Here is a 115,343-nt window from a genome sequence, read left to right as displayed (position 1 = left end):
CCTCAAGATGCTATGTTATTTAGAGGAAGTGTTTATGATAACATTGCTTTCGGAAATGAGAGTGCAGCTAAGGAAGAAATTATAAATGCTGCAAAGCTTGCAGGAGCGCATAAGTTTATTTGTAATTTAGAAAATGGCTATGATACTATGCTTTTGGATGATGGAAAAAGTTTATCTGGAGGGCAGAAGCAGAGAATTGCAATTGCAAGAGCACTGGCTAAAAATGCAGAAATACTGTTACTTGATGAAATCACTTCTTCACTTGATAAAGACACAGAAGAGCAGGTTTTAGGGACTGTAAAAAACATCAGTAAAACTAAAGCAGTTATGTTTATAACTCATAGAAAAGATGTTATAAAGTGGGCAGAAAGGGTTGTGGAAATGAAATAATAGTATATTGACATTATATATATTAAATTATATAATTTAATTAAACATATAAGAATACTATATAAAAGCTTATCTAGAGTGGTGGAGGGACTGGCCCTGTGAAACCCGACAACCGGCAAGAATGTACGGTGTCAATTCCTGCAAAGTAAATTTGGGAGATAAGAAAATAGTAATATGCAATATAAATATGATATTTTATTGTTATTAAGCTGTTTTCTGTTTAAGGAAAACAGCTTTTTATATGTTAAAAAATATTTGAGGTGATTACTTTGAACAGTAAAGATAGAAATTATGTTGTGGAAAAACAAAAATTACTTATTGGAAAAGAGATACAAGGAGATAAAATTTTAGACATTGGAGGCGGGGGAGAAGGTGTAATTGGAGTTTGCTATGGCAAAAGAGTAACGGCTATAGACAAAAGGCAGGAAGAATTGGATGAGGCTCCAGAAGGTCCAGTTAAAATAGTTATGGATGCATCAAATTTAACTTTTCAAAATGATAAATTTGATGCAGCAACGTCATTTTTTACAATGATGTTTATTGATAAAGCTGACCATAAAAAAGTATTTAATGAGGTTTATAGAGTACTTAAAAGTGGAGCGGAGTTTGTATTGTGGGATGCTGTAATGCCCAAAATGGATAGTAGTAAAAATGATATATTTATTATTGAACTTGAGGTAAATACGCCAAATAAATTAATTGAAACCTCTTATGGTGTTTTGAAAAAGGATTATGAGCAGGATTTAACCTACTTTAAAAAATTGGGGATAAAAGCAGGGTTTGAAGTTGTGAAGGCAGAAGATTATGGGAAGACTTTTAAGGTAGTCTTTAGAAAGTAAATTTATAATTAGGTTTAGGCATCTTAAAAAAATAGCAAGTGCAATTTTGAAATATTTTTTTTAGATGGCTTAGTATTATGTGGTATAATATGGATAAGAAATATTTCATAAAAAATTATAAAACAAAATTGTTTGATAATAATATAAATATAATTTGATTTATAAGGTGATATGTATGATTAAAGAAATAGATGAAAAGAAAAAAATACTTGATAGTAAAAGACCATTTAATGATACTTGTGTTAAAAATTTAAAACAGTATTTTGATGTGGAGTTTACGTACAATTCAAATGCCATAGAGGGAAACACTCTTACAATTACAGAAACCAAAGTAATTTTGGAAGATGGTATTACTATTGGAAAAGGTAAAACTCTTAAGGAGCATCTTGAAGTTATTAATCACAAAGAAGCTATTGATTATATTGAAGATATAGTAAATAAAAATATAGATATTAATCAGAATGTTATAAAAAATCTGCATTATATTATTCTTAAAAGTATAAATAATGAAAATGCAGGGAAATATAGAAACGTTAATGTACTTATAAGCGGTAGTAATCATAGACCTCCAGAACATTTTCTAGTTCCACAGCAAATGGAAGAATTAATTACATGGTATGCCAAGAATAAAAATAAGATACATCCTATAGAGCTTGCAGCTGAATTTCATCATAAATTTACATTTATACATCCTTTTATAGACGGAAATGGTAGATGTGGTAGGCTACTTATGAATTTAATTCTTATGAGGAATGGATATCCAATGACTGTAATAAGGATGGAAGACAGAAATGAATATATGGCGGCGCTTGAAAAAGCTAGTATGAAAAATAAATTAGATGATTTTATAAAAATTATAGAAGAAGCAGTAAATAGAAGTTTAGATATGTATTTATATATAATTTCATAAAAAATTCAATAATTGAACTAGTATATATAGTGAAATGTTTGTTATAAGCTATAGATATTGATAAAAGTTCTTAGCATGATAATTTTTATGCCTAAGAGCTTTTTTTATTACATTTTTGTAATAAACAATTTATGCTACAGTAATAAACAAGAATTATTATATAGATGTACAACTTGGAACATTGAAATTACACATGCCAAATGCATCATTTTAAACCATAATTTGTAGAACAGAGTACAGATGACGGAGTACAGTGAAGGATGATTTAAATTTCCAAGTGGTTTATTTTAAATATAGGGGGATTGAAAATGGAAATACTTCAAATTAAAAATTTATGTAAAACATACGGAAAAGGAAATACAAGGGTAGAAGCTTTAAAAAATATAAATTTAACTATAAATGAAGGAGAATTTGCAGCAGTAGTAGGACCAAGTGGTTCTGGAAAAAGTACTTTCCTTCACATTGTTGGCGGTGTTGAAAAGGCAACCTCTGGTGAAGTTATTGTAGATGGTACAGTGATAAATAAGTTAAATGAAAAACAACTTTCAATAATGAGAAGAAGAAAAATAGGCTTTGTATTTCAATTTTATAATTTGCTTCCTGTTTTGACAGCTGAGGAAAATATAGTTATGCCACTTTTACTTGATGGAAAAGAAATAGATAAAAATTATCTTGAAGAAATAATGGGTATTCTAGATATAAAGGATAGAAGAAACCATTTACCATCACAGCTTTCTGGTGGTCAGCAGCAGAGGGTATCGATTGGACGGGCACTTGCAAATAAACCAGCAATAATATTAGCAGACGAGCCTACTGGAAATCTTGATTCTAAAAACAGTAAAGAAATAATTGAACTTTTAAGATATTCTGCTAAAAAATATAATCAAACACTTATAGTTATAACTCATGATTTATCTATTGCAAGGCTTGCAGATAGGGTAATAAGTATAGAAGATGGAGAGATAAAGTCAAATGAGGTGGTCTCAAGATGAAAAAATACTCTGAAATCACTTTGAAATATCTAAAGGCAAATAAAAAGAGAACTTTCCTTACGGTAATTGGAATAATTCTTTCTGTAGCTTTGTTTACTGGAATAGGGACAATTTTATTTAGTTACAGGGCTTCTCAGATAGAAGATGCAAAACAATCGCTTGGAAATTATGAATTTAAGTACGATAACATATCAAGCAGTAATGTAGAAAAAATGATAAACAATGCTGAAGTACTCAATTTTGGTATTGAAGAGAGATGGGAGAAGGCGGAAGTAAAAGTCCAAAATGAAAATTTAAATTTAGAAGTAAGAGCATATGATAAAAACAGTTTTAAAAATATAATGAATAGATGCTTTGAAATAAAGAAGGGCAGATTTCCTAAAAAGGAAAATGAAATTATGTTGGATATGGGAACTTCTTATCAGCTTAAGGATAAAAAAATAGGTGATAGCATAACTATAAGTTTACAGAATAATGAAACAAAAAATTATAAAATAGTTGGAACATATGAGTATAATTCACTTGCTCCAGCAAGGGCGATTACTTTCATAAATTTTAATAACAAGGATACTTCTAAATTTAATGTTTTTGTAAATTTAAAAGAGAAAAGAAATAAAGAAAAAGTAGCAAATAGAATTGCAAAGGAAAGTGGTTTAAAAAGCTCACAACTTCAAATTGAATACAATGATGTGATTTTAAGATCCTATTTACAAAGTCCTAATGAGCTTAGAAATGATTTTATAGTTAAGATTATAGTATTTTTAATAAGCATAATAGTAGTGTCTAGTGCTGCACTTATATATAATTCTTTTAATATATCTGTTATGGAGAGAATAAAGCATTTTGGAATTTTAAGATCTATAGGTGCAACTCCAAAGCAAATAAAAAGTATGGTTATTAGGGAAGCTGCCTATATGTGCCTTGTTGGTATACCTATTGGCTGCCTTGCAGGTTATTTAGGGATATATCTTACGGTAAAGCTTATGGGAAAATTATCATTTATTGGTTCTTCAAATTTTAAAATAGGTGTTTATCCAGTTGTATTTATTATTAGTGCCGTTCTTTCTGTATTTACAATACTTTTATCAGCTTTTAATCCAGTAAGAAGGGCTGGAAGGATAAGTCCTATGGATGCACTAAAAAATACAATTGGAATAAAAAATAAAAAATTAAAAAAGAGAAATAGCAAAATAATAAAGCTTTTATTTGGAAATGAGGGAGAGCTTGCTTATAAAAATATAAAAAGACTTCCAGGAAGGTTTTGGGTTACTGTATTTTCTCTTGTAATTTCAATAATTATGTTTATTGTATTTACTACCTTTGCTAGTTTTGTAAAGCAGATGGATAATGATAGTAAAAAAATAACACCGTATGACAGCATACTATTTAAGAATAATGCTAAAGGTGGTTTAAGTACGGAAGATTATGAACAAATAAAAAAATCATCAGGTGTAAAAAAAGTATATAAACTTTCCGATGCTGAAAATGGAATTTATATTGCAAGTGATAAATTGAACGTAAATTTTTATAAAAAAACGAGCCTAAGTGAAAATAAACCGCAGTACAAAAATTTTACAGAAACAAGTATAGATATTAGTTTATATGATGACAATGCCTTGGAACTGGCTAAAAAATATATTTCGTCTGGAGAAATCAATAAGGACAAACTAAACAATAATGGAGTATTAATTGTTAATAAAAATAAAATTCAAACTTCAGATAGAAAAGAAAATAAAAAGGTTTTTGAAAATTATTCAACTTATAAGGTTGGAGATAAAATAGTAATTCCTAAAATGAAAAATTATTTGCTCAAAGACAGTGAAAATGCAGCGGAGGATGCTGATAAAGAGCAGCGAAAATCAATAGATAATAAAGAGTTTGTTACATTAACAGTAGTTGGAATACTTAATGTAGATCCAATAAATAATAATAATGATGGATATCCTATTGAAGGAATGAATTTTATATTTACAGAAGATATGTATAAAAAATTAAATGGCAAAATTGATTATGACGGATTTGGAATTGTATTTAATGATAAAACATCAAGAGATAAATTGTATAAGTCTTTTGAAGATAAGGCAGCCGAAGTCGGTGGATATTATACAGATTTTTATAAAATAGCGGAAGATAATAAAAAAAGTAACTTTGAAATGGAAGTATTTGTTTATGGTTTTATATCAATCATAACACTTATTTCTGCTGTAAATATAATAAATACCGTAAGTATAAACATTATTTTAAGAAAAGCGGAATTTGCAATGCTCATGGCAATTGGCATGACAAAAGAGCAGCTTACGAAAATGGTGCTTCTTGAAGGAACACTTCATGGAATTATTGCAGCTGTACTTGGAACCTTTATAGGCGGAGCTCTGGATTTCATTTTAATAAAAATAATTTCTGGAAGTGAGTTTAGAGATTTTAATCTTAAGCTGCCTATAGTAGCTATAGTGGGTGAAGTTATAGCTGCGATAATAATAACATTAATAGCCTCAGCTATTCCTCTTCGAAAATTAAAAAATATGAATGTAGTGGAAAATTTAAATCAAGAATGATAAGATTAAAGATATAGTACCTGAAAAATGGAAATTATAAATACCAAGTTCATACTGACAAATTAGAATTTGAAACAGAGTACAGATGACAGAGTACAGAGTACAGTGAATGATGATTTACCTTTCGCTATGCTTAGGTAAATCTTAAATTTAATATTGTCAGCTTCGCTGAGCACCATATATTGTGCAATTGCGTAAGCAATAAAAAATAAGTTTTTAGATTTTTCGTAGCGCTAGAGGAGAAAAATCATCATTCACTGTACTCTGTACTCTGTACTTTGTACTCTGATTGTGGGGTAATATGAATAAAATTTTATTAGTTGAAGATGATATGGCAATTACTATAGGAGTCGAATATGCCTTGAAAAAAGAGGGGTTTTCTATAAAAGCTGCAAAAAATATAAAAGAAGCTAAGGAAAGTTTAAAAAAAGAAGTTTTTGATTTAATGCTTCTTGATGTACTTCTTCCAGATGGAAATGGATACGATTTATGCAAAGAAATAAGGGAAGAAGATAATAATTTACCTATAATATTTATGACTGCCTGCGATGAAGAGGTAAATGTTGTGCTTGGGCTTGATATAGGTGGAGATGATTATATTGTAAAGCCTGTTAGAATAAAAGAACTTGTTTCTAGAATAAATGCAATTTTACGTAGAAATAAAATAATAAAAAAAGAAAATGTTAAAAAAATAAGGACAGGCAATATATTAATAGAACCTCTTAAATTTAAAATATTTAGAAATGGGCAAGAAATAATTTTAACTTCTATGGAGTACAAGCTACTTTTATTGTTTGTAGAGAATAAAGGAAATGTATTAGCTAGAAATACAATACTTGAAAAGCTTTGGGATGTAGATGGAAATTTTGTGGATGAAAATACTCTTAATGTTTATATAAAAAGATTAAGGGAAAAATTAGAGGAAAATTTAAAGGAACCAGAATACATTCAAACCGTAAGAGGACTTGGCTATAGATGGAATAAAGAGGTGACAAGGCTTGAATAGTTATTTTAGAAATGAAGAAATAAAAAGTATTACTATAAAATTTTTAATTATTCAAGTGCTGATGTTTGTGTGTTTATTTATATTTTTTAATGGGAGTATGTCGGATTTAAATAAAAGATATATTTCTTCAAATAAAGTTATTGCTTCAAAAATATTAAATAAGTATCCTTACGAAAAGGAAGACATAATAAAAGTATTTACTAAAGGTGTAACTAATGCAGAAATAAAAAAGAGTCAAAGTATATTAAATGATTATGGATATACATATGAACTTGACTCTTATAAAAATCCGCTAATTGATAAGTTTGGAAGTGTGACTTTAATTAGGGGCTTTTGTATCTTAATTTTATTTATGTTTATTGTTTATTTTGTTATATTTAATACTCTGAAGGGAATGCTAAAAAAAGTTAGAGAGATTTGTAGGGCTTCGGAAGCTTTGGTAGATGGAAAGTTTGATATTAGCTTTCCTGAAGGTGGAGAAGGTGAGTTTTATGTATTAGGTCATGAATTTAATGTTATGGCTAAAAGGCTTAAAGAAAATTTGGCAAACTTAAAAAAAGATAAAATTCAATTAAAAAATATAATCTCTGATATATCACATCAATTAAAAACACCCTTGGCAGCTTTAGTTATGTATAATGACATAATGCTAAGCGATAGTGAAATGGAATTGAAAGATAGAAAAAACTTTCTTCAGAAATCCTTAGAACAACTTAATAGAATGCAGTGGCTTGTCGTAAATTTACTTAAGATGGCAAGACTTGAAGCTGGAGCAGTAGAATTTAATATTAGAAGTGAAAATTTATTGCATACTGTGCAGAATGCATTAAAGCCACTTTCGTATAAAGCAAAAGAAAAGAAACAAAATATGCTTTTAAATATAAATAAGGATACGAAGTTCAAACATGATGTTCAATGGACAGCAGAAGCTATTTCAAATATTATTAAAAATGCAATAGAGCATGCAGGCGAAGGCGGAACAATAGAAATAAGTTCAGAAGAAACACCTCTTTCGCTTCAAATAAATATAAAAGATAACGGAGAGGGTATAGACAATAAAAACTTAAATAAAATATTTGAAAGATTTTATAAAGGAGAAAATTCCACTAATCCGGAAAGTATAGGTATAGGACTTGCACTTAGTAAGAGGATTATTGAAAGTGAAGGTGGAAGCATAGTGGTAAGAAGTGAACTTGGAGTAGGTACGGAATTTAAAATAACTTTTTTAAAAACAATAATTTAAAATTAATGATAGCTAGGAATATTTAAAGTGGTTTAATGAAATGGACTGTTGCACAAAATTATTTTAGGCACAAATTTTAAAGATTGCGAACCTTTATTCAGAGTACAGTGAAGGATACTTTTTTGAATGCCATTATATGAATTTGCTGCTAAATTAAAAAATATAAAAGTTATAATTAAAGAAAATGTAAATGAAACAAATATTAGAGGAACTTTGTGTATTTTTCTATATTCACTGATAATTAATTTAATCAACAAACTATTGTACCACCCAATTAATTTTTCCTTTACCCGTTCCAGATTTAAAAGTAATGTATATTTTATAGGTTCCTTTACTTATTGGGAATTTGCTGTCATAATTTTTGCCTAATTGAATTGATTTGATTGTCTTATTTTTCGAGTTTACAATATCAAAAAATATTTTGCTGTTAGGAATTTCATTTTTAGATTTTAGATTTAATTGGCTATTGTTACTTTTAACATAAATATTAAACTCTGATTTATTATCTTTCCTTAGTTTATAATCGAACTCCATCTCATCTGCGATATTTTTATTTTTATCAATATATTCAATATTAGAATTAAAATTATCCGAAGTAATGGTATTTTTATCTTGGACATTTATAACAACAATGCCAATAATCAATATTAAACATATTATTAAAATCAATTTTTTTTTCATAGGTACCTCCAAATTTATAAATAAAATTGTTTTTAACTTAAATAATATCTTTTGATTTTTTACATTATAAAACATAATTTTCAAAAAATCAACATAAAGTGTAATAATACATTAAAAGGTCCAATAATATATTAAAATGTTTAATATATATATTAAGTAAAAAATAAAGTATTATAAAGTTAAAAATATGGAAAGTATAATAAAATAGTTAATGCATCCACTAAAATTATAGATATGAAAAATAAATTAACATCTTGTATATAAATAAAAATTTTTACAATATAAATTTGACAATTAAATAATTTTTTGATATTATGTAAAAAATGAATATTTAAAAGCCTTGAAGAGAAAGAGTAAGCCATACAAAGGTTTCTACAGAGAATTTCCATTTGGTGAGAGGAAAATGAAAATAGTTTGGTCTGAATACGTCTCTGAGCTTAGCACTGAAATATACAGTAATATTTAATGTAAGTAAGTGTCTACGGAAGCTTCAACCGTTAAAATGATAGAGTATAAACTAGCTGAACTATTTTCATCAAATTTAAGTCGTACTCGAAAAGATTAATATTGTGAGATATTGGTAAATTAAGGTGGTACCGCGGGAAATTATAACTCTCGTCCTTGTGAAATTCATGAGGATGGGAGTTTTTTGTTTTGTAAATTATAGGGATACAACACCTAGGATAAGCTTATTCTTACAAATTACAATTTTTAGAGCAGAGTACAAAGTACAGAGTACAAAGAAGGATGATTTGCCTTTCGCGTTGCTTAGGTAAATCTTAAACTTAAATGTCCTCAGCTTCGCTGAGCGCCATCTATGGCGCAATTGCGCAGCAATAAAAAAATAAGTTTTCAGATTTTTCGCAGTGCTAACGGAGAAAAATCGTCCTTCATTGTACTTTGTACTCTGTACTTTGTACTTTGGCTTCTCCTCGATAAATTGTAATTTCTATATTTAAACAGGTATATATTTTATAAAAAGGGTGGTAATAAAAATGATAAATATTGAAGAACAAATTAAAATTATTAGTAAAGGTGCAGATGAAATAATTAACATTGATGATTTGGTAGAAAAGTTAAAAAGGTCACAGGAAAAAAATCAACCGCTTGTAGTGAAGTTAGGACTGGATCCAAGTGCACCAGATATCCATATAGGGCATGCAGTGGTTTTAAGGAAGATAAAGCAGCTTCAAGATATGGGGCATAAGGCAGTAATTATTATAGGCGATTTTACAGGTATGATTGGAGATCCAACTGGAAAGTCAAAAACGAGAAAACAGCTTACTAGAGAACAAGTAATTGAAAATGCTAAAACTTATGAAAAGCAAATTTTTAAGATACTTGATAGAAACAAAACTGAGTTGAAATTTAATAGTGAATGGCTTTCAAAGTTAAATTTTGCAGAGGTAATTGAACTTGCATCAAAATACACGGTTACAAGAATGCTCGAAAGGGAAGATTTTAAAAATAGGTTTAAAAACCATGTAAGTATAGGAATTCATGAGTTTTTTTACCCATTAATGCAGGCTTACGATTCTGTAGCAATTAAAGCGGATATTGAACTTGGAGGAACTGATCAAAAGTTTAATGTACTAATGGGGAGAATGCTCCAAAGGGAATACAAACAGGAAAGCCAAGTTGTAATGTTCATGCCTATACTTGAAGGTATAGATGGTGTGGAAAAAATGAGTAAAAGCTTAGGAAATTACATTGGAATAAATGAAGATGCAAATATTATGTATGAAAAGGTAATGAAAATACCAGATAATCTTATAATAAAATATTTTGAACTTGCAACTGATGTTCATCCAGATGAAATTGAGAAAATAAAATGTAGGCTTGAAAGTGAAGGGGTAAATCCTAGAGATGTGAAAATGGAGCTTGCAAGAGAAATAGTTAAGTTGTACCATGACGATGAAAGTGCAGTTTTGGCAGAAGAACATTTTAAAACTATATTCCAAAAAAATCAAATACCAAATGACATTAAGGAAATAAAAGCAGAGGCTTATGAGAATATAATAGATATAATTGTAAAAGCAGAACTTATAGCATCAAAAAGTGAGGTTAGAAGACTTATAAAACAGGGTGGAGTAAAGCTAAATGGAAGAGTGGTGGAAGACTTCCATTTAACTTTAAAAAGTAGTGACATAATTAAGGTTGGTAAAGCTAAGTTTGTTAAGATACTTTAAATTTTTCAGCTGTTATGCTTATTTTTTCAGCAAGCTCAGAATTTTTTTGCGCTTGCTTTGCAACTTGTTCTATAGCAAAGCTTGTTTCAGTTACACTTCCGAAAATTTCCTCGGAACTTGAGGCAGAGTTTTCGGAAGTTGACGAAATAGACATTATTGAGGTATGCACTTCCGAAATAGTATTGGCAATTGTATTTGAAGAAGATGAAATTTTCTCAGATATTTTATTTACAAACTCAGCATCTTTTTCATATTGCTCTCCTGCGATTTTTAGCATTTCGTAATCTGGTTTAACTTTTGAATTTATAAATTCTAATATGTCATTAGTGTTATTTATTAAATTTCTAGTTGCACTAATTACTTCTGTCACATTTGATTTGATTTTTTTTACTGCATCAGATGATTGCTCTGCTAATTGCTTAACCTCATCTGCAACTACAGCAAAGCCTTTACCAGCTTCGCCAGCTCTAGTAGCTTCAATAGAAGCATTAAGTGCCAATAAATTTGTTTGTTCGGAAATTTCGTTGATAGTTTCTGCCATATTTGAAATTTCATTAACAATTTGTATGTCTTCGATGGCTTTTTTTATTTTAATTTCTTTTTCATTACATAAGTTTACAGCATCTATGGAAGCATCATTAGTTTTAGTTTTTATTTTAATTGCCCTTTGCATAATTTCGTTTGCAGTTTTATGACTTTCTTTTGCTTCGGAACTAAGGTTAGAAGTTAAGTTTTTAATTATTTCAGTAGAAGTAGTGGCTTCTTTCGAAGTGAAGCTAAGATTTTCACTTCCATTAGAAATTGCTTCAGTAGCTTCTTTTATATTAATTGTTGCAGCAGAAACTTCTTCCATAGTAGCGGTTAGCTCTTCACTAGATGCAGTCATATCTTGCATACCAGTTATAATTTTGGAAACAAGTTCTTTCATATTTTTAGATGAAAAATTTAAAGATTTCTCCATAATACCAAGTTCATCTTCAGCGGTTATAGTAAGTTCTTGTGTTAAATCTCCATTAGATAAGTTTTTGGCGAAGTTTACAACAGTGTTAATTCTTTTCTTTAACCAAATTGCCATAAAGTCACCCAATAATGCAGTACATAGTGCTCCAATTAGAATAACTATAATTTGAAGAATAAAAGAAGAAGTATAAATGGCAGAGCTTGAAGTTGAAAGATTTTTAGCATTGTTAACATTATCTTGTATAAGGTTGTTCATAGCATCATCCATAGCTGTTTTTGTACTTAAATATTCTTTATTATATATATCATTAGCTTGTTCATAATTATTATTTTTTATAGCAGTAAATATTTTTGATCGAATATTTCTGAATTTCTCTAAATTAGCTTTTAACATATTATAATGCAAGTGTTCAGCTTTACCTCTATGTAATAATTTTTCATATGCAGCGAAAAGAGAATTGTTTTTTTGGGATAAGGTTGCTAAATCATTTTGAGAATTATAAAAAGTAGTTCTAAAATTGCTGTTAATTATATGTTCCATATCGGACAGTCCTAAATTAATATTATTTTCTGCCGAGTACAATTTCTCTAAGGATATTATAGAATCGTTGTATAGGAGTTTTGTATTATTGTTAATTTTGTTCATATTAACTATACCGATGATTCCTACTATTATTAAAAATAAAGTACTTATTGTACTTAGTATAACTAATTTTTGTGAAATTCTTATTTGCTTTAACATTAAAACACCTCGTATATAATTATAATTTTTTATAATTATATAGCAATAAACGACATTAGTAAACAAAAATATATTTTATGGTACAATATGTAATAGGAAATAAAAAACAAAACGTAAGAAAAATGACAATAAAAAAACAATACGCTTTAAGGAAGTTTTGTAAAAAATAATAAAAAAATTTTGTGTTTATGATATAATTAGGGTATACTTATTTTTATGGGGGAGGGGGATAAATTGAATAGTATTCCTATAAAAGACATGAATAGTACTCAATTAAAAAAGTACATAAAAAATACGAAAGAACTAATAGAGGCACAGTTAGAAGAATATATAAAGTTAAACAATGAAAAGCTTATTAATAATGAACAGATAAATAATTTGAGACAGAGAGCATATAATATAAATGAAATTTATGAATATGTAACTTGGGCAAATAATAAAATGTATATTAATAAGAATATAACTTCAAATTTACATACAATACCTAAACGTGGTGAAATTTGGACTTGTCAACTTGGAAAAAATATAGGCTCTGAAGAAAATAAAATTAGACCTGTAGTTATTATTCAAAATAATACAGGTAATGAAAAAGGGCCAACAACAATAATTGCACCAATATCTAACAGGCGGAAAAAAATAGCTGCTCATATTGAAATAAGAGAAAGCGATTATGAGCTTGTAAAAGGTGAAGAAAATAAAATAACAGGCACAGTTTTATGCGAACAAATAAAAGTGGTATCTAAGGCTAGACTAGGGAGACACATTGCTACATTAGATAAGGAATTTGTAAATAAAATATTAAACTTAAAGTTAAAGTTATCTTTGGATGTTTAATTTGTTATTTAAAGTCGTTTAATAGAAAAAAGTTAAAAAAAAAGGTTGATTAAATAGTGTATTAGTAATATAATAGCATTGTAAGTTACGTACATACCTAGTCTTGTCTAGGAGATTTTATCCCATATTTCATTTTGTTAGCATACCTGATACAGATCAGGAGATTTTATATCATATAAAAAATGATATCGGAAAACAGCTAGTTTCTGGTATTATTTTTTTTTATTAGCTGTGTTTTAGATGCCTAAAACACAGCTTTTTTTAGTATGCTAGCCTATTCTTATTAAAAAAGTTTTGCTCAGAAAGTTTCGAGTTTTACAAAAAAACTTATTTTTTTGTCTTCACATTTAGCTTCAATTTTTCCACCATGAAGTTCTACAATGCTTTTGGCTATAGCTAATCCAAGACCGCTTCCCCCAGTAGAAGTTGATCTGGATTTTTCAAGCCTATAAAATCGATCAAATATTTTTTTTAAGTCATTTTCTTGTATATGCTCGCCAATGTTTTCTGTGCAAACTACAGCAAAAGTATTTTCTCTATAAAGTTTAACTTTTATTTCACTTGGTTTAACACTGTATTTTACTGCATTCATAAGAAGATTTTCAAAAACTCGTAATATTTTATTTATATCTACATCTACTATTAGTTTTTCTTTTGGAATATCTGTCAATAAAGTTAAATTGTTTTCTTCAAAAATTGGTACCATTTCTTCAATAAGCTGTTCAAGAAAATCATTTAAGGCTACAGGTTTTTTTTCAAGATTAATTTTTTCATTTGTCAATTTTGTGTATTCAAATAAGTCTTCAATGAGGATTTTAAGTTTTTCTGATTTGTTATAGGCAATATCAAGATATTCTTCCATTTGGTCTTCACTTTCATATTTTTTATTCTTTAGAAGACCAAGATAACCCATAATAGAGGTTAAAGGTGTTCTTAGGTCATGAGAAACATTTGTTATTAATTCATTCTTTGCTTTTTCAGCAGACCTTTCTTTTTCAATTTTTGAGTTTAATTCATATGCCATATTATTTATGTTTATAGATAGAGTTGAAAGTTCATCATTCCCCTTTGAAGGTACCCTGTAATTTAAGTCGCCCTTGGACATTTCAATTAAACCTTGAGATATTTCTTCAATATATTGCATTTTATTTCTAGTTAATAGTAAAAATAAAATAATAAAAACAACTATTCCTAATATTATTGAAATAACTCCATTGTCTGAATGGCTGTATATAAGAGCACTTTGAGGAATTCCACTTACTATTAAAAATCCCTTTTTATCTTTCAAATTAATTGGATAAAATGAGTAATACACTTTTTTGGGGAATGAAGCGTCAGTTAAATCATCGACATTATCTTCATTTAGTAACTTATTTGTAGAATTTTTTATAATATCATATAAATTTATTTTTGTTGAAGGAGAATCTTTTGAGTTAATAAGTATATTACCCTGTAAGTCTGTTATTATAGCATTAAGATGATTTGTATCATAAAGTTCATCTAAAATGTTTTTAAGATTAACAGGAGTCATATCTATATTGGCATTATTATTTAATTCATTAGCAGCTTTTTTTGCAGTATCGTCAATTTTTTTTATGCCATTGCTGTATTCTACATGAGCACTGCCAATCCTAATAGAATTTAATACTCCATTGAAAAGTACTGCAATTATAATTGAACAAACGAAAGATAGGATAAAGAGAAAAATTAATTTTATACGTAAACTTTTCTTGGAAATATTATTACAAAGCTTTTTTAATAAGTTGAAGGATAAAAATTTAATTTTCAATTTTATAACCTACCCCCCATACAGTTTTTATATATATAGGCTTTCGTGGATTTTGCTCTATCTTTTCTCTTATTTTTCTTATATGAACCATAACTGTATTTTCAGATTCCATAAAAGATTCTTTCCAAATAGTTTCATAAATTTTTTCTATGCTAAATACTATTCCTTTATTTTTTGCAAGAAGCTCAAGTATTGAAAACTCTCTCGGTGTGAGCTTTACTTCATTACCGTTAACTTTAACTTCATGCGTGTTTACATTTATTATAAGGTCATCAACTTCAATAATTCCATTTTCATCTTCTGGCCTTTTATAATCATTGAGTTTTAAATATCTTCTAAGTTGTGATTTTACACGTGCAACAAGTTCAAGCGGATTAAAAGGTTTTGTTAGATAATCATCAGCACCTGTTGTAAGGCCCATTATTTTATCTATATCCTCACCTTTGGCAGAAAGCATTATTATAGGTATATTTTGAGTTTCCCTTATTTTCATGCAGGTTTCTATACCATCAAGTTTGGGCATCATTATATCAAGTATAATTAAATCAGCAGATTCTTTTTTTAGTATCTCCAAGGCGTCCAACCCATTTTCAGCTTTTATAGTGTTGTAGCCTTCGTTCTTTAGATATATGTCTATTAAATCTCTAATTTCTTTTTCATCATCTACAATTAGAATTTTTTCTTTTTTCATTCTCCATATCTCTCCTAATTAAAGTATAACTATCGAAATTTCAAGTTTCACAGTGGTTTGTTTTTAAATATAACATATGAATTTTATTGAGTGAAGTAGTCTGAATGTATATTAGATTGCTTATTTGTAAAGAAATAATTAAATTTCTCAATACAAATATATATTAGTCTAAAAAGGCAAAATTCAAACATAAATAGTATTGGAAAGTTGTATCTAGGTTGTCCTTCAAAAACAAAGGGGATTAATATAAAAAACAAACAGTTAATAGTTGGTATAGACAAAGCATAATTGATTTTTACATTTTTACAAATAAGGGCTTTAAATATGCTGCCAATACTTATCACTATATAAATAAAACCTGATATACTCAAAAGCTTAATATTAAAGTCAAATAACTTTTTAAAAATGGGCTTTTGCACTAAAAAAGTATTGGAGTTTTGGGCCGTCATGCACCAGGCATAAATGTCTCCTGCACCATTAAAAAAAGTATTTTTTATTCTTTTTATTCCAAGTTTAAAAAAGTTAAATGGATGATTTAAAATCCAATGTACAGCTTCAGTTTTGAAAACAGGTTCAAGCTTTGGATTAAACATAACCTCCTTAACTTCTTCATCAACTGAGGAAGTATAGTTAAATCCAGCGGCTATAAGTTTATTTTTTGTAGTTTTTGAAACAGATACTTTTGATACTGGCATCCAAGCGCCTGTGGTATTACTGCTATTATTATTTATAAATAAAACATAGCCACCATTATAAGATATTGGTATAAATCTATGATATATAGCATTATTTCTAAAGGTCCATGGTAAAATTACAGCAAGAAAGAAAAATAGTGTTATAGTAAAGCCTTTAATTATAGCTTTTAGATTTTTAGAGTTTAGCCACTCTATTATAAAGAAAATAAAAATGTATACTAAAAATTGAGGCTTTGTTAAAGTTGCAACTCCTATTAAAATTCCAAGTAATATATGCTTTACTAAGATATTAAAATTAATCATATGTAATGATATAATTAATGCAAATAAAAAAGTAAGAAGAACTTCGCTTCCTAAGACGTTGTTGTAAGCAATATAATTTGGGTTTAATGCCATAAAAGTATATGCTATTAACATTATTTTTTTATCTCTAAATAACTTATAAAAGATAAACATTATGATGCAGAGTGTTAAAGAGGATAAAATAAGGTTTAGTATCTTAGCAGTAAGTATGCTGCTGCTGGAAACTAATTTGTATACAAGACCCAATATTAGTGTATAGCCTGGACCTTGAAAGGAAACTGGTACACCCATATAGGAATTAGTACTATGTATATATACATTTGTTGCAATTTTTTTATATACTTCAAAATCAGAAATAGGGACACAATTTATTTTTGTAATCCATAGAATTCTGAGAAATATTCCTATTAAAGTAATTAATAATAAATATATTTTATTTTTTTTTGATAAAGTAATCATACAAAATCCTTTCTAAGACAATTTACGATGGAGGATGATTTCATTCTGTTAAAGAAAATCTTAAAACTTATTAATTTCTAGATTATTCTACACTTCATAAAAAACTATACCTATATTTTTCACATGCTCCTAATATATAATATAATTATAGCATATAAAATTTATTTTTGAGGTGTAAAAATGAATAAGACAATAGGAATACTAGCACATGTAGATGCTGGAAAAACTACTTTTGCAGAACAAATCTTATATCACACTAAAAGTATAAAAAGTAGGGGAAGAGTTGATCATAAAAATTCTTTTTTAGATAGTCATGAAATAGAGAAGGAAAGAGGAATAACGGTATTTTCTGATCAAGCTATTTTTAATTATAAGGATTCAACTTATTATTTAGTAGATACTCCAGGACATGCTGATTTTTCATCAGAAATGGAGAGAGCAGTTCAAGTTATGGATTATGCCATAATAATAATAAGTGCAGTTCGTGGAATCCAAGGTCAAACGGAAATTGTCTGGCAAATATTAAAAAAGCATAATATTCCTGTATTTTTCTTTATAAATAAAGTAGACAGAGTTGGTGCGGATAGTGAAGCAGTTATTGAAGGAATTAAGGAAAACTTAACCAAAGATGTTTTTTTTATTAAAGAAGAAATGTCAGAGGAGACTATAGAATTTATAGCTGAACATGATGAAAAACTGTTAGAAGCATATCTAGAAGAAGGTTATGACAAAGATTTGTGGTTAAATTCAATGAAAAAAATGATTAAGGAAAATAAAATATTTCCATGTATGATGGGGTCAGCATTAGAGGATGAAGGAATCGAAGAATTTTTACAAAAGCTAGATGAGCTTACTTTTACTGAATATAATGCAAGCAAAAATTTTGGTGGAATTGTTTATAAAATAAGATATGATGAAGGTAGAAATAGGGTTACATACATAAAAGCTTTGAGTGGAAGTTTAAAGGTCAAGGATGAATTAAATATAAATGGGAAGCTTGAAAAAGTAAATCAAATAAGAAGCTACAATGGTAATAAATTTATAACTAAGGACAGGGCTGTTGCTGGTGAAATTTTTGCAGTTACAGGAGTTTCAAGTGCTGTGGTAGGTGATGGTGTTGGCGAAATACATGAAAAACTTAGTTATGATTTAGTTCCAACTTTAAAGTCTAAAGTTTTATTTGATGAAAAGCTAAATCCTAAGGAAGTATTAAATTACTTTAGAATTTTAGAGGCAGAAGATCCTGCTTTAAATGTAATTTGGAATGATAAACTTCATAGTATAGAGATTCATATTATGGGACAAATAGAGCTTGAGGTTTTAAAGGAAGTTGTCCTTGAAAGATTTAAATTAAATGTAGACTTTGGAACTTGTGAAATTTTATATAAGGAAACTATTTTAGAAACAGCAATTGGATATGGTCATTTTGAGCCTTTAAGGCATTATGCTGAAGTTCACTTGAAAATAGAACCAGGTGAAAGAAATAGTGGGATTTCTTTTTCAAGTCAGTGCAGTACAGATGACCTTACAATTAACTATCAAAATTTAATTAAGACCCATATTTTTGAGAAGAGTCATAAAGGTATACTTACAGGTTCAGAAGTAACAGATTTAAAAATAACATTATTAATAGGAAGAGCACACATTAAGCATACAAGCGGAGGCGATTTTAGGGAAGCAACCTATAGAGCTTTAAGGCAAGGGCTTGAAAGTACAAAAAATATACTTCTAGAGCCATATTATCGTTTTAAAATAGATGTTAATGTAGATTATATGGGAAGAGTTTTGGCAGATATACAAAAGTTAAATGGAAGTTTTGATACTCCTAAGATTTCAGAAAATAAAGTTGTCATATTTGGAAGAGGACCAGTAGCTACATTTATGAATTATGCTATGGACATCACAGAACTTACAAATGGAAGAGGAAGAATAAGCTTTGTTTTTGATGGTTATGATGCTTGTCATAATGAGGAGGAAGTAATTAAACGAATTGGATATAATAAAAATGCGGATATTGAGTATACTTCGACTTCGGTTTTTTGCTCTAAAGGACAGTCGTATTTGGTTAGTGGCGAGGAAGCAGTGAAATATATGCACTGCCAAATTATTTAAAATATAGCCTAATTATATAGTGAATGGGATTTTTAAGTATGAGTTTTTTCTTTTAAATCTGCTTTGTATATGATATAGTGTTCACAGAAATAATATATATATATTATATTGGAAGGATGTGAAAATTTTTAGTGATATAGGTATAAAGGTTGTTCACTAAAAATAATTTATGAAAGAAAAAAGTATTGAACTAATGAAGAAGCTAATTGAAGAAAAGAAGAATAAGGGATTACAACAGGGAAAGAAAAAGAAAGCACACAAGAGTATTGGAAGTAGTCAAAAAGGCTTTAACAGTAAAAAGTCAGGTGGATTATTTGATAAATAGTTAACAAAGTTGTAATATATCTATGTGGATGTACAACTTGGAATTTGCAATTTTTAAGTTCCAAGTTGTTTATAAATATAATTGGAGGGGTTTCATGAAGAAATTTACTAAAAAAATAATTACAGTGTTAATTACTTTAATTTTTATATTAGGATTAACAGCATGTGGTGAAAGTGTACAAAATAAAACAACAAAAGAAGCAGGAAAAAAAGATGTTATGCGTGTTGCGGCATTAAAGGGGCCTACTGGAATGGGAATGGTTCAATTAATGCAAGACGAAGATGAAAAAAAATCAGCACTGGATTATAAATTTACCTTAGCAGATAGTCCAGATGAATTAGTTGGAAAAATAATTAATGGTGAGATAGACGTGGCAGCAGTGCCAACCAATTTAGCTCTTTCTTTATATAACAAAACAAAAGGTAAAATTCAACTTGCAGCCGTAAATACTTTAGGTGTCACATATGTGCTTGAAGATGGAAATAGTATAAAGTCTGTGGCTGATTTAAAAGGAAAGACAATAGGAGCAAGTGGGAAGGGAACTACAGCAGATTATGCACTTCAAACTATATTAAAGAAGAATGGAATAGATCCGTCGAAGGATATAACTATAGATTATAAAATGCAGCATGCTGATTTAGCCACAGCAGCGGCAGCAGGAAATACTAAAATCGCAGTATTGCCACAGCCTTTTGTAACTACAGCTATGATGAAAAATAAAAATTTAAGAATTGCTCTTGATCTTACTAAAGAATGGAATAAAGTAATGGGAAGCGACAGTAAACTTGCAATAGGTTGTATTATAGTTCAAAAGCAATATGCAGAAAATAACAAAAAAGATTTGAACAAGTTTCTTGATGAATATAGAAAATCTGTGGATTTTGTAAATGGAAATGTTGATAAAGCTTCAAGCTTAATTGAAAAGTATAAGATTGTGCCTAAAGCTGCCATAGCTAAAAAGGCAATTCCATACTCAAATATTGTATATATTGATGCAAAAGATTCAAAAAACTTTATGAATCAATTCTACAAAGTTTTATTTGATTTCGATCCTAAGTCTGTAGGAGGAAAATTACCAGATGAGGGCTTCTACTACGAAAAATAAATGGTTAAATAAGTTTATAGTTTTAGCATTTTGGATTATTGTTTGGCAGCTGGTATACATATTAATAAATAATGAGTTATATGTACCAGCTCCAATTAATGTTATTAAAACTTTAAAAGTATTAATTTTCAAAATCGATTTTTGGCAGTCAGTTGGTTTTTCGATTTTTAGAACCTTGGCTGGTATTGCAATATCTATAGTATTAGGAATTGTTTTTGGAATTGTATGCAGCACAAATGCTTTTATGTATGAGTTAATAAATCCACTTGTGATTGCAATTAAATCGACACCAATAATGTCCTTTATAATAATAGCCTTAGTTTGGTTCTCTTCAGATAATGTAACTATTTTTATATGTTTTCTCATGTGTTTTCCATTAATTTGGACAAATGTTGTTGAAGGGATAAAAAATGTAGATAAAAATATTCTCAGCATGGCAGAGGTGTATAAAGTAAAAAAAATAGTGGTATTTAATAAAATATATGTGCCTGCTGTTTTTCCTTATTTTTCAACAGCCTGCGTTAGCAGCATAGGATTAGGTTGGAAAGCAAGTATCGCAGCTGAAGTTCTAAGTAACCCTAAATACAGTATAGGCGGACAACTCTATAATGCAAAGTTGTATATGGATTCTAGTGAATTGTTTGCATGGACCTTTGTGGTTATAGTAATTAGCATCGTTTTTGAAAGCCTTTTTAAGAAAGTGTGGGAAAATAAATTTAAATACTAGAATTAGAGTAGATAGCAAAGAGGTAAAAGTATTGGAAATTAAGCTTAAAAATATTGAAAAAAATTATAATGACTTAAGTGTAATTAAAAATTTTAATATTAGCTTTTCATCAGATAAGGTTCATTGTATTTTTGGTCCATCAGGTTCGGGAAAATCAACTTTATTGAATATAATTACTAAACTTGAAAATATAAATTCTGGAGAAATAGAGGGCACGGAAAATAAGAAGTTCTCATATGTTTTTCAGGAGGATAGATTACTTCCGTGGTTAAATGTTGAAGAGAATATTGAATTTGTTTTAGAAAGCAGTCATGGCAAAAATGAGGCTAAGGAAAAAGCTAAGGAATGTATAGAGCTAGTTAAGCTTTCTAAGTTTGCAAAGAACTTTCCAAGAGAGCTTAGCGGAGGAATGAAGCAAAGGGTTGCTATAGCAAGGGCAATTGCGTATGATGGCGATATTTTTGTAATGGATGAGCCTTTTAAAGCATTAGAGATGGAATTAAAAAAAGTATTAATGGATTATATAGTAGAATATTGTTATAATAATAACAAACTTCTTATTTACACTACTCATGATGCTTTTGAAGCTGTTTACATGTCTGATAACTTATATGTTTTTGATGGACCACCCTTAAAATTAAAAAAGCAGATAAATATTGAGCTTCCATTTAAGGAAAGACGGATAAATATAAGTGAAGTAAAAAAGTTAATGGAGATTTTAGAAAAGTAGAAGAGATTATTTCTTCTACTTTAAATTTATATATGTATTAGTATTTATTTGTAGGCTTCAGGGTTTCTTTTATAATATTTTTACGCAAACAGGACTTCCTATCTTTATATCTTCATTTATATACATAATTTCTCCTGAAGTTTTATTTACCTTAAATACAGTTACATTATTTGAATCTTGATTTGCAGCTAAAATAAAATTACCATTAGGCGTTATATTAAAATCACGTGGTGAAATACCTTCTACAGATGTAACATAAGAAAGCTCTAGCATTCCTGTTGAAGTGTTTATTTTAAAGCAGGAAATACTGTCATGACCTCTATTAGAAGTATATAAAAAGTTTCCATCAGGTGATATGTGAATAGCAGCACCTTGATTATGTCCAGTATAATCTTTAGGCAGTGAAGATATATACTGCAATATATTAAAGGAACAGTCTGAAGGCGAATAAGTTAGAACTACTACTTCAGAACTAAGCTCAGTATATATATAGGCAAATCTTCCATCCTTGCTAAAAGTCATGTGTCTAGGTCCGCAGCCTGATTTTAAATTGAGCTCATTAACTTTTGATAATATTCCATTTTTAAAAGTATAAGCTATTACTTTGTCTAAACCTAAATCTACAACGCAGAGATAGTTATTATCAGGTGTTACAATCCCACAGTGTACATGAGGCTTTTTTTCTTGTCCAGCGTGAACTATAGAAGACGAGACTTTGCCAAGACTTCCATCTGAATTTATAGGAAAAACCTCAATTCTTCCTGCATGATAGTTTGAAGAAAACAAATACTTATTTTCTTTATCTAAGTAAACATGACAAGGCTGTTTACCTTCTAATTCAGCAGGAGGGTTTTTATCTGCACATTCAGAGTTCAAAAAAATTAAGTTACCATTGTTCATTGAAAAAGCGGCAGCAGCACCTAATTTATCTGATTTTGCAACAGAATAAAGATGCGTATTATTATTATCAAAGGCTAAGTAAGTAGGATTTTCAAGTTTTGCAGCTAATTTTAAATCGCTAGTTTTGCCAGATGAAGCATCTACTTTAAAGCTGTAAATGCCATCGCTTTCACCAGAAGTATATGTGCCAATATAAGCAGTGAATTTATTCATATTATATTCCCCCCATTTATTTCAGAATACAAAGTACAATGAATTTATTATCTGTTATCTATTTTTTCTGGATACATGTCATGATAAAATAATCTTTTTTCCGCCATTTCGGCCCATTTGGTTCCTTCCATACCGTAGTTAGCAAATGGATCTATTGAAATTCCACCTCGTGGCTTGAATTTTCCAATAACTTCAATATACTTTGGGTTCATGAGTTTGATTAAATCTTTCATTATTATATTAACACAATCTTCGTGAAAATCACCATGATTTCTAAAACTGAATAAATATAATTTTAAAGACTTACTTTCAACCATAATTTCTCCTGGAATATAAGATATATAAATAGTTCCAAAGTCAGGCTGACCAGTTATAGGGCAAAGCGTTGTAAATTCAGGACAATTAAATTTTACGAAATAATCATTGTTTGGATGCTTATTCACAAAAGTCTCTAAAATTTTTGGATTATAATCATAGTTATATTTTGTTCCTTGATTTCCAAGTAGTGTGATCCCTTCTTTTTCTTTTTCATTTCTACCTTCCATATGAATTCTCCTTTATAAGTTTTTTGGACATTAGTCCATGTAGATTTATTAACTTGAGAAAAGTTTTTTATGGTGTTTATTAAATCAAAATTCCGTAGGTACGGAGGAATTTTTTCCTTAAACTACTGTAAAATGTGATGTAAGTGCATTGTGAGATGATTTAAATAAAATTTTATAAATCTTAGATGGAAAATTTTAAAAGACTTAGAAGTTTCAATTTGTTTGAGCGTATGCGAGTTATTGAAACTTCTTAGTCTTTTAAAGATTTTTCATCTTAGATTTATTAATTTTATTTAACATCTCACAATGCACTTACATCACTTTATTTTTAAGTTGTTTCAATAAAATAACTCCTAAAATGGATGGTATAATTTGGCCTATACACAAGCTTACAGCTAATAATTTGTAAGGAAGATTAAGTGTAAAGGAAAGCCAAATTGGAACTAACAGTCCTGGACCAAGAATTATAGGAATAATTATAAAAATATCATTTAGTTTAAGTCTTTTTATAATATACACTATACTACTAGTTACTATTCCTACAATAGCACCACCCAAAATATCATAAATACCCATACCACCCATGATTGTGTTTGATATAAGATTTGCAATACCAAGAGGAATTATTAAAAATGGGTCTATAGCACTAAGACTATACAATGAGGTTGCTAGTCTTATTTGATATTGTCCAAAAGCAAAACCTTGAGTAAAGTACATAATAACTGTGTAAAGAGCTATTACGAGTCCAGATAATGCAATTCTTTTAGTTGTAAAAATTTTATTAGTGTTCATTTTTGTCTCCTATAGAATTAATTTTAAAGTTTCAAGCGGTTTATCTCTGTATATAAACCAAAAAAAGGTAAATAAAAAAGCGCATAAGCGCCATAATTGAGACTTGTATAATGCTACACAGTCAATTAAGCCCTAGTTTTGTTTATAGACAGGATGGTTACGAACGAACTGTCTTTATTAAAGATATACCAGCGTGAAACTTGAAATGGTATATCTAAAGTTGTAATACATAAAAATATATTCCTAATGTATTATATTATAGATTTAAGTTAAAAACAAATTTATAAGTATAAAATTTTTAAGAGTGCTTTTGCTATTTAAAGGAGATTTATATTATACTATAGTTATAGGCAATGTAAAACATGGAAATTGATTATCTATATATTAGGAGGTTACAAAATGAAAATATCAGTTATAGAGCCGTTAGGGCTTTCAGAAGATGAACTTAGGGAGATTGCAAAACCAATTACAGATAGAGGACATGAACTTATAATTTACAATAATAAAGTTACAGATACTGAAACTTTAAAAAGCAGGGTTAAAGAATCAGAAGTAATAGTTTTAGCGAATATGCCACTTAAGGCCGAAGTGATAAATGCAGATGATAAGCTTCAAATGATGTCAATAGCCTTTACAGGTGTTGATCATGTTGAATTAAAAGCGTTGAAGGGAAGACAGGTTGCAGTTTCAAATGCAGCAGGATACAGCACTTCATCAGTCGCAGAATTAACTTTTGGCTTGACTTTGTCTGTACTTAGAAATATAGTTCCACTTGATAAATTAACAAGGGAAGGAAAAACAAAAGATGGTTATTCTCAAAGTGATTTAAACGGAAAAACTTTTGGAGTAATTGGTACTGGGGCTATTGGGGCTTCTGTATGTAAAATAGCAAAAGCTTTTGGATGTGAGGTAATTGCCTATAACAGAAGTGAAAAAGAAGAGCTAAAACAAATTGGCGTAAAATATGTAACTTTAGATGAACTGCTTTCTAAGAGTGATATCGTTTCTATTCACCTTCCACAAAATGATGTGACAAAGGGATTAATAAGCAAAGAAAAAATTGCACTTATGAAAAATACAGCTGTACTTATAAATGTAGCAAGAGGTCCTATAGTAGATAATACTGCTTTAGCAGAAGCTTTAAGAAATGGAGAAATACGAGGAGCAGGTATAGATGTATTTGATAATGAACCACCACTAGATACGGAGTATGCATTACTTAGAGAAGCAAATGCAGTACTAACTCCACACATAGGTTTTGCAACAAAAGAAGCTATGATTAGAAGAGCGCATATTACTTTTGAAAACATAATCAAATGGCTTGATGGAGAACCTCAAAATGTAGTGGAATTTTAAGAATATTCCTCTAAGATTTATAAGCTGTTATTTAAATCGTTCCAAAACGCTCTTACTTCGCAATTACAGTGGCTTAAGAAAAGAACACATACCAGAGGCTTGGGCGTAAGCCCATTAAGATTCTTGAACCTATATTATTAATTTCTGTGCTCCATTTCAGAGACGTAAATTAATCAAAAATATTAGTGTGCCTACGGAATTTTGGTGTAGTACAGAAACAATATTTATTGCTGAAAGCTTTAGAATTACTATATTAATTTGTTATAAGATAATTATATATTGTAAAGCAAAGATGTAATGGATTAATCAAATAGCCTTTGGTAGGTGCAGGAAAAAATGATGTTAGGGAATAGCGTTGAAAAAATATTTTAAATAAAATTTTATAAAACTTAGTGGAAAATTTTTTAAAGCTTTAGAGATTTAGATTGTCTGAGCGTCTTTTTGCGAGTTATCTAAAGCTCTTAAGCTTTAAAAAATTTGCCGCTTAGTTTTATTAATTTTATTTAAGATTTTAAGATGCTATTCACTAACATCATTTTGCTACACCTACCAAAGGCTATTTGATTTTGCACTACACTTTGCTTCGCAATATTTAATATTTGTTTATAAAATAATTTTGTGTGACAGAGCCATTTCAGTGTTTTATCTTTTAATAAGAGGAAAGGCAATTACATCTCTTATTGATTGAGCGCCTGTTAAAAACATAATCATTCTATCAATTCCCATTCCAAGACCTCCAGTTGGAGGCATTCCAGTATCAATTGCTACAGCAAATTCTTCATCCATAGGACTTGCTGTTTCAAGACCAGCTCTTAATTTGGAAGCTTGCTCATTAAGTAAGGATCTTTGTCTTATGGGATCATTTAATTCAGAGTAAGCATTACCTAATTCAACTCCATAAGCGTAAGGTTCAAATCTTTCTATTAGCTCAGGATTATCTCTGTGAACTTTGCAAAGTGGTGATGATTCAACTGGAAAATCTATTACAAAGGTTGGTTGAATTAATTTTTTTTCGGAATATTCTTCAAAAAGGTTAAGTACAAGTTCACCTTTTGAGCTTTGAGTTAGAGTTAATCCTTCATTTTGTTTTTCTACTAAAAGCTCAAGTTCTTTTATTTTAGCCACAATTTCATCCTTAGATAAATTTTCTACATCGATGCTTGTATCTTTTTTTACAAGATCATACATTTTTTCTCGTCTCCAAGGTGCTTTGAAATCTATAGTTTCACTGCCATAAGAAATTTTTGTAGAACCATTAACTTTATTAAAAACGTAAGAATATGTGTTTTCCATAAGAATCATCATATCATTATAATCAGCATAGGACATATAGCATTCAAGTAGAGTAAATTCAGGGTAATGAGTTCTGTCAATACCTTCGTTTCTAAAAGACCTTGAGATGGTATAAACTCTCTCAATTCCACCAACAATAAGTCTTTTTAGATACATTTCAGGGGAAATTGTCATATAAACCTCTGAGTCTAAGTCATTGACAAAAGTTGTGAAAGGTTTAGCTTCTCCACCGCCGTATTTAGTATCCAATATAGGAGTGTCCATTTCAATAAAGTTCAAACTTGCAAAGTATTCTCTAATAGCAGCCATTGCCTTAGAACGTTTAATGAATCTTTCTTTGACTTCTTGGTTCATTATCATGTCTAGAGAACGATGTCTTTGTTTTAAATCGGAATCTTGAATTCCATGATATTTTTCTGGTAAGTTTCTAATGGATTTTGAAAGAAGCTCAAAATTAGCAGCTCTTATAGTTATTTCTCCAGTTTTAGTTTTGAAAACAGTACCTGATACTCCAATTATATCTCCAGTTTCAATAAGCTTTAAAATTTTATAACTTTCTTCTCCAAGATTAGATTTACTAAAGTAGACTTGTATATTTCCTTTTTCATCAGAAATATTAGCAAAAGCTGCATTCCCCATTTTTCTAAAAAGCATCACTCTTCCAGCTATAGTAAAAAAATTATTCTCGTCAATTGAGTCAAAATTTTCGCATATATATTTAGTGTGTGTTACAGGAGAATACTTATATGGGTATGGGTTAATTCCTGCTTCACAAATTTTAGTTAACTTCTTAATTCTTTCTATTGTAAACTCGTTTGCATCTGGCATTATTTTTTGTAAATTTTCTAGGTTTGTAAATTCATCGTACATTTTAGTAACCGTCCTTCATATATAGATATACCATTTCAACTACTAAAATTAATTTGCATAAAAATGCCCAGAAGATGGCATTTTGATACAAATTGATTTTAAAGTTTCAAGTGGTTTATCTTTAATTATTTGTTTTATGAGTAAGTTTATCTTTATAAATAATAATTTTGAACAAATAAAAAAACTCTCACCTCCAAGATATTCAATCTTGAGGACGAAAGTTATGAATTCGTGTTACCACCTCAGTTTATCTATATGTCACCACATAGACCTCTTTAAGTACGGCATAAAATGCTTATACTCTATATCTATAACGGGATATCCCGTCACAGCCTACCTCTTAAAAATTAAGACTCGGTGTGCAGCTCTGAGATCTTTTTCAATAAACAAGCATTACTCCATCACAGCAGCGGAGCTCTCTGTAAATGCCAATGTGTATTTACTCTTCTCTTCCTAGCTTTTTTAATATTCTATCACAAACACTTACTTATGTAAATAGGAGTAATTTATAGTACTTTTTGAAAAACATTAGGAATTAAATTCATTTTAAAGGAAATATTAATTATAAATACAGTAATCTAACGAATAAGGAGTCGGATCATGAAAAAAAGTATTTTTATTTGGAGTATAGTTTTAATAATAATAGCAGCAATTGTTGGTTTAAATTTTGAAATAAGGGATAAAAACAAGTATGTGAGTGTAAAAACAAAACAAGTTGTGCATGGAAATGTGAAATGTTATTTGTCAACAACTGGTATCATAAAATCAAAAAATATTAAGGAATACTACATACCACAAGGTCAGGTTAGAAAAATTAACGTAAATGAGGGGGATAAAGTAAATAAATATTCTATTCTTATGACGTATGAAATGCAGGGAATGGAAAACTATATAATAGCAGATTTTAATGGTGTTGTAACAAAGTTAAATGCTTCAGTAGGAACTATAAGTACAGGAACGCAGCCAGTAATTATAATACAGGATTTAAATGACTTAGAATGTGAGATTAATGCAGATAAATACAGTGCTAACGGAATTAAAATTGGACAGAGCGCAGTTATAACTTATGGAAGTAAAAAGTATAATGGAAATGTTAGCTATATTGCTCCAGTAGCTGAGATTGAAACTTCAGCAGCAGGTCAAAATGCTGTACTTCCTGTAGATATAGATATTCCAAGTTCAATAGAAGGGCTAATAGTTGGTTTTGATTCTGATGTAAATATATTGGTGGGTGAAGTAAAAAATGTTTTAAAGGTTCCAGCAGAAAGTATAAAAACAGATAAGACGGGGAAAAACTATGTTTTTATTGTGGAAAACGGAGAGGCAATTAGAAAAGTTATTAGCTTAGGGTTGCAATCTGATACGGAGGCAGAGGTTAAGGGCGGTTTAAGTGAAGGTGACAGGGTTATATTAAATCCAAGTGGAACAATGAAAAATGGAACGTTGGTAACTGGTGCTGTTGGGGGGAAATAAAATGATTGAAGTTTCAAGGGTAGTTAAAAAATATTCAACGGGAGGCATTGAGTTTATTGCATTAAAAGGAATTGATTTAAAAATTAAAAAAGGTGAATTTACTTCTATAATGGGACCATCAGGTTCAGGAAAATCAACATTTATGAATATATTAGGGTGCTTGGATAGAATGGATGGTGGGGTATATAAATTAAATGGAAGGGATATGTCAAATCTTACAGATAATGAACTTGCATATGTTAGAAATAAAGAAATAGGTTTTGTATTTCAGGCCTTTAATCTTTTACCACGAATGACAATACTTGAAAATGTTGAACTGCCTATGATTTATTCAGGGGTATCTAAAAAGGAAAGAAAGGAAAGAGCAATAAATGCGTTAGAAAAGGTTGGACTTAAGGATAAAATAAAAAATAAATCAAATGAAATATCTGGGGGTCAGAGGCAAAGAGTTGCTATTGCAAGAGCTATAGTAAATAATCCTAAGGTAATAATGGCAGATGAACCTACAGGAAATTTGGATACAAAATCTACTAAGGCAATTATGAAGGTGTTTCAGGAGCTAAATAATGAAGGAGCCACAGTAGTTATGGTGACACATGAGCCTGATGTTGCAGTTTACACAAAGAGAATAGTGAAATTTAGAGATGGAGAAATTATATCTGATGAACAAGTAAAGGATAGAATTATAATTTAGGAGGAAGTATGAAATTTTTTGAGAGCCTAAAAATAGCTGTGGATAGCATAAAGTCAAATAAGTTGCGTTCTTTTCTTACTATGCTTGGAATAATAATTGGCATAAGTTCTGTTATTGCAATTATTTCCTTAGGAGAGGGAGGTCAAGGCGCTGTAACTAATCAATTTGAAAAGATAGGTGCAAACACTGTCACTATATCGTTAGATAATACAAAAGCACAAAAAAGTGATTACTTTACTTTTCAAGATGTAAAGCAGATAAAAAATAAAATAAATTCAGTTAAATACATAAGTCCAGTAGTATTAAAATCAGGCATCGTAGCATCAAATATGAAAACTAAAAATGCAAATATAACAGGAAGTAACGTTGATTATGTTGATATAGAAAACTACGGAATATTGTACGGAAGATATTTTAATGAGATGGAAGAAAATGAAGCAAAGGCCGTGGCAGTAATAGATGAGAACACTGCAAAGGAACTTTTTGGATATGTTAATGTAGTTGGAACGAGTATAACTTTGGGGCCTCAAAATTCAAGTAGAAAGGTTAAGATAGTAGGGGTTAAAAGTTCTGCAAATGTATTTGGAGGTAGAGTGAACATGCCAGCAAGAATAGATACTCCAATAACCTTCTTGAAGACTATGTATTCAGGTGATTTTGTAATAAACAGTTTGTATTTATCAGCAGGCTCTAAGGAGGCGTCAAAAGATGCAGGGGACAGCACTATAAGTTTACTTGAGAGCAGGCATAATAATAGGGGAAAAGAAATTTATACAGCTGAAAATGTGTTTAAGCAACTTGATCAGATTAATAAGGTATTAGGTATTTTTACAGAGTTTATAGGTGCTGTAGCAGCAATATCGCTTATTGTTGGAGGTATAGGGGTTATGAACATAATGCTTGTATCGGTTACTGAGAGAACTAGGGAGATTGGGATTAGAAAGGCGATTGGAGCAACTACAAGTAATATAATGCTTCAATTCTTAACTGAATCAGTTATAATTTCTCTAATAGGCGGCATTATAGGCATGGCACTTGGTATACTTGGAGCAGAAGTCATTGGGTATGCCTTTAATATAATTCCAGTAATTTCGCCAAGTGTTATAATAAGTTCTATAGTATTTTCATCTGCAGTAGGAATATTTTTTGGAATCTATCCTGCCAAAAAGGCAGCTGCATTAAATCCAATTGATGCTTTGAGATATGAATAGAAGTTGACATTTTCTCAAGAGATATTTACAATATTATAGGTTTAGTATATATATTAAATAAAAAATATTGGGAGTTAAGAGAAAATGAATACATATTATGAAATTTTAAATTTAAGAAAAGAAGCATCAAATGAAGAAATTGTAAAAGCTTATTTTCACATGGTGCAGAAGTATCCAGTGGAGAGATTTTCATATGAATTTATGGAAATTACAAAGGCTTATGAGGTTTTAAGTAATGAGAAAACTCGTTTAGAATATGATAATGTGATACATATATCTTCTGAATTAACAGGAAGAATTGATGAGGCAAAGGAACTTTCTAAAAAAGGTGAATTCCCAAAAGTTATTCAAATATTAGAAAAGTTATATGATAAATTTCCAGATGTATTATCATTACAAAGTTTGCTTGGAGAGGCTTACCTTGATAATGAGAATACTGGAAAAGGCATAAAAATTTTTGAGAAACTTGTTTGTTTGGACGCTAATAATGCAAGTTTTATTGGACATCTTGGTGAAGCTTATTTATTAAGAGGATGGCATAAAAAAGCAATAAGTCAATTTGAAAAGGCTATAGAACTTGATGAAAAAAACTTTTCATTATGGCTTGGTCTTAGTGATGCTTATACAATTGCAAATGATCAAAGATTCTCAAGAGAGATATTCGAAAAACTGATAAAAAAGAATAACAACTTATCAGCCAATGCGTACATGACTCTTTTTGTAATAGATGTTAAAGAAGAAAATATATCAAATATAAAAAATGATCTTGAAAATTTATATAATGAATCAGTTAAAAATGAAAATGTAAAAGAAAATATAGAGTGGACATTGTTTTTAATGTCTAAGATAATGATTAATACTCAAAGATTTGAACTAGCAAAAGAAATTTTAAAAATAGCAGAAAAACTTTCAGAAGAAAATGAAGAAATAATAAAACTTAAAAATAATGTGAATAATTTGTGTGAACTTCAAAAAGATCTATTAATATTTGAAAAAGATAAGGCTTTTGACGATGTTTTTGTGTATTTAATAGCAAACAAAATTATACCGGATAAATCTTTTGAAGAAGAAATATATAATCGTACTTCTGAATATGAGTTTTTAATCAATATTGATGTTTACAGGAAGGATATAAAGCTTCTGTCACAAAAATATCCTAAGATATATGAATTTTTAAATGGATATTTTAAAAAAGTTTCAAAACGTGAAGAAAGAATAAAAATGATTAAAGAACATGAGAAATATCTTCAAAGTGATAAAGGTAAACTAGATATGAAGGCAGTAGCAATTGAGGATGATGAAGAGCTTAATGAAGAAGTTCAGGAAACATACGTAAGGGAAGAAACTAAAGTAGGAAGAAATGATCCATGTCCTTGTGGAAGCGGTAAGAAATATAAAAAGTGTTGTGGGAGATAGTGAGAAGTAAGTACATCACAGGATATTAAATAAAATTAATAAATCTAAGGCAAAAAACTTTAAAGGTTTAAGAAGTTTCAATAACTCGCTGAAAAAATGCCTATACAATTGAAACATCTAAGACTTTTAAAGTTTTTTACCTAAGATTTATAAAATTTTATTTAAATCATCTTGTGATACACTTACTTCTCATTTACAGTGTTTTAAGGAATGAGTTTAGTAACTAAACATATGGGTAAAAAATTAGTATTAAAGCCATAAATATTAAAAGTATCATAAAGATTTTCATACCTATTTTGTTGATTTTATTAGCGTATTTAAAGCCCAACCATTCTAAAGGACCTAAAAGTACTGCTATTCCAGAAATGATAAATCCAATTCCTAATATGTGTGGAAAAATAGAAGAAGTTAAAAATGCAAAGCCTGATATAAATAGCCATAGTCCTGTGCAAAAGAAGCCCATAGTTTCTCCAATGGAATTTCCCGCATAGACATGGAAGGAGTTAAAAACTAATTCAATAGTTTCTTTAGAAGTAGCAGTTAAGTTTTTACTTATATATTTTTCCGAAAGAGTGCTAGCAAGAAATGTCCATCTCATAAGACCTAGAACATAGAAAATTCCAGCTGATATACCAAATATAGTTCCAATAATTAAATATGGAGTTTTAGGTGTGCTTAAAATTTTATAAAAAATTCCTGAAAGCGGTGCAAGCATTAGTGAACTAAAAGCAAATAAAGTCCAAAAGAACTTCAAAAGAGTACCACCTTCATGATATTTTTGTAAAATAATATTTGTAGGTTGTCTTAGTATGCTTGGGTAATTAAAAATTTTAGTTATGCCAGCTTGACTAATGCCAAAGCCCAAACCAACTAAAATAAAAAATATTGCTGATAGCTTATAAAATATAGCTAAATTCATAATAAAATCCTCCTAAGAATTATAATATTTAAATTAGTTTAGTTACTAAACATATGCATAAAAAATAATTATTTTTTAGATTTTTCATCTAAAAATTTATCTAGTATATTTAAGATGTTGAAATAAGTTTCTAAGTTTTTAGGTGATAGTCGCTTAAGTTCATGAGAAATTTCCCCATAAAAGCCCTTATGGTATTCTTCATGACCTTTAAAAACTAGGATTCCATTTTGAGTAAGTGATAATGAAACTTCAGTTTCAGAGACCGGGGTTTTAACAACTAAATTCTTTTTTATTAATTTATCAATCATTTGTGAAACTGCACCTTTAGTTATATTCAAATATTGAGCTAATTCGGTAACATTAATTCCACTATTTTTGCCTATGGCTTCTATTGTATGAACCTCAGATTTATAAAGCAAATCTTTAGTACCATAATACCTTGGTTTCTTTTCTAGAGCATTATATTTGTTCATTACATTTTCAAATTTAAGTATCATAAGTTCTGTAGTTGATAAATCTGGCATTTAAGTACCTCCTATGTTTAGTAACTAAACCTTATTGGAATATTATATAACATTATGGAACATAATGCAAGTAATGTATTTAATGTAGTTGTCACATTAAGCTTTGCGCTAAAGCCCCAATTTTGTTATTTCATAAAATAAGAAATTTTACTAATATCAAGAAGTGTAATATAATAAATAAAATATCTAATACATAAATAAAACATTTAATGTATAAATAAAACATTATATATATCAGTTCAACTATTGAAATTTATGTGCACAAAATGCCGTGAAGACGATATTTGCGTGCACATGGGTTTCAAGTTTTGCAGTGATATATCTTTAGGAGGACTATTCAATGAAAGAAAAATTAAAATTTAAGCAGAATCTTTTAATAGGTTCCTTGCTCTTTGGATTATTTTTTGGAGCTGGTAATTTAATTTTCCCAGTTCAAATGGGACAAAATGCCGGAAAGCATGTTGTGTCAGCAACTATTGGATTTTTAATTACAGGTGTAGGTTTGCCTATAGTGGGAATTATAGCATCGGCAATTTCTGAAAGTGAGAGTTTGTTTGACATGGCAAGCCCTGTAAGCGCTAAGTATTCAAAAGTATTTACGTGCTTATTGTATTTAACAATTGGTCCGCTGTTTGCAATACCACGTACGGCGACGGTTGCCTTTGAAGTTGGAATTCATCCATTTATTAATAATAATTACTTAAAATTAGGATTATTTGTTTTTTCACTTATGTTTTTTATTTTTACAATTTATTTTTCATTAAAACCAGGAAAAATTTTAGACTTGGTAGGTAAGTATCTTACACCTATATTTTTAGTACTTTTATCTATTTTATTGATTGCTACCTTTATAAAGCCAATGGGACAAGCAAGCCATTATGCAGCACAGGGAAAATATATTACTAGTCCATTAACTACTGGGTTATTAGATGGATATAATACGATGGATGCGTTAGCATCTTTAGCCTTTGCAATTATTATTATTTCTAATGTAAGAAAATTTGGAATTAAAAGTTCTAATGCTATTGCTGGTGAAACCTTTAAATCGGGCTTAGTTAGCACTGCATTTATGGCAATTATCTATGCAGCGTTGGCTTATATGGGAGCTACAAGCTTGGGAAGTGTGAAACGTGCTGATAATGGCGGAAGTATTTTGTCAATGGTGAGTAATCATTACTTAGGAGTTATTGGAACTGTATTGTTGGCAGCTATTGTAGTAATTGCGTGTGTGAAAACGGCTATTGGACTAATTACTTCTTGTGCCGAAATGTTTAGTGAAATGTTTCCTAAATCTGTTTCATATAAAAAGTATGCTGTTATATTTACAATTTGTTCTTTTGTAATTGCTAATTTTGGGTTAAATGATATTATAAAACTTTCGATTCCTGTACTTATGTTTTTATATCCATTAGCAATTACTTTGATAATATTATCTCTATTAACCCCAATTATCCATAAGCAAAGTTATATTTATAAATGGACAACTGGATTAACCGCAGTTGCAGCATTTTTTGATTTTTGTAAAGCACTACCAGATTCATTAGAAAAAACTGACGCAATTACGCATATTGTAAATTTTGCACATCTATATTTACCTGGATTTGACTATGGTTTTGGATGGATATTACCAGCGCTTTGTGGTTTTATTATAGGATTAATTATTTATTTAGTTCGTAAAAATAAACTGGAATTGTCTCACTAAAATTATTGCGAACAAAGGTGTAGTGCAAAACAAAATAATAAGTGGGAGCTCTGCATAAAAATGATGCGATTAATAGCATCTTGAAATCTTAAATAAAATTAATAAATCTAAGAGACTAAATGGCTTTGACCGTCATAGTCAAAATTACGCAAATTATAAAATCTAATTAATATTATGTCAACATGAAATGGAAACCATTGGACATTTACTGGCTGCATATGTTATCATTGTATATATAAGTTAAATTTTGTTTGAGGCAAGGAGGCTGGCTTCTATGAGAAAATATGTTATATATGCATAGCAGAGGCTATTGCATAACGATTAAAAATTAAAGTTAAAATAGCCTTTGCTCAATCCTAATAAAAAATTAAATTTAAGGGGAGAGCAATAAAATGAGCTATGCAAACGCTAGGGAGATTTTCCCTGACGAGGTATTAAAAATAATTCAAAAGTATGTTGATGGTGAATGCATTTATATACCCAAGAAAGAAGAAAATAAAATAGCTTGGGGTGAACTAACTAAGAGTAAAGAAGAACTTAAAGTTAGGAATACTAAGATATATAAAGATTATTTAGAAGGAATATCTGTGCAAGGTCTTTCAGAAAAATACTATTTATCACCAAAAACAATACAAAAAATTATTTCGCAAGAAAGAAAATATAAGAATATCCAAAGTTCCACCTAATGTTTGTTAGATGGAGCTTTTTTAGTTATAAATTAAAGGTGGAAGTTATATTGAAGCCGATTATACAGTGCAAACTAGCTATAAATTGTAAAATAAACTTTATAAAACCATCAAGTTGGAGTATAGTGAAATTAAGTAAAAAATTGATGAACTTGTAGGATATACGCAAAGTTAAATTTGGAGGAATAGATGTGGAAGAGAGTTTTACAGTTAATGCTAAAATTAAAAATATTGATATGAAGTTTAAAACTTCTGAGGAGCTTTTTTCACCACAAGGTGTTGATAAAGGTACTTTGGCGATGCTGTCTCTAATAAATTTTAATAAAGAAGGTAAAGTATTGGATTTAGGTTGTGGTTATGGAATAGTAGGTATTTTAGCAGCTAAAACCATAGGAGCTTCTAAGGTAGTTATGTTGGACAAGTCGAGCACAGCAGTTGAATATGCAAAAGAAAATGCCAAAATAAATGGGGTACCTGAAGTTAAAATTTATGAAAGTGACGGATTTAAAGCCTTAAATGAAAAAGATTTTACATTAATATTATCTAATCCACCATATCATGCGGATTTTAATGTACCAAAGGAATTTATTGAAAAAGGTTTTAATAGGCTAGTTATGGGCGGCAAAATGTATATGGTTACTAAAAGAAAAGATTGGTATAAAAACAAGTTGATAGCTATATTTGGTGGAGTTAAGATATGGGAAATAGATGATTACTTTGTTTTTATGGCAGTTAAGAAAAGTAGTCAGTATGGTAATATTAAAAATAAGTTATCGCAAAGAGGAAGATAAAAGTATGAGGATTGCATGTGAATTTCAATTGGGATATCGCACTAAAATTTTATAAACCTTAGTTAGTGCGATACCTTCAATTGTTCTTTAATTGTTTTATCTAAAGCATCAATTATTCTTCGTACAAGCTCCTAAGCAATTTGATTTCCTCAGCATAGCCAGGAAGTTCGTTTGGTGTTTCAAGAAAAAATGGAATACCTTTGAGTTTTGGGTGATTTATAATTCTTGTAATTGCTTCAATACCAATAGAACCTTCTCCAATTTTTTCATGACGATCCTTGTGACTGCTAAAAGGATTTTTACTATCATTTAAGTGAATAGCATAAAGTTTATTAAGTCCAATGATTTTATCGAATTTATCAAGAACTCCATCTAAGTCATTTACAATATCATAGCCTGCATCGTAAACATGACAAGTATCCAAGCACACACCCATTTTATCTGAAAGCTTTACTCTATCTAAAATTTCCTTTAATTCTTCAAAGCGGCTTCCAACTTCTGTACCCTTCCCTGCCATTGTTTCAAGAAGAACTTTTGTTGTTTGCTCTGGCTTTAATATTGAATTGAGCATAGCTACTATATAATTAATACCAACTTCAATGCCTTGTTTAACATGACTTCCAGGATGAAAATTATAAAGGTTACCAGGTATTAGTTCCATTCGTTTTAAATCATCTTCCATAGCTTGAACGGCAAATTCTCTAGTATTTTCATCTGCAGAGCAGGCATTTAGTGTATAAGGTGCATGACCTAGAAGTTGTGCAAAGTTATTTTCTTTAGTGAGTTTAAGTAGAGCAGTTACATCCTCTGCATCTATGGCTTTCGCCTTTCCACCTCTTGGATTGCGAGTGAAAAATTGAAAAGTATTTGCATTAATATCTAAAGCTTCTTTTCCCATATGTTCAAATCCTTTTGATACGGATAAATGACAACCTATATTTAACATTTGCTACCTCCTAGTTTTATAGTATAAATTAAGTTTATTACAGTAAATTACAATTTAACTTAGAGTACGGAGTACAGAGTACAGAGTACAATGAAGGATGATTTTTCTCCGCGAGCGTAGAAAAATCTTAGAACTTATTTTTATTGCTTACGCAATTCTATTATACGTTGTGTTCAGCGAAGCTGATATACTTAAATTTAAGATTTACCTAAGTAGAGCGAAAGGTAAATCATCATTCACTGTACTCTGTACTCCGTCATCTGTACTCTGCTCTATGAATTCAATTTTATTAGGATGAATTCAGTATTTGAAATTTTCCATTCTAAAGGGTGTTATGCCTATATTATATCATACGTTTTAATTGGAATATTCTTGTGGTAAAATTATTACATAAAAGTATTATGGAGGTACGAAATGGATAATATGAAAATTCCAAAGCATATAGCAATTATGATGGATGGAAATGGACGTTGGGCAAAAAAGAAATTTATGCCGAGGACGTTTGGGCATATGCAAGGCAGCAAAACTTTGGAGAATATATGTAAAGCTGCAAGCGATTTGGGAGTAGAATATTTAACAGTCTATGCTTTTTCAACAGAGAATTGGAAGCGTCCTAAAGATGAAGTTGAAGGCCTAATGAATTTATTAAAGAAATACTTAAGTGAATATGTTGAAATATCAGTAAATAATAATATGAGGGTAAAAATAATAGGAAATATGGAAAAAATGGATGATGAATTTCAAGGCTTAGTGAATAATTTAGAGAAGGCAACAGCAAATTGTACAGGATTAAAGTTTCAAATTGCAATAAATTATGGTGGAAAAGATGAAATTATACGTGCAACTAAAAAAATAGCATTAGAATATTTTAATAAGGATATTGATATTTCAAAAATTAATGAAGAACTTTTTGATACATATATGGATACAGCTGATATTCCTGAACCAGAGTTATTTATTAGAACTGGAGGGGAAAGAAGACTATCTAATTTTTTGCTTTGGGAGATGGCACACACAGAAATGTATTTTACTGATGTTTTATGGCCAGATTTTAAGAAAGAGGATTTTGAAAAAGCAATTTTCAAATATTCTAAGAGAGATAAAGTGTGCAACAATTAGGAAAATGAATTGATAGAGATTAATATAAATGATAATTTAATGATGTATCTAAGTAATGGAGGAGGTTATCCTTCTTCTTTTGTTTTTAGAAGAAGGTTGATGATAAATCATGTGAATATAAAAATATCTATATAATACGGACTATGTAAGTTTGATATAGTAAATGGAAAAAATGTTCTTATGAGATAGCTAGTAAAATATCGACAAAATATGCTATAATCAATTTAAAAAGTCAAGAAATATCACTATGAGGAGAAGAATGTTATGGATGTATTAGCTACATTAAAAGCCAATATTGAATTATTTAAAAAATTAAATCCATTAGATTGTGCAGTAATGATAACTGATGATAAAGGAGTTATTTTAGAATATGTGGCAGGTAAAAATTTTAACCTAAATATTGTTCTCAATTCTAAAGTCTTAGAATCAGGTTCTGTTGCTAAGTGCCTTAATACAGGCAAAGAAGTGCATGTAAATTTATCAAGTGAAGCTTATGGAATTCCCATAAGGGCAATTGCAACACCTATTTTTGATAATAATAAATTAATTGGTGCGATATCAACTTGTACTACTTTAGCAGCACAAGAGACCCTACAAAATGCTTCTCAAAATATTGTATCAACATCTGAAGAGATAACAGCAACAACTGAAGAGGTAGCATCTTCGGCAATGTCGTTGAGTGGTAATCTAGCAGACTTAAAAGATAAAATTCAAGATGTCGTAAATGAAATAAAAGGAACAGACAATATTTTAAGTTTTATTAATGCAATAGCTTCAAACACTAAATTATTGGGGCTAAATGCGTCTATAGAATCAGCAAGAGCAGGTGAACATGGAAAAGGGTTTTCTGTAGTAGCAAAAGAGATTCGTAAAATGTCAGATGATAGTGTAAACTCGGTTAATAATATTAAGGATATTTTAAAAAGAATTAATGAAAAATCATCAACTATGCTAGAAATAATCAATAAAGCTTCAAGCATTGGGGAACAACAATCAATTTCAACTAAAGAAATAGCATCAGCAATTCAAGAATTGACTTCTTCAGCTATGGATTTAGAGGATATATCTAAAATTATTTAGACATGTCTTATTTGAAAATAAAAAAACATAGATTTTGTGATACAAATTTTACAAAAATGGGCTGTCGCATTAGCTTATAAGCTCCCTCCTAAGTAACAAGTTTTTTGTTATTTCACTTGTCTACCTAGAAGGGAGCATATCAATAATAATTTATAATTTAATTATTCGCAGCAATAATCTCTGTAACGCTCACATTTTGATTTCTATATCTTGATTTACTTTTTTCACCCTTATATCGTATAGAGTTTTTAGGACAATTATGTGTACAAGCACCGCATAGAATACATTTATCATGGATAACAGGCTTATCTTCTATGCTGATATTATCAATAGGGCAGACTTTCTCACAAATTCCACATTTAATGCATGTATCTTCAACATAAAATTTTTTAGAGTAATTTTTTTTCTTTTTTGGATATGAACTAATTAATACGCCTATTAGTTTGCGTCCAATATTTATTCCATAGATTTTATTTATTTTATGCTCTATTTCAGTCTTTATTTTTATGATAGATTCAGCTACTCTTTTCTTTGGTAAGTTTTTTATCTGTTTTTCAATATCGAAATAAACAAAACTGTTATCAACCATTATTATGCTGTTTATATAATTAAATTGAATATGATTTTGCTGACCAATCCTAAGTAATACTTCATTTGCATTGGCATTAAATGCACCGTATGTTATAATTCCAAAAAGGTAATCAGCTTTTAATTTCACTCTTTTCAAAAACTCTTTCACTGGTGATGGAAGGTCGCCTTCATAATTCGGTGTTACAATCCCTATGATGTCATCTTCGAAGTCAAATTTATCACATTTTAGCACAGCTGGGATTGATATAAGTTCTCCACCAATTTTTTTAGCTACTTCCAGGCAGTTTCCTGTAGTTGTAAAATAAAATATCTTCATTTCGTTCTCCTATTCTTGCTTAGTGACATATGAATATGATGATATACTAATAGTAATAAAACCTTTTTAGTGGAGTAAGGAGTCATGTAATTACCAATTAAATTTTCTTTATCTTTTCCGAATTCCACTTTTGTTGGATTATAAAATGTAAAATTTTTCATATTCGTATTCCTCTTTTCCTCTTTAATTTCTACTTGTATCGTATACTGAAAAACTATGAGCATACATATCCTAATTACAGATGATATTGTCCGTATTACAGATGAACGATATATGTATTTTAAACAAGTTTATCGGGGATTTGGATATGTTATTGAATGTTGATATGTGTATAATAATAAAGTATGAGGAATAAAAAACACGAATAGGGGTAGATAAAGAATGATAAATATCGATTCTATATCTTTTTTGCACGAATTATTGGGATGTGAAAAGCCAAAGCATCCATTAATCTCTTTAATTGATTTAGATAAAATAAATCCAAAAGAAGAATACTACAATGTATCTTTTTCTATGAATTATTATATGATTTCATTAAAAAACAATATTGATTGTGAGTTGATATACGGAAAAAAGTATTTTGACTTTGATGAAGGTAGCTTGATATTTACTGCGCCAGGGCAGATGATTGCAAAGGGTAAAATAAACGAGGATAACAAAACTAATGGCTGGATGCTGTGTTTTCATCCTGATTTAATCCGTGGAAGTTCATTGTGGCATAAAATGTCTGAATACAGCTTTTTTGAATATGATGCAAATGAAGCATTGCAGCTGTCTGATTTGGAAAAAGAAATTATTGAGTCAATTATAAAGAATATACATATGGAGTATAGCGGTAATTTAGATATGTATAGCAATGACTTGATAGTATCAAATCTTGAAGTGCTTTTAAATTATGCTAAGCGTTTTTATGGTAGACAATTTATAACAAGAACAGCAGTTATCAAAGAGTCGATTGCAAAGTTTGAAATACTTTTGAGCGAGCAGTGTTCCGTAGAGTCAATCGAGAAAGCAGGAATGCCGAGTGTAAAAGGACTTGCACAGGCAATGGGGTATTCACCTAATTATCTTTCTGATATGCTAAAAAAGGAAACTGGTAAAACTACACAAGAGTATATAAAATTGCAGGTTTTAGAACTTGCAAAAAAGCTCCTTATTACAACGAACGAACCGATATACTGTATTGCGTATAAGCTTGGTTTTGAGCAGCCTTCGAGCTTTACTAAGTTCTTCAAGATACAGCTTGGTGTAAGTCCTACTGATTTTAGAAAGCGATATGCATTATTTAATAATGTAGTTTAATCTAAAGGAGTTTATATGAATTATAAAATAGATTTGCATACACATACTAATTTTTCTGATGGAGCATGTACTCCAAAAGAATTAATAAATGTAGCTATTAAGGAGAAGATTAAACCTATAGCACTAACAGATCATGATAATATAGATGGTATAAAGCAAATGTCTATATTGGCAAAAACAAATAATATAGATTTTCTAGGAGGTATAGAGATAAGTTCTATATATAAAAATGGAAGGATAGTGCATATTCTAGATTTAGGATAAATACTTAGATCCAATTCCTATGGACAGAAAGAACTAATTAAACTGGAAGATGCTATTAGGATTATAAAAAGCGCTGGAGGGTTATCATTTTTAGCTCACTATAATAAATCTATAGGATTTGCTGGCTTAACTTATGGAGATATAGAAAAAGAAATTAAGGGGTGTTTAAATGTGTGATTTAGAAATACGCAATAATGAAGTAGATAAAGCCGTAGAAATTATGAGAGAAGTTGCTGAATGGGGAAGAAATAAAGGATTACGGGTTTGGTTAGAAGAGTGGCTTTCTGTTGAACAGTTTTAAGGTAAATAAGTTCCAAAGAACATTTATTTTGTTTTAGGGCTATTGGGGCTTTAAATGGAGATGAGATTATTGGCATGGCAGGGGCAAGCTGTGATTGTGAAGATATGTGGCAGATTGGTATTAATGTTATGGAAGGATACCGTAGGAAAGGGGATAGCTAGGTTTCGTTATCTCCACTTTTTGTAATAATATCCTCTAACTAACTAAAGAAATAAGTTATAAGGATGTTGACGTTTTCATTTGTCCGTGATATACTCTATTCATAACATAAAAAGTATATAAGTATCAGGCATGTGACTGGTAATGCAGGCAGGACTTGAATAAGCTAATATTAAATTAGCTTATCCGAGTCCTTTTTTATATTGGCCAAATAAAAAAGTCTGCAATTATTATTTAATAATAGGAGATGAATAATATGAATTATAAAGAAGTAGCATCAAAAATAGTAAAAGCTGTAGGTGGAGATAAAAATGTTGAACATCTAGAACATTGCTCAACAAGATTAAGATTTTCCCTTATTGATAATAAGAAAGTAAATCAAGATGAACTTAAAAGCATGCCTGAAGTATTAGGTGTTAAGGAAAATGCACAATTTCAAGTAATAATTGGAAACGATGTCATTGAGGTTTACACTGAAATTAAGAAACTTATTTCTGATAAAGGAATAAATAAGGAAAGTAATAAAGAGAAAAGAAAAATAGGTACAATAGCATTAGACTTTGTTATAAGTGTATTTCAGCCATTGATTCCGGCAATAGCTGGAGGCGGTATTTTAAAGTCACTTTTAATGCTTTTGAACATGCTTAGCATTTTATCAAGTACTACACAGACATATAAAATGTTGATGTTTGTGGCAAATGCACCAATATATTTCTTGCCGATTTTAGTTGCCATTACAACTGCTAATAAGATGAAAGTTAATCCATTAGTTGCTGTTTCTGCTGTTGCTGCACTTTTGACACCTGATTTAGCAAAGATGCTAGCAGGTGGAGCTATATTTATTAATATACCAGTGAAAAACATAACATATGCAAGTCAGGTTTTTCCAGCAATATTATGCGTATTGTGTTATTCACAGCTAGAAAAATTCTTTAATAAAATTAGTCCAAAGGTTATTCGTAGTTTTTTTGTTCCAATGATGTCTTTACTAATAGTTTTCCCAATAACCTTGATAGTGCTTGGACCAATAGGATTTAACTTCGGAATATATTTCGCTAAAGTAATTATGTTTATTTTTGCAAAGTTTGGTTGGATAGCAGTAGCAATGTTAGCAGCATTCTTGCCATTTATGGTTGTTACAGGTATGCATAAGGCAATGATACCATATGTAGTAACTTCCTTAGGTCAAACAGGCAAAGAATTAATATATAATGCTGCATCACTAGCACACAATATCTCTGAAGGTGGCGCATGTTTTGCTGTAGCTATTCGCGCAAAGGATAAAAAACTAAAATCAACTGCAACTTCAGCAGGTATCTCAGCAATGTTTGGAATTACAGAACCTGCATTATATGGTGTTACAATTTTGCATAAGCGTGTACTTTATGGTGTTATGATTGGTGCTTTTTCAGGTGGAGCATATTTAGGAATTAAAGCAGTTGAGGCATATGCAGCAGTTGGCCCTGGAATAGCAAGTTTATCAATGTTTATTTCTAAAACATTACCAAATAATCTAATGAATGCAGTAATTGGATTAGTGATTTCATTTATAGTTTCTTTTATTGCAGTAGCAGTTTTATGGAAAGAAAAAGTTACTAATAATGAAGATAAAAAAGTTAAAAATGAAAAAGAAAAATTTAATGCACCAGTGGAAGGAAAGTTAATTCCTTTAAGTGAAGTAAAAGACGAAGTTTTTTCTAATAAATTAATGGGAGAAGGTATCGCTATAATTCCTTCTAAGGGAGAATTGTATGCTCCAGTAAATGGTATAATAAAAATGATTTTTGAAACAAAACATTCTTTAGCTATGAAATCTGAGGATGGTACTGAAATTCTATTTCATGTGGGATTAGATACGGTGAATTTGAATGGAAAATACTTTTATCCAGAAGTATCTGTGGGAAAAAGTGTAAAGCAAGGAGATTTATTATTAAGGTTTGACTTAGATAAAATTATTGAAGAAGGTTTTGATCCAGTAACTTCAGTAATTATTACGAATAGGCCAGATGCTAAGATAGAAACTGTAGAAAGTAAAGAAGTTGACAAGAGAGATAATGTACTAGAAATAAATTGAACAGGAGTTGATGTGTAAAATGTCGTTTAGAAAAGATTTTTTATGGGGTGGAGCGATATCAGCAAATCAAGTTGAGGGAGCTTTTGATGCTCTAGGAAAAGGAATGTCAGTGGCTGATGTGGCTAACTATAAACCGAATCTAAGTGTTGAGGATTATGCAGGACATAATAAGATTACTTCAAAAATTGTTCGGGAAGCCATAGAAGATAAAACCACAAAATTTTATCCAAAGAGAAGAGGAATAGATTTTTATCATCATTATAAAGAGGATATTAAGTTATTTAGTGAAATGGGATTTAAGGCTCTAAGAATTTCCATTGCTTGGACAAGAATTTTCCCAACTGGAGAAGAAAGCGAACCTAATAAAGAAGGAATTAAATATTATGAAAGTATATTTAAAGAGCTTAAGAAGTATAATATCGAACCAATTGTTACATTATCACACTATGAAATGCCTTTGCATCTAAGTTTGAAATATAATGGATGGGTTGAACGAAAATTAGTTGATTATTTTGTTAAGTTTGCGAAAGTTTGTTTTGAGTCGTTTGGTGAGTATGCTAAGTATTGGTTGACATTTAATGAAATAGATAGTGTTGGTAGGCATCCATTTATAACTGCTGGAATTATTCCAGATAAATGTCCAGAAGGAAAGCTTGATGAAGCTGTTTATCAAGCTTTGCATCACCAATATGTTGCGGCGGCTTTAGCAACAAAACAATGTAGAAAAATTATTAAAGATAGTAAAATGGGATGTATGTTAACAAAGTTAACTACATATCCTAATACTTGCAATCCGGAAGATGTATTACTTTCATTAAATAGCAATTTAGCAAATTATACCCATGCTGATATTCAGATATTTGGAGAATATCCTAGATTATATAAAGCCTTCTTGGAAAATAAAGGAATACAGATTAAAATGGAAGAAAATGATGAAGAAATATTAAAGGAGAATACAGCTGACTATCTGTCTTTTAGTTATTATATGTCAAGAACAGAGTCGGCAGATACAACTAAAGAAAAGGCATCTGGAAATACTATAATGGGTGTGAAAAATCCTTATCTGCCTTCTACGGAATGGGGTTGGCAGATAGACCCAGTTGGAATTAGAATATCATTAATTGAATTATATGATAGATATAGGATTCCACTAATGATAGTAGAAAATGGAATGGGAGCTAAGGATGTTGTTGAAGAAGATGGAACTATTCATGATTATTATAGAATTGATTATTTTAAGGAACATATAAAGGAAATGAAAACAGCTGTAGAAATGGGAGTAGATTTACTTGGTTATACTAGCTGGGCACCTATTGACTGTATAAGTGTTTCTACATCACAGATGAGCAAGAGATATGGATTTATATATGTTGATCAAGATGATGAAGGAAATGGAACATTAGAAAGATCAAAGAAGGATTCTTTTTTCTGGTACAAAAATGTTATAAAAACAAATGGAGAAATTCTAGACTAGAGATAATGGGGGGATGATTATGAAAATAAAAAAAGTACTTAATTCCAGTGTTATTTTAGCTATTGATGAGTATGACAAGGAATTTGTTTGCATGGGAAAAGGTATAGGTTATGGTAAAAAAAATGGAGATATTGTTGAAAATAAAGTTGTAGACCAAATTTTTATGCCTGTTGAAAACATTCAGATAAAAGAATACTTAAATTTATTAGATTCAATTCCCCCAATATATCTTGATATAACTCAAAAAATTGTTTTAAAAGCTGAACATGAACTTGATTGTAAACTTAATATTAGTATATATTTTACTTTAAGTGACCATTTAAATTTTGCAGTAGAAAGAGCTAAAAAGAACATTAATATAACAAACCGTGTTTATTGGGAAATAAAAAATTATTATTCAGAGGAATTCAAAATTGGATTATATGCCTTAGAGATTTTGAATGAGTTAGCAGGAATTAAGCTTCCAGACGAAGAAGCTGCAAATATTGCATTTCATTTAATAAATGCTCAAGCAGAAACTAATAATTCAAGAGACAGTATGAAGTATGCAAAAATGATTGGTGGAATTGTTAATTTAGTGAGATATTCTCTTGGAAATAATTTTAAGACAGAAGGGATTCATTATCAACGTTTTATTACTCATGTGAAGTTCTTCACGGATAGATTCTTTAATGATGAATTGCTTAAAGATGAAAATGATGTAATGTTTGAACAAATAGCAACACTGTACCCTGAATCAATGGAAATTGCATTTAAAATAAAAGATTATGTTGAAAAGATATATGGGAAAGCTATTCCTAAAGATGAATTGACTTATTTAGCAGTGCATGTAAATAGATTGCAAGCTTATAATGAACTAAGATAATAGATAAAAAATAAAATATAAAATATAAAATATAAGAGAAAATCACCTAGACTTTTACTGAGTTCTGGGTGATTTTTTATTAAGCTAACTTAATTTAATGCATTAACTATTTTAGAATACGTATTAAAAAACTTCCTAAAATTAATACAATGGCACCACCTAATCTATTGCCCATCTGAGCAAAGGCGATTAATTCCATACGGTTGGATGCTGAAAGAACAGCTACATTTCCTGTGCCACCCATACTGTTATTGCATAATCCTGCAGTAATCATGGATTCAACAGGATATAATCCAAATAGTTTTCCTATAAAACCTGAAACAATGGATATTGTTAAAATACTTGTAAAGCAAAGAACTATAAATTGCCAATTTAATGATTGAGCCAATACGTTTAAATTAAGTAAAGCAATTCCTATTGCAGATAATACTGCTGGAGTTAAATTTTTCATAATTAGGCTATTAAACATGATTGCACAATCTTCATAATATTTTGGGATAATATTAGTTACCTTACAAATAACAACAATAATAATCATGAATGCATATGCGTGAACGTGTGGAACAAAATAATTAAGAATATTTCCTAGCATAAAAAATGAAACTGAAACAAGTAAGCCAACTCCCATTTGGATAACATCTAATTTTAGTTCCCTTTTTTCATCTTTTGTTTCTACATTATCTGCTTTCATAATAGCGCCATAACCATTGTATTTTGGAAAATGTGCTCCTATTTTAGAAATTAAAGCTGCTCCGATAATTGCAAGTACATTTCCCAAAGCAGATGCTGGAATTAATTGTGATATAATATCTGAGGAATGCTTTCCTAATGCAGAAGCATAAATTCCAGACAAAGGTACACAACCAGCTCCGATACCACCTGCCATCATAGGTAGTGAAACATATAATACTGATTTTCCAAAGCCATGACCTATTAGCATACCAACAAATCCTACCATTAATAATGATGCAGCCATTGAAATAAATGCTACAGGAATAAAACGAACTGATGCTTTTAATAATAAATCACGCTTCATGCCCAAAATACTTCCTGTAATTAAAGCCGCAATATAGAAATCAAGAAAGCCAGCATCATTTACGAAACTTGTAACTGTTTTAACTGGCCCAGCAGGTAATATACCAAAAGTAGCAATAAGGGCAGAAGCAAAAATACAGAAAACAGCCCCGCCGCCTAAATAAGACTTAAAAATAGGTAAATGATTTCCAATGTAATGAAATAAATTTCCAAGCAATACTAGTACAGCAAGAGATCCTAATATGCCTCCTGGTAATTTACCTAATTTAATTGAAACAATTAGAATAACTAGCATAATTAAATACATTGGAAGACTTATTCCACTGATTTTTATTGACCAAAAACCAGTTTTTTCTTTATCAGCTTGAATATCTTTTAAATTACTTGATTTCTCTGACATATTTATGATTCCTTTCTTTTATATATTTATCTTTAGATGAAAGACTAAAAAATTACAGCTTATATAATCGTGATCTTACTTAAATAGACCACGATTATAGGCAAAATATTTATTTGATTTCTAATGGAGAATATTCAGGAGTCCATTTAGTATCTTTTACTGCTTTTTTAATATCTGAAATTGGTTCGCGATTTAGCTTTTGATCTAATACACTTTGACCAACAATCTCAGCTATTGTGTGCGAAAATTCGGCTAATTTTGATACAGGTGGTAATACCGCTGCACCTGGTTCAGTAGGATCAACAATTCCGCCTAAAGCATGACTTGCTTGAGATAACATTTCACTATTAACACGAGTGGAAGTTGAAGCAATAATTCCAAGACCTAAACCTGGATACATTAATGCATTATTTGCTTGACCTATGTGATAAGTAACACCTTTGTATTCAACATTTGCAGCTGGGATTCCAGTACCAACTAAAGCTTTACCATCTGTCCACTTTATCAAATCTTCTGCTTTTGCTTCGGCAAGTTTAGTAGGATTTGATAATGGGAAGATAATTGGACGAGCTGTATTAGCTGCAATTTCCTTTACAATTTCTTCTGTAAATGCACCTGGCTGAGTAGAAGTACCAATAATTATTGTAGGATGGATTGCTTTTACTGCTGCTTTTAAATTAGTTAATTCATCTGAATTGCTAAATTCTAAGCGGCTTCTAACATACGGTTTTTGACCAGGAGTTAATCCTTCTGTATCTTCGAATAAAAGACCCTGTTTATCTACCATGTAGAAATGTTTACGTGCTTCTGCTTCTGGGACACCTTGACGAATCATTTCATCTAGTAATTGGTTTGCAATTCCAACACCAGCAGTACCAGCACCAAAGGTCATTATAGTTTGATTAGCTAAATTTTCTTTAGAAATGTTTAAAGCACCTAATACACCTGCTAAAACAACAATTCCTGTTCCTTGAATATCATCATTGAAGGTTGTAATCTTATCCTGATATTTTTCTAGGATAGTAGCAGCATTTGAACGTCCAAAATCTTCCCAATGAAGCAATAATTCAGGAAATAATTCTGTAGCTGATTGAACAAATTTATCAATAAAGTCGTAATATTTTTCACCATAAATTCTTTTATGACGGTTTCCTAAATAAAGTGGGTTATTAAGCAATTCTTCATTGTTTGTTCCGTTATCAATAGACACAGGTAATACTTGACTAGGGTTAATGCCAGCTGCGGCAGTATATACCATTAACTTACCTATAGCGATATCTACACCATTTACGCCGCAGTCTCCCATACCTAGTATACCTTCAGCATCAGTTACTACTATTAGACGAATATCACGACCACCTGCAGCGTTTTTTAGGCTTTCTTTAATATTTTCTGGTTCATTAATAGATAAGAAAGCTGCGTCTTGAGGTTTTACAAATAGCTCATTATATTGCTCTATAGAGTCTGCAACAGTTGGATCATAAACTATTGGCATAAATTCTACGACATGCTCAGACATCAATTTGTAAAATAGTGTACGATTTGTATTGAAAATATTCATTAAGAAAATTCTTTTTTCTAAATCAGTTGTTTTACTCAAATATTGTCCATAAGCTTGAACCACTTGTTGTTCTAATGTTTGGACTTGTGTTGGCAATGTTCCATTTAAACCAAATTTTTTTCTTTCTTCTTTAGTAAATGCAGTTCCTTTATTGAGAAATGGATTATTTAAAATTTCTGTACTTAACATAAATAACTCCTCCTTTTGTTTGTAACCATATATTATATTTGAGGGGTTATTATAGTCAAATTTGTTAGCTAACATAAATTTTATTTATATGAGCTACTCTTGATTCGATTTATAAAAGGTATAAATTGAATTGAAAATTTTATTAACATAATTTGATTTTAATGAAACTTTTCGTTGAACAAGAAATACATTAAAATTAAGCTGAGGCTCATCATTAAGTGGAATATAAACAAGTCCATCCGATTTATCCATTGCGATTTCTGTTAAAAAGCCAATTCCAACTCGTTCTCGTATCATTCCTTTTAAAATATTTAAGTCATTGCTTTTATATATAATTTCAGGTTCAAAAGAGGCATATTTTGAAAAATTTCGAAATGCATTTAGGTGGATGTAGTGATGATTTAAAAGAACAAATTTTTCTTCCTTTAAATCTGAAAGTGAAACACTTTTTTCCTTTGCTAGGGGATGGCTTGCACTAACTACAATCATAAATTTATTTTGAATTAATAACTCACTAGTTAAATTTTCATCAGATATAAGGTGGGAAGAACCTAATAACGCAATATCAATTTCGCCTCTCATTAATAGAGTGTAGAGATCATTGGAGCCTCCATTAACTAAATTAATATGGTTCATTAAACCTTCTTTAAAGAGATGTGGATACAATTTAGGTAAACAGAAATTACCTATAATCGGTGGGAGACCTAATTTAATGACATTGTCTTTTAATCGATTGATTTCGGTTCTTGTAACGTTGATTTCTTGAAATATTTTCTCAGTATGAATTTCTAGAATTTTACCAGCTTGCGTTAAAATAATAGATTTATGAGAGTTATCTCTAATTATTAACTTTGTCCCTAAGTCATTTTCCAATCTTTTAACTGCATAGGTTACTGTTGGTTGACTAACCTTAAACATTTCTGCAACTTTTGTAAAACTTTTTTCTAGAGCTATTTCTTTAAAGTATTCTAAGTCTTTTAAGTTCATAAACTCAACTCCATATTCATAAATTAATCGAAGATTGTGATAGTCATTACTACCATTTGTGTTCAGTATGTTTATGCCTAAGTATATCATTATTGTAAATGGTTAATCAATATTTTGAGCACTAGCCTTTATTATAGATAAGTAGTTTGGAAAATTAAAATTGCTTTTACCAAGTTCATCCTGTTAAATTACAATTTTTAGAGCAGAGTACAAAGTACAGAGTACAGAGTACAAAGAAGGATGGGGCTGTCGCACTAAGAAAATATTTAACTATAATTTAAAATTATTGCGAACAAAATCAAGTGAAGGTTTTAACGATACTGTGCACGTTAAAGGTTAACTTTTCAGATAAATCCGAAAGTTAAGGTTATTTTTCCTTCGCTTTGCTACGTAAAAAATTATAAATTTAAATTAAAGATTTTCCATAGTAAAACGGAGGAAAATCATCCTTTGCTTTTCACATAAGTGAAAAAAGTTCACCTTTTAACGAGCAAAGCAAGTTAAAACCCTTCACTATTAGCTTTTTCGCCTTCTTTTTAGACGAAAAAATTTAGCTATTATCTCGCAATACTTTTTTGCGTATAAAATAATTTTGTGCGACAGCCCCTTAAACTTAAATGGTATCAGCTTCGCTGAGTACCATGCATGGCGCGATTGCGCAGCAATAAAAAAATAAGTTTTGAGATTTTTTCGTAGTGTTAACGGAGAAAAATTGTCCTTCATTGTACTTTATACTCTGTACTTTGTACTTTGGCTTCTCCTCGATAAATTGTAATTTGCTAAGATAAACTTGGTATTTGCAATTTCAATGTTACAAGTTGTACATGAACCTACAAAAACTTGACAATTATAGCTGATTTAGATATCATATAAGTATAAACAAAAGTAAATATTGTTACAGTTCTTGAATACGTTTTCTTTTTTCGAATTTATTAAATTGAGGAGGGGTTATATGATTAGTCAACAATTATTTTTTGAAGCTTTAGTCAAGCACAAGAGGGTGCCTTTATAATCCATAACTTGTAAACGTTTACTGAAACTGCGATTATTGAGTCTCACAATCCTTCAATTTATATGAAGAATTTATGGAAGGGGGGAAGGTGATTTATTCACCTAATATTATGAAGAAAACAGAAATGTTAGCTATGATACTAGCCGGTGGGCAGGGAACTCGTTTAGGGGCATTAACTAAGCATATTGCAAAACCAGCTGTACCTTTTGGGGGAAGATATCGAATTATAGATTTTACTTTAAGCAATTGTACAAACTCTGGAATAAAAGAGGTAGGTGTTGTAACGCAATATCAGCCTTTAGCTTTAAACAGCCATTTAGGAAATGGTTCTAGCTGGGGGCTTGATGGCATTGACTCAGGTTTAACAATTTTGCAGCCATACTCTAGTTCTGATGGAGAAAAGTGGTTTCAAGGTACTGCACATGCAATATATCAGAATATTGCGTATATAGATCAAGTTAATCCGGAATACATTTTAATTTTATCAGGTGACCACATATATAAAATGAACTACGAAGAAATGTTAGATTTTCACAAAGAAAAAAATGCGTCTCTAACTGTTGCAGTTATCGAAGTGCCAATTAAAGAAGCGTCTCGTTTTGGAATTATGAATACTGATGAGAATTCTCGTATTATAGAGTTTGAAGAAAAACCAGAAGAACCAAAAAATAATTTAGCTTCAATGGGAATTTATATTTTTAATTGGCAAAGACTTAGAACAGTTTTAATTAATAGCTATTCTAAAGATGCTGAAATGATTGACTTTGGAAAACATGTAATTCCATCCTATTTAGATTCAGGAGAAAATGTATATGCCTTTCGCTTTGATGGTTATTGGAAAGATGTTGGGACAATTGATTCACTTTGGGAAGCTAATATGGAATTCATCGATATAGAAAATGATTTAGATATGCGTAATAATAATTGGAGAATTTATTCTAAAAATACCATTTCTCCGCCACATTTTTTTACTAAAACGGCAGTTATTAAAAATTCTTTAATCGCCGATGGATGCTATGTTGCAGGAGAAATTAAAGATACAATTCTTTCTACTGATGTACATGTTAAGGAAAGAAGCAAAATCGAAAAAAGTGTAATTATGCCTGGTGCAACAATAGGAAAAAATGTTTTCATTAAAAATGCAATCATTGGAGAAAATGCTGTGGTAGGTGACAATGCAACAGTGTATTCTGAAGGAGAAATATCTGTTGTTGGTTATTCAGAAGTAATAGGGGTGATTTCAAATGAAGACTAATAGAGTAAGTGCGATAATTGATAATGTAAATTGCTGCGGAGATTTACGAGATTTAACAGCTCATCGTCCATTAGCAACACTCCCATTTGATTGCAAATATCGGTTGCTTGATTTTCAACTATCAAATGTAATAAATGCAAATATTCAAGCTTTGTTTCTTTTGATGAACCATGATGATATGCAGTCAGTATTTGATCATATTAATGGAGGAAAAGAATGGGGATTAGATTCTCTTAGAAATAAATTTATTATGCATTTTAGTAAAAAGAATAGTGAAGATGAATACGAACAAGATTTTGTTTCTCATGTTATAGATTATTTAAGAAAATCAAGTTCAGAAATTACTTTAATTATGGGAAGTAAGATGTTATGCAATATAGATTTAAAATCAATTATTAAAATTCATAAACAAAGCAGCCGTAATATGACGGTGGTCTATAAAAGGGTTACTTCTGAAAATATTTCTGATGATAATTTATTAATTAATTTAGAATCAGATAAAAATATTTCTATTTATAATAACTCAAAGGCTGAATTAGAATTAGCAGAAAAGTACAATTTATGTATGGATATTTTTATCGTAAAAACTCAATGGCTAATAGAGATATTAGAAAATTATGATAAAAAAATAGAAAGTATTATCAAGTTTCTTAGAGAAAAAATAGATAATGAAGCTTGTATGAGTTATGAATATACAGGATATTTAAGTAATATTTATGACATTCCATCATATTATCGTGCCAATATGGACATGCTTCAGCCAAGTAAATTTAATTCTTTGCTATACTCAAATCAAAAAATATATACAAAATTAGCCAATGAAGTTCCCACTCATTATGCACAAAACTCGGTTGTAAATAATAGTCAGTTTGCATCAGGGTCTATAGTTGACGGAACCGTTGTAGATTCATTAATATCAAGAAGGTGTAGAATTTCTGAAGCTGCTGTGATTGAGCATTCCATTATTATGGCCAGCGTAAATATAAAGAAAAATGCATATATAAAAAATGCTATTTTAGATAAGAATGTAATTGTGGATGAAGGTGTACGCATAATTGGGGATGACGATAATCCCATTGTTATTAAAAAAGATAGTCATATAACAAATGATATTGTTGATAGAAGAATTTCCTAAGGAAGCTAGCCTGTATGAGTTAAGTTAAAAGCCTATCCACGGATAACCTTTCATATTTCAATTAGAGGAGAGGTTGAGGTGGAGTATTGTATCGAAGAAAAAGAAGACATAAATCTAGTGGAAATTGTTAGATAAATAAAGAGAAAGTCAGAATTAGGTAGAAAATCGCTTTAGGTTACTGAGGCGATTTTCATTTATTTATTATTTTTTATATTCACAATAAAAGCATAAATGGGGAGATATTTTTTTAAAAAATTGATTTCACCCTTATATTATGATTTAGTAAGATAAAATTCATAACTTTGGATATAGGCAAGTGTCAGGATATTCTGTCCCCTTTTGTATTGCGCTTTCCATAAAGGCTTTTGCCCTCTTTAGATTACCAATTGGAGTAATTGCCTTTTGTGGGCATTCAAAAATACAATTAAAACAGTGAATGCATTCAGAGTCCATATTTTTGATTATAGATTTGTCTTTATTCTGATCTAAATGGCATACCGGACATACCTTTATACATTTACCACATTTAGTGCATTGGTTGTCGTTAATTACTATTTTGGGATATCTTTTTTTATGCCAAGTCTTTTCCCTGAATATTAAGTTTGACTTTAAATAGATATTTAAGTCCTGATACTTCAGGGATTTTGAGTTATCTTTTAAAGAATCTAAATTAGTTAGGGTTATTCGTTTAACAAGTTTACCAATAGTAAAAATCAACTTCTCCTCTGCTTGATCTTTATTATACTCTTCTTCCATAAAGGCCCTAGACATATGATGTGAACATGATACTTTCATGCCTGCTAAAACTTTTCGTCCACTTTTTCTTAATAATTTGCCTGCTTCGTCTAACGCAATACCTGAATTAATTCCGCCATAGGTAACAAATGGTACTGCTACTTTACCCCATCCATTTACAGGCTTTGGTAGATTTTTAATCAAATATTTAATATGATATTGAAGATGATGTGCATATACAGGTGAACCTATAATTAATATATCATGTTTATCAATTGTTTTTTGTAAAAAATCTTTTTTATTGTTCGTTAAAAAATACCTTTTATCTGCAGCAATATTAACTAGTTGTACAGAGATGTTATTCTGTTCAAGATTAGCTTTTAACAATTCACCTACTCTGTGGGTATTATTTGATGGACTAAATTCTATTATTACAGCTTTCATAGTAACACTCCTATCATTATTTTAATATAAGTAAGTTTTACAATAAAGAGCAGTTGTTCTTTATTTGCTTAAAAAATTTTTTTACTCAAATAAAAGTTAAAAATCTTTATTTGAGTAAAAAATTTATTGCATCAAATGTGCCATACCATTCATATGATATGTGACTAATATATTAAGGCTATTTTTTAGCCAATGTTCATTCTTATATTGTTTTGCGATTTCAATTATTCCATCAATAAAGTTTTTAGATAATATATATAGGATTAATTGATTTTGACCTAAATCTTTATCTACTTGAGCAGTTATGTGAGAATTTAGAATTGTAACTACTTGTTGCTTAAAGCCCTCATACTTCGTTCCTTGGCTCTTATCAGATATAATAACAAACTTTTTTCGGTTATTTATGATAATATTCTCAATAAAAGTGCTAATATAAACTGCCATTTCAATATTCTTATCGTTATGGTCAAAAAAATTTTCAAAACTGCTTATAAAGAATTTATAAAATTGGTCAATAACTCCATGGAAAATAGCTTCTTTATTCTCATAATATAAATACAAATTGCTAACGCTTATTCCAGCTTCATTGGCAATATTACGTGTAGTAGTTTCTTTAAATCCTTTTTGATAAAACATGTCCTCAGCAACTAACAATATTTTATTTCTAATTTCATCTTTTAAAACTTGCACAATAAGGAACCTCCGTTCTTTATTATTATAGTAGTAAATTTGCTATTATGTCAAGCGTTAATTTGGAAATTAATTAGTATGTAATATCACAAAAGGTAAATCTTTTTCTTTATGGCAGTGGCATGATTTTAAGCCATAATCGTAGAGATATCAAATTTGCGGCGAGTGTCGGGCAATGAAGTAAATCGGACATATGTTTTCCTTGGCTTTTCCTCAGGAGCTGCATTAAGTATAGGGCTTTGCCAATACAATCAGGAGCAAGAAAATCAATCTTCACGCTACTTTGTATTCTGTTTTAATGTTCCGCATTAATTTTAACTTATTGAACATTTTTTTATGGTGTTAGCCCCTTGATTAAGTTTTTGTGTTATAGTTTATATGTATGAATATTTTTATTAGGGAGATAATTTAATGAACAGAGACGAGTTGCTGCAATTATTTAAAGGACAGATAAGTGGAAAAAATTTTGATAAAGGATATAGAGTTTTTAACAATGATTTAGTAGAAGAAGCAAATATAAAAGACGAAGGAAGTATTTTTAACATAAAGGCAAAGGTAATTTCCGAAAGTCTTTTTAATGAATATAAAACTGAAATTGAAATAGATAAAGAGGATAAAAATATAATTTCAACTTATTGCAGTTGTATGGATTTTGAAAAAAATGAGTTCTCAAAAGAAAATTATTGTTGCAAACATTTAATGGCAACTATATATAAAACACTAGATGAACTTGTAAAGTTTCCTGCTTTTAATAAAGAAAACATATTAAAAACATACAAGGTTAATAAAGGGGCAGATGTTTTATCAATTCTTTTAGGCGATGGAGAAAATAAAGAAGAGTTAAAAATAGAAGTTTATATAAATAAAAATCAATGGGACAATAGGATATATTTTGAACTTAAAATAGGGCTTGCATCCATGAGTTCTAATAGTTTATATGTTCTAAAAGACATTGGCAAATTTTTGGTAGCAATTTATAATAATATACCTATAAGTTATGGAAAAAATCTTACTTTAAATATGAAAGAACAAAAGCTTGGTGTTAAGGATAAAAGACTTATAGATTTTATTCAAATGCTAATAAATATGGATGGCAGTAATGTATATCACAGTAAAATTAGAAAGCCTTTTATAGATGGTAAATATGTTCATGTACCAGATTACTTGGTTAGAGAGTTTTTTCAAGTAATAAAAAAGCATAGGGTTTATTTAAATGAAGGCTTTACCTTTAGAACTATAGAAACAGAAATAGTAGAGGGAGCACCTAATATAGCCTTCGATTTAAAAAATATAAAGGATGAATATGTTTTAAAGGCCCCAGGTGGGATGCCAACAGTTCTAGGTTCAAGGAATAATGTATTTTTATATGGAATTACAATATATTTACCGAGTTATGAATACTGCGAAAAGCTAGAAGCTTATTTTAAAGTTTTTAATGATGCTAAGGTTGTGACGTTACCTAGTTCCAAAGAAGATACAGTGCTTAGAAAGTTAATTCCAAATTTAAATTTTATATCTCAAAATGTAAACCTTGATAAAAAGATAAAGGAAAAAGTAGTTGAAGCAGAGTGTGAATTTAAATTTTATTTTGATAAAGATGGAAAAGATATTACACTTACGACAAAGGTTAAGTATGGAGCATATGAGTTTAATATATTTGAGGATTGCAGTGAAAAAGTTATATATAGATCAGCTAAAAAAGAATTAGAAGTGCTAGAGGTTATAAGAGCACTTGGGTTCCAGGAGGTTAAGGGGAAATTTTATTTAAGCTTTGGCGATGACTACATATTTAGATTTTTTAAAACAGAAATAGAAAGGCTTCAAAAACTAGGAGAGGTGTTTTATTCTGAAAGATTTAAAGGAATAAAAGCTTTAGGTACAAAAGGTATAGCTGGAGATATAAAAACAGGTAAATACAATTATTTTGAATTGGATTTTAAATTAGGTGATATTCCACCTACAGAAACCACAGCTATTTTAAGGGCTTTTAGAGATAATCTTAAATATTTTAAGCTTAAAAACGGTGAATATCTTGATTTGGAGGAAATGGAACTTAGAAATTTTTTGAAACTTTTAGATTCGGTTTCGCCAAAAGCTGTTAAGAATAATCATATTGAAATACCTAAAAACAGAGCCTATTATTTAGATAAATATTTTGAAGATAATAATATAAGGTACATTAAAGGAAAAACAGAACTTAAAAAAGTTACAAATAAGCTGAAAAATATTGAAAAACTAGATTTTAAAGAACCTAAAAATTTAAATGGAAGTTTAAGAAAATATCAAAAGGTAGGTTATAACTGGTTTAAAACTTTAGATTATTTGGGCTTTGGAGGAATACTTGGAGATGAAATGGGACTTGGAAAGACCTTTCAAACCATTGCATTTCTGCTTTCAAATGAGGGAAGTAAGACACTAATTGTGGTTCCAACCTCATTAGTTTATAACTGGATACAGGAATTTGAAAAATTTGCGCCTAGTATGAAAGTAATTGCAGGGAATGGACCTAAAAACGACAGAGAAAAAATAATAAAAAATATAGAGGGTTATGATGTTATAGTAACTACTTATAATCTTGTAAAAAGAGATTTGGAAATTTACAAAAGTTTAGAGTTTGACTATTGCATATTAGATGAAGCTCAAAACATAAAAAATCCTCACTCGCAAAATGCCTTAAGCATTAAAAAGCTTAATACAAAAACAAGGTTTGCTCTTTCTGGAACGCCTATAGAAAATTCAGTTTTGGAATTGTGGTCAATATTTGATTTTATAATGCCAGGCTACCTTTATGATGAAAAAAGATTTAGTGTAAGATATTATAAAAAACTTAAAGAAGAACCAGAAGTTATAGAAGATTTAAATAGGCTTATAAAACCATTTATATTAAGAAGAAAGAAAAAAGAGGTTGCACTTGAGCTCCCAGATAAAATAGAAAATATTATGATGGTTGACTTCGAAGATAAACAAAAAAAGGTTTATGCAACCTATGCAAAGCACGCACAGGATTTGATCAAAAAAAAGGTAGAAAATGATGAATTTAAAAACAGTAAAATTGAGATACTTGCGTATATTACAAGGCTTAGACAGCTTTGCCTTGATCCATCCGTAGTAATGGAAGAATACACTGGCAGCAGTGCAAAAATAGAAGCACTTTCGGAACTTTTAAATGATAGTGTATCAGAAGGACATAGAGTTCTTGTATTTTCACAATTTACTTCTGTGCTTTCTAATATTGCTAAAAGAATAAGTTTAGATGGAATAACTTATAGTTATCTTGATGGTTCTGTGCCGTCACAAAAAAGAATGGAAATGACTAAGAAATTCAATGAAGGTGAAAATTCTGTTTTCCTAATAAGTTTAAAAGCAGGTGGAACAGGATTAAATTTAACTTCTGCCGATGTAGTAGTTCATTTTGATCCTTGGTGGAATCCGGCAGTAGAAGATCAAGCAACGGATAGGGCCCATAGAATTGGTCAGAAAAATGTAGTTCAAGTTATAAAAATTGTTGCAAAGGGAACCATTGAAGAAAAAATTATATTATTGCAAAAGGAAAAGAAGAAGCTTATAGAAAATTTACTTGGAGATGAACTTTCTAATGGTGAAAACCTTGCAGCGTTAACAGAAGAAGAAATACTTAAGCTATTTGTTTAAAAGCAAAGGCAGGATATCATAGCTGAGGGCAGTTAGATTTGTGTAAGATAATCTAACTGCTTTTTTTGTGTGTTGTTGTTAAATTTTAAAGATTGATTTTAAATAGAAAAAATACTATGATAAACTATGTAAAGATTTTTGTAATTGTTTTGTAACCTTTTTGTTATCAATTTGTTATTAATTATGTAATTTGGAATTCATAAATATACAATAAAATATATAATGAAAAATCAATAAAACTATTTGTTTTTTCATTATATTTTGTAATATACATAGAAATTAGGTGTTTTATTTGCTATTTAATTCGATGGAATTTTTGCTGTTTTTCCTTGTTGTGGTTATTGTTTATTATAATATACCTCATAAAGTACGTTGGATTTGGCTTCTTTTATCAAGTTATTGTTTTTATATGAGTGCTAATCCTAAATATGTTATTTTGCTTTTGATAATTACACTGATTAGTTATTTAGCGGGATTATTGATAGAAAAATCGAATAAAACGTATGATAATAGGCTAAGAAAATTTATTATGATTATAAGTATTTTATGCAATATAGCAATATTATTTGTATTTAAATATTATAATTTTTTTACTACAATTATCATAAGAATACTTTCAATATTTCATTTTAATATACATATACAATCCTTTAATCACACATTACCTATAGGAATATCTTTTTATACTTTTGAAGCTATTGCTTATATTATAGATATCTATAGAGGTGATATAAAGGCTGAAAAAAATTTGGGCAAGTTTGCTACATTTATAGCCTTTTTCCCACAGCTACTTGCAGGGCCTATAGAAAGGGCCAAGCACATGCTGTGTCAATTTGATGAAAAACATTCATTTGAATATGAAAAGATAAAAAGAGGTTTGCTTTTGATTCTTTGGGGACTTTTTCAGAAGTTAGTTGTTGCAGATAGGTTAAGTAAGTTAGTTGATACTGTATTTGCAGCTCCAAATAGTTATAAAGGCTTTGAAGTTATTATTGCATCTATATTCTTTACTTTTCAAATTTATTGTGATTTTTCAGGTTATTCCGATATGGCAATAGGAGTTGCCGGAGTTCTAGGATTTGAATTATCGAGGAATTTTAGGCAACCTTACTTTTCTAAATCAATAAAAGAATTTTGGAGACGATGGCATATTACACTTTGCTCTTGGTTTAAAGACTATCTTTATATTCCTTTAGGTGGTAATAGATGCAGCACTATAAAAAATTATAGAAATATTATGATTGTCTTTATAGTAAGCGGCTTGTGGCATGGTTCAGCTTTAAATTTTATAGTTTGGGGAACTTTGCATGGTATTTATCAGGTTATAGAAAAAGTGTTAGCACCACTTAAAAATAGGCTTATAGAAAGGTTTAGAATTAAGACAGAAACTTTTGGGTATAAACTTATGCAGGTTTTAATAACTTTTGCTTTAGTTGATTTTGCATGGATATTTTTTAAAGCAGATTCATTTAAAAATGCTATGAGATTTATTAGGAATATGTTTTATTTTAATCCTGGGGTATTTATGAACGGTGCTATTTTTAAATTGGGATTATCGTATAAAGATTTTTATGTAGCTGTAGTAGGCATATTTGTAATCTTAATAGGAAATTTACTTCAAAGAAAAGATGATTTATACGAGAAGTTTTTAAATAAGAATATGATGTTTAGATGGTCTACATATTTAATTGCTGTAATGGTTATTATTATATTTGGTGTATATGGACCAGAGTATAATCCTAGTCAGTTCATATATTTTCACTTTTAGGAGGTATATTTGTGGTTAAAAAGGCAATTAAAAAAGGTTTGATTTTTTTTACAATAGTAATGCTAATTATAATTGTTATTAATCCTATATTTGTAGAAAAAAACAGTCAGCGAGGTAAGTTGATTGATGGATTATATAAGGATACAAAAGATAATTATGATGTTGTTTTAATGGGTTCGAGTCATATGAATGGAGGAGTTGATCCAAATGTATTATGGCACGAATATGGTATAACCAGCTATAATTATGCAACTGGTGGTCAGCCTATTGATGTAACATATTATTTATTAAAGGAAGTCTTAAAAAAACACAAGAATCCTATTGTTGTGGTAGATTTGTATTATTTAGGATTGACAGATGAATATGGTGATGAAGGATATATAAGAAATGATCTCGATAATATGAAATTTTCTCTTAATAAACTTGAAGCCATTGAAAATTGTGTGCCTTTAAAAAGTAGGATGAGTTATATATTCCCTATATTAGAATATCATGATAGATGGCAGGAGTTAACGAAGGAAGATTTTAATTATGATAGTTCCAAGGTTTATTATGAAAAAGGTTTTGAAGCTGGCGAGAATAGGTATGGAAAGGATAAATCCATAAGCACACCAACAACGGAAACAGCAGATATACCAAGTAGGACTAAAGAATATTTAAATAAAATTATTGATCTTTCTAAAAAAGATGGATTTAAATTGGTTTTTGTAAATATGCCTTGTGATGATAAAAAATCGGATGGGGATTTAGGAAATTGGGTAAAGGACCCACAAAAGATGTTTAATAAAGTAGCACAAATTGCTAAAAGTAACAATATACCATTTATTAATTATAATACTGATGATAAGATGAAAAGTATAAATCTTGATTTTAAAAATGATATGAACAATTATGGTCATTTAAATATTTGGGGAGCTAATAAGGTAAGTGATGATTTAGGAGAATTTTTAAAGGATAATTATAAATTAGCAGATCATCGTGGTGATAGTAAATATGCAGAATGGGATATAGACTATGAACATTCTCAAGTGGCTTCAATTTCAAAATAGTTTCACTATAAATTCATAATTTTAATTATTGGTTGCTGGTGCACTAATGGTATTTAATATGTAATTTAAAATTAATGAGAACCAATTAAACCAAAGTACAAAGTATAAAGTACAAAGTACAAAGAAGGATGATTTTCTTCCGTTTTGCTACAGAAAATCTTATAACTTATTTTTGATTGCTTACGCAATCGAATCATGACTGTTGTTAGCGAAGCTAACAACAGTCAAGTTTAAGATTTATCTGACGTAAGGAAAGGTAAATCATCCTTCTTTGTACTTTATACTCTGTACTTTGTACTTTGATTTAGTTGGTTCACAATGTTTAAAATTTGTGTATTAAGTAATTTTGTGCCACAGCCTCTTTCTTTAGTATATCGGACTATTTTTAAAAGTTGTATAAATTTGAGTAATATTTTATGTTATGAATATAATATAAGTATATCTATATAACCATATTACATTCTAAAGGAGAAGGCTATGGAAGAAAATTATAAAAATCTTAAAATTGCTGAGAGAGGTGCAAGAATTAGCCTTATGGCGTATATAGTTTTGGCAGCCTTTACGCTTATTGTGGGATATTTTACTAGTTCAAAAGCACTTGTGGCCGATGGATTTAATAATTCTACAGATATAATTGCATCAATCGCCATTATTGTTGGTATTAGAATATCTAGAAAGCCAGCAGATGAAGATCATGCATATGGACATTTAAGAGCAGAAACGGTAGCTTCTCTTATTTCATCCTTGATAATGGTAGGAGTTGGGCTGAAGGTAATTTATGATGGAATCCATTCTATTATTTTTTTTGAGGCAAAAGTACCGGATATGCTAGCCGCAGTAGTTGCAATTGTTTGTTCTATAATAATATATATTGTATATCTTTATAATAAAAATACTGCACTTAAAATTAATAGCACGTCGTTAATGGTAACGGCAAAAGATAATATTTCAGATGCATTTGTTGGTATTGGTACAGCAGTTGGAATCATAGCTTCTCAGTTTGGATTCCCATGGATAGACCCACTAGCAGCAATAATTGTAGGAGTTATAATATGCAAAACCGGATATGAAATATTTAAAGAAACATCTCATAATTTGACGGATGGCTTTGATAAGGGCAATCTAGAAAATATAACACAAAATATAAGTATGATTAAAGACGTTAAGTATGTGAAGGATATTAAAGCAAGAATTCACGGAAATAATATACTACTTGAGGTTGTTATAGGAGTTAATCCAAATTTAACAGTTCTTAAAAGTCACAAAATTACAGAAGAAATAGAAAAAATGCTTGAAAGAGAATTTAAAATAAAATATGTAGTTGTTCATGTGGAACCAGAGAAAAAAGCTATTTAACAGGATACATTTATTATTTGCAATTTGGCTGTGTAAGGTGGTATATCTTTAATAATAGTGGTATAATAAATTAAAAATTTTAAGGAGACGGTTCATGGATAAAGTATACAGCTGTTTATCAGAAAAAGCATTAATAGAAGGAAATGAAAGATTTTCGAATGGGAAACTTTTAAATAAAGATTTATCAGCTCAAAAGCGTAAAGAATTATTAGAAAATACTCAAAAGCCTATGGCTGTTGTAATAACTTGCTCTGACTCACGTGTTTCCCCAGAAATTATTTTTGATGTTGGACTTGGTGATATATTTGTTATCCGCAATGCTGGCAATATTGTAGATGACACAGTAGTTGAAAATGTGGAATTTGCCATTGAAAAGTTTGAAATTCCATATGTTTTAGTTTTAGCTCATGAAAATTGTGGTGCTGCCGGAAATGCAGTAGAGAAAGTAATGAAGTTAGAAAAATTAACAGGCTTTAGTGCACATTTTGAACCAATTATAAAAAATATATATACAAGAGGAAATAAAGATATTTCTCAAAGTGAACTTGCGGCAAAAGTTGAAGAGGAAAATGTAAAACAAGCTGTGGATACGCTTTTGCAAAGTGAAATGTTAAGTAGCCTTGTTAAAGAAGGCAAGCTTACCATAGCTAAAGGAAAGTATTATTTAGGAACAGGAAAAGTTAAAGTAATATAAAATTATTGGGAAGTAAGTGTATTGCAGGATATTAAATAAAATTAATAAATCTAAGGCAAAAAACTTTAAAAACCTAAGAAGTTTTAATAACTCGCTGGGCGCTCAGACAATTGAAACATCTAAGCCTTTTAAATATTTCACTCTAAGTTTTATTAAAATTTTATTTAAACCATCCTGAACTACACTTACTTCGCATTTACAGTGGTTTAAGGAAAGAACACATACCAGAGACTTGGGCGTAAGCCCATTAAAATTCTTGAACCTATATTATTAATTTCTAGTGATCCATTTCAAATACATAAATTAATCAAAAACATTAGTGTGCCTACGGAATTTTGGTGTAGTACAGAAACAATAATTATTACTAAAATCATTAAAATTACTGTATTAATTTGTTAGAAAATAATTATATATTGTGAAACAAAGATGTAGTGGATTAATCAAAGAACCTTTGGTAGGTGTAGGAAAAAAATGATGTTAGGGAATAGTGGCGAAAAAATTTCTAAAATAAAATTGTATAAAACTTAGTGGAAAATTTTTTAAAGCTTTAGAGTTTTAGATTGTCTGAGCGTCTTTTGGCGAGTTATCGAAAGCTCTTAAGCTTTAAAAAATTTGCCGCTTAGTTTTATTAATTTTATTTAGGATTTTGAGCCGCTATTCACTAACATCATTTTTCTTCACCTGCCAAAGGTTCTTTGATTTTGCACTACACTTAGTTCACATGAATAAAATTATAGGCTGTCTAATAACTTTATTACCCTATCAGGTTCTTTAAGGGATTGAGCGAACATAGCCTGTGTAACTTGCTGCAAAACATTATATTTAGCATATTGCATAATTTCTTTTGCCATATCAGCATCAGTAATTCGTGATTCGGCTTCTGTTAAATTTTCAGCTTCATTAGTTAGGTTATCTATATTATATCCAAGTCTATTTTCATAAGCACCTATTGTTGATCTAGCAGTTGATATAGAATTAATTGCATTTTGAATAACAGAAATAGAATTATGAGCATTAGTTGAAGTGCTAACATCTATACTATTTCCATTTGCTATATTGGCAAGAGCACTTCCGATATTAATAGATCCGAAGTTAATTGCCATCAAATCATAGCTATTTGAAGTAGCCCCAATTTGTAATGTTAAGGTAGAGGGTGAAGAAAGTAAATTTGTACCATTAAAATTTGTTGAACTTGCTATATGTTCGATTTCTTTTCCCAGTTCAGTTAATTCATTTTTTATAGTAGTTCTATCTAAAGTTCCATTAGTATCATTTGCAGCTTGAGTGGCAAGTTCGTTCATTCTTTGAAGGATAGATTGAGTTTCACTTAAGCCACCTTCAGAAGTTTGAAGCATAGAGATGCCATCTTGAGAATTTCTTATGGCAACATTTAAACCATTGATTTGAGCCTCCATGCTTTGAGAAATTGTAAGGCCAGCTGCATCATCGGCAGCGCAATTTATTCTTTTACCAGTACTTAATCTAAGCATTGCTTTGTTCATATATTGTTGATTTATATTTAAAAAATGTAAAGCATTAAGTGCATTTAAGTTGTGACCAATTATCATAAAAATACCTCCCTGTATAGACAATCGGCAAAAATGTATATACTAAACTATTATCGTAATATTTTGGAATAACTTTAAAACATAACCTTAAAAATAAATATATCATGTTAAGAAATGTATTTGAAGTGGTGGTTGTATGGAAAAGATTAGATGATTTATATAAGATTAATATAAAAATAGAGTTGATAAAAAGTTATTTTTTATCAACTCTATTTTTAATTATAAAGGGTTATGGGTATATGGTAATAAGGGGATAAAGGGAATTATTGTATAAATGTATTATAATATTTAAAACTCTTATTTTAATTAATAATGAGTTTGTTCAGCGAACTAATTCAGCGAACAAGTTCATTTTATAATATTAATCGCTATTTGTCAATAAGAAAAAAAAGTTTATACTAACTAAAGTTGACAAAAAAAATCAACCCAATATAATTAAAGATAAATCAAAAAAAGGTTAAATTGTTAGGAATATATTATTTTGTTAGGAGCAGATTAACTATGAAACAAGAAAAACTAAATAGTAGACAAATACAGGCAGAGGCTACAAAAAATAAGATATATCAAGTTGCAATAAAATTAATGGAGGAAAAAGGGTATACAAATATCAAAATTGAAGATATTTGTAAGGAAGCAGAAGTATCTATAGGATCTTTTTATAATTATTTTAAATCAAAGAATGATATACTAATTGAAGTATTTAAAAGGATTGATGATTATTTTAGAGAAGAGGTTAAAAATAGATTAGAAGAAAATAGTGTCTGTGAAAATGTTGTATTATTTTTTAGCTATTATGCCAAATATAGCGAACTTTTGGGTGTTGATACTGCAAAATGTTTATATACTCCTGAAATAAAAATGTTCCTTATACAAGGTAGATATATTCAAAATCTTTTGCAGGAGATTCTTATAAAAGGTCAAAAGTCAGGTGAGATATCTGAAGAAATAGATTTGGATATAATGAATAGCGATTTATTTATAGCTGCTAGGGGTATTATTTTTGATTGGTGTGTAAATGATGGAAAATACAATGTAACAGAATTTATGGAAAATTATTTTAGAAGAATGTTTGGAGTATTTTGTAAATAATTTAAAGAAAGTTTCCTAGAAGTTCTAGGAAGCTTAATATATTGTGAAATCTTATTAAATGGGGGAAATTACATGAAAGTAAATTTTAAAGCTAATGAGGATAATGTTAAAATACTTGGGAGAACAAAGGTTATAGGAGATATAAGATATATAGATTATTCTTGTTCTGGAATTGAATTTGAATTCGTAGGTACTAGTGTTAGTGTTGCTTTGTGCACAGACAAATCTAAGTTGGAGGAAGCACTCAAGGCATGGGTAGCAGTTTTTATAGATGATGATGAGGAGCCTAGTAAACGTTTTTCGCTGGACAGTGAAGAGGGGATTTATTCATTATATGAGGGCAGTACATCGCGTAAAGTTAAAATAAGATTGATTAAAATGTCAGAAGCGGCTTTTGCAAAAGTAGGTATTAAAGAAATAATAGTAGAAGGTGAAGTAGGAATAACACCGACAAGGTGCAAAACGCGCGGAATTGAGTTTATTGGAGATTCAATAACTTGCGGATATGGTATTGAGGGTGTTTGCGGAGTTGATGACTTTAATACAACACAAGAAAACCCTTGGGAAGCATATGCGGCTAAGACAGCTCGTTATTTTAATGCAGATTTCAATTGTATTTCCTGGAGTGGTATAGGAATTATTTCATCGTGGACAGATAAAGATGTTCCTAACACGGAAGAGTGGCTTATGCCTGAACTTTATAAATATACAGATGGTGGTTTGGATGAAAAACTTGGAAAATCACAATATGAGATCTGGGACAATCATAAATTTGAACCCCAATTAATTGTTATTAATTTAGGCACAAATGATGCAAGTTATACAAAAGGCATCAAAGAAAGAGTCCAAGTGTTTGAAGATGAATACTATAAATTTTTAAATCAAGTTAGAGGGTGCAACCCAAATTCACAAATAATATGTGCATTAGGGGCTATGGGGCAAGATTTGTGCCCAGCGGTTACAAATGCAGTTCGTAGATTTAAAAACTTAACGGATGATGCAAAGATACATACCTGCTTTTTTGATGTACAATTGGAAAGTGATGGCATAGGTTCTGACTCCCATCCAAGTTTAAAAACACAGGATAAAATGTCAAAGAAGTTAATTTGGAAAATTGAAGAGGTAATGGGATGGCAATAGTTATTTCTAATTAAGACGGAAAAATACTTGAAATTTTATAATAAAACTTTTTTATAAAATTTGAAGTGTTTTTTATTTCTCTATCGTTATAGTAAATGTAAGGATAAAAAAGGCGGTGATAATCATTGAAAAAGAACAGTTTGCAAACTACATAAGACAATATGAGCGGTTAATCATTACTATTTGTTTATCCTTTACTAAAAATTATTTTGATGCTGAAGATTTAGCACAGCAAACTTTTTTATCTGCATATAAGAACTATGAAAAATTTGATGGGGAAAATTTTAAGGCATGGATTACTAAAATTGCTGCTAATAAATGCAAGGATTTTCTTAAAAGCCCTGCAAGAGAAGTGCATAGTTTGGAAGAAGACGATTATGAATATTTAAAAGATGGTGAAGATTTACCAGAAGAGGTTGTTGTAAAAAAATATAATGCGGATAGGGTGAATAATTTGTGCAATAAGTTAAAAGATCCTTATAAGTCAGTAGCATTAAGTTATTTTTGTGAAAATATTAAGCTTTCAGATATGGCTAAAAATACAGGACAAAGTTTAAAGACTCTTCAAACTCAGTTATATAGAGCAAAAAAAATGCTCAAGGCTTTATGGAGGGAGGAAGTTATATGAAAAGTACTTTATTTGATGAAAAAGGTCATTTAAGTATAGAAACTATAGAAAAGTTAAAAGTAGGAAGCTTGAATGATGATGAGATGATTTTAGTATCTGAGCACTTATGTGATTGTGAAAGCTGTGCAAATTGCTTAGCAAATAGTTTTGAGGATAATGAACTTGTAGATGCTCCTTCAGGCTTTGAAGATGAAGTACAAAGTAAGATAGAAAGTAAAAAACAAGTTAAAAGAGAATTTATGCTTTATTCATTTAAAATTGGAGTCGCGGTTTGCATCGCACTTATGTTTGTTTTTTCAAATGTATTTAATATTGTCACTAATAGTCAAATTAAAAAATACACGAATATTTCAAAGATAAACGTAGCAAATTCGATTAACACTAAACTGACTAATTTTTCTGAAAAGGTAGTCAATATGGAGGTTTTCAAACATGAGAAATAAAAAAAGTAAATTTTTGGCCTTTATTTTTTCATTTTTACCAGGGGCAGGACATATGTATTTGGGATTTATGAAAATGGGGCTATCACTTATGGGAGAGTTTTTCTTTTTAATCTTTCTTGCAAATTTCTTTAGAATAGATTCTTTGATTTATATTGCTCCACTAATATGGTGTTATTCATTCTTTGATTGTATAAATAAATGCTATTTAAGCGATGAAGAATTTGCTTACTTAGAAGATAGATATTTAATTAATGTGAATGATATATTGAAATTTGATAAGAATATATTGAAAAAAAGACAGTTAATTATAGGAGTAGTAATTTTAATTTTTGGATGTTATGTTTTATGGAACACATTTTTGAATAGTTTGGCTTATATTATTCCACAGGAAATATTTAATATTATTTCTAACATATCAAGAACTGTTCCTCAAATATTAATAAGTATTGTAATAATTGTCATAGGTATAAAACTTATTATGGGTAAGAAGAGGGAGAGCGATAATAATGATTAGAGGACATATGGTAGGTACATTTACAGCAGGATTAGTCCTTGTGATATTTGGTGTATTATATTTACTCAAAATATTTTTCCCTAATATGAATTATTATTTTATAGTATCACTTTGGCCACTTATTTTAATTTTTATAGGAATTGAAATAATAGTTGCTTATGTAATAAATAAGGGTGAAAAAGTAAAGTATGATACTGGTGCTGTAATTTTGTTAGTATTTTTAAGCTGTTTTGCCATGGGAATGGCACTTATGCAGTTTATAATTGAACATCCGGAAAATTTTCGAACGGCAATTAGTTTTTAGCTAAAAGCCTGTGTTTTAAAAGAATGTTTATATGAGATTATGGTATTAATGGACTGTAAGAATTTCAATACTTGTTAAAAACATAGCCTTTAAAAAAAGATAAATAACACATATGGTGGAAAGTTTTTTACCATGCGTGTTATTTTTTTCAATATATGGACGATAAAATAGTAAATAAATATTGTTATTATATACATATTGAAAGGGGAATATTCATGTATAAAAATGTTCATATCATTGGAGTGGGTACATATCACCCAGGCAAAATAGTAAAAAATGAATATTTTAAGAACCATTTTGAAAAATATGGTATGTCTAGACAAAATGAAATTTTAACTGAAAGGCTAGGAAGAGATACTAGAACTTTAGCAGAAGAAGGTGAGAATAGTTTAAGCATGGGGTTAGAAGCTGCAAAAAAGGCGCTAGAAGCTGCAAATTTGACTGCTGCTGATATTGATGGAATTATATCGGTATCAGATACACCAGAATATTTTTTGCCTTGTTGTGCATTGCTTATGAAGGATGCACTTAATGCTGAAAATGTAACAAATGTATTCGATATAAATGATAATTGTATAGGAATGATAACGGGTATAGATGTTGCAACGAGGTATTTAAAGACGGATAAGAGATATAAAAGATTTTTGGTTGTTGGTGCAATGGTAATGAGTCCATTTGCAAGGGAGGATGACATAGTAGGCTATGGATGTTTTGGTGACGGTGGAGCAGCTGTAATATTAGAGGTAAGAGAAGAGACAAAAGAGAGAGGGGTGCTTGACTATAAGGTTTTAACAGATACTTCTTATAATAAGTATACAAGACTTCCAGCCTGCGGATTATCTAAAACTATAAAAAGTGAAACTAAGGTATATGACAAGAAGTTTATGTGGCAGCCATTTAATTTTGATGTTTTATCTGATGCATGGGTGGAGTTAATAACGGGATTATTAAAGGATAATAGTTATACACCGCAAGATATAAATCATTATTTTATGTCTCAATTTTCAAAGTGGGATTTGGAGTTAACTTTACAAAAATTGAGGGTTCCTCTTACAAGTGCTACTTTTGTGGGAGATAAATATGGATATACTGGTTGTACAAGTCCATTTATGGCATTAGATGATAGATTAAAAGTTGAGGGATTTAAAGAAGGAGAACTTGTAATATTTTGTTCAGTTGCAGTAGGGTATACTATAGCGTCAATTTTATACAAATGGTAAAAGTGTGGGGGGAAAATATATGGGCAATAATGCAACATTAGTTGTTAAATATCAAAAAAAAGTTTTGAAAATAGTGGTGTTATTATATTCTGTAAGTGCAATAGCAGCTTTTGCTTTTATTTCATTTTTTAGAGTTATAGGAGTTTATAGTAACAAGGAACTTAAATGGACTAATATTTTTATATTTGGTGCAGTTATAGCCATAGAAGTATGCATATTAGCTTTTATGTATAAACAAACATCTAAACCAGAAAAATGGCAAAGATACTTTAGAACTCTAAATTTACTACTGATATTAATATGTTATGTAAATTATATGTTCTTAAACATGCTAACATCATCAAGGGAAATTTGGCTAATAGTATTTTACTTTATTATTTTATCAGCTTTGTTTTTAGATACTAAAATGGTATGGTTATCAGTTATATTAAGTGTTGTGTGTAATGTAATTTTAATTAAAATAGATCAATTTTTTATACCAGACAAAGCCTTCCTTTTAAGAGAATCTATTTTAAGAATTATCGTTATATTTTTTATATCACTTGGGATTTTACTATTTACATATTTAGCAAGTGATATACTTAAAAAAGTTGATGCTGAGGAAAAGGCCATAAATGAAAAAAGCGAAAAGGTTTCTGGACTTTTTGATAAAATATCTCAATTTGCACAAGTTATATTAAATGCAAGTGATTCGTTAGCAGCGGCAATTGAAGAAGAGAATAGTGGAATACAAGAAATTGCATCTAATAGTAAATATATTAGTAATGGTGCAAATGAGATTTTGGAGAAGTCAACTAAAAATATAGAGGTACTAAATGAGCTATTGGATATAAATAAGGGGGTATCTTCTGAGGTTGCAATGCTTGCAGATAATTCATCAAATTTAATCAATACGTCAAATATTAATAAAGAGTATTTAAAAAAATTGCTGGATACAATGGACATTATATATAAGAATTCTATGCATAATTATGGTTCAATTGAGAAGCTTGAAGAAAAGTCTAATAAGATTTATGGAATAATATCCAACATAGATGAAATTGCAGATCAAACAAATTTATTGGCATTAAACGCAAGTATAGAAGCTGCAAGAGCAGGGGAATATGGTAAGGGTTTTTCAGTTGTAGCAAATGAAGTTAGAGAGCTTGCTGAAAATACAAGAAATTCACTTGAAACTGCAACATCTATAATTAATGAATTTAAGAATGAAATATATGAAGTAAAAGAAGCTATATCTAAAGATAATGAAAAAGTATTTTCAGGAAAAGAAATAACGGATAACACTGTAAAGCATACAATAGAAATAATAGAAGGTTTGAAGGAAATTGACGGAAATATAAAAGATATAAATAATTTTACAACTAAATTATTAAATAAGACTAATAATGTGGTTGAATTTAATGCAGAAGTAGGTAATTTAGTTAAAAATACTGTAGATAAGTTTGATACTATTACAGAAGCAGTAAATCAAGTAGCTGCTACCAGTGAAGAAATTATAGCAAGTTCAGAAGAGCTAAAAGCGACAGCAGCCGAAATGAATGAGGTGAAGCAATAATATTGTAGAAGATTAAATAAAGCGGCTGTCACACTAAAATTATTTTATACTCAAATTTAAATATTGCGAAGCAACTCGAGTGAAGGTTTTTAACGATGCTTTGCACGTGAAAAGTGAAGGGTTTGACATAGTTACGCTTGTCAAAGGTGAAGGATTTTACCTTCGGTAAAAAGTAAATGTTGATTTTCCTCCGCGTTGCTATGGAAAATCTTTAATTTAAATTTATAATTTTTCCGTAGCAAGGCGGAGGAAAAATTACCTTAACTTTCGGATTTAGGTCTGTAGTCTAATGGGGTTTTGTAATGTTACTATTTAAAGTGCTTATCTATGGTTAAAGAACCTACATGGTCTTATGCCAAAACCCCTAGTATGTGTACCTTTAACGTGCACAGCATCGTTAAACACTTCACTTTTCACATAAGTGAAAAAGTTAGTTTTTTAATGAGCAGGGTGAAATTAAAACCCTTCACTTGATTTTGTTCACAATAATTTTAGATTGTTGTTAAATATTTTTTATGCCACAGCCCTTTATTTAAATCCTCCCACAACATTATTGCTTCACCTAAAATGTGTTTTTTAATCAGAAGAAAAAAATATTAAAAAAGATATTGACAAGTATAAAATAATCGATTACAATAAGAATATAGTTAAACGGTTACAAAAAATAAAATAAAATTTGGATTGTTACTGATTCGATCAGGCGATACCTTAACTAATAGTGATGGATATTTAATATATCAGCTTATTGGTTGGGGATTTTTTATTTTAAAAGAAAATATATAAGATAATCGTTTAAAAAATAATTAAATAAAAATTTGGATTGTTACTGGTAAAGATAAACCACCTTGAAATGGTTTATCTATAAAGCAGGCGAGACCAAAATAGATATGATAAATTAAATTTTATTTATATCTATTAGGTCTCGCATTTTTTATACATAAAATAAATTACATTAATTATTCAAATAAAAAACATATGAAAAGGAGATGTTTATTATGAAGTACGAACAGTTAGCGAAGGACATAATTAAAAATGTCGGTGGAAAAGAAAATGTAAACAGCTTAACTCATTGTATCACTCGTTTACGTTTTAAATTAAAAGATGAAAGTAAAGCAAATACAGAGGTTCTTAAAAATATGGATGGTGTTGTAACCGTTATTAAAAGTGGCGGACAATATCAAGTGGTTATTGGAAATCATGTAGCTGATGTTTTTGATGATGTTATTGCTATTGGTGGTTTTAAATCAGCATCAGAGGATAAAGATAGTAATGAAAAAACAGGAGCCTTAAATAAATTTATAGATGTTATATCAGGTGTATTTACGCCAATTCTTGGAGTGTTGTGCGCATCAGGTATGATAAAAGGATTTAATGCATTATTTGTTGCATTACATTTATTTAGCGATAAATCTGGTACTTACATCATGCTTAATGCTATAGGTGATGCTTTATTTTACTTCTTCCCAATTTTCTTAGGATATACATCCGCCAAGAAATTTAAGCTTAATGAATTTGTTGGTATGGCAATTGGTGGAGCATTAGTATATCCAACCATAACAGCATTAACATCAGGTAAAGCATTATACAATGTGTTTAATGGCACTGTAATTCAATCGTCTGTTTATTTAACCTTCTTAGGAATTCCAGTTATATTAATGAGTTATTCATCAAGTGTTATTCCTATTATTTTATCAACATACGTTGGATCTAAAATAGAAAAAGGTTTTAAGAAAATAATTCCAGATGTTGTTAAAACATTTTTAGTTCCTTTCTGTACACTATTAGTTACTGTACCTTTAGCATTTATAATAATTGGACCAATAGCAACTTGGGCAGGAAAGTTAGTTGGAGCAGCTACAATAGCTATATATAATTTAAGTCCAATTATTGCAGGATTATTTATAGGAGCATTCTGGCAGGTATTTGTTATATTTGGATTACATTGGGGATTAGTTCCTATAATGTTAAACAATATAGCAGTAATGCATTATGATCCAGTTATCGCAACCTTCTTTGCAGCTTCTTTTGCACAAACAGGTGTAGTTGCAGCAATTTTAGTTAAAACAAAGAATAAAAAGTTAAAAGCATTAGCTATTCCAGCAGTTATTTCAGGTTTCTTTGGAGTTACAGAACCAGCTATATACGGTATAACATTACCACGTAAAAAGCCATTTATAATAAGTTGTATTGGAGCATCAATAGGCGGTGGAATATTAGGAGCAATGGGAAGCAAGATGTATATATTCGGAGGACTTGGTATATTTGGAATTCCAAGCTTTATCGGATCAAAAGGAATGGATACAGGCTTCTACGGTTCAATAATAGCAATAATAGTAGCTTTTGTATTAGGCTTCTTAATAATGTTCTTTGCTGGATTTAAGGATGAAGAAGTTAAAGAAGAAACTAAAAATGAAACTCCATTAGTAAAACAAGAAGTATTAATCAGCCCTGTAAAAGGTGAAGTTAAAGCATTATCAGAAGTAAAAGATGAAGCTTTTTCAACAGGAGCTTTAGGCAAAGGCGTTGCAATTGAACCAGCAGAAGGTAAGATAGTTTCACCAGTAGATGGCACATTAACAACATTATTTCCAACATGTCATGCTTTAGGAATAACAAGTGATAGTGGTGCTGAAATACTAATTCATGTAGGTATGGATACAGTTAAATTAGATGGTAAACATTTTACAGCTAAAGCGAAACAAGGAGATCGTGTTACAAAGGGTCAGGTATTGGTGGAATTTGATGTTGAAGCTATAAAGAAAGAAGGATACCTTGTAACGACACCTGTTGTAATAACTAACTCAGATAAGTATCTAGATGTTATAGAAACAGATAAAAAGATGATTAATAGTAAAGAAGACTTATTAACAGTAATAATATAGTGAAGTAATATATACAATAGATAAAGAGCCTAAATCATAAGTTTTGAGATTTAGGCTCTTTACTTTTTTGCAAATAAATTTTTATGCATATTAAAAGAAATTTAAATATATAAATAGTATTATTAATAGAATTAATTTATGGAGCAATTGTGTATATGAAGGATAAAGGTAAGTGTCCAATGACTTCAGAGAAAGAACTTAGTGCGAAAAGATTATCTGAAGAAGCAATATCGTTAATTAAAACTAGGCAAGTTAAGAAATTAAATGCAATTTGGCTTGAAGTTACAGGATGTTCTGGAAACATAATTTCCTTTTTTGACAGTCAATATCCAGGCTTAGGGTATATGTTAAGGCAGCTAATTAATTTAACCTACAATAATACTTTGATGACTTCGGAAGGTGAATTTGCATTTAAAACTTTTTTAGACACTTTAAATAGTGAATTTATATTATTAATTGACGGAGCTGTATCCACTAAAGAAAATGGAAACTATAACATAGTGGCAAATTATAATGGAAAACCTATTACAGCCTTGGAAGCAGTAAAAATGGCTGGGGAAAAAGCTAAATATGTTTTAGCAGTAGGAACCTGTGCATCCTATGGAGGTATATCTGCAGCAAAGCCCAATCCATCGCTATGTAAAAGTACAGCAGAAGTATTAAATCGTGAGGTTATAAAATTACCAGGTTGCCCTTGTCATCCAGATTGGGTAGTAGGAACTATTGCTCATTTAGCTGCTTTTGGAAAGCCCAAACTTGATAGTGATGGGAGACCAATTTTATTTTATGGATCAACTATACATGATAATTGTACTAGAAGGGGCTTGTTTGACAAAGGCATTTTTGCAAAAAAATTTGGAGAAGAGGGTTGCATGTTTAAATTAGGTTGTAGAGGCCCTGTAACTAAAACAGATTGCCCAAGGAGAAAATGGGATGGATATGTAAACTGGCCGGTTGAAGATAATACTACCTGCATCGGATGTGCAAATTCAAGATTTCCTGATGGAATGGAACCATTTGTAAGATACTAAGGCAGAGTACAAAGTACAAAGTACAGAGTACAGTGAAGGATAATTTTCTGTTTGTGCAGAAAATTTAAGAATTTAATGGGCTACGCCCAAACCTTTAGCTTTTAGTTAAGCTAAGCATTTTAAGTTTAAAGATTTATCCGACGTAAGGAGGATAAATCCACATTCATTGTACTCTGTACTCTGTACTTTGTACTCTGAATCATGAGGTGGTTATATGAAAATAGTAATTGATCCTATAACGAGAATTAGTGGCTTTTTAGAAACTAAAGTACAAGTAGAAGAAAATATAATTACAAATGCTGAAACAAGTGGGCTTTTATTTAGAGGGTTTGAAAAAATGCTTAAAAGTAGGCAGCCCTTAGATGCAGTGTATTTTACTCAAAGAATATGTGGAATATGTTCTACAGCACATGCAGTTGCATCTAGTTTAGCATTGGAAGACGCATTAAAAGTTACGATAAGCTTAAATGATCAATACATGAGAGATTTAATGCATGGATTTGAACTTATGCAAAACTATTTAAGACATTTTTATAATTTGACGGTTCCAAGCTATGTAAAAATGCCAGATATAAATCCACTATATTCTAATCAATATAGTGAATACAGAATACCTAAAGCCGAAAATGAAAAGATAGCAAATCACAGCCTTGAAAGTATTAAATACAGTAGGCTTGCACATGAGGGATTAGCAGTACTTGGTGGAAAAGCACCGCACGCACATGGTATTTTTGTGGGTGGAGTTACGGTGAATATAGATGCATATAAATTAGAAAAAATAAAGTCAATAATATCAGAATTAAAAGAATTTATAAATAATATCATGCTTGAAGATATGCAAAGCATTTCTAAATATTATTCGGATTATTTTAAAATGGGGGATTCATATAATAATTTTATGAGTTATGGTATTTTTGATCATTATGTTGATCCTGAAATAAGTTATGTAAAGCCAGGTGTAATGATAAATGGTAAAAGGCAAGTCTTCGATAAAAATAAAATAACAGAAAACATACTTCACAGTTGGTATGTTAGTGATAAACAAAATGAAAATCCAGCAGAAAATAATATTGATGAAGTTAACTTAGGAAAAAAGGAAGGTTACAGTTTTATAAAATCACCTAATTATGATGGCTATTCCATGGAAGTTGGACCTTTGGCAAGATTAATACTTGCAGGTGAGTACAAAGGAGGCAGCTCTTGCATGGATAGAATTGTTGCAAGAGTATTGGAAACCAAAAAAGTAATAGGAATTCTAGAGGGCTTAGCAAAGAGAGTTGAATTACTTCCAAGCAATCAAAGAATATATGAAATTCCAAATGAAAGCTTTGGTGTAGGATTAACTGATACTACAAGGGGAGCCTTGGGGCATTGGGTTAAAATCGAAAATAAACTTATAAAATATTATAATATCATAACTCCAACAGTTTGGAATATTAGCCCCAAGGATGAGCAAGGCAGATTTGGTGTTGGCGAAAAAGCCTTAATTGGCACAAAAATAAAAAATGTAAAAGAACCAATAGAGGTTGGAAGAATTATGAGATCTTTTGATCCTTGTATTTCTTGTGCCACTCATGTAATAAGTGACAAATGCGAGCCTGTTTATGTGAAGGTAATAGTGTGAAGATAAAGGTTATTGCAATTGGAAATATATTGATGGAAGATGATGGCGTTGCTATTACTGTTGTAGAAAAAATTAAAGAAGAACTTGTAAAAAGAAATTGTGAAGTAATTATTGGAGAAACGGATTTAGGATACTGTATTTCGTCAATAGAAGATGGAGATTTCATATTTATTGTAGATGCAGTATATCTCGATAAAAAACCTGGAGAAATAACGGTAATCCCTATAGATAAATATCAATATAAGAAAAAATATTATACACAGCATAGCTACAATGTAGTTGATTTAATAAAATTATATTTTAAAGAAGTTAAGGGATATATTATAGGAATTGAAGTAGGAGAGATTAGTTTTAAGCTAGAGCTCAGCAGCAAACTTAAAAGAAATATTGATATGATTTCAGAAAATGTATTAAAAGAAATTACCTCTAAAATAGGGGGAGGCAGGAATAATTGAATGAAAGCTTATATAAAATAGATTATTATACATTTTGCATGATGAAAACCGTGTGCCCATATGTTAAAAATTATTATAGGACGCTAATAAGACGAGAAGCAAGAAAATTACAAAGCTGCAAAAGACATAGAGAAAGCCAAAAACAATTTACATTAGAAGAGTTATCAAAATACAATGGTGCCAATGGAATGCCTGCATATGCAGCTGTGGATGGAACTGTGTATGATTTTAGCATGGTTCCAGCTTGGGGCGGCGGAACTCATTTTGGATTATATGCAGGAAAAGATTTAACTAAAGAATTTAATGCTTGTCATGAAGGCGGAGCAAAAATATTGGAGGGGATTCCTAAGGTTGGAGTAATTAAATAGTAAGGGAGAGTGGTTTTATGCATGAAACTATATTGTTAAGTAAAATTTCAGAGGGGCTTGCTGAGTGCTGTAAACGAGGAAAAATTGCAAAGGTAAATAAGATGGCTGTTATTGTAAATAAGGGCAGTCACGTCAATTCAGATAATCTTTCTCAATATCTTAGAAGCTACAATGATGATTTAGTAAGTGATAGGACAGAAATAAAAATTGAAATTGGAGATTTGCCAGATGAAACTGCAATTATTAAAAATATAGAGGGTGACTCAGCTGGCAAATAACCAAAGAAAGAGATATCTTGTAAATATATATGGTATTGTTCAGGGGGTTGGGTTCAGACCATTTGTATATAAGACAGCTAAGCAATATGGAATTTTAGGCTGGGTAAATAATTCTGGTGGTTCTGTTACAATTGATTTTACCGGAACAGCAGGTAATATTAAAGCTTTTATAATTACAATTGTTAAGAATCCACCAACCCCAGCTGTTATAAAAAAAATAAATTGTAAATCTTTAGAGTATTTAAAGTACGAGGATTTTGAAATTAAAGAAAGCTCTAATAAAACTAGCACTATAAAATTTATACCAAAAGATATGGGGACGTGCAGTGAATGTGTTAAAGATATTATGGATAAAAGCAGCACAAGATATAGATATCCTTTTACAAATTGTACTAAGTGTGGTCCAAGGTATTCCATAATAAAATCACTGCCTTATGATAGAGAAAGTACAACAATGTCTTCCTTTAATATGTGCAGCAATTGTCAAGATGAATATAATAATGAGGAAAATAGAAGATTTCATGCAGAAACTAATTGTTGCAGTGAATGTGGTCCTTCGCTGATACTTATGAATAATAAGGGTGAAGTCACAAAATGTGAAGATGTAATTTATGAAACTATTGAGTTTTTAAAGATGGGGAAAATAATTGCAATAAAAGGAATAGGTGGCTTTCATTTAGCTTGCAGTGGAAGAAATGAAAATACTATAGCTAAACTTAGAAATAGAAAAATAAGACCATATAAACCTCTAGCAGTTATGATGAAGGATATAAATACAGTAAAGCAATTTTGTGAAGTAAATGAAAAAGAGGAAGAGGTTTTACTTAGCAATAAAAGACCTATTGTAATTTTACGAAAAAAGCCTGATATAAATCTTCCGAGTAATATAGCACCAGAGCAAAAAAAGCTAGGGGTTATGCTCCCATATACACCAATACATTATTTGATATTGGAACAAATAGATATACTTATTATGACTAGTGGAAATATAAGTGGATGCCCAATTGAATACAAAAATAACAGTGCATTTAATGCGTTAAAAAATATAGCTGACTATTTTTTAATGCACAATAGAGAAATTTACCTTCCTATTGATGATTCAGTTGTAAAAGTGTTTAATGGTGAGGAATGCATTGTAAGATTGGGAAGAGGGTATGCTCCATCAGCAGAAAATTTAGATATAAGTGATGATATTGTTGCTTTAGGAGCTCAGGAAAAAAGTAGTGTTTCCCTTTCTAAAAATTCTTATGTGTATACGAGTCAGTATTTAGGAGATTTGCAGGATTTAAATTGCTATAAAAATTATGAATCAGTTCTAAGGCATTTAATTAAAATACTTGATGTTGAGCCTAAAGTATGGGTGTGTGATATGCATCCTTTTTATATTTCAAGTGGTTATAAAAAAGAAGGAGTAAAAATAAGAGTTCAGCATCATCATGCCCATATGGCTGGTTGTATGGCAGAACACAATATTTCTGAAAAAGTTATTGGAGTTATATACGATGGAACGGGTTTTGGATTAGACGGAAACATATGGGGAGGAGAATTTTTTATTGGAACAAGAGCTAGTTTTAATAGAGTTGGACATTTTCAATATGTGAACATACAAGGTATAAATGCAGCAATAAAGGAGCCCTGGAGGTGTGCTGCAAGTTATTTATATTTTTGCGGATACAAAGGTGAGATTATAAAAAATATTGATGAAAATAAGCTAAATATAGTTAACCAAGCTTTAAAGTCATCATTAAATTGTTACAAGTCCTCAAGCCTTGGTAGATTTTTTGACTGCATTTCAAGTTTAATAGGGCTTAAAAATTTTATTACATATGATGCTGAAGCTGCTATAGCTTTAGAAAACATAATAGATGAAGAGGTTAAAGAATACTATAGGTATAAAATAAAGAACGAAAATAATGTTTTTTTAATAGAGATTAAAGATATTATTGATGGGGTAATTAATGATATAAATTGCAAAGTAAAAAAAAGTATAATATCAGCTAAATTTCACAATACCATTTCAAAACTTACTTGCGATATGGTTTTAAAATTATCTCAAATATACAAAATATCTAAGGTTATTTTAAGCGGAGGAGTATTTGAAAATGAGCATTTACTTAAAGCAATTTATGATGAGCTTAAAAAAGATGGCTTAGAAATTTTTTTTAATTCTAAAACGCCAATAAATGATGGTGGAATTTCATTTGGACAAATGGCAGTTGCAGAAACCAGAGTACAAAGTACAGAGTACAGAGTACAGTGAAGGTTAATTTTCTGCTTTTGCAGAAAATTTTAAAACTTAATGGGCGTTGCCCAAACCCATAACATAAACTAGTACCTATTTTCACCGAAGGTGAACCAATAAGTTTTTAGATTTATCTGACGTAAGGAAGATAAATCATCCTTCATTGTACTCTGTACTTTGTACTTTGTACTTTGAAAAATGGGGGTGTTTAAATTGTGTCTTGCAGTTCCTGGACAAATAAAGTCTATTCATGAAAATTTAGCAAAAGTGGATATTATGGGAGTGGAAAAAAGTATAAATATTCAGCTCATAGAAAACCCACACGTAAAAGATTACATTTTAATACATGCGGGTTTTGCAATAGAAAAGATTGATGAGAAATATTTTAAATTTTTAGAAGAAGTATTTCAAGAGGAAACAAAAGATGAATAAGCAAGAAATTATACTTAATTTGGTTAATAAGATTAAAAAATCTTCTGTAGAGAACTTTAACATAATGGAGATATGTGGTACTCATACTCAAAGTATAGCCAAAATGGGCATAAGACAATTATTTTATCCAAAAGTAAATTTAGTATCAGGACCAGGATGTCCAGTTTGCGTTACATCTGAAGGGTATATAGATGCAGCCATTGAGCTCTTAAAAAAAGAAAATGTTATATTGACAACCTTTGGAGACTTAATGAAAGTAAAGGGAGGAAGAGGAAGTTTAATAGACCAAAGAGTGGAGGGCAAGAAAATTAAAATAATATATTCTCCTTTAGATGCACTTAAAATTGCAGAGGAAAATAAAAATTTTGAGGTTGTATTTTTAGCTGTTGGATTTGAAACTACGGCGCCTTTAATTGGACTTATTGTAAAAATAGCAAGAGAAAATAATATTAATAATTTTTCTATTTTAAGTAGTTTAAAAATTATGAAGCCAGTTTTAAATACTATATTGAAGGATAAAGATTGTAATTTAGATGGAGTTATATGTCCAGGGCATGTAGCAGTTATAACAGGCTCTGATTATTTTAAATTTATTACAGAAGACTATAATATTCCTGCAGTAGTAGCTGGCTTTGAAAGCTTAGACATTGTATCTGCAATATATTTTTTAGTAAAGCACAAATCTGAAAAGAAATTTGAAAATTTATATAGAACTTGTGTAACTTCAAATGGAAACTTGTCTGCAAGAAAGATTATTGAAGAATGTTTTTGGGAGGATGCTTGTATGTGGAGAGGTATTGGTGAAATTAATAAATCAGGGCTGTATTTGAATAAAAAATATCAAGAATTCGATGCTTTAAAAAAATTTAATTTACCTATACAAGAAAATAATAAGAATAACTGTGTATGCGGTCAAATAATTTTAGGAAAAAAATCTCCAAATGATTGCTGTTTCTTTGGAAGGGATTGTACTCCAGAACATCCCGTTGGTCCATGCATGGTATCTTCAGAAGGGTCATGCTCTATTTCTTTTAAATATGGGGGAAGGAAAAAGTGAATGAAAAGATTAAATTAGTCCATGGTGATGGTGGCAAGTATACAGATGAATTAATACAAAAAATTTTTTATAAGCATTTTAATAATAGTATTTTAACCGAGGGTATAGATTCAGCTTTATTTCCGGTATGTAAAGGTAGAATGGCATTTACTACAGATTCATTTGTTGTAAGGCCTTTATTTTTTTCGGGAGGTAATATTGGAAAGCTTGCTATCTGTGGAACTATAAATGATTTAGCTGTATCAGGAGCCAAACCATTATATTTAAGCACTGGTTTTATAATAGAAGAAGGTTTTTCAATTGAGATTCTTGATTTAATAGTTAATGAAATGGCAAAGCAGTGCAAAGCCTCTGAGGTTAAAATTGTAACTGGTGATACAAAGGTAGTTGAAAAAGGTTCAGCAGATGGAATATTTATAAATACTGCTGGGGTAGGAATTGTTGAAGAGGACTATGAAATGAAGAAGATTAACGCGGGTGATAAAATAATCGTAAGTGGAAATATAGGTGCACATGGGACTACTATAGCGCTTGAAAGATATAATATAGATGCTAAAAGTAATATAAAAAGTGATTGTGCTTCTGTTTATAAAATTATAAGTTCGCTTAAAGAATATTACCCATTTATAAAAATAATGAAAGATCCAACAAGAGGTGGACTAGCTACAATATTAAATGAAATTTCCAATATATCAGGTTTAAGCATAAAACTTGAAGAGGAAAGTATACCTGTTTTAAGAGAAGTTGCAGGAATAACTAAAATGCTAGGAATGGATCCAATGTATATGGCTTGTGAAGGAAGAGTTGTATTAGTGGTTAAAAGTGAAGTGGCAGAAGACATTGTGAACAAGCTTAGAAGTATAGAACAGTGTGAGGATGCAAATATTATAGGAACTTTTACAAGTAATCAAGAATGTTTGGTATACATTGAAAATTATTTTGGTGGAAAACGAATTTTAAATCCTTTGGATGGAGAAATGTTACCTAGGATATGCTGATTTTCAGTAATGTTAATGCTATGAAATATTATTACTTCATAAATTCATGTTTTAATCTATAAATGGTTAAAATAAGGTATATAAAAATATTTATAGATATACTACTTGAAAGACCGAAATTGCAATTTATCGAGGAGAAACAAGAGTAAAGAGTAGAGAGTAGAGAGTAGAGTGAAGGATGATTTACCTTTCGATTCTCTCAGGTAAATCTTAAACTTAAATGGTGTCAGCTTTGCTGACACCATGTATGGCGCCATTGCGCAGCAATAAAAAAATAAGTCTTTAGATTTTTCGTAGCGATAGCGGAGAAAAATCAACCATCACTCTACTCTCTACTCTTTACTCTCTACTCTGATTAAAATTGTAATTTCGATGTTTCAACTGGTATATATAAGGGGCTTATAGATGATTACTTTATTAAATATCATAGTAGTTTTTTTGCTTGTATTTATGAATGGATTTTTTGTAGCAACAGAATTCTCAATGGTTAAAGTGAGGAAATCAAGAATAGAAACACTAGTGTTTGAAGGAAATAAAAATGCTAAGTATACTCTTAGAGTAATTAGTAGATTGAATTCATACTTATCTGCATGTCAGCTTGGAATTACCTTGGCATCTTTAGGCTTAGGTTGGATAGGAGAACCAGCTGTTGCTAGTTTACTTATGCCTGTATTTCATTTGCTTAAAATTCCAGAGACGCTTGTTCATTCAATTTCATTTTTTTTAGGCTTCGTGCTTATAACAGGTTTTCATATTGTGCTTGGTGAACTTGCACCTAAGTCTTTAGCAATATTAGGTACAGAGAAAATAGCTATGTATACAGCATTGCCACTTATAACATTTTATAAAATAACTTATCCAATAATGTGGCTATTTAATCATAGTACAAATTTAGTTTTAAAGCTATTTGGGATAACGCAAGTAGAAGAACATGAGGAGGCGCACACGGATGAAGAAATAAAGCTTCTTGTTGAGGAAAGTTATAAACATGGTCTAATAGATAAAACTGAACTTACTTTTGTTGACAATATATTCGATTTTTCAGAAAAGACTGCAAAGGAGATAATGATACCTCGTACAGATATGGAATGTATATTTATAGAGGATTCCTTTGATGAAATTATAGAAACTACAGTGGAATCGCAATTGACAAGGTATCCCGTATGTAGGGATAGTAAAGATAACATAATTGGTTTCATACATATTAAAGATTTATATAGACAAAAGCTTGAAGGTAAAACTCAAGACATTAAAGATATTCTTCGTGAAATTAAATTTGTGCCGGAGTCTATTTCAATAAGTCAATTACTCAAGGATTTTCAAAAAGAAAAGGTGCATATGGCTATAATAATTGATGAATATGGTGGAACTTCTGGTTTAGTAACGTCAGAGGATATATTAGAAGAAATTGTGGGGGAAATACAAGATGAATTTGATGAGGAAGGAGAAGAAATAAAGAAAACTGAAAATGGAAATTATGTTGTTGATGGAAAGGTGCTTCTTGAAGAAATAAGTGAGATTTTAAAAATTAGTATTGAGGAAGAAAATATTGATACTGTAGGAGGATGGGTTTATTCAAAATTAGATGCTTACCCAAAGGTTAATGATAAAGTTAACTATGAAAATTATGAATTTATAATATTGAAGTGTAATGATAAGAGAATCACTAAAATACTGGTTAAGAAAAGTAGCATTGAAGAGAATAATTAAGGAGAACTTATGAGGGGAAATATTAAGAAACCTTTTTATATGGTGAAACTAGCTCAACTATAAAAATTCATGTGTAACATAATGCCCAGAAGATATCATTATGCTGCACATGAATTTCAAGTTTCACAGTGGTTTATCTTTAGAAATAGAAAGCTTAGTTATTCTTGATATACATGCAGCCAATGCAAGCACGGTGTTTACAGATATTATGCATTTAAGTATTAATTTTGAATTTAGGTTTAGATATATTACAGAGTATGCTATTCCGGGAATTAAGTAGAAAAGTATTGCTGATATTCTTCCAATTAAATCAAATACAAAGAAATTCCTTGAGTTAATAGAAAACTTTTGAATGATATATGAAGTTGTAATAAATACAACAAGATTAATAAATACAATAAGTATAAACCATAAAGGGATAACATGTTCTTGACAGCACAATATACCCAAAGCTGAAAATATAAAAAATGAATCTATAAGCACGTCTAAAATGCTCCCCAATTTTGTAACAGAATTAAGATATCTTGCGATTTTTCCATCTATGATATCAGAAATGCAAATCAACAAAAAAGTAAATAAAATGCCTAAATATAATCTTGTATTTAAGCATAATATTAGAAAGAAAATTGTTAGAAATAGTCTAGTTATGGTAATGAGATTAGGAATATTCCTAACTATTTTACTTTTCTCCAATTTCACACCCCAAATTGTAAGCTTTAGGTTCATCACCTTTTTTAAATTGTACTTTATTGACAGTTTTTGTATCCTTAATAAGTTTTCCTAGAGACTCAAGTGGAAGTGAATCATCATTAGCTCCTGTTACGAATAAAATAACTTTTTTATTTTGGAGGTTATTAATATTCTTGATATAATTGGTTAAAACCGAAGAGGTTTGACCAATATATATAGGAGATCCAAGGACAATTACTTCATATTTGGAAATATCAGTTGATACCTTTTTACCAGGATACATAAGAGTGACTTCATATCCTTTGCTGTTTAAGCCTTTAGCTATATTGTAGGACATATCCTTAGTGATATTTGACATCAAAGCTGGTTGGTATACAATAAGTGCTTTAGGTGAATCTGTAGTTTTTGACTTTAGAATGCTAATTGTAGCCTTTTTCTCCTTATTGTTAAAGTGAACAAATGAAGAAAAAACTATCATAGCTATAGCAAACAAAATTATAAGTGCTAAGAATAAAAATAATAGGATTTTAGAAAAAATTTTCATAATTAATCTTTACCTCCGATCAATCCATTTATAATAAATTGCAAATGGTGTTCTATCAACTTGTTTTGCTGCTCCTTTGGGATGTCTTTCTCAATTATTAATCTAGATATAAGTCCGTAGGTTGATGTCCATATAATTTGAGCAGTTAATTCAAGGTCAACTTTTTTAAATCTGCCATTATTAATACCTATTTGAATGCAGTCACACATAGAACCTATTGTTTTTTTATCTTTTGAAACTCCAGCGTATAGCATTTTTACACTTGAGTCTGTTCCGTCTAAATTGCTCATTAAAAGAGCTCTATATTGTTCTTTTTCTTCTAATATAAATTCAATATATTTTCTTAGAACATTAGTAATTGCAACTTCGGGTTCATTTTCATCAATTGAAATTTCGTTTATAATTTTAGTGATTTTGCTTTGTCCATCTTTTAATATAAATTTTAATATTTCAGATTTATCTTTAAAATAATGATAGATAATTCCTGGAGAATACTCTATCTTTGCTGCTATTTTTCTAATTGATAAATTTTCATAACCTTCATTTATCAGTATCTCACTTGCAGCATCTATAATTTTTTTTCGTAAGGCATCTTTTTCAGCATTTCTTCTTTCAGTAATTCCCATAGTAACACTCCTAAGCTATTAAATAAAGTTTATTTATTAAACACTGTTTAATAAAATTCTAGCACTATAAATCTAATGTGTCAACAGATGGGGGAAAAAAACAGAGTACAAAGTACAAAGTACAGAGTACAAAGAAGGATGATTTACCTTTCCTTACGTCAGGTAAATCTTAAACTTAAATGTTGTCAGCTCCGCTGAACAACATTGATAATATAGCGATTGTGTAAGCAATCAAAAAATAAGTTGTAAGATTTTCTGTAGCAAGGCGGAAGAAAATCATCCTTTCACTGTACTATGTACTCTGTCAGCTGTACTCTGAATAAAGTTTCTCAATATTTAAAATTTGTGTATTAAATAAAAGGTGCAACAGCACCTTTTATTTAAATTTATAACTATCCTATTATAGTAACGGTAACAGTTCGTGCCCCCCAATTTTCGCACTCTGTATTAGTCGGAAAATATAAGTCTATTCTATCTCCTCTAATAGCACTACCAGTATCAGCTGCTATAGCATAACCATAGCCTTGTACATAAACTTTTGAATTTATGGGAATAACGCTAGGATCAACTGCTATAGTACTATAACCGCCTGGATTTCGTGTGGTTTGCATTCCGTTAGAGGTATATCCATTATCTGAATATGCAGTAGCAACGACGGAAATTGTTTTTCTAGCGGAAGCTGGGCCTGCTAATATAGATACGTTTGTTACTGCCACACTACTAGCTACAGTAGAATTTTTCTGAGCAGCAATTGCTGCTGCTTTAGCTTTAGCTGCTGCTGCAGCGGCGGCTTCAGCCTGTTGCTTAGCTATCAACGTTTTTTCCTTTTCATTTGCACTGGCAAGAAGAGTCTTTTCTTGTTTTATATCACTACTTAAATTTGACAAAATCGATTCATTACTAGCTTTTAAACTCATTAATTTTTGGTTTTCAGAATTTAAACTTTCTTTTTCGTTAAGTAGGTTTTTTCGCTCTGTTTGAACATTACTTACAATATTGTTATCATAGTTCATTACGCTAGTTATAGTGTTTACATTTGATAGAAAATCACTAAAATTTTTAGAAGAAAGCAATATTTGTAAATAACTACTATTATCATTCATGTACATTGCTCGTACTCTTTTTTGAAGTAAATATTGTTGATCTTTGAGTTTATTTTCTGTAGCTTTTAATTGCAATTGTGAATCTTTCATTTTAGCTGCAAGTTTATTCATATTTTTTTTATTATCATCAATTTTTTTTAGTACACCGTTAATTTCAGTATCTAAATTACTGACTTTGGCTTCTAAATTTTTCTTAGTATTTTGTGTTTGTTTTAGTTCATCTGAAGTACTATCTGATGGTGAAGCAAATACACTTGTATTCAGTGTAAATATTAAAGCTAGTACCAAAACAAAAGATAATGCTTTTTTATTCAAATGACGTCCTCCTTAAATATGTTTGTTATTTGGGGGTTGTTGTGCAAAAAAAATATTAACAGTTTTTATTATACCATAATATGATATCAAAATTCTGTAAAAAAAACGCCATGTGTATGAAAAAGTATTATATGTTAAAAATTAACTAAAAGGATTAAATAAATGTTACTACGTATAAAGCGTTTATTTACAAGGGAATGTAAGAGGTTCAAGTTTAGAAAAAAGGAAATCATTAATTTTGATATTTTCTAAAAAGTTCACAGATTGTTTAAAATTACTTTTTAAAGTTAAAAGGTTTTCTTGAAGGTATTGTATAAGTAAAGTGTTTATATAATTACAATAAGCAAAATAGTCTTTTCGCTCTCTTGAATATTTTTTATACAAATAATTAGGATTGGTTGTTATTTTACGGCATAAATAGAGATTACATTGATGAGGTCTTAACCTAAAATCAATAGAGCAACCATTAGAAGTTACAAAAAAGCACTTTTTGAAAAAGAGAGTTTTATCAAAGTTTCTGTACTTTAGAGTTTCTTCTTCGGTGGAATTTTTTAGAAAGTTACTGTACGTTGCTTTATCAAAGGTACCTTTAACTTCTATAAAATAGTCATGAGTGACTACGTTTTCTTTAGTAATCAATTTAAATAAAAAATCCCTGTTAAATTTTAATATGTTTTTAATGTCTATAAGTGAATATTTGGGAAAATAGAAACAGCACCCACGTTTAATGCCAAGCATATTTTTGCTTTCCATGCTTGTACAACTGTTACAAAAGCTGCATTTAAAAATGGGTGTATTATTTATTACTTTATAAGCAATATCTTGTTCCATGAAAAATGCCTCCTGTGTAAAATTTAATACAAGTATATGTTAGCACTTTTGTTTGAATAGTCAAAATTTTATTTAAGATGTCTTATGACATTTGTCATAGTAATAATATTCTCCATGTAACTGTAGTATTTGAAGAAAATGATTTATTATAGAAACATAGAAAACAGAGAACAAAGTACAGAGTACAGAGTACAATGAATGTGGATTTATCTTCCTTACGTCAGATAAATCTCAGAATTAAAAAACTTCAGCGAAGCTGAAGCCTATAGGTTTGGGCGATAGCCCATTAAGTTTGAAAATTTTCTGCATTAGCAGAAAATTATCCTTCACTGTACTCTGTACTCTGTCAACTGTACTCTGAAATAAGGGGTGGTAAGGTTGTTATTAGAAGTGAAAAATTTAGTTAAGCGTTATAAGGATTTTTTAGCCGTTGACAATTTGAATATAGAAATTGAAGAGGGAGAAATTTTAGGATTTTTAGGGCCTAATGGAGCAGGAAAGACAACAACAATAAGTGCAATTACAGGTATGAGTAAACTTGACAGTGGAGAAATTAAAATATTTGGACTTGATATGAAAACTCATGAAAAAGAAATTAAAAAACAAATAGGGGTTGTACCTCAAGATATAGCAGTATATGAGGATCTAACTGCCTATGAGAACCTTGATTACTTTGGAAGACTTTATGGTTTAAAAGGAAGTGAACTTAAGGATAGAATTCATGAGGCTTTGGAATTTGTAGATCTTGTAGATAAGGGGAAAGATTATCCTAAAAAATTTTCTGGTGGAATGAAGAGAAGACTTAATATAGCTTGCGCAATAGTTCACAGGCCTAGGCTTATAATAATGGATGAGCCTACTGTTGGAATTGACCCTCAGTCAAGAAATTATATTTTAAACTCTATAAAGAAACTGAATGAAATGGGATCTACAATAATATATACTTCACATTACATGGAGGAAGTAGAGGAACTATGTACGAGAATTTTAATAATTGATCATGGAAGAATTATAGCTAAGGGAACCAAAGATGAATTAAAATCACTTGCAGCAGTTAATGAGAAAATAGATTTAGAATTGTCAGGAGTGAATTACACTATCATAGAGAAAATAAAAAAAATAGATGACGTAACAGATTGTTTTTTTAATGATAATAAGCTTAATATTATATCTAAAAAAAATAGCAATATATTAGGAAGAATACTGGAAATAATTTTGCAAAATAATGTTGAAGTTTTATCCTTAAATGTTGAAAAGCCTACGCTTGAAAGTGTGTTTTTAACACTTACTGGCAGAACACTTAGGGATTAGGAGGGGACTTAATTGGAGAGCATATTGGTTACAGCTCGTTATACTATAATTAAGTGTATAAGGAATCCACTGGCAGTTATTGCCTTTATTGCAGCACCTTTATTGATTACATGTGTGTTAGTAGGATCTGTAGATAATAAAATAAGCAAGGGTTTAACTAAATCACAGATAGAACAAAGCAAAGTTAATCTTCAAAATAATGTGATAAATGCTGATGAAAGTATAGTGTCAACAAATGATAAAGTAACTATGGGATCAATACTTTTGTCTCTTTTTTATGGAGCAGTTTTAAGCAGTTATTTGATAATTCACGATTTAAAAAATGGAATTAATACTAGATTAAAGTCATTACCAATAACAAAGATAAAGATTTTATTTGGAAGGTCAGTAGGAAGTATAGTAAGCATGAGTATATTTGCATTTGTATTAGTAATTATAACTAGTTTACTTTTTAATACTAATTGGGGAAAAAATAAACTGATTATTTTTGCAGCTATAGCTTTATTTTTAGTAATAGAAAATAGTTTTGGAATTGTTATTACTGGAATTTCAAAAAACATATATATGTGTGCACTTCTTACTTTTGTAGTAAATTTCTTTATGATTTTTCCAGTATATGTAGGAGCTTTTTCACCAATTAAAATAAGAGGTGATTTAGAGAGTATTAGCAAGTTATCTTTTCATAATTATGTAATAAAAGCAGTGACAACAAGTTCGGAAAATGCACTTATAATACTGTTTATATCGGCAGCTACTATGTTTGTAATGTCACTATTTATAGGCAAGAAGGTGTTAAATTGAATATATTTATTAATAGCTTAAAAAGGCTAGTTAAAAATAAGGTTCAGATTGCAATGCTTTTAATAGTACCATTTATTGCAATTATACCAGCGATAATACTGAATTCAGGATCTAATGCAAAAATTTTAAATTTGGGAATAGTTGATAGTGATAATACTAAGTTTTCAAGAATTTTTATTCAAAATATGAAAGGTAATCTTGATATAACTAAGATAAATAAAATTGATATTAAAAATGATATTAATAATTCAAAATTTGATTATGTGCTTATTATACCTCATAATTACACTTATGATATAATGAATTTAAAAAGTAAAAAAATTATTGGGTACGAAAAGAAAAATTCTGATTGCGCAGGAGTAATGGGAGTAATAATTAACAGCTTTATTTATCCAGCTAAAAGTATTGCAAAAATATCACATGGCAATAGTACAGTGTTTTATGAAGGTATTAAAAAAATACCAAAAGTTAAATTAACTAATAAGTTTTCGAAAAGCGATAATATTGTAGTGGTAATATGGGGGCTAGTAATTCAATTTGTAATGTTTTCTTCAATATTTACGTCAACTATTATATTAACAGATAAAAAGAAGAAAACATTATACAGATCATTAAATGCACCCATATCTTTAAAAAGTTACATGTTTCAAACAATACTTAGTTTTATATTTATTTCAATAATTCAAATACTTGTTTTGACTTTAGTAATCGTATATGGGTTTGGAATTTATTCAGGTAAATCTATATTTAATATGCTTGGATTACTAATATTAATGTCATTTGTAAGCGTATCCTTTGGCATTGCAGTAAGTTCCATTTGTAAAGATGAAACAAAGGCCGTAATATCGGGAATAGGAGTGGTTACAGTAATGACTATGCTTAGCGGCTGTTGGGGAATGACGCCTTCAAGTGATATAATTAAAAATATTTCAAAGGCATTACCGACAACTTGGGCAATGGAAGCTGTTAAAAAAATATTAAATAATGATAATTTTAATTCTATAGGTAAAGAAGCAGCAATACTTTTAGCATTTGCAGCAGTGTTTTTTTTACTTGGAACATGGAGAAAAAGTGATTTTGAAGAATAGGAGATAGAATGAAACGTGTAAATTATATATTAAAGTTAATTTTTTTAATTTATACATTTTATAATATGGTAAGCTCTAACAAGGTGTATTTTGAAGAGATTCTTGTACTCCTTGTTATTATAGCAATTAATATATATAAAGAAAAATACAATGCTTCCATATATACAGTTGCAGTAAGCTTTATATGGATTTGCATAGGGTGTTATATAAATAAAAATTTTGAAATGCTTCTTCCTGTGGCTGCTCTTGATTTTATTGTTATAAAAAATTTAATTGGAATGGTGTGTGTTTCTGTAGTGGAAACATACTTTCTTTATATAGGACAAGATATAGTAAAAATCATTTTTTTAACCTGTGTATGTTCAATGTTTGCCTATGTAATTAGAGAAACTAAAAAAAAGGAAATTAATCTTAAAAAATCATTAGATAAAGAAAGACGACTTAGATATGAGCTTGAAGGTGTTAAAGTTAAACTCTTAAACTCATCTAAAGAAGTGGTACATATTGCTGAAGTGAGTGAGAGAAATAGAATTGCCAGGGAAATACATGACAGCGTTGGACATAAAACAGCTGGTGTACTTATAGAACTTCAAGCTGCATATAAATTAATGGATAGAAATCCGCTTAAAGCAAAAGAGGTACTAGCAAAATCCATAGATGCACTTTCAGAAACAGTGACTATCATAAGAGATACGGTGCACAATATTAAGCCTAATGAAAAGCTTGGAATTGAGTATATAAAAAATATAATTCGTAATTTTAGCTTTTGCCCTGTTGAACTTAAATTTACTGGAGATTTTAATAGTGTTAAGCCTAATTATATTGAAATTATGGCTTCCAATATAAAAGAGGCTTTAACTAACACAGCTAAATATTCAAGGGCTTCAAAGGTGGATATTTCAATTGATATAAATGAGTTATATTTAAGGCTTTATATTAAAAATAATGGTGTAAGCTGTAATAATATAAAAGAAGGACTTGGATTAAGTGGAATGCGTGAACGAGTAAATAATGTTGGAGGGAGTATTACTATAGATTCTCATGATGGGTTTACTATAGTTTGCGTGATTCCTTTTAGTGGGGGTGAAATATTTGAAGGTACTAATAGCAGATGATGATGAACTTGTATGTGATGGACTAAAATTACTTTTGGATATGGAAGATGATTTTGAGGTTGTCGGTATAGCTCATAATGGAATAGAAGCATTTAACCTTTGCAAAAGACTGCTGCCAGATATTGTGCTTATGGATATAAGAATGCCAGACATAGATGGTGTTATTGGTACAAGGCTCATTAAAGAAAAATTTAATCAAGTAAAAATAGTTATACTTACAACCTTCAAGGATGATGAGTATATAAAGGAAGCAATAAAATCTGGTGCTGAAGGTTATATACTAAAAAATCAAAAAGCAGATACTATGATTGAAAGCTTAAGGGCCGTTTCAAAGGGAAGCTTCGTATTTCAAAAGGAAGTTGCAAGTTCAATATCTTCAATGCTTAGAGAAGGACACAAGGTTGATATGTCAAAATTTAATTTATCACAGAGAGAAATTGAGGTTATGAAACTTGTGGCAGATGGACTTTCAAATAAAGAAATAGGTGACAAACTATTTATAAGCGATGGAACTGTTAGAAATTATGTAACTATGATTTTGGAAAAGTTGAATTTAAGAGATAGAACACAGCTGGCAATATTTTATTTAAAAAGTTTTAATTAAGGTAGCTTAAATGGGGGGGTGATTATAATAATGATAAAAAGAAATAAAAATATATTCATTATAAATATGATAATGTTGATATCAATTGCTTTTTATGGCTGTAGTTATAAATCTAGTAAGAATGTAAATACAAATATGGGGGTAAATGCAAATGAGAAAATGATTGCATTTCCATCTAGTAGTAAATATTATACAGATCCGTCTTATAGAAATAAGGTAAAGTGGGGATTTATAGATCAAACAGGCAAAGTTATTGTAAATCCCAAATATGATTACGCATCAAATTCAAGTGACGGTTTAGCTTTAGTAGTGGTAAATGGTAAAAAGGGTTATATAAATTCTAGCGGGAATATGGTTATTTCACCTCAATTTAATGATGCTCTACAATTTAAAGATGGTGTTGCAAAAGTTTTTGTTAATAGAGATGTTGCCTATATTAACAAAACCGGTAAATTTATTATAAAACCAGGTTATGACATATTGGGAAATGTTTCTGATGGAATGATATTAATTTGCAAAAATAAAAAGTATGGTTTTGCAGATACCAATGGCAATATAGTTATAAAACCTAAGTTTAGTCTTGCAAGCAATTTTAATAATGGATTAGCAGCAGTTGAGCTTGATGATAATAAAAAAGTATATATTGACGAGAAGGGCAATCAGGTTATTGATAAAGGGTTAATATTTACAAGCGATTTTAGTGAAAATTTAGCAGTTGTGAAAACAAAAAATGCTTTAGGATTTATAGATACAAAGGGGAATTTTATTGCGGAGCCTGAAGTTAATGTTTTGGGGTCCTTCTCAAACGGACTAGCTTCTATAAATGTACATAATAAGTGGGGATTTATAGATACAAAAGGTAATATTGTTATAAAACCACAATACCAATTTGAAGGCGGTTATATTGAAGGTTTAGCTCCTGTTGAGGAAAATTACAAATGGGGATTTATCAATAAAAAAGGGGTTATGATAGTTAAGCCTCAATTTAAATTTGTATTTTCTCAATTGTCAGATGAACCTATATTAGTTCAAGGGGATAGTTCTACAGATGAGGATTATATAGATCAATCAGGAAATTATATATTTAAGCCCCATTTAAAATATGCGGATAAATTTTCAAATGGTTTAGGACTAGTGAGCACTGATGGTGTTAATTTTGAATATATAAATACAAAAGGCAAAATTGTTTTTAAACTAAAATAATTATACAAGTATATAATGTACTTATATTTTATTACATAAATTTAAGTGCATACTCATAACTACTTTTTAGAGTTGATACGAAAATTATAATATTAACAACAATTATTTTTAAAGAAATTAATCAATAGATCAAGGTATTTATCTGGATAAGACAAACTAATTTCACCATGTGCACTATTTTTAATAATTTTTAGATTACTGCCGTTAATAGTGTCATTAAGTAGTTTTGCAGATTTTTTCATGACAGGTAATTCTTTTTCTCCTACTAATATTAATGTTTTTGATTTTGTATTGCGTAAAGTATCTGGTATTGAATATTCTTGATTGCTTTTTATAAAGTTTATTAGAGTTTCTTTTGTTATTTTTATGGTATCTTCATAGTAATTTTCGAATAATGTTTGGGGCAGCTTTAATTGCTTGGCTTGAAGTTTTGCAAACCATCTTTTCTTAATTAAGCCATAGGACAGGCTTAATATTAGTGTAGTTAATTTAATTGAAATTTTACTGCTAGGACAAACTAAAGCACTTTCAATAATCACATTTTCTGTGATATCACATTCTTTAGATAGTATTTCCACAAGCATTTGAGCACCAAGAGAAAGTCCACAAATTGCAAAAACTTTTCCATTACAATTTTCTTTTATGTAATTAATAACATTTTGTGCTGAGTTTTGTATGGTTGCAAAACTATTATGTCCATCTTCACCATGTCCATCAATAATAGGTGCAACAACGAAATAATCATTTTGCAGCATATCGATTTGAGTCTTCCATGTCCACCAAGATAGCCCACCACCATGCAGAAAAATGATAGCTTTGTTATTTTTATTTCCAAACTCTTTAAATATCATAGATACGCTCCTTAAAGTTATTTATAAAAAACTTTTTCTAAAATTTTAAGGTATTCTTTTAATTCATCTACCCTTTTATCTAGTGAGCTTAGACCCTTATCCTTACTTTTATTGATTTCATTATTAATATATTTTTCGGATATACCATTTAGCGTCAATAATATTAATTCAAGTGATTTTTGTTTATCTACATCATCTCTAAATTTTGACATGTCTAATCCATCAAGGGCTAAAAATAAACCTTTAGAATAAAGCTTTTCATAGCGTTTAGCAATATCAGCTTTTAATTCATCTGGAATATTTGTATAGGCAATAACGAAAAATTTATACACATCAGGATTTTTACATGAAACCTTTAGTTTAAGTTCAGACCAATCAAGAACTCTTTTAAAAAAATCAGGATCATTTACTTTCATTTCCTTTATCATATAATTTATATAATAGTCAGTTATATAATCTAAAACATATAGAAATAAATTTTTTTTATTTCCAAAGTAATTGAATAAGGTTCCTTTAGATATGTCGGCTTTTTTTACTATAGTATTTGTTGAGGCACTGGTATATCCATTTTTACCGAATTCTTTAATGCATATATCAATAATTTTTTTCTTCTTTTCTTCTGGTAACCTTTCAAAAACTTCGTACAAAATTATTCCACCCCTAATTAGATTTATACCACTTTTAAATAAGGAAACTACAGATTACAGATGTATTCCGTTAAATTACAATTTTTAGAGCAGAGTACAAAGTACAAAGTACAGAGTACAAAGAATGATAATTTACCTTTCGATTTTCTCAGGTAAATCTTAAACTAAAATGGTGTCAGCTTCGCTGAGCGCCATCGATGGCGCGATTGCGCAGCAATAAAAAAATAAGTTTTCAGATTTTTCGTAGTGCTAACGGAGAAAAATCGTCCTTCATTGTACTTTGTACTCTGTACTTTGTACTTTGGCTTCTCCTCGACAAATTGTAATTTGTGAGGATAAACTTGGAATTTAAAATTTCCATTTTTTAAGTAGTATATATATTATTAAATTATTCAATATCCTTATGATTATATATAACATAAGAAGAAACAACTGCTATTACATTTACGCATATGAGTATTATAACATATTCTGTTTTTATATAGCCATTAGTTACTATATCTGTGGCATCAACATATTTAAAGGGTGTAAAATATTTAAGAAAATCAGCTTTATCTGATAAGCCTGCTAGGATATATATAAAATACATTCCAAGTACAAACCATAAACTTAAAGAAACTGATGACTTTTGGTTTTTAACAATTAGCGATATAAGAATTCCAATATTAGCAAAGGTTATTTCTGCTATAAAGTATCCAACATGAATTAGAAAAAGGGTTTTAACTGAATAACTTGAGGTTTTTACACTTTCAAAGGAAAAATAAGTTACTACAAATAAGATTACATTTAAAAGAAAAACATATATAGTGTAGCAGCATATTTTTGAAGTAATGATTGATGTTCTTGTTATAGGTTTTGATTGTAGGAATTCCATAGTTTTTTCATTAAATTCTTTTGCAAACATATTGCAGCCAAGTATCATTGCATAGATTCCAACACTTAATATTACTAATAGGCCAACCTTTGAACTGTAATATCCAAATATACTTGTTATACTTAAAGTGCCTAGATTAAATGCCTTTAGCATGGATGGAGGAAATTGCTTCATAAACTGATCTAATGATGCACTACTTTTAGCTACAGAGGTAAACATAGACATTGTAAGAATAACCAATAAGCTTAATGTTATAGACCAAATTAGAAAGCTTACAAAATTTTTTTTTAGTTCTCTTTTAAATAAATTCATAATTACTTATCCTCCTTTGTGTAGTAGTGCATAAATATTTCTTCCAAAGATGGCTCTTCAATTGTAAGATTTTTAATTTTATTTTTATGAAGGTTATCAATAAGTGCATTGATATCTCCATTGTATAAAAATTTTACAGAAGTACCTAACTTAATAGTGTTAATAGCTCCAGGAATATTGATATTTAAAATTTCGTTATTAAAATTTACCATTACTTTTTTAAATTGAGCATCTCGAAGTTTTGATATTTCCTCTGTTTTTAGTATTTTGCCTTCCTTTATAATTGCGACTTTATTACACATTTCTTGCACTTCACTTAAAATATGAGACGAGAAAAATATAGTTGCTCCTTTTTTGTTTTCTTCCCTTAAAACTTCGAAAAATGTTTTTTGCATTAATGGATCAAGTCCGCTTGTTGGTTCATCTAAAATAACCAATTTAGGTTCATGAAGTAGAGCTTGAATTATTCCAACTTTCTTTTTATTTCCAAGAGACAGCTGATTTATTTTTTTAGAACTATCTACCTCAAATATATCAGAAAGTTCTTTTATCCGTTTACTGCAGTCCTTATTGTAAAATTTTCCGGAATATTCTAGAAGATCTCTAATTTTCATATCATCATAATAATTCACTTCTGATGGCAAATAACCTATAAGCTCTCTTATTTTTTTGCTTTCCTTTATGCAGTCAAATCCCATTATTTTTGCACTACCTGAAGTTGGAAATATAAAATTTAAAATAGTACGAATTGTTGTTGATTTACCTGCACCATTTGGACCAATAAAGCCAAATACTTCGTTGTTTTCTATTTTTAAATTAACATCTATGATTCCCCTAGCTTTTCCATAGGATTTACATAAATTATTAGTTTCTATAGCGTACATTTTAATCACTCCTTTGACCATGTGGTCATTTTATGATTATATTATATTACTTGGTGACCATGTGGTCAAGCAGATATAATAAAATAAATGCAACTAAAATAGAAATTACGTTATCTAATAAATAGAAAAAACAATATACGTATATTGAAAATTGAATTTACAAGGCTGGTGAATGAATGGAAACTGAAAAATTAGTTAAGAAAGCTCAAAAAGGTGATGGAGAAGCTTTTATAACTTTAGTAAAACAATATGAAAATGTGCTATATAAGGTGGCTAGCAGGTTACTTAATAATGATGAAGATGCTGCTGATGCAATTCAAGAATCAATATTACTTGCATATAAAAATATAAATAAGCTTAAAAATCCAGATTATTTTAATTCTTGGATATGCAAGATATTAATAAATAAATGCAATGCTATATTGAATAAAAACAGCAAAATTATATTGGTAGAGAATGTAATTGCAGAGAAGCATCATAAAAATGAGTATTCTAAAATTGAATTAGAGGAAGCTTTAAACACTTTAAATAATGACTATAAGACAGCGATATTACTTTATTATATAGTTGGATTAAATACAAAAGAAATAAGCGAGCTTGTAAAAGAACCAGAGGGTACAATTAAATCAAGAATATCAAGAGCAAAAGCAATCCTTAGGGAAGGGTATTTTAGTGATGAAGGAGAGATTTTATATGGAAGAAAATAAATTTGAAATGGATCTTAAAAAAGTATTAACTGAAGAAAAAGAAATTCCAGATGTAGTTAAGAAATCCTTTAATGATACCTACAATATAATAAGAAGTAAATCTAAGACTAAAAATCGAAGAATATTAAAAACAGCAGCAGTTATATTATGTCTAATTGGATCTGTTATTGTAATTAATAATAAGTATGTAATTGCAGCTGTAAATTCATTTTTTAGTGGTGCCAAAAGCGTTCAAACGGCAAATGATAAAAGTAATTTTGTGCATAAAAATGTAAGTTCTGCTTTTAATAACGGGGTTAATATTTCTTTAGATAATTATTTTATAGATGATAGTGAAATGGGGTTAAACTTTAGTTTAAAAATAAATACTAATTTGCTCCCGAAAGGAAAAATAGAGGATTTTTCGATGGAATATAGGATTAAAAATGGAGATGGGCAGTATATAGCAGAGGTAATTTCAGATACAAAACCTTTAAAAAGCAAAAATTTTATAGTAGATTCTGGTGGAGGGAAAAGTTATAATTTTGATGAGAAAAATGGAACATTTCAATATGATGAACTTTTAAGTGCTAAAAATTCTTTTCCTAAAATTAATAATGCTGTGGTTGAAGTAGAAACTATAGATATACTTTATAAGGATACAAGTGGAAATGAAAAGGGCAAAGGCATAAATGGAAGCTGGAATTTAAAAATTGATAACAATGGAAATAGTCAAGGAATTGTAACTAAGTACAAAGCTAAAAATACAACTTCCAACATACAAGTTATTTCTGCAAAAGATGATCCTACAAATTTTTATGTAACTTTTTCAACTAATAAAAAAGTTTCTATGTCAGATTTACTTGATAAGATTAAATTGGTAGATAAAAACGGAAAAAAATATCAGTACGATACTTTAGATGATGATAAGAAAGATGGCAAAACTATATTTAAAGTAAAATTTCCAATAAGTATGTATGATAATATAGATAAGTTCAAATTCAGTATAGATGGAGTTGGTGAGGTAGAACTTAGTAGGGAAAAGTATTAAATCAGAGTACGGAGTACAGATGACAGAGTACATTTTTTAATAAAATATCCATGTCATATAAATACATATGAGGATTAAAATTGCCTAATTATATTATAAAAAAAATTGGGCTTTTTTAACTATGTATCATGGTTGGAACTTTTGTGGTAAAATATACTTAAAAATATTGAAAAGCATTAAAGCAGAGTAAAAGGTAGTAGAAATAAATACTAGGAGTTGATAAGTATGACCGTAAAGTTACAAAATGATGTTTTAACAATTGAAGTATCAGAAAAGGGTGCAGAATTAACGAGTATAAAAGCTAATAAAAATAATGATGAATATCTTTGGACTGCAAATTCTGAATTTTGGGGAAGGCATGCTCCAATTTTATTTCCAATAGTAGGTAAAGTGAAAAATGATACTTATAGAATAGGAGAAAATACATTTAACCTAACTCAACATGGTTTTGCAAGAGATATGGAGTTTAAAGCAGTTGAAAAGGATAGTGATAAGGTTATATTAAAATTATCCTGGAATGAAGAAACTCTAAAAATATATCCATATAAATTTGAACTTAAGGTTCAATATAAATTAGCAGGGGATAATGTTGAAATTTCATATAATGTAAAGAATTTAGATAATGGTGATATATATTTTTCTATTGGAGCACATCCGGGATTTAATTGCCCAGTAATAGGTGAAGAAGATAATTTAAAATTTGAAGATTATTACTTTGAATTTAAAAATAGAGAAAACGTGGATATTATACATATAAATCAAGAGGGACTAGTAAAAAGAAATTCAGCACCATTTTTATATGATTCAAATATAATACACTTAAGTAGACAATTATTTAAAAAAGATGCATTAATATTTAAAGATTTGTGCTCAAATGAAATTTCACTTAAAAATATAAAAAATTCAAAGGCCGTAACCTTGAAGTTTGAGGGCTTCCCATATCTTGGACTTTGGTCAAAGCCTACAGGTGCTCCTTTTGTGTGTATTGAGCCATGGTTCGGTCATGCGGATTATGAGGATTTTGATGGAGATTTTAGAGAAAAGGATGGTATATTAAAGTTACAGGAAAAGGAAGAGTTTAATTGTAAGTATAGTATACAAATATCAGAATAGAATTCACTTTTACAATTTACCATTTTACTTCACTAAAGTAAAATGCTATAATCATATAGATAATTGAAAAAGAAAATTAGAAGGGTGAAGTAAGATGAATAAATATTGGAGTGAACGAGTAAAAGGTTTGAAGCCATATATTCCTGGAGAGCAGCCTAAAAATCAAAAATATATAAAATTAAACACTAATGAAAACCCATATCCACCATCCATTAATGTAATAAAAGCTATTAATGAAGCAAATAATGAAACAATGAAACTGTATCCGGATCCAAATTGTGATGAACTTAGGAAAGCCATTTCTGAATTTTACGAGGTAGATGAGGATGAAGTTTTTATTGGAAATGGATCGGATGAAGTTCTTGGCTTCTCCTTTATGGCGTTTTTTAACCCAGGGAAACCTGTGCTTTTTCCAGACATAACCTATAGCTTTTATAAGGTATACGCAAATTTATTTAATATAGATTATGAACTTATTCCATTGGATGCAGATTTTAATGTGGAGTTAAATAAATTTTGTATTGAAAATGGTGGTGTAGTAATTCCTAATCCTAATGCACCAACTTCAAAATATATTGAAGTTAATGGATTTAAAAAAGTAATAGAGTCAAGTAGCAGTAGTGTGGTAATAATAGATGAAGCGTATGTAGATTTTGGTGGAGAATCTGCAGTTAAGTTTATAAAAGATTATCCGAATGTATTAATTGTTCAGACGTTGTCTAAATCAAGATCGCTTGCAGGGCTTAGGGTTGGTTTTGCCATTGGAAATAGAGAACTTATAACTGCCTTGAATATGGTAAAGAACTCTATAAATTCATATACAATCGATAGATTAGCATTAGCGGGAGCAACAGCTGCAATTAAAGACAAAGAGTATTTTGAAGAAACAAGGAAGAAAATTATTAAAACAAGAGAAAAGACGGTTAAGGTGTTAAAAGAAGTTGGTTTTGAAGTTCTAGATTCAAAAGCTAATTTTATATTTATAAGTCACCCTAAAATTTATGCTGGTAATTTGTTTAGAGAACTAAGAAGTAAAGGAATACTTGTAAGACATTTTAGCGATGGAAGAATTGATAATTATCTTAGAGTAAGCATTGGAACAGAATATGAAATGAATAAGTTTTTAAAAGTAGTACAGGATATAGCGGAGAACCTTTAAGAAAGGTAATGATATAATATGAAAACAATTGTTTATTTAGTAAGACACGGAGAAACTAAATGGAATGCACTTGGAAAATTCCAGGGTTCTCAAGATATAGAGTTATCAACAGAAGGAATTAATCAAGCAAAATATGTAGCAAATGCATTGAAAGATAAATTTGATGTAATTTATTCGAGCCCGCTTAAAAGGGCTTTGAAGACTTCACAAATTATTTGCGGAAATATGGATATAGAAATCAATATAGAAAATGAGCTTAGAGAAATAAATTTTGGTGAATGGGAGGGATTAACCGTAAAGGAAATAAGAACAGGATTCCCGGAAGCATTCCAAAAGTGGACAACAGATTTAAGTGAAGGACCAATTTGTGGCGGTGAGTTAAGTATAAGAAACGCCAGTATGAGGGCCAAAAATGCAATATTGAAGGCTGTCCAAAAACACGAGGGCAAAAGAATAGTAATAGTTGCTCATGGAGGAATAATAAAAGCGGGTCTTATAGGTATTTTTAACTGGAATATGACAATGTATCATAAAATGGCACTTGGAAATACATCTATATGTAAGTTGTTCTTTGATGATAATATAAATCCCAAGATAGTCACTTTAAATGATACAAGCCATTTACCAGATGATTACGAAATAAAATCATACGTGTAGAAATAAAATTACAGTTTAAAACATAGCTTAATTAGAAAATAGGTGTATTTTACAAAATATAGAAGTGTTGCGATAGACTATTAGTATATAATGATATAAAATATAGATATATTTATATAACAAATAATAGGAAGTGAGTTATATGGTCAATAAAATGGTAAAAAGGATATTCATACTACTTATTATGAGCATTATATTTCTAATAATAGGATATTTAATAGCAACTTTTATTTCAAATTGCGTAGATGACAGTATTAAAGATGTTATGCTTTTAGAAGGTATTGCGACTGTATTAATTACATTGGCATGTATAACAAAAGGGGATTCTTTAAATTTAAATATTGAAGGATTAGGGGTAGGAGACAAGACTCATGCAACTTTAGAAGCAATAAAGCAAGAAAGAGATCTTAAATGGAATTTTAGTAATTTAAAAAATAATTCTACTATAAAGTTAGCTTTTAATAGTTTATCAATATTATTGGGTGGAATTTTTATGATATTATTTAGTGTTTTTTTTGCTTAAATTATATAATTGTAGACACTTTATTTTGTTATAGCAGGATGTGAAAAAAGGTATTCTATAGGTTTTACTATACCGCACATAAAGCCTATAGGGTTGCTCGTAAAAAAATACCTATATCTTCTGCGACTCCTATATTAGAGAGTAGTAGTAAGTGTTTCAAGAAGCTAAATTAGCTAATACGAGACATCTTAATATGTGTACCTGAATTGATGAATTGGAACATCAACTTAAGGAAAAGCATATTAAGAGTACGCTCCCTTAAAAATATCATCATCATGTAAATTACTTGCAGGAGATATTTTATCTGTCTCAGCATTAATTTTTACAAACATTTCATTGATATTTTTTTCTTCTTCGCTATACAAACCATCTAAGATTATTTCATCTGAGATATGATAACATTTCACTAAGTGTTTGCCATCAAAATCTACTGAATCTTCTAAAATGGAATGAAAACTCAAAGGCACTTCAATCGCCAAATAATTTTTTTCTAAAATGTTAGAAACTTCAGATAAAGAAAATTTATAAGGAAGTTTTAGCCCTAAAAATTTTTTATATAATTGTTCATACTTTGCTTTAGTATTCCGTATCATAAACTCACTCCTTGTAAATTATAAATTTTCTTCAACTAATATTAAAAGAATGAATGCCAACCTGAATGATTATAAATATGATAGGCTGTCTTGTAAGCCTACAGTTTTTATAACCGTATTCATATTATCGTCAAAAGGCCATCTGGTATGAGCATTTTTCCGTAGGCACGGAGGAAAAAGTTCCTTGAATTTCAGTTTAGGAGAAGTATCAGTATTTCAGAACAATTTAAATAAAATCCAATAAATCTTAGAGCCTAAATACAAAAATGATTAGAAGATTCAATTGTTTGAACGATAGTGAGTTATTGAATCTTCTTAGCATTTTTGTATTTAGGCTCTTAGATTTATGGATTCTATTTAATGTTCTGAAATACTGATACTTCTCCTATTTATTGTTGATTGATGATATTCCATATTCATGTTTCCCGTTATTTATAAGTCCTAACCAAACTTCGCCGTTACCGATTTTAATTCCATTTGAAGTTATGTTTATATTATTAAGTTGCTGCTTTATTAATGCAGTTTTTACTCTAGGTGTAATTATATTATCATAATTTGCAATAAATTCTTTTGAATTGTTAATAACTTTAGCGGTATTATTGACGTATACTGTTATTGGATAATTTATATAATCTGAAATAGTTTTTTTATCGTTTTTAATAATAGAACTTTTTATTGTATTGAAGGTTCTAATGAATTCTTCACCATTGTCTAACTTTGAATTAATTAAACTCTTTGTATTGTTGTTGATAGGATAGCTATGTATTAGTTTTGTAACATTGTATGCATTTTTAACTGCAGTTTTATTTTGCAAATTTAAAGAATTATTATGTGGATTATGTGAAGTTGTTGTAACATGTTTTGCTGATAATTGAGGTTTAACTCCTACACTTTTATCCTGGATTTTATTTTCAGTGCAACCTGCAAAAAAAATTGCAATAGACAAAGATATTAAAATAGTAATTAAATTTTTTTTCATAAGCTATCTCTCCTAATAATTTTAATATATAATATGTTATGTAATTACACTTAAATTATACAATAACTGAAAAAAGCTATAGTTACATAAGCCTTACAAATATATTACGAAGTGGTTACAAAAATGTTTTGTAATATAAATAAAGTTTAGTATATGTGGAATTATAAAAAATGGATTTTATAGTGATAAAACATTTCAAAATTGTACTAAAATAAATGTTGTGGTATAATGATTTTAAAATATTATGGAAGCAAACTAATGTAAAAAAATAGCTTTACGGGAGAAGAGTATGATGGTTGAAAAGGATAATGAGGAATGTTATATGGTTCAATTTATCGAAGATTTAAAGAGAGTTTATAATGGTTATAAAAGAAAATATGGTAAAGTCGCATTCTATATGATTGATATATGTGATTTTAATATTTATAATTATGTATTTGGATATGAGGAAAGTGACAAATTACTCAATGATTTTTTTAAAAGATTAAATAACATTTTAAAGAAAAAAGCATATTTAATAAGGTTTACTGGTGACAAAATTCTAGTAATAGCTACTTTTGTTGATGAAATAGATATAATTAAAATTGAAAAACAGATATCTAGAATTTGTGAGGAAAGATTTGTATTAAATGGACAAGAAGTAAGTATAAAAATAAAAGTAGGCATCTCTTTTCAAGGAATTAAGGAAGATAACCTAATGCTAAATTTAAAATATTCGGATATAGCCTTAAATTATGTTAAAAAGCATAGTAGAAGCGAATACATTTTTTTTGAGCAGTATATGTATGATAGGGTACTTCGAAAACAAAAAGTTTCTAGTGAAATAAGAAATGCTTTAGAAAATGGTGAATTGCAACTATTTTATCAACCTCAAATTGATATTAGAAGTATGAAAGTATATGGTTTAGAAGCATTAATAAGATGGAATCATCCTAAGCTTGGGATACTTTCCCCAGCATATTTTATTGATGTTATTGAAAACAATGGAATGATAAATGATGTTGGAAAGTTTGTTTTATCTGAATCGTGTAAGCAAATAAAAAGGTGGCATAGTCTTGGATATACAGAGCTTTGCATGTCGATTAATATAGCTGAAAGTCAATTTTATGATAATAATTTTTTGGATTTTGTTAAATTGATTATAAGCAAAGCAGAAATTGAAACAAAATATATTATATTTGAAATTACTGAACGTGTAATTGTACAATTAAACAAAAGTAAAGTTAATTTGATTAATGAAATTAGAAAATTAGGAATAAGAATATTTATAGATGATTTTGGCATAGAATATTCGACTTTAAATTATTTGTATAATTTGCCTGTAGATGGCATAAAAATAGATAAATGTTTTATAGATAATATACAGAATTCTAAGAAGGATTTAATAATAACTAAAACTGTAATTGACCTTGCTCATGAATTAAATTTAGATGTTATTGCAGAAGGGGTAGAGAAAAAAGAACAGCTTGACTGTATATCTCATATGCAATGTAACAAAGTACAGGGATTTATTTTTCAAAGACCCATTTGTTCAACAGAAGTTGATAACTTTTTAAAAAAATTTTAATATTAAATTATAAGGACTTAATTTTAAGTTATAGAAAATTAAGTCCTTTTTATATGTCTAAAATTGTAGTGTTGATTTTTATTACATTATATGGTAATATCAAAATATAGGCAACATTTGGCGAAAAATGACAGAATATTGTCAATCTTGAGCTGATTCATAATATTGTTGCGCTTAAAAATGGGGGTTTTGAATCTATGAGAAAACATGTTTCACTACAATTTAAGGCTATTCTATCAATATCTATTATTTTTATTGCACTAATAAGTGCTGTTACTTCAATTAGTTATATAACTTCAAAAAAGACAATCTTATCATCGCTTGAAAGTTCTGGAAAACAAACAATAGCTATACATTCCAAAAATTTATCATCATGGTTAAAATCAAGATTATCTCAAGTTGAGGTAATGGCAGATACAGATCTTGTTTCTACTATGAATGTAAGTAAGATAGTACCATATCTTAATCGTGAACAAAAAAGTTATGGAGGAGTTTTTAATACTATAGGCATAAGTGATACAACAGGAAAGCTCACTCTTCAAAATAATGAAGTTATTGATATAAGTTCTGAAAACACATTTCCAGAAGTTATGCAAGGAAAGGAAGTTATATCTAATCCGTTTCAAGCAAAAGAAGATCCATCACAACTAATTATATCTATGGAATGCCCAGTAAAAGATCCCAAAACAAATAAAGTATCAGGACTTATAAGTGGTGCTTTTCTTGTTTCAACAGTGTTTAAAGAGAATACAAATTTTCACTTGGGGAAAACAGACAATGTGTATATTTTAAATAAGGATGGTACTGTAATATTTGATAACAATAAAAAATTAATTAACAATAGTAATTTTTTAAAGAGCTCAAATAAAGAATATACTAGTTTAGTTAAACAAGCACTTTCTAAGGATAGTTTTTTGGGAGAATTTAATGATAAAAGCGGAACAAAGGAACTTTTTGCATCACACGTTGAAGGTAGTGATTGGTATATATTTTTGGAAGTTCCAACAAAGGAGTACATTAGTAGTATAAATTCTTTACTTTATTTTATAATACTAGTTGCGTTTGTGGCTATTGTTATACTAATAGGCTTGTTAACAATTATATTAAGATACTTTTTTAAGAGGCTAGTAAATGTGTCATTATTAGCTGAAAAAGTTGCAAAAGGTGATTTAACAAATTATCTGCCTGAATCAAGTGATGAGCTTGGAAGATTTAATATAACCTTTAATAAAATGATAGAAAATTTAAAGGAAATGATTATAAAATTAAAAGGTGTTTCGGATGTTGTTAAGGAATCATCTAAAAATTATAAAAATATAAGTTTAGATGTTGTTGAAGGTGGAAAAAATATTCAGGAAAGCATTAAAAATTTAGCATTAGGATCTAAAATTAATGCAGATGAAATATCAAATGTTACGGTATATGTAAGTGATATGGAAAAGAAGTCAAAAGAATTAGTTGATATAAGTATAAATATAGATAATATGATAACAGAAACTAAAGATAATACAAAGATTGGTTCCAAGAATTTAAATAATACAATTAAATTGTTAGATAACATGAAAAATAGTATATTGACTTCGAGTAGGGTCATAACTGAGCTTTCTCAAAAATCTGAAACAATTGCTAATATAACAATTGCTATATCTGAAATATCTGAGCAAACTAATTTGCTCGCTTTAAATGCAAGTATAGAAGCTGCAAGAGCAGGTGAAAATGGTAAAGGATTTTCTGTTGTTGCAGAAGAAGTAAAAAAATTATCTGAACAATCAGCTGATTCAAGTCAGGAAATTTCACGAGAGATATTGCAGGTACAAGAGCAGGTACGAGAAGCTTTTAGTACGATGAAACAAAGTATAGATTTTATGGAGCAAGGTACAGGGTCTATGGAGACAATATCTATGATATTTAATGAAATAGAAAGTCAAGTTCAAAATGTAAAAGATGTTAGCTCAAACGTTTCTGAAATTGCAAAGGCGCTTTTAGATCAAAATAAAAATATTTATCAAGCTATTTCAAATACCTCAGCAGTAACTGAAGAAGCGGCAGCTAATACATATTCCGCTGAGGAAACAGTAAATAACCAAGAAAAAATGTTTTTGGAGTTAAAAACTGCTGCTAGTGAACTAGAAAATCTTTCAGTAGTTTTATCTGATGAAATTTCTAAATTTAAAATTTAATTGTGTAAATAATCTTAGTGCAGAACTATTTTTTATTAGTCTATCTTGTAACAGGCATATCTACTAAGGAATAAGATGGTATAAAGCTTAAATTAGAAGGAGTAATTATGTTCAATTTCTTTTTTATGAATAATAGAGCATATCGAAAAATTGTTGCTTATGCAAGAGGAGATGTAAATGGGGATAGAATAGCTGACAACATCTATTTAACTGGAATTACTACACCTAATAGCCCGTTTATTCAAGGTATTACCTTAATAATCCAGAATGGCAGAACAGGGAAACTTACTAGAGTACAACTTGGCGAAAATGCAGGATATAATCCAAGATTGTTTTTAGGAGATTTTACGGGAGATGGCGTTAATGATATATTAATAAGCATTGATACAGGTGGAAGCGGAGCAATAATGTATCACTATATATATTCCTTTATTAACAATATTCCAAAGTTAATTTTTGACTTTAATGTTTACAATGAGCAGTATCAATACGAGGTTACTTATAAGGATAATTACAAAGTTGAAGTTATAAGCAATGAAAATAAAGAAAAATATATTATAGATATATCTTATAAAGAAAAAGAATACTTAGATGAAATATATTCCGCGGATGGAAAACTTAAAAGTCCAATTAGCGGATTTGTAAATCCATTAAGCGGCTTATATCCTGTGGATTTTGATGCAAATGGTGTATATGAGTTATTAGCTTATCAAAAAATAGCTGGAAGATATAATGCCGATTCTTTAGGATATGTTTTAAATAGTTTAAAGTGGGAAAAGAATGTTTTTGATTTATATAATCAGAATATAGCTATTTTTGGAGCGGATTTGTCCATGGTAAAATAAATTAATATTATAAAATATATAAACTTGTAGCTTAAAATTACGAAACTACTAATTAGGGTATTTTAATAAATTGAGCAGATGTAATTAAATATGATTTAATGGGAGGATTAATATGTTCTTACAAAAGTTAAAAAAGATCTACCCAATTTTAAAAAATAAAAAAAAAGATTCGTTAAAATGTAATGGTATTAAAATACCAATAGTATATTTAATAAGCGGTTTCTTGTGGATATATTTTTCAGAATTTCTTATGGATAAATTTGTTAGGGATAATGAGATATACTCGGTTATAAGTACTTACAAAGGTTGCTTATTTATCGTTGTAACTACAATCCTTTTATATGCATTAATAGAAGGGTTTTTAAAAAAAGTTAGCTTGTTTGAAGAAAAATTAAGATTTCAATATAAAAAAATGGCTGAAAGTGAAGAAAAATATAAAAATCTAGTAAATAAAATGCAGCAAGGATTAGCAATTTATGATGCTGTTGTTAATGACGAAAATGAAATTATAGACTTCATATTTGTAGATTCAAATGAAAATCATGAAAAAATAGCTCAAATGGAAGCGAAGCCTTCAGTAGGAAAAAGTGTTTGTGATATATTTCCGTGGATGAATGAAAAACTAATTAAAAAATATGTACATGTAGTAAAAACAGGAGAACCTATGAGTTATGAAAGATATGTTAAGGAAACAGATAGGTTTCGAAATGTAATGGTATATAGACCTAAGGAATTGCAGCTTGCGGTTATTGTTTCGGATATAACTGAAAGAAAGCAAATGGAAAGCAGGCTAGAGTATTTGAGCTATCATGACCAGCTAACAGGTATATGTAATAGAAGATTTTTTGAAATGAATATAAATTTATTAGATAAAGAGGAAAATTTACCACTAACGGTTGTTATGGCGGATGCAAATGGATTAAAGCTTGTTAACGATTCCTTTGGTCATTCTTTTGGTGATGAGCTAATAAAAAGGATAGCAGAGGTTTTGAAAAAAAAGTGTAGAGAAGGGGATACGCTTATTAGATTAGGTGGTGACGAATTCATTATTTTCATGCCCAAAACAGATTCGTCAGAGGCTGATCAGTTTATTAAAAATGTTAAAGCTGCTGCAATGAAAGAGAAAGTTGGTTCTGTAAATATATCAATTTCCTTGGGATACAAAACAAAGATAGATAAAGAAGAAAGTATTCAGGAAGTATTAAAAAAGGCTGAAGATTACATGTATAAGAAAAAGTTGCTTGAAAGCCCGAGCATTAGAGGAAAAAGCATAAATACTATAATTACTACACTTCATGAAAAAAATAAAAGAGAAGAACAGCATTCCTATAGAGTTTCTGAGTTATGTGAAAGAATGGGGATAGCAATTAATTTAGATGATGATGAAATTATAGAACTTAAAACAGTTGGATTGCTTCATGACATAGGAAAGGTTGCAATAGAAGAAAACATACTTAATAAGAATGGAAAGTTAACAGATGAAGAATGGGAAGAAATAAAAAGGCACACTGAAATAGGATACAGAATACTTAGTACAGTAAATGAAATGTCGGATATTGCAGAATATGTTTTAGCGCATCATGAGAGATGGGATGGTTTAGGATATCCTAGAGGGCTAGCTGGAGAAAAAATACCGCTGCAATCGAGAATTATTACTATAATTGATTCTTATGATGCTATGGTTAGCGAAAGAAGTTACCGTGAGGCACTGCCAAAAGAATTTGCTGTGAAAGAATTAAAAAGGAATGCAGGTACTCAGTTTGATCCACAGCTTGTTGATGTGTTTACTGAGAAGGTATTAAGTGCGAAGTAAGAGTATTCTGGAACATTAAATAACATCAATAAATCTAAGAGGAATATTCTTAAAATCCTAAGAACTTTCAATAACTCACTAACGTTCAAACAGATTGAAAGTTCTAAGGCTTTTAAGAATATTCCTCTTAGATTTATAATATGTTATTTAAATCGTTCAAAAACACTCTTACCTCGCAATTACAGTAGTTTAAGGAAAAAATTCGAGGCCACTGAAAAACCGGCTGTTTTTTAAGAAAAAATGTTTCAAAAAATATTCACAAAAATGCTAGGGTATAATCCTTAGCATTTTCCTTAAATTTACTTTTATATTCATATATAAGGATCAAAGCCTCCTTATTTACCATCTAAGATGGTAAGAATTCTTTTTAGATTAACCACAAATATTGTCACTGCACTTTGCAAGTGCATACCTTTTAGACCTGTGGCAGATGCAACATCATACCCATGTCTATGCTTTAATTCACTATTTTTAGCTTCAATCTTATAGCGTTCTTTTGATTTTTCTTGAAAATACTCACTTTCTTGAAATTTTATTTGTTCTTTATGTGGATTAGAAAGTATTGTTACAGAATAGGTTTTTGTTTTATTACCTTCTTTATAGCATCCTTTTTGTGATGGACAACATTTACATTTGTTTACATCAAAAAAATATTGTTCCATCTGATTTTTTTGGGTATTATTTTTTTTCTGAAGTGTTTTCTTGAAAGCCATATGACCTTCTTGG

105 protein-coding genes, 1 riboswitch and 2 other annotated features (2 of these 108 only partly in view) are annotated in these 115,343 nt (G+C 29.5%); of the genes, 73 read left to right on the top strand and 32 right to left on the bottom strand.

Going from position 1 to position 115,343, the window contains the following annotated elements; all coding sequences use genetic code 11:
* The 7 genes from CUEA01_RS25215 to CUEA01_RS19870 all read left to right on the top strand — a co-directional run.
* A protein-coding gene (locus tag CUEA01_RS25215; protein ID WP_329604032.1) for an ABC transporter ATP-binding protein crosses the window boundary here: on the top strand, positions 1–390 show its 3' end. The gene continues 1,188 nt to the left of window position 1, outside the view; 390 of the gene's 1,578 nt are visible here — the last part of the coding sequence; the start codon falls outside the window, past its left edge; the stop codon is at positions 388–390.
* Positions 391–456: 66 nt separating this feature from the next.
* A riboswitch (SAM riboswitch) is annotated at positions 457–555 on the top strand.
* Between the two features lie 104 nt (positions 556–659).
* A complete protein-coding gene (locus tag CUEA01_RS19895) occupies positions 660–1,229 on the top strand; it encodes a class I SAM-dependent methyltransferase (protein ID WP_234123671.1) in 570 nt (189 codons plus the stop codon).
* A 175-nt stretch (positions 1,230–1,404) separates the two neighbouring features.
* On the top strand, positions 1,405–2,139 hold the full coding sequence (locus CUEA01_RS19890) for a Fic family protein (RefSeq protein WP_234123670.1): 735 nt from the start codon (positions 1,405–1,407) through the stop codon (positions 2,137–2,139).
* A gap of 308 nt (positions 2,140–2,447) precedes the next feature.
* Positions 2,448–3,131: an ABC transporter ATP-binding protein gene (locus CUEA01_RS19885; protein WP_234123669.1), complete on the top strand. Its 684-nt coding sequence runs from the start codon at positions 2,448–2,450 to the stop codon at positions 3,129–3,131.
* On the top strand, positions 3,128–5,686 hold the full coding sequence (locus CUEA01_RS19880) for an ABC transporter permease (RefSeq protein ID WP_234123668.1): 2,559 nt from the start codon (positions 3,128–3,130) through the stop codon (positions 5,684–5,686). The genes CUEA01_RS19885 and CUEA01_RS19880 overlap by 4 nt, the downstream gene beginning before the upstream one ends.
* Positions 5,687–5,987: 301 nt before the next feature.
* Positions 5,988–6,692, top strand: a complete 705-nt coding sequence (locus tag CUEA01_RS19875) for a response regulator transcription factor (protein WP_234123667.1) — start codon at positions 5,988–5,990, stop codon at positions 6,690–6,692.
* Positions 6,685–7,935, top strand: a complete 1,251-nt coding sequence (locus CUEA01_RS19870; RefSeq protein ID WP_234123666.1) for a HAMP domain-containing sensor histidine kinase — start codon at positions 6,685–6,687, stop codon at positions 7,933–7,935. Before CUEA01_RS19875 ends, CUEA01_RS19870 begins: the two co-directional genes overlap by 8 nt.
* 258 nt (positions 7,936–8,193) lie before the next feature.
* On the opposite strand, the gene CUEA01_RS19865 is transcribed toward CUEA01_RS19870, so the two are convergent.
* Complete coding sequence (locus CUEA01_RS19865) at positions 8,194–8,616, bottom strand: hypothetical protein (protein ID WP_234123665.1); 423 nt, start codon at positions 8,614–8,616, stop codon at positions 8,194–8,196.
* Positions 8,617–8,947: 331 nt separating this feature from the next.
* Positions 8,948–9,242 (top strand) — a binding site (T-box leader).
* Positions 9,243–9,611: 369 nt separating this feature from the next.
* On the opposite strand from CUEA01_RS19865, the gene tyrS reads away from it, so the two are divergent.
* The gene (tyrS, locus tag CUEA01_RS19860; RefSeq protein ID WP_234123664.1) at positions 9,612–10,805 is read left to right on the top strand and encodes a tyrosine--tRNA ligase; all 1,194 of its coding nucleotides are present in this window, start codon (positions 9,612–9,614) and stop codon (positions 10,803–10,805) included.
* Here the strand turns inward: tyrS and CUEA01_RS19855 are convergent.
* A complete protein-coding gene (locus CUEA01_RS19855; protein WP_234123663.1) occupies positions 10,792–12,507 on the bottom strand; it encodes a methyl-accepting chemotaxis protein in 1,716 nt (571 codons plus the stop codon). The genes tyrS and CUEA01_RS19855 overlap by 14 nt on opposite strands.
* Before the next feature lie 258 nt (positions 12,508–12,765).
* Between CUEA01_RS19855 and CUEA01_RS19850 the strand changes: the two genes are divergently transcribed.
* Entirely contained in the window at positions 12,766–13,341 is a 576-nt protein-coding gene (locus tag CUEA01_RS19850; protein WP_234124752.1) for a type II toxin-antitoxin system PemK/MazF family toxin, read from the top strand.
* 298 nt (positions 13,342–13,639) lie between these two features.
* On the opposite strand, the gene CUEA01_RS19845 is transcribed toward CUEA01_RS19850, so the two are convergent.
* From CUEA01_RS19845 to CUEA01_RS19835, 3 genes are all read right to left on the bottom strand, one after another.
* Complete coding sequence (locus CUEA01_RS19845; RefSeq protein WP_234123662.1) at positions 13,640–15,130, bottom strand: sensor histidine kinase; 1,491 nt, start codon at positions 15,128–15,130, stop codon at positions 13,640–13,642.
* The gene (locus tag CUEA01_RS19840; RefSeq protein ID WP_234123661.1) at positions 15,120–15,821 is read right to left on the bottom strand and encodes a response regulator transcription factor; all 702 of its coding nucleotides are present in this window, start codon (positions 15,819–15,821) and stop codon (positions 15,120–15,122) included. Before CUEA01_RS19840 ends, CUEA01_RS19845 begins: the two co-directional genes overlap by 11 nt.
* 83 nt (positions 15,822–15,904) lie before the next feature.
* Positions 15,905–17,278, bottom strand: coding sequence for a hypothetical protein (locus CUEA01_RS19835; protein WP_234123660.1), 1,374 nt, complete (start codon positions 17,276–17,278; stop codon positions 15,905–15,907).
* Positions 17,279–17,458: 180 nt separating this feature from the next.
* Here CUEA01_RS19835 and CUEA01_RS19830 point away from each other — a divergent pair, with 180 nt between their 5' ends.
* From CUEA01_RS19830 to CUEA01_RS19810, 5 genes are all read left to right on the top strand, one after another.
* The gene (locus tag CUEA01_RS19830) at positions 17,459–19,390 is read left to right on the top strand and encodes an elongation factor G (protein ID WP_234123659.1); all 1,932 of its coding nucleotides are present in this window, start codon (positions 17,459–17,461) and stop codon (positions 19,388–19,390) included.
* Between the two features lie 169 nt (positions 19,391–19,559).
* The gene (locus CUEA01_RS19825; protein WP_234123658.1) at positions 19,560–19,715 is read left to right on the top strand and encodes a hypothetical protein; all 156 of its coding nucleotides are present in this window, start codon (positions 19,560–19,562) and stop codon (positions 19,713–19,715) included.
* A gap of 94 nt (positions 19,716–19,809) precedes the next feature.
* Positions 19,810–20,820, top strand: coding sequence for an ABC transporter substrate-binding protein (locus CUEA01_RS19820; protein WP_234123657.1), 1,011 nt, complete (start codon positions 19,810–19,812; stop codon positions 20,818–20,820).
* Positions 20,795–21,547 carry an ABC transporter permease gene (locus CUEA01_RS19815; RefSeq protein ID WP_234123656.1) on the top strand — a complete coding sequence of 251 codons (753 nt, stop codon included), beginning with the start codon at positions 20,795–20,797 and terminating at the stop codon, positions 21,545–21,547. The genes CUEA01_RS19820 and CUEA01_RS19815 overlap by 26 nt, the downstream gene beginning before the upstream one ends.
* A complete protein-coding gene (locus CUEA01_RS19810; protein ID WP_234123655.1) occupies positions 21,501–22,277 on the top strand; it encodes an ABC transporter ATP-binding protein in 777 nt (258 codons plus the stop codon). The genes CUEA01_RS19815 and CUEA01_RS19810 overlap by 47 nt, the downstream gene beginning before the upstream one ends.
* Before the next feature lie 69 nt (positions 22,278–22,346).
* Here the strand turns inward: CUEA01_RS19810 and CUEA01_RS19805 are convergent, their stop codons facing one another.
* The 3 genes from CUEA01_RS19805 to CUEA01_RS19795 all read right to left on the bottom strand — a co-directional run bounded on the left by CUEA01_RS19805 (position 22,347) and on the right by CUEA01_RS19795 (position 24,727).
* Complete coding sequence (locus CUEA01_RS19805; RefSeq protein WP_234123654.1) at positions 22,347–23,390, bottom strand: lactonase family protein; 1,044 nt, start codon at positions 23,388–23,390, stop codon at positions 22,347–22,349.
* Between the two features lie 47 nt (positions 23,391–23,437).
* On the bottom strand, positions 23,438–23,935 hold the full coding sequence (gene queF, locus CUEA01_RS19800) for a preQ(1) synthase (RefSeq protein ID WP_234123653.1): 498 nt from the start codon (positions 23,933–23,935) through the stop codon (positions 23,438–23,440).
* Between the two features lie 312 nt (positions 23,936–24,247).
* Positions 24,248–24,727, bottom strand: a complete 480-nt coding sequence (locus CUEA01_RS19795; protein WP_234123652.1) for a QueT transporter family protein — start codon at positions 24,725–24,727, stop codon at positions 24,248–24,250.
* 399 nt (positions 24,728–25,126) lie between these two features.
* On the opposite strand from CUEA01_RS19795, the gene CUEA01_RS19790 reads away from it, so the two are divergent.
* Complete coding sequence (locus CUEA01_RS19790) at positions 25,127–26,083, top strand: 2-hydroxyacid dehydrogenase (RefSeq protein ID WP_234123651.1); 957 nt, start codon at positions 25,127–25,129, stop codon at positions 26,081–26,083.
* A gap of 642 nt (positions 26,084–26,725) precedes the next feature.
* Here the strand turns inward: CUEA01_RS19790 and lysS are convergent.
* Positions 26,726–28,246 (bottom strand): lysine--tRNA ligase, encoded by a 1,521-nt coding sequence (gene lysS, locus CUEA01_RS19785; protein WP_234123650.1) that lies wholly within the window; start codon positions 28,244–28,246, stop codon positions 26,726–26,728.
* Between the two features lie 207 nt (positions 28,247–28,453).
* Positions 28,454–28,710 (bottom strand) — a binding site (T-box leader).
* 136 nt (positions 28,711–28,846) lie between these two features.
* Here lysS and CUEA01_RS19780 point away from each other — a divergent pair.
* From CUEA01_RS19780 to CUEA01_RS25210, 4 genes are all read left to right on the top strand, one after another.
* Positions 28,847–29,719, top strand: a complete 873-nt coding sequence (locus CUEA01_RS19780; protein WP_234123649.1) for an efflux RND transporter periplasmic adaptor subunit — start codon at positions 28,847–28,849, stop codon at positions 29,717–29,719.
* 1 nt (position 29,720) lies between these two features.
* Positions 29,721–30,413 carry an ABC transporter ATP-binding protein gene (locus CUEA01_RS19775; RefSeq protein ID WP_234123648.1) on the top strand — a complete coding sequence of 231 codons (693 nt, stop codon included), beginning with the start codon at positions 29,721–29,723 and terminating at the stop codon, positions 30,411–30,413.
* 8 nt (positions 30,414–30,421) lie between these two features.
* Positions 30,422–31,624, top strand: coding sequence for an ABC transporter permease (locus CUEA01_RS19770; protein ID WP_234123647.1), 1,203 nt, complete (start codon positions 30,422–30,424; stop codon positions 31,622–31,624).
* Between the two features lie 84 nt (positions 31,625–31,708).
* Positions 31,709–33,040 (top strand): DnaJ domain-containing protein, encoded by a 1,332-nt coding sequence (locus CUEA01_RS25210; RefSeq protein WP_329604014.1) that lies wholly within the window; start codon positions 31,709–31,711, stop codon positions 33,038–33,040.
* A gap of 223 nt (positions 33,041–33,263) precedes the next feature.
* Here CUEA01_RS25210 and CUEA01_RS19755 read toward each other — a convergent pair whose 3' ends face one another.
* Together CUEA01_RS19755 and CUEA01_RS19750 are read right to left on the bottom strand one after the other, a co-directional pair.
* Positions 33,264–33,959, bottom strand: coding sequence for a DUF4386 family protein (locus CUEA01_RS19755; protein ID WP_234123646.1), 696 nt, complete (start codon positions 33,957–33,959; stop codon positions 33,264–33,266).
* A 68-nt stretch (positions 33,960–34,027) separates the two neighbouring features.
* Complete coding sequence (locus tag CUEA01_RS19750; RefSeq protein WP_234123645.1) at positions 34,028–34,483, bottom strand: MarR family winged helix-turn-helix transcriptional regulator; 456 nt, start codon at positions 34,481–34,483, stop codon at positions 34,028–34,030.
* 340 nt (positions 34,484–34,823) lie between these two features.
* Here CUEA01_RS19750 and brnQ point away from each other — a divergent pair, with 340 nt between their 5' ends.
* From brnQ to CUEA01_RS19735, 3 genes are all read left to right on the top strand, one after another.
* Positions 34,824–36,185, top strand: a complete 1,362-nt coding sequence (gene brnQ / locus CUEA01_RS19745; RefSeq protein WP_234123644.1) for a branched-chain amino acid transport system II carrier protein — start codon at positions 34,824–34,826, stop codon at positions 36,183–36,185.
* Positions 36,186–36,577: 392 nt separating this feature from the next.
* Entirely contained in the window at positions 36,578–36,871 is a 294-nt protein-coding gene (locus CUEA01_RS19740) for a CD3324 family protein (protein WP_234123643.1), read from the top strand.
* Between the two features lie 191 nt (positions 36,872–37,062).
* Positions 37,063–37,662: a class I SAM-dependent methyltransferase gene (locus tag CUEA01_RS19735; protein WP_234123642.1), complete on the top strand. Its 600-nt coding sequence runs from the start codon at positions 37,063–37,065 to the stop codon at positions 37,660–37,662.
* 112 nt (positions 37,663–37,774) lie between these two features.
* On the opposite strand, the gene CUEA01_RS19730 is transcribed toward CUEA01_RS19735, so the two are convergent.
* Positions 37,775–38,608 carry a deoxyribonuclease IV gene (locus CUEA01_RS19730; RefSeq protein WP_234123641.1) on the bottom strand — a complete coding sequence of 278 codons (834 nt, stop codon included), beginning with the start codon at positions 38,606–38,608 and terminating at the stop codon, positions 37,775–37,777.
* Positions 38,609–39,022: 414 nt separating this feature from the next.
* Here CUEA01_RS19730 and CUEA01_RS19725 point away from each other — a divergent pair, with 414 nt between their 5' ends.
* Complete coding sequence (locus tag CUEA01_RS19725) at positions 39,023–39,727, top strand: isoprenyl transferase (RefSeq protein WP_234123640.1); 705 nt, start codon at positions 39,023–39,025, stop codon at positions 39,725–39,727.
* A 264-nt stretch (positions 39,728–39,991) separates the two neighbouring features.
* Positions 39,992–40,807, top strand: coding sequence for a methyl-accepting chemotaxis protein (locus CUEA01_RS25205; RefSeq protein WP_329604013.1), 816 nt, complete (start codon positions 39,992–39,994; stop codon positions 40,805–40,807).
* A 157-nt stretch (positions 40,808–40,964) separates the two neighbouring features.
* On the opposite strand, the gene CUEA01_RS19715 is transcribed toward CUEA01_RS25205, so the two are convergent.
* Together CUEA01_RS19715 and CUEA01_RS19710 are read right to left on the bottom strand one after the other, a co-directional pair.
* Positions 40,965–41,714, bottom strand: coding sequence for an EFR1 family ferrodoxin (locus tag CUEA01_RS19715; protein ID WP_234123639.1), 750 nt, complete (start codon positions 41,712–41,714; stop codon positions 40,965–40,967).
* Entirely contained in the window at positions 41,711–41,875 is a 165-nt protein-coding gene (locus CUEA01_RS19710; RefSeq protein WP_234123638.1) for a hypothetical protein, read from the bottom strand. The genes CUEA01_RS19715 and CUEA01_RS19710 overlap by 4 nt, the downstream gene beginning before the upstream one ends.
* A 220-nt stretch (positions 41,876–42,095) precedes the next feature.
* Here CUEA01_RS19710 and CUEA01_RS19705 point away from each other — a divergent pair, with 220 nt between their 5' ends.
* The 6 genes from CUEA01_RS19705 (at position 42,096) to CUEA01_RS19685 (ending at position 48,153) form a co-directional block, all read left to right on the top strand.
* Positions 42,096–43,016, top strand: coding sequence for a helix-turn-helix domain-containing protein (locus tag CUEA01_RS19705; RefSeq protein ID WP_234123637.1), 921 nt, complete (start codon positions 42,096–42,098; stop codon positions 43,014–43,016).
* Between the two features lie 15 nt (positions 43,017–43,031).
* Positions 43,032–43,280: a PHP domain-containing protein gene (locus CUEA01_RS19700; protein ID WP_234123636.1), complete on the top strand. Its 249-nt coding sequence runs from the start codon at positions 43,032–43,034 to the stop codon at positions 43,278–43,280.
* Positions 43,281–43,449: 169 nt separating this feature from the next.
* Entirely contained in the window at positions 43,450–43,581 is a 132-nt protein-coding gene (locus CUEA01_RS25005; RefSeq protein WP_268906368.1) for a hypothetical protein, read from the top strand.
* Between the two features lie 415 nt (positions 43,582–43,996).
* Entirely contained in the window at positions 43,997–45,814 is a 1,818-nt protein-coding gene (locus CUEA01_RS19695; RefSeq protein ID WP_234123635.1) for a beta-glucoside-specific PTS transporter subunit IIABC, read from the top strand.
* A gap of 19 nt (positions 45,815–45,833) precedes the next feature.
* Complete coding sequence (locus CUEA01_RS19690; protein ID WP_329604012.1) at positions 45,834–47,288, top strand: glycoside hydrolase family 1 protein; 1,455 nt, start codon at positions 45,834–45,836, stop codon at positions 47,286–47,288.
* A 19-nt stretch (positions 47,289–47,307) separates the two neighbouring features.
* A complete protein-coding gene (locus tag CUEA01_RS19685; protein WP_234123633.1) occupies positions 47,308–48,153 on the top strand; it encodes a PRD domain-containing protein in 846 nt (281 codons plus the stop codon).
* Between the two features lie 106 nt (positions 48,154–48,259).
* Here CUEA01_RS19685 and CUEA01_RS19680 read toward each other — a convergent pair whose 3' ends face one another.
* From CUEA01_RS19680 to CUEA01_RS19670, 3 genes are all read right to left on the bottom strand, one after another.
* Complete coding sequence (locus CUEA01_RS19680; RefSeq protein ID WP_234123632.1) at positions 48,260–49,588, bottom strand: 2-hydroxycarboxylate transporter family protein; 1,329 nt, start codon at positions 49,586–49,588, stop codon at positions 48,260–48,262.
* 109 nt (positions 49,589–49,697) lie between these two features.
* Positions 49,698–51,338: a malolactic enzyme gene (locus CUEA01_RS19675; protein ID WP_234123631.1), complete on the bottom strand. Its 1,641-nt coding sequence runs from the start codon at positions 51,336–51,338 to the stop codon at positions 49,698–49,700.
* 93 nt (positions 51,339–51,431) lie between these two features.
* Entirely contained in the window at positions 51,432–52,325 is an 894-nt protein-coding gene (locus tag CUEA01_RS19670) for a LysR family transcriptional regulator (RefSeq protein ID WP_234123630.1), read from the bottom strand.
* Between the two features lie 1,121 nt (positions 52,326–53,446).
* On the opposite strand from CUEA01_RS19670, the gene CUEA01_RS19665 reads away from it, so the two are divergent.
* A complete protein-coding gene (locus CUEA01_RS19665; RefSeq protein ID WP_234123629.1) occupies positions 53,447–54,592 on the top strand; it encodes a glucose-1-phosphate adenylyltransferase in 1,146 nt (381 codons plus the stop codon).
* Entirely contained in the window at positions 54,582–55,727 is a 1,146-nt protein-coding gene (gene glgD, locus CUEA01_RS19660) for a glucose-1-phosphate adenylyltransferase subunit GlgD (protein ID WP_234123628.1), read from the top strand. The genes CUEA01_RS19665 and glgD overlap by 11 nt, the downstream gene beginning before the upstream one ends.
* 294 nt (positions 55,728–56,021) lie before the next feature.
* Here the strand turns inward: glgD and CUEA01_RS19655 are convergent, their stop codons facing one another.
* Both CUEA01_RS19655 and CUEA01_RS19650 read right to left on the bottom strand, forming a co-directional pair.
* Positions 56,022–56,906, bottom strand: coding sequence for an EFR1 family ferrodoxin (locus CUEA01_RS19655; protein ID WP_234123627.1), 885 nt, complete (start codon positions 56,904–56,906; stop codon positions 56,022–56,024).
* 123 nt (positions 56,907–57,029) lie between these two features.
* Positions 57,030–57,596, bottom strand: a complete 567-nt coding sequence (locus CUEA01_RS19650) for a TetR/AcrR family transcriptional regulator (protein WP_234123626.1) — start codon at positions 57,594–57,596, stop codon at positions 57,030–57,032.
* Positions 57,597–58,007: 411 nt separating this feature from the next.
* Here CUEA01_RS19650 and CUEA01_RS19645 point away from each other — a divergent pair, with 411 nt between their 5' ends.
* The 5 genes from CUEA01_RS19645 to CUEA01_RS19625 all read left to right on the top strand — a co-directional run bounded on the left by CUEA01_RS19645 (position 58,008) and on the right by CUEA01_RS19625 (position 66,114).
* Positions 58,008–61,247, top strand: coding sequence for a DEAD/DEAH box helicase (locus CUEA01_RS19645; RefSeq protein ID WP_234123625.1), 3,240 nt, complete (start codon positions 58,008–58,010; stop codon positions 61,245–61,247).
* A gap of 529 nt (positions 61,248–61,776) precedes the next feature.
* Positions 61,777–63,015, top strand: coding sequence for an MBOAT family O-acyltransferase (locus CUEA01_RS19640; RefSeq protein WP_234123624.1), 1,239 nt, complete (start codon positions 61,777–61,779; stop codon positions 63,013–63,015).
* An 11-nt stretch (positions 63,016–63,026) separates the two neighbouring features.
* Positions 63,027–64,064 carry a hypothetical protein gene (locus CUEA01_RS19635; RefSeq protein WP_234123623.1) on the top strand — a complete coding sequence of 346 codons (1,038 nt, stop codon included), beginning with the start codon at positions 63,027–63,029 and terminating at the stop codon, positions 64,062–64,064.
* 477 nt (positions 64,065–64,541) lie between these two features.
* Entirely contained in the window at positions 64,542–65,420 is an 879-nt protein-coding gene (locus tag CUEA01_RS19630; protein WP_234123622.1) for a cation diffusion facilitator family transporter, read from the top strand.
* Positions 65,421–65,514: 94 nt separating this feature from the next.
* Positions 65,515–66,114 (top strand): carbonic anhydrase, encoded by a 600-nt coding sequence (locus tag CUEA01_RS19625; RefSeq protein ID WP_234123621.1) that lies wholly within the window; start codon positions 65,515–65,517, stop codon positions 66,112–66,114.
* A gap of 731 nt (positions 66,115–66,845) precedes the next feature.
* Here the strand turns inward: CUEA01_RS19625 and CUEA01_RS19620 are convergent.
* Positions 66,846–67,682: a flagellin N-terminal helical domain-containing protein gene (locus CUEA01_RS19620; protein WP_234123620.1), complete on the bottom strand. Its 837-nt coding sequence runs from the start codon at positions 67,680–67,682 to the stop codon at positions 66,846–66,848.
* A gap of 104 nt (positions 67,683–67,786) precedes the next feature.
* Between CUEA01_RS19620 and CUEA01_RS19615 the strand changes: the two genes are divergently transcribed.
* From CUEA01_RS19615 to CUEA01_RS19520, 20 genes are all read left to right on the top strand, one after another.
* Complete coding sequence (locus CUEA01_RS19615) at positions 67,787–67,939, top strand: hypothetical protein (protein ID WP_234123619.1); 153 nt, start codon at positions 67,787–67,789, stop codon at positions 67,937–67,939.
* Between the two features lie 244 nt (positions 67,940–68,183).
* Entirely contained in the window at positions 68,184–68,771 is a 588-nt protein-coding gene (locus CUEA01_RS19610) for a TetR/AcrR family transcriptional regulator (protein ID WP_234123618.1), read from the top strand.
* Between the two features lie 72 nt (positions 68,772–68,843).
* Complete coding sequence (locus CUEA01_RS19605; RefSeq protein ID WP_234123617.1) at positions 68,844–69,911, top strand: SGNH/GDSL hydrolase family protein; 1,068 nt, start codon at positions 68,844–68,846, stop codon at positions 69,909–69,911.
* Between the two features lie 115 nt (positions 69,912–70,026).
* Positions 70,027–70,539: an RNA polymerase sigma factor gene (locus CUEA01_RS19600; RefSeq protein WP_234123616.1), complete on the top strand. Its 513-nt coding sequence runs from the start codon at positions 70,027–70,029 to the stop codon at positions 70,537–70,539.
* Positions 70,536–70,982, top strand: a complete 447-nt coding sequence (locus CUEA01_RS19595; RefSeq protein WP_234123615.1) for a hypothetical protein — start codon at positions 70,536–70,538, stop codon at positions 70,980–70,982. The genes CUEA01_RS19600 and CUEA01_RS19595 overlap by 4 nt, the downstream gene beginning before the upstream one ends.
* On the top strand, positions 70,972–71,496 hold the full coding sequence (locus tag CUEA01_RS19590) for a hypothetical protein (protein ID WP_234123614.1): 525 nt from the start codon (positions 70,972–70,974) through the stop codon (positions 71,494–71,496). Before CUEA01_RS19595 ends, CUEA01_RS19590 begins: the two co-directional genes overlap by 11 nt.
* Positions 71,489–71,800 carry a LiaI-LiaF-like domain-containing protein gene (locus tag CUEA01_RS19585; protein WP_234123613.1) on the top strand — a complete coding sequence of 104 codons (312 nt, stop codon included), beginning with the start codon at positions 71,489–71,491 and terminating at the stop codon, positions 71,798–71,800. Before CUEA01_RS19590 ends, CUEA01_RS19585 begins: the two co-directional genes overlap by 8 nt.
* A 215-nt stretch (positions 71,801–72,015) precedes the next feature.
* Positions 72,016–73,020 carry a 3-oxoacyl-[acyl-carrier-protein] synthase III C-terminal domain-containing protein gene (locus tag CUEA01_RS19580; RefSeq protein ID WP_234123612.1) on the top strand — a complete coding sequence of 335 codons (1,005 nt, stop codon included), beginning with the start codon at positions 72,016–72,018 and terminating at the stop codon, positions 73,018–73,020.
* 19 nt (positions 73,021–73,039) lie between these two features.
* Complete coding sequence (locus tag CUEA01_RS19575; RefSeq protein WP_234123611.1) at positions 73,040–74,575, top strand: methyl-accepting chemotaxis protein; 1,536 nt, start codon at positions 73,040–73,042, stop codon at positions 74,573–74,575.
* Positions 74,576–75,570: 995 nt separating this feature from the next.
* Complete coding sequence (locus tag CUEA01_RS19570) at positions 75,571–77,457, top strand: PTS beta-glucoside transporter subunit IIBCA (RefSeq protein ID WP_234123610.1); 1,887 nt, start codon at positions 75,571–75,573, stop codon at positions 77,455–77,457.
* Positions 77,458–77,612: 155 nt separating this feature from the next.
* Positions 77,613–78,488 carry a hydrogenase small subunit gene (locus CUEA01_RS19565; RefSeq protein ID WP_234123609.1) on the top strand — a complete coding sequence of 292 codons (876 nt, stop codon included), beginning with the start codon at positions 77,613–77,615 and terminating at the stop codon, positions 78,486–78,488.
* Between the two features lie 214 nt (positions 78,489–78,702).
* Positions 78,703–80,112, top strand: coding sequence for a nickel-dependent hydrogenase large subunit (locus CUEA01_RS19560; RefSeq protein ID WP_234123608.1), 1,410 nt, complete (start codon positions 78,703–78,705; stop codon positions 80,110–80,112).
* A complete protein-coding gene (locus CUEA01_RS19555) occupies positions 80,109–80,567 on the top strand; it encodes a hydrogenase maturation protease (RefSeq protein ID WP_234123607.1) in 459 nt (152 codons plus the stop codon). Before CUEA01_RS19560 ends, CUEA01_RS19555 begins: the two co-directional genes overlap by 4 nt.
* Positions 80,564–80,935 (top strand): cytochrome b5 domain-containing protein, encoded by a 372-nt coding sequence (locus CUEA01_RS19550; protein WP_234123606.1) that lies wholly within the window; start codon positions 80,564–80,566, stop codon positions 80,933–80,935. Before CUEA01_RS19555 ends, CUEA01_RS19550 begins: the two co-directional genes overlap by 4 nt.
* 17 nt (positions 80,936–80,952) lie before the next feature.
* Positions 80,953–81,213 carry a hypothetical protein gene (locus CUEA01_RS19545; protein ID WP_234123605.1) on the top strand — a complete coding sequence of 87 codons (261 nt, stop codon included), beginning with the start codon at positions 80,953–80,955 and terminating at the stop codon, positions 81,211–81,213.
* Positions 81,194–83,473: a carbamoyltransferase HypF gene (hypF, locus tag CUEA01_RS19540; RefSeq protein ID WP_234123604.1), complete on the top strand. Its 2,280-nt coding sequence runs from the start codon at positions 81,194–81,196 to the stop codon at positions 83,471–83,473. Before CUEA01_RS19545 ends, hypF begins: the two co-directional genes overlap by 20 nt.
* A 186-nt stretch (positions 83,474–83,659) precedes the next feature.
* On the top strand, positions 83,660–83,887 hold the full coding sequence (locus CUEA01_RS19535) for a HypC/HybG/HupF family hydrogenase formation chaperone (protein ID WP_407929278.1): 228 nt from the start codon (positions 83,660–83,662) through the stop codon (positions 83,885–83,887).
* Positions 83,880–84,944, top strand: coding sequence for a hydrogenase formation protein HypD (gene hypD / locus CUEA01_RS19530; protein WP_234123602.1), 1,065 nt, complete (start codon positions 83,880–83,882; stop codon positions 84,942–84,944). Before CUEA01_RS19535 ends, hypD begins: the two co-directional genes overlap by 8 nt.
* Complete coding sequence (gene hypE / locus CUEA01_RS19525) at positions 84,941–85,942, top strand: hydrogenase expression/formation protein HypE (protein ID WP_234123601.1); 1,002 nt, start codon at positions 84,941–84,943, stop codon at positions 85,940–85,942. Before hypD ends, hypE begins: the two co-directional genes overlap by 4 nt.
* Positions 85,943–86,347: 405 nt before the next feature.
* Entirely contained in the window at positions 86,348–87,652 is a 1,305-nt protein-coding gene (locus CUEA01_RS19520) for a hemolysin family protein (protein ID WP_234123600.1), read from the top strand.
* Between the two features lie 123 nt (positions 87,653–87,775).
* On the opposite strand, the gene CUEA01_RS19515 is transcribed toward CUEA01_RS19520, so the two are convergent.
* From CUEA01_RS19515 to CUEA01_RS19495, 5 genes are all read right to left on the bottom strand, one after another.
* Positions 87,776–88,345: a CDP-alcohol phosphatidyltransferase family protein gene (locus CUEA01_RS19515; RefSeq protein WP_234123599.1), complete on the bottom strand. Its 570-nt coding sequence runs from the start codon at positions 88,343–88,345 to the stop codon at positions 87,776–87,778.
* Positions 88,332–88,886, bottom strand: coding sequence for a flavodoxin family protein (locus tag CUEA01_RS19510; protein ID WP_234123598.1), 555 nt, complete (start codon positions 88,884–88,886; stop codon positions 88,332–88,334). Before CUEA01_RS19510 ends, CUEA01_RS19515 begins: the two co-directional genes overlap by 14 nt.
* A 2-nt stretch (positions 88,887–88,888) precedes the next feature.
* Positions 88,889–89,512: a TetR/AcrR family transcriptional regulator gene (locus tag CUEA01_RS19505; protein ID WP_234123597.1), complete on the bottom strand. Its 624-nt coding sequence runs from the start codon at positions 89,510–89,512 to the stop codon at positions 88,889–88,891.
* A 392-nt stretch (positions 89,513–89,904) separates the two neighbouring features.
* A complete protein-coding gene (locus CUEA01_RS25200; RefSeq protein WP_329604011.1) occupies positions 89,905–90,930 on the bottom strand; it encodes a 3D domain-containing protein in 1,026 nt (341 codons plus the stop codon).
* A 183-nt stretch (positions 90,931–91,113) separates the two neighbouring features.
* On the bottom strand, positions 91,114–91,761 hold the full coding sequence (locus CUEA01_RS19495) for a hypothetical protein (RefSeq protein WP_234123596.1): 648 nt from the start codon (positions 91,759–91,761) through the stop codon (positions 91,114–91,116).
* A gap of 378 nt (positions 91,762–92,139) precedes the next feature.
* On the opposite strand from CUEA01_RS19495, the gene CUEA01_RS19490 reads away from it, so the two are divergent.
* Genes CUEA01_RS19490 through CUEA01_RS19465 form a run of 6 tightly spaced genes read left to right on the top strand, consistent with a single transcriptional unit; the run spans position 92,140 to position 97,883 of the window.
* A complete protein-coding gene (locus CUEA01_RS19490; RefSeq protein ID WP_234123595.1) occupies positions 92,140–93,072 on the top strand; it encodes an ABC transporter ATP-binding protein in 933 nt (310 codons plus the stop codon).
* Between the two features lie 12 nt (positions 93,073–93,084).
* Entirely contained in the window at positions 93,085–93,873 is a 789-nt protein-coding gene (locus tag CUEA01_RS19485) for an ABC transporter permease subunit (protein ID WP_234123594.1), read from the top strand.
* On the top strand, positions 93,870–94,961 hold the full coding sequence (locus CUEA01_RS19480; RefSeq protein ID WP_234123593.1) for an ABC transporter permease: 1,092 nt from the start codon (positions 93,870–93,872) through the stop codon (positions 94,959–94,961). Before CUEA01_RS19485 ends, CUEA01_RS19480 begins: the two co-directional genes overlap by 4 nt.
* A gap of 8 nt (positions 94,962–94,969) precedes the next feature.
* Positions 94,970–96,076: a sensor histidine kinase gene (locus CUEA01_RS19475; protein ID WP_234123592.1), complete on the top strand. Its 1,107-nt coding sequence runs from the start codon at positions 94,970–94,972 to the stop codon at positions 96,074–96,076.
* Complete coding sequence (locus tag CUEA01_RS19470; RefSeq protein ID WP_234123591.1) at positions 96,054–96,680, top strand: response regulator transcription factor; 627 nt, start codon at positions 96,054–96,056, stop codon at positions 96,678–96,680. Before CUEA01_RS19475 ends, CUEA01_RS19470 begins: the two co-directional genes overlap by 23 nt.
* 30 nt (positions 96,681–96,710) lie before the next feature.
* Positions 96,711–97,883 carry a WG repeat-containing protein gene (locus CUEA01_RS19465; RefSeq protein WP_234123590.1) on the top strand — a complete coding sequence of 391 codons (1,173 nt, stop codon included), beginning with the start codon at positions 96,711–96,713 and terminating at the stop codon, positions 97,881–97,883.
* A 92-nt stretch (positions 97,884–97,975) separates the two neighbouring features.
* Here the strand turns inward: CUEA01_RS19465 and CUEA01_RS19460 are convergent, their stop codons facing one another.
* The 4 genes from CUEA01_RS19460 to CUEA01_RS19445 form a co-directional block, all read right to left on the bottom strand.
* Entirely contained in the window at positions 97,976–98,734 is a 759-nt protein-coding gene (locus tag CUEA01_RS19460) for an alpha/beta fold hydrolase (RefSeq protein WP_234123589.1), read from the bottom strand.
* Between the two features lie 17 nt (positions 98,735–98,751).
* Positions 98,752–99,381: a TetR/AcrR family transcriptional regulator gene (locus tag CUEA01_RS19455; protein WP_234123588.1), complete on the bottom strand. Its 630-nt coding sequence runs from the start codon at positions 99,379–99,381 to the stop codon at positions 98,752–98,754.
* A 388-nt stretch (positions 99,382–99,769) separates the two neighbouring features.
* Positions 99,770–100,567 carry an ABC transporter permease subunit gene (locus CUEA01_RS19450; protein ID WP_234123587.1) on the bottom strand — a complete coding sequence of 266 codons (798 nt, stop codon included), beginning with the start codon at positions 100,565–100,567 and terminating at the stop codon, positions 99,770–99,772.
* Positions 100,568–100,569: 2 nt separating this feature from the next.
* A complete protein-coding gene (locus CUEA01_RS19445; protein ID WP_234123586.1) occupies positions 100,570–101,451 on the bottom strand; it encodes an ABC transporter ATP-binding protein in 882 nt (293 codons plus the stop codon).
* 176 nt (positions 101,452–101,627) lie between these two features.
* On the opposite strand from CUEA01_RS19445, the gene CUEA01_RS19440 reads away from it, so the two are divergent.
* The 6 genes from CUEA01_RS19440 to CUEA01_RS19415 all read left to right on the top strand — a co-directional run bounded on the left by CUEA01_RS19440 (position 101,628) and on the right by CUEA01_RS19415 (position 106,640).
* Complete coding sequence (locus tag CUEA01_RS19440; RefSeq protein WP_234123585.1) at positions 101,628–102,158, top strand: sigma-70 family RNA polymerase sigma factor; 531 nt, start codon at positions 101,628–101,630, stop codon at positions 102,156–102,158.
* On the top strand, positions 102,145–103,188 hold the full coding sequence (locus CUEA01_RS19435; RefSeq protein WP_234123584.1) for a DUF4179 domain-containing protein: 1,044 nt from the start codon (positions 102,145–102,147) through the stop codon (positions 103,186–103,188). The genes CUEA01_RS19440 and CUEA01_RS19435 overlap by 14 nt, the downstream gene beginning before the upstream one ends.
* A 225-nt stretch (positions 103,189–103,413) precedes the next feature.
* Positions 103,414–104,301: an aldose 1-epimerase family protein gene (locus CUEA01_RS19430; protein ID WP_234123583.1), complete on the top strand. Its 888-nt coding sequence runs from the start codon at positions 103,414–103,416 to the stop codon at positions 104,299–104,301.
* Positions 104,302–104,395: 94 nt separating this feature from the next.
* Positions 104,396–105,460, top strand: coding sequence for a histidinol-phosphate transaminase (hisC, locus tag CUEA01_RS19425; RefSeq protein ID WP_234123582.1), 1,065 nt, complete (start codon positions 104,396–104,398; stop codon positions 105,458–105,460).
* An 18-nt stretch (positions 105,461–105,478) separates the two neighbouring features.
* Positions 105,479–106,117, top strand: coding sequence for a histidine phosphatase family protein (locus CUEA01_RS19420; RefSeq protein ID WP_234123581.1), 639 nt, complete (start codon positions 105,479–105,481; stop codon positions 106,115–106,117).
* Between the two features lie 142 nt (positions 106,118–106,259).
* Positions 106,260–106,640 (top strand): hypothetical protein, encoded by a 381-nt coding sequence (locus CUEA01_RS19415; RefSeq protein ID WP_234123580.1) that lies wholly within the window; start codon positions 106,260–106,262, stop codon positions 106,638–106,640.
* 242 nt (positions 106,641–106,882) lie between these two features.
* On the opposite strand, the gene CUEA01_RS19410 is transcribed toward CUEA01_RS19415, so the two are convergent.
* On the bottom strand, positions 106,883–107,233 hold the full coding sequence (locus CUEA01_RS19410) for a hypothetical protein (protein WP_234123579.1): 351 nt from the start codon (positions 107,231–107,233) through the stop codon (positions 106,883–106,885).
* A gap of 385 nt (positions 107,234–107,618) precedes the next feature.
* A complete protein-coding gene (locus CUEA01_RS19405) occupies positions 107,619–108,212 on the bottom strand; it encodes a hypothetical protein (protein WP_234123578.1) in 594 nt (197 codons plus the stop codon).
* A gap of 289 nt (positions 108,213–108,501) precedes the next feature.
* Between CUEA01_RS19405 and CUEA01_RS19400 the strand changes: the two genes are divergently transcribed.
* The 4 genes from CUEA01_RS19400 to CUEA01_RS19385 all read left to right on the top strand — a co-directional run bounded on the left by CUEA01_RS19400 (position 108,502) and on the right by CUEA01_RS19385 (position 114,617).
* On the top strand, positions 108,502–109,779 hold the full coding sequence (locus CUEA01_RS19400) for a putative bifunctional diguanylate cyclase/phosphodiesterase (RefSeq protein ID WP_234123577.1): 1,278 nt from the start codon (positions 108,502–108,504) through the stop codon (positions 109,777–109,779).
* A gap of 197 nt (positions 109,780–109,976) precedes the next feature.
* Positions 109,977–111,959, top strand: coding sequence for a methyl-accepting chemotaxis protein (locus CUEA01_RS19395; RefSeq protein ID WP_234123576.1), 1,983 nt, complete (start codon positions 109,977–109,979; stop codon positions 111,957–111,959).
* A gap of 125 nt (positions 111,960–112,084) precedes the next feature.
* Positions 112,085–112,804: a VCBS repeat-containing protein gene (locus tag CUEA01_RS19390; RefSeq protein WP_407929273.1), complete on the top strand. Its 720-nt coding sequence runs from the start codon at positions 112,085–112,087 to the stop codon at positions 112,802–112,804.
* A 112-nt stretch (positions 112,805–112,916) separates the two neighbouring features.
* Positions 112,917–114,617, top strand: a complete 1,701-nt coding sequence (locus CUEA01_RS19385; protein WP_234123574.1) for an HD domain-containing phosphohydrolase — start codon at positions 112,917–112,919, stop codon at positions 114,615–114,617.
* Positions 114,618–114,952: 335 nt separating this feature from the next.
* Here the strand turns inward: CUEA01_RS19385 and CUEA01_RS19380 are convergent, their stop codons facing one another.
* Positions 114,953–115,343, bottom strand: partial view of an IS1182 family transposase gene (locus CUEA01_RS19380; protein ID WP_234122100.1) — the final stretch only. It continues 1,067 nt past the right edge of the window; the window shows 391 of its 1,458 coding nt (coding positions 1,068–1,458); the start codon falls outside the window, past its right edge; it ends in the stop codon at positions 114,953–114,955.

It is taken from the genome of Clostridium hydrogenum (assembly GCF_021432385.1).
Taxonomy (GTDB): Bacteria; Bacillota; Clostridia; order Clostridiales; family Clostridiaceae; genus Clostridium_S; species Clostridium_S hydrogenum.
Note: the sequence above shows the minus strand (reverse complement) of the source record. Positions and strands in the feature narration are given on the sequence as shown.

Excerpts from the sequence above, each read along its gene's own strand:
- CUEA01_RS19790 (WP_234123651.1), top strand. The coding sequence starts at position 25,127 with ATGAAAATATCAGTTATAGAGCCGTTAGGGCTTTCAGAAGATGAACTT.
- CUEA01_RS19770 (WP_234123647.1), top strand. The coding sequence starts at position 30,422 with ATGAAATTTTTTGAGAGCCTAAAAATAGCTGTGGATAGCATAAAGTCA.
- CUEA01_RS25210 (WP_329604014.1), top strand. The coding sequence starts at position 31,709 with ATGAATACATATTATGAAATTTTAAATTTAAGAAAAGAAGCATCAAAT.
- CUEA01_RS19615 (WP_234123619.1), top strand. The coding sequence starts at position 67,787 with ATGTTAAGAAATGTATTTGAAGTGGTGGTTGTATGGAAAAGATTAGAT.
- CUEA01_RS19585 (WP_234123613.1), top strand. The coding sequence starts at position 71,489 with ATGATTAGAGGACATATGGTAGGTACATTTACAGCAGGATTAGTCCTT.
- CUEA01_RS19460 (WP_234123589.1), bottom strand. The coding sequence starts at position 98,734 with ATGATATTTAAAGAGTTTGGAAATAAAAATAACAAAGCTATCATTTTT.
- CUEA01_RS19850 (WP_234124752.1), top strand. The coding sequence starts at position 12,766 with ATGAATAGTACTCAATTAAAAAAGTACATAAAAAATACGAAAGAACTA.
- CUEA01_RS25005 (WP_268906368.1), top strand. The coding sequence starts at position 43,450 with ATGTGTGATTTAGAAATACGCAATAATGAAGTAGATAAAGCCGTAGAA.
- CUEA01_RS19705 (WP_234123637.1), top strand. The coding sequence starts at position 42,096 with ATGATAAATATCGATTCTATATCTTTTTTGCACGAATTATTGGGATGT.
- CUEA01_RS19410 (WP_234123579.1), bottom strand. The coding sequence starts at position 107,233 with ATGATACGGAATACTAAAGCAAAGTATGAACAATTATATAAAAAATTT.
- CUEA01_RS19690 (WP_329604012.1), top strand. The coding sequence starts at position 45,834 with ATGTCGTTTAGAAAAGATTTTTTATGGGGTGGAGCGATATCAGCAAAT.
- CUEA01_RS19835 (WP_234123660.1), bottom strand. The coding sequence starts at position 17,278 with ATGATTACTTTATCAAAAAAAAATAAAATATATTTATTATTAATTACT.
- CUEA01_RS19605 (WP_234123617.1), top strand. The coding sequence starts at position 68,844 with ATGAAAGTAAATTTTAAAGCTAATGAGGATAATGTTAAAATACTTGGG.
- CUEA01_RS19625 (WP_234123621.1), top strand. The coding sequence starts at position 65,515 with ATGGATAAAGTATACAGCTGTTTATCAGAAAAAGCATTAATAGAAGGA.
- CUEA01_RS19710 (WP_234123638.1), bottom strand. The coding sequence starts at position 41,875 with ATGAAAAATTTTACATTTTATAATCCAACAAAAGTGGAATTCGGAAAA.
- CUEA01_RS19685 (WP_234123633.1), top strand. The coding sequence starts at position 47,308 with ATGAAAATAAAAAAAGTACTTAATTCCAGTGTTATTTTAGCTATTGAT.
- CUEA01_RS19695 (WP_234123635.1), top strand. The coding sequence starts at position 43,997 with ATGAATTATAAAGAAGTAGCATCAAAAATAGTAAAAGCTGTAGGTGGA.
- glgD (WP_234123628.1), top strand. The coding sequence starts at position 54,582 with ATGAAGACTAATAGAGTAAGTGCGATAATTGATAATGTAAATTGCTGC.
- CUEA01_RS19730 (WP_234123641.1), bottom strand. The coding sequence starts at position 38,608 with ATGTTAAATATAGGTTGTCATTTATCCGTATCAAAAGGATTTGAACAT.
- CUEA01_RS19670 (WP_234123630.1), bottom strand. The coding sequence starts at position 52,325 with ATGAACTTAAAAGACTTAGAATACTTTAAAGAAATAGCTCTAGAAAAA.
- CUEA01_RS19795 (WP_234123652.1), bottom strand. The coding sequence starts at position 24,727 with ATGAACACTAATAAAATTTTTACAACTAAAAGAATTGCATTATCTGGA.
- CUEA01_RS19570 (WP_234123610.1), top strand. The coding sequence starts at position 75,571 with ATGAAGTACGAACAGTTAGCGAAGGACATAATTAAAAATGTCGGTGGA.
- CUEA01_RS19645 (WP_234123625.1), top strand. The coding sequence starts at position 58,008 with ATGAACAGAGACGAGTTGCTGCAATTATTTAAAGGACAGATAAGTGGA.
- CUEA01_RS19595 (WP_234123615.1), top strand. The coding sequence starts at position 70,536 with ATGAAAAGTACTTTATTTGATGAAAAAGGTCATTTAAGTATAGAAACT.
- CUEA01_RS19560 (WP_234123608.1), top strand. The coding sequence starts at position 78,703 with ATGAAAATAGTAATTGATCCTATAACGAGAATTAGTGGCTTTTTAGAA.
- CUEA01_RS19430 (WP_234123583.1), top strand. The coding sequence starts at position 103,414 with ATGACCGTAAAGTTACAAAATGATGTTTTAACAATTGAAGTATCAGAA.
- CUEA01_RS19390 (WP_407929273.1), top strand. The coding sequence starts at position 112,085 with ATGAATAATAGAGCATATCGAAAAATTGTTGCTTATGCAAGAGGAGAT.
- CUEA01_RS19725 (WP_234123640.1), top strand. The coding sequence starts at position 39,023 with ATGGATAATATGAAAATTCCAAAGCATATAGCAATTATGATGGATGGA.
- CUEA01_RS19395 (WP_234123576.1), top strand. The coding sequence starts at position 109,977 with ATGAGAAAACATGTTTCACTACAATTTAAGGCTATTCTATCAATATCT.
- CUEA01_RS19825 (WP_234123658.1), top strand. The coding sequence starts at position 19,560 with ATGAAAGAAAAAAGTATTGAACTAATGAAGAAGCTAATTGAAGAAAAG.
- CUEA01_RS19450 (WP_234123587.1), bottom strand. The coding sequence starts at position 100,567 with ATGAATTTATTTAAAAGAGAACTAAAAAAAAATTTTGTAAGCTTTCTA.
- CUEA01_RS19445 (WP_234123586.1), bottom strand. The coding sequence starts at position 101,451 with ATGTACGCTATAGAAACTAATAATTTATGTAAATCCTATGGAAAAGCT.
- CUEA01_RS19580 (WP_234123612.1), top strand. The coding sequence starts at position 72,016 with ATGTATAAAAATGTTCATATCATTGGAGTGGGTACATATCACCCAGGC.
- CUEA01_RS19840 (WP_234123661.1), bottom strand. The coding sequence starts at position 15,821 with ATGAAAAAAGAAAAAATTCTAATTGTAGATGATGAAAAAGAAATTAGA.
- CUEA01_RS19495 (WP_234123596.1), bottom strand. The coding sequence starts at position 91,761 with ATGGAACAAGATATTGCTTATAAAGTAATAAATAATACACCCATTTTT.
- CUEA01_RS19510 (WP_234123598.1), bottom strand. The coding sequence starts at position 88,886 with ATGAAAATTTTTTCTAAAATCCTATTATTTTTATTCTTAGCACTTATA.
- CUEA01_RS19830 (WP_234123659.1), top strand. The coding sequence starts at position 17,459 with ATGAATAAGACAATAGGAATACTAGCACATGTAGATGCTGGAAAAACT.
- tyrS (WP_234123664.1), top strand. The coding sequence starts at position 9,612 with ATGATAAATATTGAAGAACAAATTAAAATTATTAGTAAAGGTGCAGAT.
- CUEA01_RS19875 (WP_234123667.1), top strand. The coding sequence starts at position 5,988 with ATGAATAAAATTTTATTAGTTGAAGATGATATGGCAATTACTATAGGA.
- CUEA01_RS19890 (WP_234123670.1), top strand. The coding sequence starts at position 1,405 with ATGATTAAAGAAATAGATGAAAAGAAAAAAATACTTGATAGTAAAAGA.
- queF (WP_234123653.1), bottom strand. The coding sequence starts at position 23,935 with ATGGAAGGTAGAAATGAAAAAGAAAAAGAAGGGATCACACTACTTGGA.
- CUEA01_RS19885 (WP_234123669.1), top strand. The coding sequence starts at position 2,448 with ATGGAAATACTTCAAATTAAAAATTTATGTAAAACATACGGAAAAGGA.
- CUEA01_RS19435 (WP_234123584.1), top strand. The coding sequence starts at position 102,145 with ATGGAAGAAAATAAATTTGAAATGGATCTTAAAAAAGTATTAACTGAA.
- CUEA01_RS19675 (WP_234123631.1), bottom strand. The coding sequence starts at position 51,338 with ATGTTAAGTACAGAAATTTTAAATAATCCATTTCTCAATAAAGGAACT.
- CUEA01_RS19680 (WP_234123632.1), bottom strand. The coding sequence starts at position 49,588 with ATGTCAGAGAAATCAAGTAATTTAAAAGATATTCAAGCTGATAAAGAA.
- CUEA01_RS19465 (WP_234123590.1), top strand. The coding sequence starts at position 96,711 with ATGATAAAAAGAAATAAAAATATATTCATTATAAATATGATAATGTTG.
- CUEA01_RS19415 (WP_234123580.1), top strand. The coding sequence starts at position 106,260 with ATGGTCAATAAAATGGTAAAAAGGATATTCATACTACTTATTATGAGC.
- CUEA01_RS19880 (WP_234123668.1), top strand. The coding sequence starts at position 3,128 with ATGAAAAAATACTCTGAAATCACTTTGAAATATCTAAAGGCAAATAAA.
- CUEA01_RS25205 (WP_329604013.1), top strand. The coding sequence starts at position 39,992 with ATGGATGTATTAGCTACATTAAAAGCCAATATTGAATTATTTAAAAAA.
- CUEA01_RS19750 (WP_234123645.1), bottom strand. The coding sequence starts at position 34,483 with ATGCCAGATTTATCAACTACAGAACTTATGATACTTAAATTTGAAAAT.
- lysS (WP_234123650.1), bottom strand. The coding sequence starts at position 28,246 with ATGTACGATGAATTTACAAACCTAGAAAATTTACAAAAAATAATGCCA.
- CUEA01_RS19420 (WP_234123581.1), top strand. The coding sequence starts at position 105,479 with ATGAAAACAATTGTTTATTTAGTAAGACACGGAGAAACTAAATGGAAT.
- CUEA01_RS19855 (WP_234123663.1), bottom strand. The coding sequence starts at position 12,507 with ATGTTAAAGCAAATAAGAATTTCACAAAAATTAGTTATACTAAGTACA.
- CUEA01_RS19665 (WP_234123629.1), top strand. The coding sequence starts at position 53,447 with ATGAAGAAAACAGAAATGTTAGCTATGATACTAGCCGGTGGGCAGGGA.
- CUEA01_RS19505 (WP_234123597.1), bottom strand. The coding sequence starts at position 89,512 with ATGGGAATTACTGAAAGAAGAAATGCTGAAAAAGATGCCTTACGAAAA.
- CUEA01_RS19775 (WP_234123648.1), top strand. The coding sequence starts at position 29,721 with ATGATTGAAGTTTCAAGGGTAGTTAAAAAATATTCAACGGGAGGCATT.
- CUEA01_RS19865 (WP_234123665.1), bottom strand. The coding sequence starts at position 8,616 with ATGAAAAAAAAATTGATTTTAATAATATGTTTAATATTGATTATTGGC.
- CUEA01_RS19820 (WP_234123657.1), top strand. The coding sequence starts at position 19,810 with ATGAAGAAATTTACTAAAAAAATAATTACAGTGTTAATTACTTTAATT.
- hypD (WP_234123602.1), top strand. The coding sequence starts at position 83,880 with ATGAATAAGCAAGAAATTATACTTAATTTGGTTAATAAGATTAAAAAA.
- brnQ (WP_234123644.1), top strand. The coding sequence starts at position 34,824 with ATGAAAGAAAAATTAAAATTTAAGCAGAATCTTTTAATAGGTTCCTTG.
- CUEA01_RS19610 (WP_234123618.1), top strand. The coding sequence starts at position 68,184 with ATGAAACAAGAAAAACTAAATAGTAGACAAATACAGGCAGAGGCTACA.
- CUEA01_RS19655 (WP_234123627.1), bottom strand. The coding sequence starts at position 56,906 with ATGAAAGCTGTAATAATAGAATTTAGTCCATCAAATAATACCCACAGA.
- CUEA01_RS19405 (WP_234123578.1), bottom strand. The coding sequence starts at position 108,212 with ATGAAAAAAAATTTAATTACTATTTTAATATCTTTGTCTATTGCAATT.
- CUEA01_RS19700 (WP_234123636.1), top strand. The coding sequence starts at position 43,032 with ATGAATTATAAAATAGATTTGCATACACATACTAATTTTTCTGATGGA.
- CUEA01_RS19400 (WP_234123577.1), top strand. The coding sequence starts at position 108,502 with ATGATGGTTGAAAAGGATAATGAGGAATGTTATATGGTTCAATTTATC.
- CUEA01_RS19780 (WP_234123649.1), top strand. The coding sequence starts at position 28,847 with ATGAAAAAAAGTATTTTTATTTGGAGTATAGTTTTAATAATAATAGCA.
- CUEA01_RS19565 (WP_234123609.1), top strand. The coding sequence starts at position 77,613 with ATGAAGGATAAAGGTAAGTGTCCAATGACTTCAGAGAAAGAACTTAGT.
- hisC (WP_234123582.1), top strand. The coding sequence starts at position 104,396 with ATGAATAAATATTGGAGTGAACGAGTAAAAGGTTTGAAGCCATATATT.
- CUEA01_RS19715 (WP_234123639.1), bottom strand. The coding sequence starts at position 41,714 with ATGAAGATATTTTATTTTACAACTACAGGAAACTGCCTGGAAGTAGCT.
- CUEA01_RS19755 (WP_234123646.1), bottom strand. The coding sequence starts at position 33,959 with ATGAATTTAGCTATATTTTATAAGCTATCAGCAATATTTTTTATTTTA.
- CUEA01_RS19740 (WP_234123643.1), top strand. The coding sequence starts at position 36,578 with ATGAGCTATGCAAACGCTAGGGAGATTTTCCCTGACGAGGTATTAAAA.
- CUEA01_RS19575 (WP_234123611.1), top strand. The coding sequence starts at position 73,040 with ATGGGCAATAATGCAACATTAGTTGTTAAATATCAAAAAAAAGTTTTG.
- CUEA01_RS19545 (WP_234123605.1), top strand. The coding sequence starts at position 80,953 with ATGCATGAAACTATATTGTTAAGTAAAATTTCAGAGGGGCTTGCTGAG.
- CUEA01_RS19520 (WP_234123600.1), top strand. The coding sequence starts at position 86,348 with ATGATTACTTTATTAAATATCATAGTAGTTTTTTTGCTTGTATTTATG.
- CUEA01_RS19385 (WP_234123574.1), top strand. The coding sequence starts at position 112,917 with ATGTTCTTACAAAAGTTAAAAAAGATCTACCCAATTTTAAAAAATAAA.
- CUEA01_RS19590 (WP_234123614.1), top strand. The coding sequence starts at position 70,972 with ATGAGAAATAAAAAAAGTAAATTTTTGGCCTTTATTTTTTCATTTTTA.
- CUEA01_RS19630 (WP_234123622.1), top strand. The coding sequence starts at position 64,542 with ATGGAAGAAAATTATAAAAATCTTAAAATTGCTGAGAGAGGTGCAAGA.
- CUEA01_RS19440 (WP_234123585.1), top strand. The coding sequence starts at position 101,628 with ATGGAAACTGAAAAATTAGTTAAGAAAGCTCAAAAAGGTGATGGAGAA.
- CUEA01_RS19640 (WP_234123624.1), top strand. The coding sequence starts at position 61,777 with ATGATTATAAGTATTTTATGCAATATAGCAATATTATTTGTATTTAAA.
- CUEA01_RS19475 (WP_234123592.1), top strand. The coding sequence starts at position 94,970 with ATGAAACGTGTAAATTATATATTAAAGTTAATTTTTTTAATTTATACA.
- CUEA01_RS19805 (WP_234123654.1), bottom strand. The coding sequence starts at position 23,390 with ATGAATAAATTCACTGCTTATATTGGCACATATACTTCTGGTGAAAGC.
- CUEA01_RS19620 (WP_234123620.1), bottom strand. The coding sequence starts at position 67,682 with ATGATAATTGGTCACAACTTAAATGCACTTAATGCTTTACATTTTTTA.
- CUEA01_RS19815 (WP_234123656.1), top strand. The coding sequence starts at position 20,795 with ATGAGGGCTTCTACTACGAAAAATAAATGGTTAAATAAGTTTATAGTT.